Source organism: Chryseobacterium sp. AG844 (genome assembly GCF_003182335.1).
Classification (GTDB): Bacteria; Bacteroidota; Bacteroidia; order Flavobacteriales; family Weeksellaceae; genus Chryseobacterium; species Chryseobacterium cupriresistens.
In genome coordinates this window covers 1-115,343 of record NZ_QGTV01000011.1, presented here as the reverse complement: position 1 = coordinate 115,343, position 115,343 = coordinate 1, and the positions used below count along the sequence as shown (strand labels likewise).

Genomic DNA, 115,343 nt, shown 5'->3' with positions numbered 1-115,343 from the left:
TCCCAATTTAAATGGTTCTCCTTACTACGAAATAAGTCGAGCTTTGTTTAATATTCTGAATCAAAACCCAAATGATGTGAGGCGAAATGTAATTGTAGCACCATCTTCTGTTATTGATCCCAACTATGCAACCTCTGCTGATTACAGAAACACAGATAAGCTAATTATTCAGAAACATGGTGGGACTGAATCAGGTACTGTTACTGCTGCTACTACAGGAACGAATGGTTTTAATAATGATTTTAAAATAATGAGGATTTCTGAAATGTATCTCATTAAAGCAGAAGCAAGAGCCGCTGCTGGAGATTTACTTGGAGTAGGGCAGGCATTAAAAGCTATTTTGGATGCTAGGTTTCCTGTTGCACAGACTCCTCCTGTATTTACAAATATTACCACTGCCTGGGCAGGTATTTTGAAAGAAAGAAGATTGGAATTAGCCTATGAAGGACACCGTTTTATAGACATAAAAAGATTGGGAACATTAGCTAATGTTACTATTGATAGGGATCCAGCAGATTATTCTTCAAGTTCTGCTAATTATCCTGCGGCGAATCCGGTCAATCTTCCTAATAACAGTTATAAGTTTGCTTTACCAATCCCCCAGGATGAGCTAAATGCAAACCCGGGAATTATTCAAAACCCAGGATATTAAAGGCAAACTATTATTATAAACTGAAAAATCAAAAGATTTCAACAGATTGAGAGATATACTTCTTATATTAATCAACGCAAGTCCCCTATTTAAAAGAGGGACTTTTTTGCTTTTACAGGTATAATTTTTATATAAAAATTAAGAAAATAGACCGATTTTTCTCCGATTTACTAAAAATTATGAATTGGTTGGTTTTAATTTTTTAGTCAAAAAAATGCTTTAAGTTTATTTTTTTAATCATTTATTTTAAATTAATGAAAATTGATTTTAATTTTAAAATTTATTAAAATTCCGTTAATATATAAATTGACTTATTTTTTGTTAAATTTTTAAATATTTTCAAAATGATTCCTCATCATTTTTTTAAGATGAATGTGAATCTCTCCGTTCTGGAAGCATGTTTTCAGCATTCAGCGAATTGATGTTATAGATATTTATCGACATATTTGTCGCTTGAATATATTAAAATCTGTTAATATGAATGTGAAGTTACATGTATTAAGTGCAGGAGCTTTGTTTTTTTTGGGACAAGCTGCTTTTGCGCAAAAATCTAAGAATGATTCTGTTCTGAAGGAGAATAAGATCGATGAAGTAATCGTTACTGGATACCAGAAGAAAAAAGCAGATGAAATTACCCAGGCTCAGGCTGTTGTTGGTGGTGATGAAATCAGAAGAAACTCTCCTACAACATCTATCGGTAACTCTTTACAGGGTAGAGCTTCAGGGGTATTTGTACAAAGTACTACCGGGCAGCCAGGTGCTGCTGCTACCATCCAGGTAAGAGGGATTGCCGGTGTTGGTGGTTCTTCAGAGCCTACTTATGTAGTAAACGGGATGTATATGACTGCAAGACAGTTCAGCGCAATCAACCCTGCAGACGTAGAGTCTATTTCAATTCTTAAAGATGCCGCTGCTACAGCACAGTATGGTGCGAGGGGAGCAAACGGAGTAGTGGTAGTAACTACTAAAGCCGGAAAAGCCGGAAAAACTCACTATTCATTCGAAACCAAGTTTGGTTTCAGTGAAAAACTGAGAGACAAAAACTACACCATGATGAACTCCAGAGAGCTGATGGATTTCCAGAATCAATTGGGATACCTTGGATTTAAACCAAGATCTCAGGAAGAAATGGATAGATTGGCTGCTTATGATCACAACTGGCAGAAAGATCTGTTGAAGCCTTCAAGCATCCAGTCTTATTTATTCAGTGCCCAGGGTGGTTCCAGAGAGAGTACTTTCTATTACTCTTTAGGGTATGATTCTGACAACGGAATTATCAGGGACATTGATGGTCTTAAAAGATATACTGGTAACTTTGGATTTACCAATAAACTGAGTGAAAAATTAAACGTAGGTATCAACCTTGGGGTTCAGTATCAGGAAACGCAGAATTTCAGAGACAGAAACAATACACAGAACCCATTTGGAGCCATGTATAAATATGCTCCATATGAGCCGGTTTATAATGCAGATGGCAGCTACAACCAAACCATGAGAGCTGGTTCTAACGTTGTTGAGCAGATCCGTAACTACAGATTAGACGACCAGAGACTAAGAATTCCGGTAACTTTATTTGCTGAATATAAAATTATCGATGGTCTTAAGTTTAAAACAAACTTTAACGGACTTTTCGATTGGTATATGGGAACTCAATGGCTGAAGAAAGGTTCAAACCTTGATATCACAGTGAACAAGGTTCCTACAGGTTCATTGAACAAAAATTCATTCTATACATTTAACTATACCTGGAACAACTCCATTAATTATAAAAAATCATATGGAGGCCACAACTTTGATTTCTTAGGATTTATCGAATATAACGATAACTACAACGAAACAATGAATGGTGGAGCTTACGGACTGAAATCTCCGGTAATCAATGTTCCATCAATTACAACACCTTCTGACAGAAATACATTTACAGGGGTTAAAGTAAGAAATACCCTGTTCAGTTTAGCGGGGATGTTAAACTATGATTATGAAGGTAGATATTTGGTAACAGGATCATTGAGAAGAGATGCTTCATCAAGATTTGGTGCCAATAACCAAAGTGGTATTTTCTGGTCTGCAAGTGCAGCATGGAATATCGCGAAGGAAGAATTCATGAAAGGAGGTTTTATTAATGATTTAAAACTTAGAGGATCTTACGGTACAACAGGTAACGACGGTACTTTACCGGATTATTTTAACGTGAACAATATCAGCTACGGCTTATATGGTACTAACGGTACTTCATATCCCGGAACATCTTCACAAGGCTATTATATCATTGGTAACAGCAACCTGAAATGGGAATCTAACGCAATTACCAACTTAGGAGTTGATTTCACAATGTGGAACAGAAGAGTTCGTGGATCCGTAGAAGTATATCAGAACAAGAGAAAAGATTTCGTACAGCTTGTACCTTTGGATAAACAGGAAGGTGGATACTACCAGTATATCAATGCAGGAGATATGTCTCAGAAAGGTCTTGAAGTTGAACTTAGCGTAGATGTGATCAAGCAGAAAGATTTCCAGTGGAATCTACATGCTAATATCTCTTTCCAGAAGTCTGTTCTTGACAAGTTAGCAGACGGGCAGACTGAAAGAAACTTAGGAGATACTTATTTAAAAGTAGGAGAGTCTCCATACGTATTCTATAATGTAAGATTTGCAGGAGTAGATCCAAGTAACGGAAAAGCTCTGTATTATGATAAAGAAGGTAATGTTACTGATGTTTACAGTGCATCCAATGCAGTTCCTCTTACGGATAAATCTCCGTTCCCAAAAAGTTTTGGTGGTTTCGGAACAACAGTTCAGTACAAAGGACTTGATTTCAGTGCAGATTTCTCATTCAAGCTAGGTGGTTATACTTATAACAACATGTACGCTGCTGCTGTTGATCCAACATTGGCTGTTGCTGGCAGAAATATGGCTCAAGCTGCTGCTCAGGTTTGGCAAAACCCTGGAGATACAGGAGTATTCCAGAAAGTTGACTCAAACGGTATGCGTGATTCTGATCAGTGGATTGAAAAATCAGATTACTTAAGATTAAGATCACTTACATTAGGATATACATTTGATAAAGCGTTCCTTGGAGAAGGATCTCCAATCAATAAGCTTAGAGCATATGTACAGGGACAAAACCTATTTACAGTGACTAAATTCCACGGAGAACCTGAAGTTTCAGTAGGATCCGGTGAATCTACAGCATTGTTCGTTCCTGGAGCATATAACCTTTATACTTATCCTGCTGTAAGAACAATCCTGGTAGGACTGCAATTAGAATTTTAATATTGAATAGCTTTATGAAAAGAAATATAATAAAAATAAGTTTAGCTGCGTTAACCATGTTTGTTTCGTTAACGTCTTGCGACAGAAATTTAGATCAAATCTCATCAATCAATGAAGATCAGGAGCAGGCCATGACCAGACCTGAGACCTTCAGACAGGCTATGGACGGTGCTTATACAGCGCTTAAAGGAGCCGGGTATTATACGAGTGATACAGGAAACCAGCTTATCATGGGGGATCTTACCACTGATAACCTTGTTCGTACAACTACAGGTAGAAATACCAATTTTGCTGCTTCGAACTTTGAATTCTCATCCGATAATTCACAGACGACAGGATTATATAGTGCTGCTTACCTTGTGATCAGCAGAGCTAACTTCGTTTTGAAATATATCAATAACGGTGTATTATCCGGAACGCAGAAAACGAATCTGGAAGCTGAAGCAAGAGCATTAAGAGCAATAGCTCATTTTGATATTGTAAGAGCGTATTCTAAGATCCCGACTCAATCTGCAGATGCAAAATCAAGTGTGGGGATTTATTACGCTGAAAAATATGATCCTCTCAACAATACAGGTTCCAGAAATTTAACTGTTGAGCAAGTGTATGATAAGATTATAGCTGATTTATTATTCGGTGCTGATAATATTACGCAGAATGATGCTGATAAAGGAAGACTAAGTAAAGCTGCTATCTATGGATTATTATCAAGAGTATACCTATACAAAGGAGACTATGCTAAGACTGTAGAATATGGAGAGCTGGCATTAGGACTGTCACCAGGCATTACTGAAAAGAAAAATTTTACTTCTCTGTGGAAAGAAGAAAATAATGCTAAGAATGTGGACGGAATTTTATTCCAGGTGTTAAATGCGGCATCAGAACAAAATACAGTAGGTGTTGCATATAATCAATCAGTTCCGGCCCTAAGATCTGAATTTGTTGTGGATTATGATCTGTATACCTCATATACAGATAATGATGTGAGAAAACCTGTTTATTTCACTACCAGTGTATACAGCAAACAAAATTATAATCATGTAACAAAATATTCAGGAAACGGAGGTCCTGCCAACATCGTTTCAATTAAATATTTAAGAGGAGCTGAAGTATTATTAAATGTGGCTGAAGCACACTATAGAACCGGTAATGGTGCACAGGCTCTTGTTTTACTCAACAAATTAAGAGCTGAAAGATATAATTCATTTACTCCTGGTACAGAAACAGGGCAAGCTCTTTTAGATGCTATTTTAAAAGAAAGAAGATTGGAGCTTGCATTTGAAAATGACAGATGGTATACATTGAAGAGATTAAATCTTCCTGTTCAGAGATCTGGAAAAGGAGACCTTTCTGATGGTACCGGTACACCTTCTGTTGCACAGACTCTTGCGACCGGAAGCTACAAGTGGCAGTGGCCAATTCCTATCAGCGCTATTCAGGCGAATCCGAATATTGAACAAAACAAAGGTTACTAATTGTGTAATTACTGTTTTTAATAATAAGAGCTCCATTAAATGGGGCTCTTTTTTATACATTGATATGAATTACCGCAGAACCATTTTATCCTGATAACTTTTCGGAGTCACTCCTTCCAGTTGTTTAAATACTCTTGTAAAATAGTTTGTATCTGAAAATCCCGTCTGAAAAGCGGTTTCTTTGATGCTGGTCTGGCTTGCCAGCAATTCCTTCGCTTTGCTGATTCTTTCCTGCAAAATGAAATCATTGGGAGATGTTCCCAACTCATCTTTGAACATTTTAAAGAAATTCGACTTACTTACATAGGCCAGCTTGGCGATACTGTCAATAGACAATTTCTGATGCAGGTTTCTTTTAATATAATTCACCGCAAAACCTATCCTGGATTTATTTTTTACAATATTCTTTTCCACCATGCCTCTTGCCTGAGTCTGCATCAGCCTTATCAGAAGTTCTTTCAATGCAAAATCAGCCATGATATCTTTTTGAGAATTATCATCCATGGCAATTCTCATAATATTGTTGGTGGCAGAAGCAAGTGCTTTATTATTAAACAGAAAATACTCATCAAGCTGAATGTTCCATTGCGAAGTTTCATCTGCTTTGGGAAGATGGTAATTCAGGTAGTTGAGAGAATCCTCAATAAAATCAGGATTAAGGCTTAAAGAAACACATTGGGTAGGAGTTTCATCCGCCTCAGGAAAATCAATCACCATTGTTTCTCCCGGGGCTACCAGAATGCTTTCTCCCGGATAATAATCAAAGTAACTGGTCTTATTATCCAGTTTCATATGTTTTTTACCCCTCAGCATTGCCGTAAATGCAATGTTTTCAAAATGAAGTTTTACATCAAAAGCGGCCTTATGAGTCTCATAAATGCTGAACTCACAATTGTTTAGATTGAATTTCGTCTGGTTTTCAACAAGACTCAATAGCTGGCTCTCCTTTCGTAATTCAGGAGTGTTTAATAAAATCTTACTATTGTTATTCATTTCTAATTTTTTTTGAAAAAGAGGTAACTCAAATATAGAAAATTTGAGTGTACGTTGCTGTTAATAAAATACTAAAATTGAACCTCTTGCACTATTTTCCACTTTTTTTATACGATTGTGCTATACTCTTTCTGGCTTCTCAGTGTAATTTGGCGTTATCGAAAAATAAAAACAATACTAATATGAGCACTATTACAGAACCAAGATCAACAACGCTTTTACAGCGCCCGGAGTTTAAAAACAGATACGATAATTATATTGACGGGAAATTCACACCACCCGTTAAAGGACAGTATTTTGACGTGGTTTCCCCGGTAGATGGCAAAAACTTCACTCAGGTAGCACACTCGTCCAAAGAAGACCTGGAACTGGCTGTTGATGCAGCTGAAAAAGCATTTCAAACATGGAAAAATACTTCTTCTACAGAAAGAAGCATCATCCTGAACAAAATTGCAGACAGAATGGAACAGAACCTGGAATACCTTGCTACAGTAGAAACAATAGATAACGGAAAAGCTGTAAGAGAAACACTGGCAGCAGATCTACCTTTAGCTATTGATCATTTCAGATACTTTGCGTCTGTGATCCGCGCAGAAGAAGGATCTCATAACGAACTGGACAAAGACACCGTTTCCTTAATTGTTCACGAACCTCTTGGAGTAATCGCACAGATCATCCCATGGAATTTCCCGATCCTGATGGCTGTCTGGAAGCTGGCTCCGGCATTGGCAGCAGGAAACTGTGTTGTTTTAAAGCCTGCAGAAAGCACTCCTGTTTCCATTATGGTATTAATGGAGCTTATTGGTGACCTTTTACCGGCAGGAGTTATTAATATTGTCAACGGATTCGGAGCAGAACTTGGAAGAGCGCTCGTTACCAATCCGAAAGTTGCCAAAGCAGCATTTACAGGTTCTACCGCTACCGGACGATTGGTAATGCAATACGCTACAGAAAATATTATTCCGGTAACGTTGGAATTGGGAGGAAAATCACCCAATGTTTTCTTCAATTCTGTAATGGATGCAGATGATGAATTTTTAGATAAAGCCATAGAAGGAGCTGTTCTTTTTGCCCTTAACCAGGGAGAAATCTGCACATGTCCTTCAAGATTACTGGTTCAGGAAGGAATTGCAGATGCCTTTATCGAAAGAGTGATTGAAAGGGTAAAAGCCATCAAAGTAGGAAATCCACTGGATAAAACCGTAATGATGGGAGCCCAGGCTTCGCAGATCCAGAAAGATAAAATCCTTTCCTATATCCAGCTGGGAATAGATGAAGGAGCAGAAGTATTGGTGGGTGGAGATGTCAATCACCTGGGAGAAGATCTTGAAGACGGCTACTACATTCAGCCGACTATTTTCAAAGGAAACAACAAAATGAGAATTTTTCAGGAAGAAATTTTCGGGCCTGTGCTGGCATTTACCACTTTCAAAGATGAAGAAGAGGCCGTGAAAATTGCCAATGATACGATCTACGGACTGGGGGCAGGTTTATGGACCAGAGATGCCCACCAGCTGTACAATATTCCAAGACAGATTGAAGCAGGTAGAGTATGGGTAAACCAATATCACTCTTATCCGGCAGGAGCTCCTTTCGGAGGTTACAAACAATCAGGAATAGGAAGAGAAAACCATAAAATGATGCTCGATCATTACCGTCAAACCAAAAACATGCTGATTTCTTATAACAAGAATAAGCTAGGTTTCTTTTAATATTATTATTTAGGACGTGCCCGATTGCCTTGGCTTTATCCAGGGCAAAACGGTCGGGCTATCCAGGGCTGCACTTCGTTTCGGTGCTCCATTGCATTGCGCACCGGCTCGTTCCTCGCCGCCCTTCCTATCCCTCACGCAGGGAAATTAATAGTTCAGAAGCAGAGATAAAAACTGATAACGTGAAATAACTCAATCCAAAAAAGAAAATATGATTCCAAAAACAATGAAAGCGGCGGTAGTTCAGGGCTATGGCCAACCTTTGAAAATAGAAGAAGTACCTGTAAGAGAACCCGGAAGATATGAAGTGCTTGTTAAAGTTATCGCCTGTGGAGTTTGCCACACAGATTTACATGCTGTGGATGGCGACTGGCCTGCAAAACCTAAGATGCCGCTTATCCCCGGACACGAAGGAGTAGGGATCGTGGTAGCCTGCGGACCGGAAGCTTTTGTGAAAGAAGGAGATGCGGTAGGAGTTCCATGGCTGTACAGTGCTTGCGGATGCTGCGATTATTGTATTACAGGATGGGAAACCCTTTGTGAAGCACAGAAAAATGGCGGTTACAGTGTCGATGGTGGATTTGCAGAATACGTCATTGCAGACTCAAGATATGTGGGACATTTGAAATCTGATGTTAACTTTTTGGAAATTGCCCCAATTTTATGTGCCGGAGTCACAGTTTACAAAGGATTGAAAGAAACAGAAACAAAACCCGGCGAATGGGTAGCCATTTCAGGAATCGGTGGACTGGGACATGTAGCAGTTCAATATGCAAAAGCTATGGGAATGCATGTTGCTGCTATTGATGTAGCAGATGATAAGCTTGAACTGGCGAAAAAATTAGGTGCAGACCTTGTAGTCAATGCAAAAAACACAGATCCTGGAGAATATTTGCATAAAGAAGTCGGCGGAATGCACGGCGCATTGATTACTGCGGTTTCACCTATCGCTTTCAAACAGGGAATAGATGTACTGAGAAGAAAAGGAACCATTGCTCTGAATGGCCTGCCTCCCGGCTCTTTTGAACTCCCTATTTTTGAAACGGTTTTGAAAAGGATCACCGTGAGAGGCTCTATTGTAGGAACCAGAAAAGACTTGCAGGAAGCATTGGATTTTGCCAATGAAGGACTGGTAAAAGCCACCGTTACTCCTGCAAAACTGGAAGATATCAATGATGTATTCGATAAAATGAAAAAAGGACAGATTGACGGCAGAATCGTTCTGGATATTGCCGGCTCAAATTAATTTGATGATGTATAGATGATCCCGGTTAATTTATTGTACCGGGATCTTTTGTCAATATAAGGTTTACATTAAATCAAAATAAAAACAATGGAAACAAAAATATCAAGACTTTCCGCTACTGAGCAGGCACTTGAAGTAATTGACAAGCTGGAAGATCAATACGGCCCCCTGATGTTTTACCAGGCAGGAGGATGTTGTGAAGGGACTCAGCCGCAATGTTTTGAAAAAGGAGGCTTCTTTCCCAGAATGAATGATGCCATGATAGGAACCATCAACGGACATGAGTTCTGGATAGACCGCGATTTGTTTGAATACTGGAAATATTCACATTTTACCCTCGATGTTACAGAAGGTTTCGGACCTGGTGGGTTTTCACTGGAAACTCCTTTGGGAAAAACGTTTAAAGTTCATTACAGGCTATTTACCCCGGAAGAATATGAAAACCTCGAACCGGTAAAACGTAGTGAATAGGGTCTTTAACAAAAAAGTCAGACCTTGACAAACCGGTTGACAAACATAGCCGCCACGATATCTCCTACAGCGTTCAGAACGGTAGCCAACGGATCTACCAATGTCCCGATGATCATCACCGCAGGAATTGCTTCCTGGGGTAGTTTATAAACAGAAATCATCAGCATTTCCCCAATATATCCGCCATTAGGAATTCCACCCGCTACAATACTCACAAAAACAGTAATCCCCAAAGCTAAAAGCAGATTGGCAGGATCAAAAAAATCTTTTCCAATAATTAAGAATGCCACATAGATCTTGATAATCGAAGACATGGAAGACCCGTTTTTATGCAAAGTAGTCCCGATAGGAATCACCAGATTGGCAATAGAATTCGGAATCCCGATTTTGGAAGCCGCCTGTAAATTAGCAGGCATTGTTGCAAAACTGCTGCATGTGCTTATGGCGGTCAAAGTAGGGTAGATCGCATTTGTCCAAAAGCTTTTCACTCCTTTTTGCCCATTCGCCATAAACGCATAGATGGAAAAGAACACAAGGAAATAAATAACTCCTGCAATATAATATAACCCTAAAGGTTTAGCATAAAATCCAAAAAGTTGTGGCCCCAAAGTAGCGACCTGATAAGCAAAGTAGGCTCCCAAACCAATAGGTGCCAGTTTCATTACCAGCAAAAGAAGTTCTTTCATGACTTCATATCCTGAAGCGATAAACACTCTGAAAGGCTGTCCTTTTTCTCCTGTTTTTCTGGCTGCAAATCCTGTCAGGAAAGCAAATACTAAAAGAGCCAGCATATTCCTTCTTGAAAAAAGCTCTGTAAATTCTCCCACGGTAAAGAAACTTACAATTCTGTTGCCCCATGTATCCTCATTGGCCGCTTCTGTTATCATCTCAGAACTTCCAGAGACCCCTGAAACCGGAAAAAGATAGACCGCGCAAATTGTGAAAACAGCTGCTGTGAGAATAAAAAATAAGAAAGTAAGAGCCATTACAAGGATGATCTTTCCAAATTTAGACTGCTGCTCCAGAGAGGCAATAGAATTGGATACCGCAAAAAATACCAGAGGAACCACACTCACAAAAAGAAGATTCAGAAAAATATCTCCCAAAGGTTTAATGTATTCCACAAAACCGGGTGCAACAATTCCTATGATGCTTCCAACAATGATTCCTAAAAGTAAAAATATGATTCCAGAGTAGTTTTTCAATACATCTTTCATGTATGGGTTTTTATCAAAGATAGGTTTATTTTTAACATTCTGTTATACAATTTTCAGACCTAAAATTCATAAATTTGAGTAAACCTCATTTCTATGGCTTATATAGATTATTATAAAATTTTAGGCGTAGATAAAAACGCAACACAGGATGATATCAAAAAGGCCTACCGGAAATTGGCAAGAAAACATCATCCCGATCTCAACCCCGGAGACAAAGAAGCAGAAAAGAAATTCAAAGAACTGAATGAAGCGAACGAAGTGCTGAGTAATCCGGAAAACAGATCAAAATATGACAAGTACGGAGAACACTGGAAGCACGGCGAAGAATACGAAAAAGCCCAGCAGCAACAGCAAAGACAGTATCAACAACAAAGTTATAACGGAGGTTATTCCGGTGCAGACTTTGGTGGAGGTGAAGATTTCTCAGATTTCTTCCAGGATATGTTTGGCGGTGCAGGCGGTGGATTTGGCAGAAGTTCCAGAGGAAGAGCCTCTGGCAAGTTCAAAGGACAGGATATTCATGCTGAACTGAACTTAAATTTAAGGGACGCCGCAACTACTCATCCGCAAACTTTTGAAATCAATGGTAAAAAAGTAAGAATCACGATTCCTGCAGGAGTATATGACGGGCAGCAGATCAAGTTAAAAGGACATGGAAATCCAGGCGTAAACGGAGGACCCAATGGAGATTTATACATTACCTTCAATATCCCGGCTGATCCGGATTTTGAAAGAATCGGCGATGATCTGAAAACCAAAGTCACCATTGATTTGTATACTGCTGTTCTGGGCGGAGAAGTAAAAGTACATACGCTCCATGGAAGTGTAAACCTTAAAGTGAAACCGGAAACCCAAACCGGAATGACGGTAAGACTTAAAGGAAAAGGTTTTCCAGTCTATAAAAAAGAAGGAGAACACGGTGATCTTTTTGTAACTTATGAAGTGAAACTGCCAACCAACCTTACCGAAAAGCAGAAAGAACTTTTTGAACAACTAAAAAATTCCTAAGCTATGAGTGAAAGAATATCACGGGAAGAACTCGTAAAAATCTATAATATAGAAATTACTTTTTTTGATGAGCTTGTAGATTACGGGCTGCTGAATATTCAGATTGAAAACAATATTCATTATCTGATGTATGAAGATCTGCCTGACCTGGAAAAATTTGCCAACTGGCATTATGATCTCGAAATTAACCTGCCCGGCCTTGAAGTGATTCATAATATGCTGAAAAAACTGGATGCTCTGAACCGCAGAAACAGAGAACTCATGAATAAACTTTCTGCCATAAGTGATCAATATGAAGATATTTAGTTTAGTTTTGTAGCTTTTTAAAGCAAACTCTATAATTATGAATGAAGAAAAGGTGATTACACTAAAACCGGACAGGAAGATTTTTGAAGATATTTATTTTAGCGGTAATCAGGGAAGTCTGCTTTTTTCACCGACTACAAAAAGTAAAACGATTGCCACCATTGCAGCAGCAGTAGTTGTTTTCATTGTTTTTCTTTTCAAAGATCTTTTGAGTAAAGAAAGTGTGGGGATTTTATACTTTTTAAGCTTTATATTTCTGCTTTGTGCTGTTTTTTTATCCGTAAGTGTTAATAAAGTTTCAAGATGGAAAAAACAGGTGAATCATTATTTAAGCGGGCTTGAAAGATGTAAAGTATATGAAATCAGGTTGGATAAGAACTTTTTCACCGTCAATATTGACGGCGATAAAGAAACCAGCGAATGGAAGGATTTTGAATATTTCGACAGCACTCATGAATTTATTTCTCTGGAAGGAAAATACAGCTATATGTTTCCCAGAAAATCAATGAATGAGAAAGAATACAGCTTTCTCAAAAATACATTGAAAGAGAAAGTTAAAACCGATTAATAAAAACAAAAACGGAGCAAAATTTTGCTCCGTTTTTTATTATATACAAGTTAGCTTATTTGTTCTCTTCCAACCATCCCATTTCCTTCATCCACTCGTCATTGTAGATTTTTCCTACATATCTTGAGCCATGGTCATGAAGTAAAACAACAATGACATCATCTTTTGTGAACTGATCTTTCATCTGAATTAAAGATGCAATAGCACTTCCGGCAGAATATCCACAGAAAATACCTTCCTCTTTCGCCAGTTTTCTGGCATAGATAGCACCGTCTTTATCCGTTACTTTCTCAAAGTGATCAATTACAGACATATCATAGTTTTCAGGAATAATGTCTTCCCCGATTCCTTCTGTAATATAGGTGTAAGCATGGTCATAATGCAGTTCACCTGTTTCGTGGAATTCTTTCAGAATAGAGCCATAAGTATCCACTCCGATTACTTTGATATCCTGATTTTTTTCTTTGAAAAATGTTCCGCATCCGGTGATTGTACCTCCTGTTCCGGCTCCTACTACAAAATGAGTCAGTTTTCCTTCTGTCTGTTCCCAGATTTCAGGAGCGGTAGATTCATAATGAGCAGCTCTGTTAGATAAATTATCATATTGGTTGACATACCATCCGTTTTCCGTTTCTTTTGCCAGTCTTTTGGAAACTGAATAATAAGATCTTGGATCGGTAGGTTTTACGTCGGTAGGGCAAACAATTACTTCAGCTCCTACAGCACGAAGAATGTCACATTTTTCTTTTGACTGTTTTGAATTAGTCACAAAGATACATTTGTATCCTTTGATGATGGCAGCCAGTGCCAGTCCCATTCCTGTATTTCCGGAAGTTCCTTCAATAATGGTTCCTCCAGGTTTTAATCTGCCGTCTTTTTCGGCATCCTCTATCATTTTAAGAGCCATTCTGTCCTTTACGGAGTTTCCGGGATTGAAGGTCTCTACTTTTGCTAATACCAATGCCGGAAAATCTTCACCTAATACTTTGTTAAGCTTTACCAGCGGTGTGTTACCTATCGTTTCAAGGATATTTTTTGCGTATTTCATAAATGTTTTATAAGCGGCACAAAGATACGGCTTTTAAAATTATCTTCATTGTGGATAACATGTGGATAAGTTGTGGATAATACTGAAATCAACTGATACACAATTAATAACTTTTAAATATCAAATATCAAATATCAAATATCAAATATCGTATTAGTTGTACTTAATCGCCTTCACCGGAGAAATCTTACTGATCAGGTAGCTCGGAATAATCAAAGCCAGTCCTGAGATAATAAGAATTCCTACTGAGATGGAGACAATAGCAATAGGGTTAAGATCTACCGGAACGGTGCTTACATAATAATTTTCAGGATTCAGCTTGATAACTCCAAAGAATTTCTGGATTAAAATCAATCCCAATCCGATAGCATTTCCGTACAAAAGCCCTGGAATCATAATAATCAGGGTATAATTGATAAAGGTAGCTCTTATCTGTGAATTGCTTGCGCCTAATGTTTTGAGAAGACCAATAGAATTGGTTCTTTCGATAATAAGGATCAGCAAAACCATAATGATATTGATGACCACTACGATAAGCATAATAATAATGATCAAAGCAATATTGGTATCAAAAATACTGATCCAGTCTGTAATCTGCGGGAATTTTTCTGTCGCTTTCTCAGCATAATTTTTATACCCGATCAGTTTCTCAATGTCAGGAAAATCTTTGTCGATATCATTCACATTCTTCAGGAAGATATCGATTCCGCCAATTTCATCAGGTTTCATATCCTGAATTTTTCTGGCATGATTGATACCGCCGATAACGAATTGCTCGTCAATGAGCTTGATATCCGTTCTGTAAATTCCGATAACTCTGAACTTACGGTAAAGCGGTTTCTGATCAGCTTTTAAAAATACGGTTACAATGCTGTCATTCAATTTAAGATGAAGGTCATTGGCTACTTTCTGAGAAATCGCTACATCACTATTGAATCCTTTTTCTGTTACCTTCGGAGTTGTTCCGGCTATAAGGAATTTTTTAAATCTTAAACTATCAAAATCCTTACCGATTCCTTTAAATATAATGCCTGCGAAATTGTGCTCATTACGCATAATTCCGGTAACTGTTACATATTTTTGAGTGCTTTCCACATCGGGAAGTTCTTTTATCTTGGCAATATTCAGTCCCTGATTGTCCAGTACAGAAGTATTGTATGAAGAATTGGATCTTGTAGATCTTACGGTAATATGTCCGCTGAAATCAGCCAGCCTTTCTTTGATAGCTTTTTTTGAACCAAAACCGGTGGCTACGGTAATGAGGGAAACAATAATTCCCAAAGCTACGGAAAGCCTGCCAATGAAGATGATAACCCTTGAAAGGTTATTTTTGTTATCTTTGGAAAATGCTATTTTTCTAGAGAAATATAAAGGAAATTTCAAGCTTATGAATTTAGATTTCAAAATTAAAAATTTACTTCTGATTTGCCTAATTTTTTTAGGAGTATTCAACCAATATTATTCTCAGACTCAAGTTCAACCGGATTTTAAAACGGGTGCCGACCAGCCTGAAATCTACCTGCCGTTGTTAAAGAATAAAACAATTGGGGTGGTAACCAATCAGACAGGTTTAATGATTGATAAAACCCATCTGGTTGATTTTCTGGTAAAAAACGGAATTAAAATCAAGTCTATTTTCGCTCCTGAACATGGATTCAGAGGAGATGCAGATGCAGGGGCAAAAGTGAAGAACGGAGTAGATGTGAAGACCGGAATTCCCATTGTTTCATTATATGGAAATAATAAAAAGCCAAAGCCGGAACAGCTTTCCGGAATTGATGTTGTTGTTTTTGATATTCAGGATGTTGGAGTGAGGTTTTATACGTATATATCTACATTATCCTATCTGATGGAAGCAGGCGCTGAAAATAATGTGGAGATCATGGTTTTGGATCGTCCCAATCCGCATGACGGATATACCGACGGTCCTGTATTGAGGAAAAAATGGGCAAGTTTTGTCGGACTTCACGAAGTTCCCGTGGTATATGGGCTTACAATAGGAGAGTATGGAAAGATGGTAAACGGAGAGAAATGGCTTAAAAATCAAGTACAGGCGAAATATACGCTTGTTCCGATGAAGAATTATCATAAAAAGCAGCGTTACCCAATACTTGATAAACCTTCTCCTAATTTACCCAATGATAAAGCGATTAATTTATATCCGAGCCTTTGCTTTTTTGAAGGCACCCAGGTTTCTGTAGGAAGAGGAACAGATCTTCCTTTCCAGATTTATGGTTCTCCATGGACGGAAAATCTGCCTTATCAGTTTACGCCAAAACCAAGCTACGGAGCTAAAGATCCATTCCTGAACGGGAAGTTGTGTTATGGTGAAAACCTTTCCAGTTATCCTAAGGATCTAAGAGAACTGAATCTTGAATGGGTAATCAAAGCCTATCAAAACTATAAAAATCCACAGCAGGATTTCTTCCTGAAAAATCTGTGGTTTGATACTTTATCCGGAACTGATGAATTGAGAAAACAGATCATCGCAGGAAAATCAATTCCGGAAATTAAAGATTCATGGAAAAAAGATCTGGAAAGTTTCGAAAAGATCAGAACCAGATATGTGGTGTACGAAGATTAATTAATCAAAATTTTGGGGCGGATTTTTATCATTTCTGCCCTTATTCAATATAAATAGTCCGATAGTTAATCCAACAACTCCTGCAAAAGCCGTCATTAAGGCTCTCTGTAATTTATCAGGTAAATCATTCCCGATATAATTCATTAAAAAAAGAATCACAAAAGTGATGACTGAAATGATAATATGATTTCTTCCGAATGGTTTCATTGTATTATTTTAATTTATAAGAAATCATGACACCGCCTCTGTATGGGATGATTTCACCGCTTTTATTGAATTCCTTGGCAGAATCGTAACGTCTTCCTGTAGATTTGTCGTACCCTTTATAAAACCCTTGTGATGTTCCGATTGTTCCGTAAATATCAAGATTCCAGCGCTCGGATAATTGAAACTGGTATCCGGCTGTAACTCCCAGCATTACAGAAAATCCTTTCTGGTACAGGTTGGAGTTTTTAAGGATTTCTTTATTCCAGTTTTCAAAGGTATTGTCATTCCAATAACTCCATTTTGTGGCATTGTAAGCAGCAACAGCTACGTTTGCACCTACATACCAATGTTTGAAAGCTTCAGTAAAATAATATCTTCCTTCTGCAGAGACAGAGTAAAACTGTAGTTTGTGTCCTGCAAATGATTTCCATGGTGAAATGAAAACATCTCCCTGAAGGGTATATTTCGGACTGATCTGTTTTTCTATTCCAAGGTTTAAAATCCCTATCGGAGCAAATAAAGCATTCCCTTTTATGTATAAACTGTTATCCTGTCCTCCTTGTTCCTGTTTCTGAGCGCTCAACGTAGCTGTAGACAGGAAAGCTAAAATGCCTGCTGCTAATAATTTATATTTCATCCGGTTTATGATGTTTATTTTATCTGCTTTAATAGTTCATCTGCCAGTTGAGAATCCTTATTGCCCTGAACTGTCATATTTTTAGACATTTCAGCATAGTTTTTTGCCATCTCTTTATTTCCGGTAAGGTGATAAAGCTTGGCAAGAATATAAGTGTTTTCCGAAGTTTCGCTTCTCATAACAGATTTTTCTGCCCATTCTGTAGCTTTCTTTAATGAAGATGGAGTTTTCACATGATCTGCAAATATCCATGCTGCTCTCAGGAGCTCATTCGGATCAAAGGCATCAGAATTTTTATAATAATCTAAAGCCGCTTTCTCGTATTCAGGAAAATTACTGTTCTGTTCATAATAGCTGAGTTTAGTCTGATTCAGCTTTTTAACAGCAGCTTCTTTCCCTACCAATGGTTCGGCAGCTTTCATAAAATAGTCATCATTGATTTTTTTATTTTTATCATCAATAGACTGTTCTACTATTTTTCCCAGTTTCAGCTGGGCATCAAATTCATTGTAAGTTTCTTCAGGAAGGAATTTAATAATCTCTGCTTTTCTGGATGCAAAAACAGGATAGTTGGTATCTTCCGATGATTTTACGAAGTAAAGAAGAAATCCGATTTCATCCTTTGACAGTTCTTCGGTTTTCTTTTTGTTCTGGAAGTATCTTTCTGAAGCTTTTTTGGCAAATTCATAATCTGAGTTGGCATTAAGCTTCATAATATTGATCAGGAATTCCGGGTCTTTTTCCCCGCCGGCAAAGCGGTCTTTAAGAGATCCTTTTTTGTTTCCCGGTGAATTGATATCCTGAGCCATTGCCACAAACAGGCTTTCTTCCATATATCCTGTATTTCGGGAAACAAGCTCGCCTTCACCGTTCAGGAAAAGATAAGTAGGATAGGAGCGTACTCCGAATTTCGAAGCAATATCTCTGCCTTCTCCTTTTTCCATATCAAATCTCGCATTAATGAAGTTGGTATTGTAATAATCACTCACGGATTTCTGTGTGAAGACATTTTTTTCCATCATTTTACAAGGGCCGCACCAAGATGCATAGGCATCAATAAAAACCAATTTCTTTTCTTTCTTGGCTTTGGCAATAATGTCCTTGAATGGCAGTTCCTGAAACTGGATGGCTTCCTGAGCTGAAATAGCGATGGCACAAAAAATAGATATCCCGGAGATGATCTTCTTCATTTTCAAATAAGATTTGTAGGCGAAGATAATTAATTTTCAAAATATAGCGTGATGAATAGGTGGTCTCAATGACGATATTAACGAACTTTAAGACTTAGGCGTATCTGATTTTTGTTTTTTGCTTTAAAATATGAAATCTAAATTTAATTCACTTTACAGTCCTGAAATCTTTGTTATATCTTTGCAAACGAATAATTTATATGTAGAGGAATCCATAATTTAGAGAATTTGATTATTAATTTTAAGCACGCCTTATCCAAAAAATCCATTTACATCACCGCTTTATCTGCCTGCCTGATCGCAGTGGCAGCATTTGCTGTTTTGAGTCTTTTGATCACAGAAGACAGTCGTAAGAATACCGATGATTTTGCAAAGAAAACATTCTTCCGAAAGTATGAATCGATAGAACATGAATTCAGGAATATTGAGGATTATCAGTATCTGCTTCGCGCACTGATTCAAAAAGACGGACTGAAGAATTACAAGGATTATTCTTCGGTTTTAAATGATTTAAACAAAAAAAGAAATCTGCTCCCTTACAGCTGGTATTATTATGAAAACACCACTTCAGGAAAAACAGATAGTAATAATCCTTTATCCGGTATTTTCAGGAAGACAGATCGTAAAGAAAATTCTATTGTGATAAAGAATAACGGACCGGGACATTTTAAAGACCTTTTGCTTACCAAAAAGGACAGCATGTATTGGATTAGTTACGATTCTTTGATACTACCTGATAAAAACAAATTGTACTATGGCTCTACCGTAAGCCTGGATGATCTTCATCAATATTTTATCAACGTGGATAAAAGTTCCAATACGTACGCCTACGTTTTTACTAAAGAAGGAATTTGTATTACCCATCCGGAAAAAAAATATATCGGAAAGAATATTTTTGACTTTACAGATATTAAAGCTAATGATACACTGACCAGCAAAACTGAAGCAGGATATACTAAAGGAACAGCCGTTTCAGAATATCTGGGAGTGGAGGTAACACGCTTTATAAAACCATTGAAGACTGATAATTTTGATGGATACACGGTAGTGAATCATGTAAATTTTATTATTGACGAAAATATCAGCAAGATAAAAACCTATACTGTTTACATTTTTCTGGCAGCGTTGTTTCTCATTGTAACGGTATTTATATTGTTTCAGAGAGCAACCAGCCTGGCTTATCAGGAAAAAGAAAAAATACAGTCTGAAAAGAATTTATTGTTGGTAGAAAACGAAAAGATGCATAAAGCAGAAGTGATCAATCAGCTTCAGCAGCTTAAAAATAATATCAATCCCCATTTTCTTTTCAATTCATTGAATTCCCTTTATATGCTGATCGGGATTAATAAAGAAAATGCACAGAAGTTTACCATGAATCTTTCCAGGATTTACAGGTATCTTATAGTGCCTCCAAAAGATAATATTGTTCCTGTTTCACAAGAAATTAAATTTATACAGCAGTATATGGAACTTCTGAAAAGCAGGTTTGATGAAGAACTGAAGTTTGAATTGATTATTAATGCTCCTGAAAGTCTTGAAAAAAGAATTCCCTATTTATCCCTTCAGATAGTCACGGAAAACGCGACCAAACATAATATTGCAACGATGGATCAACCTCTGGAAATTATCATTATCGTTGATGAGGACGGGATCACGGTAAAGAATACCTTGCAGCCTAAGACGGAAACGGTACAGGGGGAGAAATTCGGAATTGAATATTTGAATCAGGTTTATGGATATTTTAAGAATAATCTTCTTCATATTTCTGTAGATAGTGAATATTTCGTATGTTTTTTGCCTTTAATGAAGTAAAATAAAAATCCATTCACTCCCGAATTAGCACCATTCACTCCCTAATATTATATATATGATTCATGATATCTATAGCTTTGCTGGCTGAAACTAAGATATTTACTATTTGGAATGAATCGGACTATTTTAATGAAGAATTACAGACTTGCACTGTATCTCGGTCTTGCTATGGCCTCACCAATGGCAATAGCACAGAAAAAAGATAAAGATACGGTAAAGGTCAACAAAGAAAAAACAGATAAGACAGAGGCCTCTTCCTCAAAGAAAACAAAAAAAATTGAAGACCTGATCAAAAAGGGAACCTATAAAAAAGGACTTTTTAATACCATTCAGGTAAAAACGGATATTTATTTTGAAATTCCTGACAGTTTGATGGGACGTCAGTTTTTGGTGGTCAACAAGCTTTCTCAGGTACCCATGCAGGTCAATGAGGCAGGTTTAAACAAAGGAATGAACTATGAGAATAAGGTCATCTCTTTTTACCGTGATCCTGTAGCTAAAAAGGTATGGGTAAAAACGGTGGTTCCTAAAGTGTCATCCCCTAAAAATGACGCCATTACAAAATCTGTGAAAGATAACTTTTCAGAATCTGTGATTGAAGTCTTTGATATTGAAGCACAAAACAACGACTCTACGGCTGTAGCCATTAAAGTGAACAAAGTTTTTGACGGAAATCAGAAAAGTTTTAATGATGTTTTGGCTAATGTAGGATTGGGAGGATCTGTGAAGTCAAGTCTTTCTTATATAGAAGGTGTGAAGACATTTCCCAAGAACCTTGTGGTGAAGTCCCAATTGTCTACTTCTGTCAATGAAGGCGGGGTAGATCTTCCGGTAACTTTAGGCGTTACAACCAATCTGGTTCTGCTTTCTAAAATACCGATGAAACCAAGAGTAGCTGATTCAAGAGTAGGATTTTTCTCCGAAAAACACTGGTCGTTCAATGACAATCAGCAAAAAATGGATGAGAAATTCTTTATTACCAAATGGAATCTTGAACCCAAAGATGAAGACAAAGAAAAATATTTAAAAGGTGAGCTGGTAGAGCCTAAGAAACCGATTGTTTATTATATCGACCCGGCAACACCGAAACAATGGCGTGAAAAGATTATCGCCGGAGTACATGACTGGCAGGCGGCGTTTGAGCAGGCAGGATTCAAAAATGCAGTGATTGCGAAAATGCCGGATGAGAAAGATGAAGATTTTGATATTGATGATGTAAGATATTCTGTAATTACTTACGCCGCGTCGCCAAAGTCAAATGCAATGGGGCCATCAGTAGTAGACCCGAGAAGTGGGGAAATTATCGAAGCAGATATCATCTGGTGGCATAATGTAATGACTTCTCTTCATGACTGGATGAGAATTCAAACCGGACCTATTGATCCTAAAGCAAGAGGAAATAAATTCAGTGATGAACATATGGGAGAAGCGATCCGTTTTGTTTCATCTCATGAAGTAGGACATACTTTCGGACTGAAGCATAATATGGGAGCATCTTTTGCATTCCCGGTAGAGTCGCTTCGTTCCAAAGAATTTACAGACAAAATGGGCGGTACGGCACCTTCCATCATGGATTATGCCCGTTACAATTATGTAGCTCAGCCGGAAGATGGCGTTACAGCAATCACTCCGAAAATTGGTCTTTACGATAAATATGCCATCGAGTGGGGGTACCGTTGGTATCCTGATGAATTCGTAGAGAAAAAAGCGCTGAAAAACTTAATTGAAAAACACGAGGATGACCCGATGTACTTCTATGGAGAGCAGCAGAGCTACCTGGAAACCATTGATCCACGTTCGCAGTCTGAAGATTTAGGTGATGATGCGATGAAAGCCAGCGAGTACGGAATCAAAAACCTGAAAGTGGTAATTAACAACCTCCTGAAATGGACGTATGAAGATGGTAAAGAATACACAGATGCCGGAAAACTGTATCTGGGCGTGATCGGGCAGTGGGATTTGTATACAGGTCATGTGATGGCGAATGTAGGAGGAATTTACCTGAACAATACTGTTTTTGGTAACAAAAAGAAAGCTTACGAAGCTGTACCTGCAGAAATTCAGAGAAGAGCAGTTGATTATCTTGTTAAAAATGCCATCAACCTTCCGGAATGGTTATTCTTTAATCCGATTACAGAAAAAACGTATCCGGTTAAGGATTCACCAATGGGACCATTCGAGCAGACACCATATACCATGGCAAGAGGAATGCAGTATGCAAATATCTATTCTTTGTTTATGGATGACAGATTGTTGAGGTTACTTGAAAATGAGCTGAAACATCAGATGTCTGGCTCTAAAGAAGAAATCTATACGGTTGAGAATTTATTTGATCAGGTAAGAACTGCCATTTTCAGTAAAAAAGGAAGCCTTACGATGCTTGAGAAAATGACTCAGAAAAATTATGTGGATGCTTTGATTGTCTCTGTGAACAAATTATTTGAAAAAACAGCAGTGAAAGGATTGAAAGTAGATGATACTTTGAATATGCCTACCATCTGTAATTTTCATGAAGATGATCATGGTTTGAGGAATATCAATTATTCATCCATGAAAAGAGTATCTGAAGTGACAACTTACAAGAGAGCAGAACTTCAGAAAGTTCTGGATTTACTGAACAGAACAAGGTACAGAGGTGATGATGCTTCCAGAGCACATTACACAGATTTAATAATTCGTATACAAGAGGCTTTAAACAAATAAACGGCAATGAAAAAAACTCTAATACTTTTACCTCTTTTGGCTGCTAATATAGCAATGGCCCAGCAAAAGAAAACCATCACCGGGAAAATAGAAGACGGAAATACTTCTCAGACTATCAGCGGTGCATCTATAAAAATCGAGACCCAATCGGTGTCTACAAAAACGGAGTTGGAAGGAATTATCGAAAGTGTATCAGTAGGTACAGTAACCGATAAGGACGGAAAATTTACATTGGAAATCCCTGCTGATACAAAAACGGTATTGGTAAGTTATCCTGGGTATGAATCCAGAGTCATTCAGCTGAATGAAGGGCAGACCAACTATACCATCAGACTGACTTCTGAGATTTCGGATAAAAATAAAATCCAGGAAGTTATTATCACAGGGTATCAGAAAATTGAAAAGCGTAAGCAGACTTCAGCGGTTTCTACCGTGAAAATGGACAACATCAGCCAGGCTGGTGTTGCCAGTGTAGATCAGATGCTGGCAGGGCAGATTGCCGGTGTGGCAGTAACTCCTGAAACGGGAGCTCCGGGAAGTCCGGCGAAGATCAGAATCAGAGGGACAGCTTCCCTTTCCGGTCCCCAGGATCCGCTATGGGTCATTGACGGTCTTCCGTTAGAAGGAAATGATGTTCCGAATTTTACGGATAAAGACAATATTGATCAGCTCCAGAACTTCTCTATCGCAGGCTTAAACCCTAATGATATTGAAGATATTACCATCCTTAAAGATGCCGCAGCAACAGCTATTTATGGAGCAAGAGCTGCAAATGGGGTAATCTCTATTACCACCAAAAAAGGAAAGAAAGGAAGTCTGAAACTGAACTTCTCAGCAGACACTTTCGTTACCTCTCGTCCTGATTTTGATAAATTAAATCTTTTAAATGCTTCTGAAAAAGTAGACCTGGAACTGATGCTTGCCAAGCGCGCAGATCTTACGTACCGTGCCGATAAAGGAGAAGTAATGAGAATTCTGACTCAGAATAACCAGCTTGATGCTTTCAGAAACGGAGGTTTTGATGCATTGAACTCATTCACACGCCAACAAATTAACGGTTTAAGAAATAACAATACAGACTGGGGCAAACTGTTGTATAGAAATGCCATCAACAAACAATACGGATTAAGTGTTTCAGGAGGAAGTGACCGCGCAGATTACTATTTCTCCCTGGGATATTATGATGAAGAAGGAACAACTATCGGTACAGGTTTTAAGCGTTATAACCTTACTTTAAAAAACAATTACAAATTAAGCGATAAGTTAAATGCAGGAATCTCTATTTTCGGAACACAAAGTGAACGTACATCTTTTGTAACGGACGCTGATGCTTCAATAAACCCTGTTAACTATTCAAGAAATGCCAATCCATATCTGAAGCCTTTCAATGCAGACGGAAGTTACAACTATGATAGAGATATGGATGGTTTTGAAGACCGTTATATTCCTTTCAACTTCCTCGAAGAAAGAGAAAATACCAACTATTCACTGAAAAATAACTCTTTGAAAGCAATTTTAGATTTAGAATACAAAGCTTCAAAAAGTTTAAGATTTACTTCTCAGTTGGGACTTCAGTATGATGCTAATAAAACAGAGAAATTTGCAGCAGAGAATACTTACTTCACCAGAAAAATGAGAGAAAATACCCGTTATTACAAAGACGGTAAATACAATTACTTTCTGCCGGCTGGTGCGGTAAAACAAAATTGGGATAATGATTTCTTCCAGTACAACTGGAAATTACAGGCGGCGTACAGCACAAAGATCAATAAGCATGAGATTGATCTGATGGCAGGAACAGAAATCCGTAAAACAGAAGATAATACAACCATCACGAGAGCTTTCGGGTACGATCCTGCAACAAGAAGAGCCACAGCAATTGTTTTCCCGAATTCAAGTTTTGCAGCTGATAAAAGATATGAAACCTACCGTGAAGCAGCTCCTATCGAGAATGCCTATGCATCTATGTTTGCTACAGCTTCTTATACGTATGATCAGAAATATACATTCTTTGGAAGTGTGAGATATGATGGTACTAACCTCTTTGGAGTTAACAAAAAGTATAAATACCTTCCGATATGGGCCGTTTCAGGATCATGGCTGGTAACGAAGGAAGACTTTATGAAAAATATTTCTGCTGTATCCAACCTTAGATTGAGAGCATCTTACGGTCTTCAGGGAAATATCGACAGAAACACCTCACCATTCTTTATCGGTGAATATAATGATGCCACCATTCTTCCGGGAGGAAAAGAATCCATTATCAATGTTCTCAGCCCTCCTAACGATAAACTGAGATGGGAAAAAACAACCAATACCAACTTAGGTCTTGATTTGGGATTGTTCAATAATCGTGTAAGCCTTACCGCTGATGTCTACAGCAGAAAAGGTACGGATATGATCAGTATGAAAGAAACTCCTTTGGAAACAGGATTCGAATATACGATGATGAACTGGGGAAGCCTTACCAACAAAGGTTTTGAACTGGCGATATCTACCAGAAACATCAATCATGATAATTTCAAATGGACGACTACCATTAACTTTGCACATAACAAGAGCAGAGTATTGAGTGAGCAGCCGCGTGATAATGCATTGCTTCCATCAAGAGAAGGACTTCCGGTAAATGCTGTTTTTGCTTTGAAAACAGCAGGAATGGATGAACAGGGAAACCCATTATTCTGGAAAGGAGATCAGAAGGTTTCAGCAGCAGAATTCTTTAAGTTATATGATGTGTATGCAGATTTCCTGCCAGGGCAGCTTGTTGATACCAAACTTTCAAATGCTGAGCTGAGAAGCCTGTTTACTTATGTAGGAGACAGAGATCCGAAATTTACCGGAGGGATTATCAACACCTTTAAAGTAAGTAATTTTGACCTTACCATCTCTGCAACATTCAACCTGAAGCAGACAGTAATGAGAACTCCTTCTTACCGAGGTATGGAGTTAGACAGAGGAAGAAACTACACCAGAGATATTTATGAAGCTGGAAGTTCGCTTCCGGGAATTACAAGTCCTGATATGGAAGCTAACCCGGACGGATGGATGGCCAATAAATGGTTTACAGGAAACCGTTCCAATGCCTACAGCTTACTGGATGTATGGGCAAAAGAAATCAGCTATATCAGAATCAGCAGCATCCGTTTAGGGTACACACTTCCTAAAGAATTTACAAATCCTATGGGGATTTCGAGCCTGAGACTGAGCGTTGAAGGACGTAACCTGTTTGTATTCAGCAACGGATACAAAGGATATTTCGATCCGGAAACGTATGGTAATATTTATGCACAGCCTATCACCAAGTCGGTGACCGTAGGATTTAATGTTTCTTTTTAAAACTTGAGAAAAATGAGAAAAATTACAGCAATCATAGCTTTTGCAGCAATCAGCTTTATCAATATCGGATGCGACAGGTTTTTAGATATTCAGCCGGAAGGAAAAGTGATTCCTACGACTACTGAAGACTATAGAAAAGTCCTTACATCTGCGTATTCAAAATATCCTGTTCACAAATCACTGGTAGCCCTTCGTACCGATGAGGTGAATATCGATGATAATTCAACAGATTTTATTTCCTATCGTGAAATTGCGATGTGGAAAGACGCTAATAATGATCAGGCATCTACGGAATTTCCATGGGTAAGCTTTTATTCCGTGAACTTTTATCTGAATCAGATTATCAATGAAGGAAGCAAAACCATGCAGGATTCTCCTGAAAAGAATCAGATTTTAGCAGAGGCGTATGCTCTTCGTGCTTACCTGTATTTTGATATGGTGAATTTATATGGTAAACCGTACAATAGCGCTACAGCTTCTACTGACAGAGGAGTCCCGATCAGTCTTGAAATCGATCTTGAACAGGTATTGAAGCCATCATCAGTACAGGAGGTGTACAATCAGGTTCATGCAGATCTTAAAAAAGCTGAGGATTTGATGGTTGAGCAGAAGCAGCCGCTGGGAGTTAATTACAGGTTCTCAAAAACAGCATTGCTGGCTTTTGAAGCAAGAGCAGCGCTATATGAAGGAGACTGGAACAAGGCTTTAAACTATGCAGATCAGGTATTGGCAGTAAAAGGAGATCTGAGCAATTTAAATACGCTAAACACACCACCTAACCATTATGCTTCCCCGGAGTCAATCATGGCTTTGGATAATACATGGGATAATTCAATCAAAAATTTATCTTTTGCATCTCCGGAACTGATTTCTTCATACAATTCTACGGCAGATAAAAGGTTTGGCATGTATTTTGAAAAAAATGGTAGTAAGTATAAAGTCACTAAAGGAGGAAGTTTAGAATTCAAAGTGTCTTTCAGAACAGCGGAGCAGTACTTTATCAAGTCTGAAGCATTATTAAAGCTGAATAAACTGGCTGAAGCTAAAGAAACATTACTGAAAGTATTAAAAAACAGATATACGCCGGAAGGATATACTTCAGTACAAAATGCAGTAAACACAATGGATTCTGCTGCGTTTATGACATTTATTCTGGATGAGAGATTCAGAGAATTTGCTTTGGAAGGACAAAGATGGTTCGACTTAAGAAGAGCAAATCAGAAAAAGATAAGCCACACCATTAGTGGCAACGAGTATATTCTTCAGCAGAATGATCCGCGATATACCATTGAATATCCAATGAGTGCGAAGAAGAATAACCCTAATTTATAGAACTTCATATCAAATTCAATACAGAGGAAACCGCTTGAACTTAATTGTTTCAGCGGTTTTTTTGTACTTTTGCATCGTTATGAAAATTGCCATTATAGAAGATGAACTGCTGGCTGTGAATTATCTGAAAAATCTTTTGGATACACAGAGCATAGTCCCTGTTACAGAGACTGTTATTCTTCGTTCCAAAAAACAGGCAATCGATTTCTTTGAAAAAGATTCGGCAGATCTTATTTTTATGGATATTCATCTTGGGGATGGAATGAGTCTGGAAATTTTCGAACAGATAGAGCTTTTTACCCCTATTATTTTCATTACTGCATTTGATGAATATGCCATGAGGGTTTTCAGACATTTTACCATTGATTATCTTCTGAAGCCTTTTGAAGAAGAGGATCTGCATAAAGCTTTGCAAAAGTTTATCTCCATAAGAAATAATTTTGATCCTGAACCGGTTCTTAAATCTATTTCATCACTGCGGCAGGCAGGCGATGAGGTGATGAAACGTTTCATGGTAAGAGAAGGAAATAAACTCAAATCAATAGACGAGCATAACACTGCCTACTTTTTTGCCTCCGGAAAGTACCTTTTCCTGACTACTAAAGACCATCAGACCTATATTTATGATGATACCATTAAAGATATTATTCAGAAGCTGAACCCTGAAATTTTCTTTAAGATCAACAGGAAATTTATCATTAATAAAGACGCGGTTTCCGAAATTATCAAGCATTCCAGCCAGAAAGTAGAGCTTAGACTTTCACCGGAACCGGAAGTGAATGCTGAAGTTTTTATCAGTAAATTGCAGATTACTGAATGCTTGAACTGGCTGCATAGTTGATTTACTTATTTACTACATCATCGTACTTCTAGTCGTGCTAAGAAGGTTTAAGATTATGATCAGGCTTAAAAAAATCATTGAAATTGATCCCACATTGGTTTAGGAAAATAAGGTAACAAAAAAACCTCTAAAATAAATTAGAGGTCTTAAAGTGGTTTCTCCAGGAATCGAACCAGGGACACATGGATTTTCAATCCATTGCTCTACCAACTGAGCTAAGAAACCATTATGTTTTCGTTTATTACTTCGTTGTTTTAAAGTGTTGCAAAAGTATAACATTTTATAATACCACGCAAGTATTTTGTTTTATTTTTTCAAATAAATATCCTGCTAAAGCTGGTTTCAGTATTCAATGTACTGTTCATCAGTATTTTGGTACTTTAATTTTTTCTGTTTTTTTTTAACGTTATTTTCAAAGCGTTTTATTAAAAGATTTTTTGCCCTGGTATTTAAGATTTTTCTTACAGTTGCTTTTGGAATATAGTTTTGTTTCTTTAAACAGTCAATACAATCATCCGATTTTCAGTGATAAAAAGCAGCAAACACCTGATTTATAAGAGATAATTTACCTAACGGGTGTTAGTCGTATTATTACTACACTTTTCGAAATTTAATAATAAATGTAATTTGCTTTTTGTAAATACATCTATATTTGGTGATATAGAAAGCAAACAATCACAATATATTAACCATTAAAATTTACAATCATGGCAGAAAGAAATTCAAGAGGAATTTTAAAATTCAACAACGGTGAAGGGCAAAAACTGTTAAAGCTTAACTACAGTGTATCAAGATCTACGGACGTTTCAGGGCGTGTGGCATCAGATCCTTCCAATGCTCTTATCAAAATCACAGTAGAAGCTACTGAAAAATCAGACATCCTGGAAAGTTTACTGAACGGAAAATATAAGCCTACAGTAGGAGAGATCACTTTCAACAAATCTCACGAAGAAGGAACATTAACAACATTGAAGTGGAATAACGGTTATGTAATCCAGCATGAAGTAGATTTCGATGCTGTGGATGACAACAGTATGTATATCAGTTTTGTGGTAAGTGCAGAACAGATCGATCTGGGGAATTCATCATACTTCGGAGCATGGCCTTCTTAAGCAAATTCAGAATTTAAATATCAGGCAGAATAGTACACCCGTTTCAAGGGCTGCTGTTCTGCCTTTTTTAACCTTATAGAACGACTGTTTATTCCAAATAAAGTTCTGAAAAAACCTAATCACTATGAATAAAAATATCTCGAATTCAGATAAGATTTCTGAGAATCATATTCCCGGAATCAACCGTGTGGTGAAACTGGATATTGTGATTGAAGGCAAAATTATCAAACACTTCAAACATTTCCGTCTGCAGCAAAGTGCCAGAAGACACCACAATTTTGAGCTGATCTTAGCTCATGATTCTCTCGGGGAAGCTCAAAACCATACGCTGGAACAGGCACGCCAGTTTTTGGGAAAAAGAATCACCATTGTTTTCAAATACAAAGATTACGAAAGTGAAAGCCCGGAAAGAACTTTTGTAGGAGTTATCACCAAAGCTGCATTCAGCCAGGAAAAAATGAGCCTTGGAAATATTGTGCTGAGAGGCCAGAGTCCTACCATATTGATGGATGCAGCTCCCCATACTCAAAGTTTTGGAGGTGATCAGGCTGTGAATACAGGAATTATTGCCAACAAAATACTTAAAGAAGCCCTGGGATCAGAGAAATTTGATTTCAGAGTAGATACACAGAATAAAAGCTATATCAATTATAGCTCACAATATAACGAAACCCATTATAACTATCTTGTAAGAACAGCCGAAGCCTACGGAGAGCAGTTCTACTACGATGGCGAGGTGCTTCATTTCGGAAAACTTCCCCCTTCAGAAAAACCGATCCGGCTTGTATACGGAAGCAACGCAACAGATGTGCAGGTAGAACTCAATGCGGTGCACACCAATCCTGAGTTTTTCGGCTATAACAGCAGCAGCCATACCAAAATGGAAGGCTCTGAAAATAATATCAGACATTTGGGTGAAATACCCTCCAAAGCATATGAACTGAACAATAATATCTTTAAAACCCGTTCACTTTCTCCGGCTCCCATTAATGCCAATATGTTTGTGGATGTAAGTGATTCTCAGAAAAGTGCTGCAGGCAGTGCTGCTGTAGAAGTATTTACGGTTTCAGGAAATACAACTGTTCCGTTTTTATATCCGGGATGCCTTGCAGATATGGAAATGCGGAAACCGGATACCAGCCAGACTTCCTATTTTACAAAACTTACAATTACCGAAGTTTCACACGAAGTCAATGCCAGAGGATATTATACAGGAAGTTTTGAAGCTATTGCTGAAGGCACTGGCTTTATGCCGAAACCGGATTTTAAACAGCCTAAAGCCGAGCCGCAGGTGGCTACCGTTATTTCCAATACAGATCCGCTTAATCAGGGAAGAATACAGGTGAGATTCGACTGGCAGCAACATCCTGATACCACTCATTTTATCAGAATGATGAGCCCCGATGCAGGAGGAACAGATATGGTCACTCAAAACAGAGGTTTTGTTGCTGTGCCGGAAGTAGGAGATCAGGTAATGGTAGGTTTTGAATACCATCATCCCGATTTTCCGTTTGCGATGGGAGGAATGTTCCACGGACAGGTTGCATTGGGAGGAAGCATTAATAACCATCTTAAATCTATTCAGACAAGAAGTGGAAATAAAGTGATTTTTAACGATCAGGAAGGAAGCATCTTCATTGAAGATCCAAGTGGTAATACTTATCTCATGGATGGAAAAGGAAATATTGTGGTGAATGCTCCAAAAAATATCACCTTCACAGCCGGGGAAAATGTGCAGATCAATGCAGGTAAAAATATCATTGCTTCTGCTCAGAGGAATGTCAATATTATGGCTGGGGAAGATATTACAGAAACAGCCAATGACGACTACAACCTGACAGCAAGTAATATCATTGAAACAGCAGAAGCAGGCAGAAAATCTACAGCGAAAAATATTACAGAAAATATGGAATCCGGCTCTTACATCAGTACAAAAGATGCCATTAATGTAGAGAGTGCCAGGGAAGTGCTTATCAATAGCGGTAAACAGGTAAAAATGCAGTAATATGGCAGGCGAAGGCGGAAATATTATAAGAAATGTCTTTGGGAAATCCTATAAGGAAGCAGAACATATCATGAAAGATGCTTCCAAGGGAACTCTGGATTTTAAATCTCCTCAGGAGAACACCTTTTATGGGAAAAAAGGTGGGAAAAAATTTGATGAATACCAGGGGAAAGGCGAAACTCAGTCATTACTTGTGAAGGCAGTGAAATGTTATGAAGATATAGAATGTACAAAAGAAGTTAAGATTATAAAAAAGGGAGTTAAGTATTATTTTAAAGCAACACAGTATAGCAGAACTCCTTCGAAATCAGAATTAAAAGCTCTTAAGTGGGCGATACAGTATGATGATACCCCTTTAGCAAATGCTTCTCAGGTAACAGGTGAAGAGAAGATATCTTATATTGTTCCTAAGGATCGGAAAATATCTAAATTAAGAGTGTATGCATTTTTTAAATTTCCTGAGCAAAACGTAAGAGCAGAAGTTTCATTTAAAGTTCTGGAGCCAATCATTATTTATATTTGTGGATACTGGAATAAAAAAATGCCATATGCAGGCAGTGAATGGGGAGAACAATATTGGGGTATTGGGCTTAAAAGCAGTGCTAAGAAGTATTTTAAATCCACAAAAGAATATTTCATAAATGGTGCCGGTACAAAGTTTTCATCAGGAGGAGATAGATATAAACAAGGTAAAGAGTTTGCAGAAGCCAGACTTAAAAATCAGGCATCAAAATTTTATCAGGAAATATTTAAGGAAGAGCGTCGCATAATGGTGGTTTCCCATAGTATGGGAGGAGCTTTCGCAGAAGGAGTTTTAAGCGTGTTAAAAAATCAAAAACTCAATATTGAAAAAGTTGTTCATTTATCTCCGGCAGACACATCAGGTTTTGGTGTTACATTTCCACAAATAACTTACCAGATAGATATTGATTGGGATCCTGTGCTTATGTATAAAAATGCAAATGATTCCTCTATAATAAGAGGTGTGAAATTCAGCGGTATATCAAAGAATCCGAAAGGGGATAAATTCGGACATATGTATACAAAAGATGAAGCTTTTGTGTGGGGATGGTTTGAAGATCTTGAGCTTATAGAGTTCCAATTTGTAAATCAGGAAAATAAAACCTACTCAACACCTGGTAGCGGAATGGGATATGGAGGAACGTCTACAACTGTATTACAAAAGAATTTTAATGCTTTAAAAGTAAAAAGTCCAACGCCTTTTTCAAGAGTATATAAAAATTCTAAATTTTACTTTTATGATGAAAAAACAAAAAAATATTATACAGAAAATTAATGAAGAAATATTTAATAATAGGAATTATTGCAATACTGTGTCTTATCATTTATAGATATGGTTTTCTCATTGTATTTTGGCTTACAACACCTAAGGAAGGCACTTTAAGTTCATCTGAAAAAATGCTTTTAGAAAAAATAAAAACAGAAAATCATGCAAAAGAGGTATTAAGAGAACCTAAATATAATGTTGATCAACCTAAGGATACAACAGTTTATAAAATCATTGTCAATAAAATACCCTGTACATCTGATACATTAATGTTAAAAAATAATGCTTCTTCAATAAAAAAGAGGTTGGATGACATTAGTTTACATCAGAATTATTATAAATATCAGATATTTTATGAATGTACTGATGGTAAAGAATATGTTTACTCTTTTATGAGAAAGTAACAGGTTGAGTGGTTAAATAATATCCGAACAAATGTGGCTAAAATAAAATTATTAACCTGTAAGCATAAATAGCGCAGTGTATTTTTCTAAATAATAATCCCATATGGTAGAAACAAGAGTAAAACCTTTTCAGAAATATACTTCAGAAACCCACCAATATCAGGTGGAAAATGCTCTTGAGATACAGTTTGGAGAAGCAAAAGGATTCTATTCATCTTTTAAAATTACCCTTCAGGAAAAGGTAAATGAGGACCATACAAAAAACTGGGAGATAGAGAAAATGGAAGATTCTCCTTTCCCATCAGAAAATAAATTTATGGAAATCCTACATGTGCTGGAGCAGAGTTCCTATCCTGTGGAAATAAAAGTGGATGAAAAAGGTAGTTTTCTTGGCGCTGCAGATCATCAGAAAAATATTGAAGACTGGAAATTCAAAACAGCCGGACTTCAGGAAAAATACCAGAATGCAGATGTTTTCAGAAACCAATATCTGACCGCGTTTGAAGATGAAGCCGTCTTTTATAAAAATAAACTGAAAGAACCCTTTTGGAACCTCCTTTTATTTGCTCCTTATTATGTAGACAATGGAGGAAAAAATGAAGAATCCATTGTTTGGAATATCAAAGGGATCGGGGATGTAGAATGTACCGGAATTATTATTGCCGAACAGAGAGAATATGGATTTGAAGCCTTTTTTACCTCTGAAATCAAAGTTCCGGTTCATATAAAAGAAGAATTGGACAAAAAATACCTGTATCAGACGGGATCGTATCAGGTAAAATTAAATATACAAATGGAATATAATTCCCGAAAAAAACAGTATTCCAAAAAGAGCGCTGACTTTATATTGTCAGATGGAGAAAAAACAGTATACCGGGAAACGATCACAATGACTTAATCTTTATGAACAAATGACATGGCGGATAAAGGATACATCATTATAGAAGGAGCCACTGCGTACTGCAGCAGCTCTGTAACCAACAACTCCAATGGTACGGCCGTTCCGATGGAAGTGAAAAGCCAGAAAAAAAAACTGGGCAAAAACAAATATTTTGCACAAAATAAACCTGTAGCGACTTATCTTGATGATAAAGCAGATAGTTTCGGAGGCGGAAACGGATTCGGGAACTGCAAAGGTTCAGACGGGAAAACCTATCCTTGTAAAGGCAAATGCAATATCAAATATAAAGACTACTACGAAAACGTAGAATTCAATAAGAGTATGAAAATCCTGTTGGATGCTTCTACAGGGAACTGTCCGGGATATGGTGTTCCCGGAACAATTGCTTTTGCAACCACCGGGCAGGCCAATAATGTTTCACAGATAGATGTCAAAGAAGCTGATGAGTTTTCAGTAGCCAATACTTCGCCACAATGGCCGTCATCCTCTGCTTCTCAGGCAAGCATAGCAGTGTCATCCATTTCAATGGTAAGACCGATACCGAGTGATAAATTAAGTGGTACTTATTACTATATCAAAGGAATGAATGGCCCGCTTCTTCCTGTTATGAACCCTTTTGGTGGTGATAACCTGGACTTAAAAGCCCAGTTCAAAGGTGATGAGAAAAAAATCATCTGGGCGTTGTTCAAAGGGGAAGGAACAAAAGATAAAATAAAAACATTTATTGGATTGGGAAGCAGTTTCAGCCAATCCATGAGTAAAATATTCGATGGACTTACAGAAGGAAAGTACCGGCTGGAAGCTTATGGTAAAAAAGCAGGCGATGCCAAATGCTCTCTCAATGTGGAAGTTATACAGGATTTTGTTAAGAAAATTGTTAGTCCAGGTTCTTCAACGTTGATTAATATTCCTTTACCTGTATCCATTGAACGTAAACTCAACAGTACAACAGATCAGGCAAAAATACTGAACAGAGGATTCTTTATGCCTGTAAATACCGTTCACTGGACCGTAAAGCAGGGAACAGCTGTTCTGTATAACAGTTCTTCCGGAGCTTCTTCATCACACCTTGTTTCTGTAACGGGTGCTGGCGATCGTGTCATTCTTACCTTTAAAAATGCCGGTAAATATACGGTAGAAGCATTTACAGATCCCACAGATCCCAAACCGCAATCTGTGGAGATTAAGATTGAAAACAGTCTGGGTGTCATGGGAGTAAAAGGAGAACCGGGTCTGGTGAGATTCAGTGATATCATTAAAGTGCAGGCTTCGAAGTTTAATGTCAATTATATGCCTTCGGGTACTTCTGTATATTGGTACCTAAAAAAAGATGGGTTAGGAAGAGTGGCATTATTTGAAAACTCTCCTTCATTCAGAACAGGCACCATCAATAAAAAGGTAGCTGAACTTCTGTATAATGATGCAAAACTGGCCAGCAATCAATATTTCGGGAAATATATACTCGAAGCTTATGCTAATCCTTTGGGAGCAGGAAAGCAGCCTGGTTTTTCCGGATCAGACTGTTTTAATTTTGAGGTGATTCAAAATGTCATAGATAAATTTACCCTTCCGGCAGCTAATATTCCGAAAGGAACAAAAATAAAATATACGGCAACGGCAAGAATTGCTGCGCTGGCTGGCAATGAAGCCATAAAAATAGAAGTTCCTGATACAGTGACCAATAACGGAGACGGGACCATTACATTCAATGATCTCGGCGAATACACTATTTCTGCCTATTTAACAGGAGATTATACCGATGGAAAGAAAATAGAAGCGAAAGTAAAGGTTTCTGAACCTGCTGTAAAAAGAGCGCTGTGGGCTTATGGAACCGGTGTGAAACGTACCGAAACAGGATTCGGAGAGGAAACCTATGGATTTATTGAAATTGACGGACTGCAGAATCAGACGTTAAAAGTAAAAATCTGGGTAAAAGGCGAAGGTGATGATTTCTATAAAGAGAAAGATAAATACATGCTGGAAGAGAAAACAGTTACTCTTAATAACGAAGGCAAAGCTTCATTCCTTATCATCACGAATGATGATTACAAGAAAAAATTGCTGGCTGCTATCCCTAAAACGACAGAAAATCCGAACCCGTCTTACCGTCTGGTATTCACGGTAGAGCTTCAGGCAGCTTCATCTGCGGATATTGTACTTCCGGGAAATATTACCATTCAGGGAACGAAACCTGTGGTGGTAGACAGCACCACAACTTATCTTGAAGTTTTGGATTCCAATGAAGAACTGACCATCACTTCGGAACAGAAAATTGTATCGATTATGTTCTCTACCGAAGATGGTAAAGATATTCAGCGGATGCAGACTTTCTATGGCAAAACCCATAAGCTTTGGGTTCATACCGTCAATATGACGGAAGAAACTCTGAAGATTGATGTGCTGAAGGAGATTCCCAAAGAAGGATTAAACGAAAAAGATCATATCACCTATACCCACGAAAGCAAACAAAGTTATAACGAGGAAAAAACAGGAAAAGACGGCCTGCTTGAAGTGGTCTTCACCGCAAAAGAAGAATGGAAAAATCCACCGAAAAACTTTGACTATTACATAGCGCAGGTTTCCCGCCAGGTTCAGGATCCCGCAGATCCCAAAAAGAAAGTCTGGAAAATAGAAAAAAGCCAGTTTACGATCAACAGTACACTTCCAGCGGATCTGGTTAGAACAGAGGATATGGAAAAACTGGGGATTAAAGCGTATAAAAAAGACGGAACCCCCTTTACAAAAGAAGAAATGCTGGAACTAAGAAAGCAGTTTATCTTCTACGAAAGTGGCTGTCTTAAAGTATCTCAGAAAGAGACCCCCGAAGCTATTGATAATGATGTGATGCCTGTGGTGGTGGAAATGGCGGAGGTGAAGAGGGAAGGGGGAGGATGTCCCAGATGTAATGCTCCCGTAACTGCTGATCAGCTAAAGGAAATTTTTCCAACTGCTGACCCTAATATCCTGACACTGGTTGCGGCTGCCTATACAAAATATATGAAGGAAATAGGAATGAATACTTGTTGGAATAAAGCACATTTATTTGCACAAGCCAGAGTAGAAACTGGAAAGACCCTTCATTTAAAAGAAGGAGAAAATTTTAATTGGTTTTGGGAAAAATTACCTGGAACATTTGCGGCATTCAGGACTCAGGAAGGAAGAGATAATGCAAAGCTTTGGGGGCGAGCCGTAGATAAACCAAACCAGCCAGGTGTAACTCTAGAAAATCAAAAAAATATTGCCAATTGGGCTTATTCTCCTACAAGTGATAAGGGCAAAGAATTAGGAAACACCCAAGCAGAGGATGGTTGGAATTTTAGAGGGAAAGGACTTATACAGCTTACAGGAAGAAAAGCATACGAGTATGCAAATACATATACTAAAAAGGAAGGTGCTGATATTATAGCAGACCCAGATTTAGTTTTAACAAATATTTCTGCTGCGGTAATATCTTCTATGGCCTTTTTCAAATGGAAAGGAATTAATACAATCGTCAATGGCTCTAAAGATACCTTACCTGTAAGTAAAAAAGTAGGTAAAATGGTCGCTACAAAAGATGAAAATGGAAAAGATTCTGACAATTACGCAGAAAAACAAAAAGCATTCGATGATCATACCTCGAAAACTTTCAAAACATCTGAATGTGAGTGGGGGAAAGCAACAGATTTGAATTTGGCTGGAAGAAGTCCATGGATGGAAATTGCTGTAGCAGAAGCGAAATTATATGGAGGAAAAGATGAAAGTAGTATAGATAGTAGAATAAAAACCTATCATAAAGATGGAGGAGGAACAGATGCTGGAAGTGGTACGGCATGGTGTGCTTCATTTGTCTGTTGGTGTATAGAACAGAAGGATTTGCCAAGTCCACATTCTGCTGGATCAAGAATGTTTCTTAGTAGTACAAAAGCAGAAAAATGTGAGGTTTTTTTTGGTGCCGTAGCTATATTTTCTGACTGTGATTCTACAGGAACAAAAATAGAAACTTCCGGTCATGCTACATTTATTTTTGGAAAGTTACCTGGAACTGAAATTTATGCTTGTCTTGGAGGAAATCAATCTGATAAACTTAAAATGTCAAGTTATAATTGCAGTGGTAATGTTTTCGTATCTTGGAAAGAGAAAAATGGTACAGAACATTATAAAATATTCCGAGGATTTTATAAGCCTAAAGGTTATGTTATTAAAGATATTGATAAGTTAGGAAATAATGATAATTATTCATCTGCGGATGAAGCAAGTAAGAAAGCATTAAAATTAGATATTAAATCGGATGAAAATGGAGAAAGTTCAAGATAAATTAGGGATTGCGAAGCTTTTAATTGCTTCTTGTTTTTTTTGTCTTATTCAGTGCCAGGAAAAAAAGCAAGAACTTACATATAAAAATGTAAAAAATAATACTATGCAAAAAATAGAAATAAGTAGCATTCTTGAAGGACAGCTAAAAAAAGGTGCAGCCGAGGAATATGGAAGTTTTAGTGATTATTCGGAAAAAGACCTTATTGCGTTAATTGAATTGGAAGACTCTATTCTTCATTCTAATGGTTATAAGAATATTACAAATGATCAATTTGCAGCTAAAATAGAACAAATATTTGGTAGAAGAATTGATTTTACTAGTTCTAGTAATTTTCTTAAAATAGATACTTATAATAAATGTGATAAGGAGCTATCTTTTGTTCCTCTATCTGCAGAGTACCAAAATATTTATGTATCAAAAAATAATAAATTAATATCATATTTTTATCCACTTCCATTACTGATTGATTATCAAAAAAACTATCCTGACTTAAAAAAAATAGAAGATATTCCTATTGAAGTAGAAACAAATGAAGGCCGATTGAAAGTAACTCAATGGAAAGATATACCTAATTTAAAAGAGCAACAAAAGAAGAATAACCAGATTTTGGTAGCTCGTAATATGTATTTATTTAATGATAATAAAGCATATATAACGTGGCTTGTTACACAAGATCCTTCTTTTGTTAAAACTCTTGTAAAGCAATTTGGTTTCACTAAAGAACCAAAGTTCAATGATCTTGTGATGAGCGAGTATCTGAATAACTATGAAACCTCTTCCGCTATTGGTGATATTATTTTTGTTAAAAACTGTAAGGGAGAATTAGAAATAAGGGTAGAACTTTTAAATTATATAAAAGAACATACGAAATCAGATGAAAATAGACTACTTAATGCTTTAGAAAATTTTGGATATGCTTTGAAAGATAATAATAGTTTTACAACAGACGAAAAATATAAGATACTTGCTTACATAGGTAATACAGTTGACCCATTTTATTTGAATTTTGCAGGTGTTAATTCCGGAAGGGCTGTTTGGAATGCCGAAAGTGTGCTCTATAATAGTATAGTAAAAGATAGAAACATCATCTCAGTATTTCAGAAAAACAATTATTATGGACTACATGATTTGAAAGATAGCCTAATAAGGGTGCAAGGAATTATGGAACACTCTTCTGAATAAGTGAAAAAATCAACATAGCTCGATCCAATTGTGTTTTTAACATAAAAGCACATATACAATAAATGATGAAAAATTTTAATATTTTAACGGCTATTCTATTATTCATTAGTTGTAATAATAAAGGGCAGGACAAGAAAGATGCCAATTTTATTACTGACACAAAATATCATTATGATGAAATTGTTGAGATAGTTTTAAAAAAACAATTAGAATACGGAAAACCTTCTTTTGATAATCCATACCAGTATTCCGATAAAGATTTGGAAGTAGCAACTCCAATATTGAATCAATTACTTTTAGATAATGGTTATAAAGTTCTCAGCAATGAAGAATTTAGTAATAAAATAAAACAGATTTTTAACCGGATTATTGATAAAAACTCAACCAGTAAATTTCTGTATATCAATTTAATTGATAAGTGTGACAAGGAGTTGAATTTTTTTCCAAATAACGCAGAGAATAATGGTGTATTTGTAGTTAAAAATCAGAACTTCATTACTGATCTTTATCCACTTCCCTTGATTATTGATTATCAAAAAACATATAGTGAAGCAGCTCAGGAAGAAAATTCGGCTTCAAAAAACTATAAAGATGCAAATGGAAATGAAGTTAAGAAATATTTATGGAAAGATATACACAATCTGAAGGAGCAGAGAAAGAAGAACATACAGACATTAGTTGCGCGTAACCTCTATTTGTTTAATGATAATAAGGCTCAATACAAATGGCTTACCCTTAATGATTCATATTTTATGGAGGCTTTAGTAAAAACTTTTGGCTACATTCAGGATATGGATTTATTGAAGTGGGTTATTGAAAGAACAAAGTTTGATAAAAAAGATCCGTCTGATTATGGGAATTTGTTTTGGGTAAAGCAATGTGATGAAACAGTAAAAATACATGCTAATACTTTTAAAATTTTACAAGAGATTTATACTCCAGATATAACAAACGATATGTCAAATGAGAATAGATTTTTACTTGATTATATCAAAGGATATATTGAATATTTTGCTGATTTTAATAACAAAGAAACGGGTGTTTCAAAGGAAGATAAAGTGAAAATACTAGCGAATATTGTTTATTTTGCTGAACAATATAAGTATGACAAAAGATTTGTTTCTGGATATGGAGATAACTCTAAGATGATGGGAAGGTTAAGATTCTTTTTAGATAAGGACGAGGTAAATATTTTACAGAAAAATAATTATTTCAACCTTCCAAAATTTAAAGAATGGTGGGATAATGCAGACTATGATGAATATTTTGTCGAAGAATGTGAATACAACGGAACATGTGGCCCGGATAACCGACCTATGAATGTTACAGAATGGCGAAAACAACATCCTAAAAAATAATATATCAAGCACAGTCAGAAATGGGTGTGCTTCTTTTTAATTGTGAAACACAAATTTACACGATGAAAATACTAAATGTTTTGATGGTACCTCTACTATTCGTTAGTGGTAATAATAACGGGCAAGAAAAAAAAGATATTCATTCTATTACTGGTACAAAATACAAGAGTGATAGTATCGTCGAAAATGTCTTAAAAAAACAACTTAAACAGGGATCAACCTACACTATTGATGATGCTGGTGCAGGATTACCAAAAATTCAATTTGAGGCTAAAGAATTGGAAGTAACAGCCATAGTAGCTCATGAATTATTAAATTCAAATGGGTATAATACTCTTGGTACTGAAGATTTTAATAAAAAAATCAAAAATATTTTTGGAAGAATCATTGATTCAGATTCTCAATCACATTTTTTATACGTAAACTATTTTGATAAATGTGACAGAAGTTTTGTAACTTATAGTAATAATAGTGTTGATTATGAAGGAGGATATATTGACAAAAAAAGAAAACTTTTCACCGACTTTTACTATTTACCTGAAATTATTGATTATCAAAAAGAATATCCAACATTAAGTGATATCGAATCTAGTAAAATTATTAGAAAATCAAGCTCACAAGTCGAAGTTGAAATTCCACACTGGAAAGATGTGGTAAATCTAAAAGAGCAAAGAAAAGTAAATAATCAAAGAATTATTGCCAGAAATATGTATTTGTTCAATGATAACAAAGCATATATCATTTGGTTAGTGACTCATGATAAAAACTTTATAAAATTATTGGTTAAAAATTTAAGTTATGATAAAGAACCTAAATTTAATGAAATGCTTATTAATGAATATATTCAATCTAAAGATCAATATAAAATAGGTGAACTTATATTTGCCAAAAATTGTAATAAAGAATTAGAAATACGGGAAGGGATATTGCAGAGTTTGACTGATACTTATCAAAAGAGCTCTAATCCTAAAGATTTACATGGATTAATGGAGTTTGTTTCAAAATTATTAGAAACAGATGAATACAATAATTATTCAGAGAATGAAAAAATTAAAATGGTAGCTTATCTTGCAAATACTTATGATTTCCTGTTCAAAAAAAATCATAGGAATCAGGATGGCTGGGATCTTAGATGGAATATTTTAGGAGCATATTTTGAAGATGATTCAAGAAGTGAGATTAAATGGCCCAAGTTGAAAGAAGAAATGCAGAAAAATAATTATTATAATCTTCCAAATTTAAAAGAAGTAATTAGTTACGCAGAAGGATTTGATAGTGTAGGCGCTCCGGATTAAATTCATAATTAAATATGCTTGTTTTAATTTTTAAACACAAATTGGGATGCGAACTTCAAATATTTTTACAATTATTCTACTACTCATTGCTTGTAATAGTATGGGACAAAATAACAGCATGAATACTACAAACAAGCAATATACAAAATCACAAAATTTAATTGAAAATATTAAAAAACATATTAAACTACAAGAGAAAATTGAGTCTGATGAAGTTGAATATGATGATCCTTATAATTTGAATGTAGAAGATCTAAAATTAGCTTCTTCTATTATCTGTGATGATCTGATCAGTAATGGTTATATTGAACCAAAAGCTGAATCCTTTAACAATAAGATTGAAACTATTTTTTCAATCAGTCATAGCTCTAATAAATGCGTGAGTATTGATCAAAAGAATGGGTACATAACAGTATTTGGTAATCACCTTGATGGCAATCCTGTGACACTTGAACAAAATAAGTATGAACTTTATTCAACTACTCAGAATACTTTTATCAATACTAATAATCAGTTTATTTTTCCAATGCTTTTATTAAAGGAATTAATAAATATTAATGGTGATAATTCTTTTAAAATTAAAGTTCCACGATATATTATTGCACGTAATATGTACCTTTTTAATGATAGTAAGCCACAATTTAAATGGCTTATTTTAAATGATCAAAGTTTCATGGAAAGTTTAGTTAAAACTTTCGGATATACAAAAGATCCTGATTTATTAAAATGGGTTATAGAAAAAACAAAATTTGATGAAAAGGATCCCCGGAATTTTGGTAAGCTTTTTTGGGCTAAAGTGTGTAATGGAAAATTCAAACTGCATGCAGATACATTCAAGCTTCTTCAAAAACTCCATATACCAAATGACCCATCTGAAAATAGATTTATTATTGATAATATCAAAAGCTATTTAGAATTTTTGGGACGTGATAAATCCACTGACCTTACAAGAAACGAAAAATTAAAACTAATGGCAAACTTGGCATATTTTGCTGAACAATATAATTATGATAAAAAATTTAATGATGATAATAAGATGATGGCTAGACTTCGCTATTTTTTGAATGATGATGATTTTAAGGTTATAAAAGAAAATAATTTTTTCAGTCTTCCAAAATTTAAAGAATGGTGGGATAATGCGGATTATGATGCTTATTATGTAGGTGAGTGCGAATATGAAGGAAGTTGCGGTTCGGGATACCAACCTATGGATTATGCAGAATGGCGAAAACAACATCCTAAAAATAATATATCAAGCACAGTCAGAAATGGGTGTGCTTCTTTTTAATTGTGAAACACAAATTTAATATGATGAAAATACTAAATGTTTTAATGGTACCTCTACTATTCGCTAGTGGTAATAATAACAGGCAAGAAAAAAAAGATATTCATTCTATAATTGGTACAAAATATAAGAGTGATAGTATCGTCGAAAATGTCTTAAAAAAACAACTTAAACAGGGATCAACCTACACTATTGATGAGGCTGGTGCTGGACGACCAAAAATTCAATTTGAGACTAAAGAATTGGAAGCAACAGCCATAGTAGCTCATGAATTATTAAATTCAAATGGGTATAATACCCTTGGTACTGAAGATTTTAATAAAAAAATCAAAAATATTTTTGGAAGAATCATTGCCACAAATAGACTTTATCTTTTTAATTTTAAAGTGTTGATAATTAATTATATAATGATATGATGTATATATGAAGTATCTCTTTTTTTTTTGTTTTTTATTGAAATTAGAAATACAAGTTCTATATATAATTTAATTTTATCACTTTCCAAAACCAAATTACTATGTTAAAAAGCACAATAGATTCTTCTACAGGATTTGAAAAAAGATTTGAAAAGATAGAAACGGTTATTTTCACAGATTCACTTTCAGCTTCAAAATCCGTAGCAAAAGAGGTTTCAGACCTTATCCGTGTAAAGCAGTCTCAAAAACAACCCTGCATTTTAGGTTTGGCTACCGGCTCCTCACCCAAGAGCTTATACGCTGAATTGGTACGCATGCACAGAGAAGAAGCATTGAGTTTCAAAAACGTAATTGCTTTCAACCTTGACGAATATTATCCTATGGAACCGGATTCCGTACATAGTTATGTTCGCTTTATGAAAGAACTTTTGTTTGATAAAGTAGATATTCTTCCTGAAAACTATCACATTCCTGACGGAACATTACCCAAAGAGGAAATAGCAGATTACTGTACAGAGTACGAACTTAAAATAGAAGCCTTAGGTGGGATAGATTTGCAGATTCTGGGTATTGGCGGTAATGGTCATATCGGATTCAATGAATCGGGCTCCCTGCAAAATTCCAGAACGCGACTTGTAGCTTTAGATCATATCACCAGAGTGGCAGCCAGCAATGAGTTTTTGGGACTATCGAATACCCCCAGAACAGCTATTACATTGGGAGTGAAGAAAATAATGGAGGCGAAAAGAGTAATACTATTAGCGTGGGGTGAATCTAAATCAAATATCATCAAAGAGTCTGTAGAAGGTCCTGTTACCAACCTGGTGCCGGCTTCTTATTTGCAGGAACACAAAAACGCAACTTTTGTATTGGATCAGGCAGCAGCTCATAAGCTTACCCGAATTAATACTCCATGGCTGGTAGAAAAAATAGAATGGACTGATGCATTAACCCGAAAAGCAGTTTTGGGATTAGCCCAAAAAATAGAGAAACCTATATTAAAGCTTACCGATTCTGACTATATAGAAAACGGAATGAGCGATTTGTTAGCAGACAAAGGTCCGGCTTACAATATCAATATTGAGATTTTCAATAAATTACAACACACCATAACGGGTTGGCCGGGAGGTAAGCCGGGAGCAGATGACAGTAACAGGCCGGAAAGGAAAACTCCTGCCAAAAAAAGAGTACTTATATTCAGTCCGCATCCGGATGATGATATTATCAGTATGGGAGGAACTTTCATACGACTGCACCAACAGGGTCATGAAGTTCATGTAGCTTATCAAACTTCCGGCAATATAGCTGTAGCAGATTCTGAAGCATTGCGGTTTGCCAATTTTGTATGTGATTATAATGAAATGTTTGGCATTGAAAATAATGCAGCACAAAAGATTTTTGATAAAGCTATCAAATTTTTACAAAATAAGAAAAACAGTGATATTGATATTCCTGAAGTAAGACATATAAAAGGTTTAATAAGGAAAGGGGAGGCAAGATCTACTTGTTATTACGTGGGAATACCAGACACCCAGATTCATTTTTTGGAAATGCCCTTCTATGAAACAGGCAGAATAGAAAAAAAGCCATTGAGTAAAGAGGATATAGAAATTGTAACGGATATTATAGACAGCGTAAAACCACATCAAATATATGCGGCTGGTGATTTAGCAGATCCTCATGGAACACATAAAGTGTGTCTGGATGCTGTTTTTGAATCTGTTAAAAATTTAAAATCGAAGGAATACATGAAAGATTGTTGGTTATGGTTATATAGAGGAGCATGGAAAGAGTGGTCTATTGAAGAAATAGAAATGGCAGTACCATTAAGTCCGGATCAAATTTTGGAAAAACGCTATGGGATTTTTAAACATCAATCTCAAAAAGATGGGGTAGTATTTCAAGGGACAGATATGAGAGAATTCTGGCAGAGAGCAGAAGAAAGAAACAGAGAAACGGCAGAGACCTATCACAAAATGGGACTTGCTACTTATGCTGCCATGGAAGCTTTTGTAAGATGGAAATTCTAAATAACAGTTCATGTCCTTTTAAAAGAAAGAATTTTATCACAAAAATGCAGGTATTTGTATAGCCCCAAATATTGTGCTTAATCATTAATCCATAAAAACAAAAAAACCTCTGACTAATCAGAGGTTTTAAAGTGGTTTCTCCAGGAATCGAACCAGGGACACATGGATTTTCAATCCATTGCTCTACCAACTGAGCTAAGAAACCATTATATTTTTGTTTGACTTACTTCGTTGTTTTAAAGTGATGCAAAAGTAGTAAGTTTTAGTATACAAAGCAAGTATTCATCGTACTTTTTTTTAATAAAGTTAAAAACTTACTGATTATCAGTCGGATTATTTTCCTGCTCTTTTCTGATCTGTTCACTCATCTCTTCCAATACCGGTTTAATCGTGTTTTCCGGAAGATCACTGATTCGGATATACATCAATCCATCTATCGCATCATTAAAGTTTGGATCTACGTTGAAAGCAATTACTTTTGCGTTTTGTTTGATGTATTTTTTGATCAGGACAGGAAGCCTCAATTCAGGTTCAAGATCATCAATAATCTTGTCCAGCTTGTTGAGGTCAGACTCCATTTCTTCAAAGAAAATATTTTTATCCCTGTCGCGAAGCTTTACCTTATATTCATTTCTAGGAGTGATATATTGTGCTACTGCAGAATCGAAATAATTGGAACGCATGAACTCAATCATCAGCGATTTTGAGAACTCAGAGAACTTGTTCGAAATACTCACACCACCCATAAGGAATTTATGATCCGGATTTCTCAGACATACATGTACTATTCCTCTCCATAAAAGAAAGAGTGGAAGTGGCTTCTGCTGATATTCCTGGCAGATGTATGCACGGCCCATTTCAATCACCTTTTTGAAAAAAGGATGGATGTCCTGCTCAAACTCAAATAAAGAGCTTGTATAGAACCCTTTGATACCGTATTTCTTCATTACCTCTCTACCCAATGCCATTCTGTAAGCTCCGGCCAGTTTTTTCTCACCGTTATCCCATAGGAAAAGATGGTGGTAATGTTTGTCATACTCATCAAGGTCAAACGGAAGATTACTTCCTTCACCTACCGCACGGAAGGTGAGCTCTCTCTGACGTCCGATTTCCCTCATAATAGAAGGGATTTCCTCGTAAGTCGTAAAGTAAATCTCGTAATTTCCGTTACTGAAAAGCATTTTTTCAGTTCCTCTCAATTTATCAACATCTTTGATAATGTCTTCCAGAGGTGTTTCATCAATGATATTCTGAACAATATTTTCCTCCTTGAGTAAAGGAAATTTGACCGATAAATTTTGAAGATTAATGCTTTGAGCAAGAGATTTTCTTTTTTCATAGTAAGATTTCATCATATAAACCTTACGTTTCAGAAACTCTCCCAATTCCTCAATCGTTTCCATGTCGTCCATTGCCTTTACGGTAATAGGACGTCCGATTCTGATTCTGATAGGTTTTTCCCTGTCATTCATCATTTCTGCAGGAAGCATCAGCGTCTGTAAATTCGGGTGAAGTTTAGCTACCTGATAAAAAAGTCTGCTGTTCTTGGCATGGAAATACATAGGAACTACCGGCACTTTAGCCATTCTGATAAGCTTAAGTGCCGTCTTTTCCCAATCTTTATCTAAAATTTCGCCGTAAGGGTTGTTTTTGTTGGAAACTTCTCCTGCCGGAAAAATACCTACACAGCCTCCGTTTTGTAAATGCTTGAGTGTTTCACGCATTCCAGAAGAGCTGCTGTAAGCTTCTTTTCTGTTTTCAAAAGGATTTACAGCGATTACATACGGTTCCATAGGTTTGATCTTTTCCAAAAGGAAATTCCCCATTACCTTGAAATCCGGACGAACCTCTGATAAGATCTTGCACATCAGAATACCGTCAATAGCACCCAGCGGGTGATTGGAAACCAGAATAAACGGTCCTGTTTTCGGAATCTTTGCCAGATCCTCTTCAAAAGCTACATAGCTTAGGTTTCTTTCTCTCACAAATGAGTCGAAAAAGTCTTTGCCTTCCTTGTCTTTTAATTTATCGTATAATTTATTTACTTCATTTATTTTAGCAATGCTCATCACAGCAGATGCTACCGGGTTCTTGAGAAACCCAATTTTATTTAAGCCGGAAGCTTTGATCAGATCGTTTTTCGAAATTAAACTCATGTGTGTTTAGTCGCAATTAATATTATTGTGTTACCATTTGAAGAGTATTCTTGGAGATTTGTTCCAATAATACATTTTTTTCATGGTAAAATTTATCAATGTGATCCTTCTTCGCATTTCTTACTGTGAATAAAGATACATTTTTAATTGCTTCGGTTTTAAAAATTTTTTGAAGCTCTTCATTGAGCTCATCAATATGATTAAATTTATCCTCCAGGCACAATGCCAGAGAGATTGCAGAATTCTGCATCAGGGAAACTTTGATCTTATATTTAGATAAATATCCGAAAATCAGGCTCATATGATCTTCTGCGATGAAAGAGAAGTCCCTTGTAGAGATTTTCAAAAGATCCTGGTTTTCTTTCAGAATATAAGATTCTTCCTGTTGGTTCTTTTCGGAAGCACCTACTTTTGTTCCTTCTTTGCTTGGATCCACGAAAGATTTTACATAAAAAGGAATATTTTTTTGCTGTAGCGGCTGTAATGTTTTAGGGTGAATAACACTGGCACCATAATAAGCCATTTCTATAGCTTCCTCATAAGAAATATTGGAAAGAAGGGTTACATCACTGAACTTTCTCGGATCTCCGGTCATTACTCCCGGTACATCTTTCCATATTGTCATTGCTTCAGCATTTAAGCAGTAAGCAAAAATAGCAGCGGAGTAGTCGGAACCCTCTCTTCCTAATGTTACCGTAAAATTGTTGTCGTCAGAACCGATGAATCCCTGAGTTACATAGCAGATTTCAGGATTAAGATGGGAAATAAATTCTTCCGTTCTTGTCCAGTCTACCGTACCTTCCCGGTATGAATTATCCGTTTTTATATAATCTCTGGCATCCAGCCACTGATTTGTAAACTGGATCTCATTCAGGTATTCACTCACGATTTTAGTAGAGATCATTTCTCCACAGCTTACCACCTGATCGTATACGAAGTTGTAGTTGGGAGATTTATTTCTTCGTAAAAAAGAATCAATATCATCAAAGAAAAGATTGATTTCAGCAAAAACCGCATGATTTTCAGGGAAAAGTCCTTCCGCAATCTCAATGTGTTTTCGTTTTATCTTTTCAATCTCAGTTTGATAATTATCTTTTTTGAAATAAAGTTCTACAACTTTTTCCAACTCATTTGTCGTTTTACCCATTGCTGAAATCACCAGCAAGCATTTGGCAAATCCCTGGCTTTTTAGAACCATGGACACGTTTTTTACACTGTCAGCATCTTTTACCGATGCTCCACCAAACTTGAAAATTTTCATTAAATTGTTAAAAATAAAATTGTTAGATAAAAAATTATATGAGTTTTTTACGGACGTCAAAATTATAAATTTACAACGAGATATGAAATAGCCTTACGCGGAGATAGAATTAAGATTTCCTTAAAATCAACAATTCATGAAATAAATTAATTTTTTTTGGGTTCTGATTAAACAAATTAGGAGGTATAATTTTCAGTAAAGGGTTCGTGTAATGTCATGTTTTGTTTGTATCTTTCTGAAATACAATGATTAATCTCTTTTTTAATTAAATTTTCTCAATGCGATAAATTTTCCGAAATTTGGGCAAAACGTAAAAAGAAAAATATGTCAAATCAACCATTACAGACTTTAGGAGAATTTCTTATAGATAAACAGGACGATTTTCAGTATTCTACAGGTGAATTTTCTCGTCTTCTAAGTGCAATAAGATTGGCTTCGAAAGTGGTAAACAGAGAAGTAAATAAGGCCGGAATTGTAGATATAACAGGAGCTGCAGGAAACCAGAACATCCAAGGAGAAGAACAGCAGAAACTTGATGTAATCGCTAACGAAATTTTTATTACGGCTTTGTCTCAGAGAGAGGTTGTTTGTGGTATTGCTTCTGAAGAAAATGATGATTTTATTGATATCAAATGCGGTGAAAACGGACATTTAAGTAAATATGTTGTACTGATTGATCCTTTGGACGGATCTTCCAATATTGATGTAAATGTTTCTGTAGGGACTATTTTCTCCATCTACAGAAGAGTTACAGAACCGGGAACTCCGGTACAGCTGGAAGACTTTTTACAGAAAGGTATCAATCAGATTGCTGCGGGATATGTTATTTACGGTTCATCTACCATGATTGTGTATACAACTGGTAACGGAGTAAACGGATTTACATTAGATCCGTCTCTAGGAACATATTATCTTTCCCATCCTAATATGACTTTCCCAAAAACAGGTAAAATCTATTCTATCAACGAAGGAAATTATATCAAATTCCCTCAGGGGGTAAAAAATTATCTTAAATACTGCCAGATGGAAGAAGGTGACCGTCCTTACACTTCAAGATATATCGGTTCTTTAGTGGCGGATTTCCACAGAAATATGCTGAAAGGAGGAATTTATATTTATCCTTCTTATTCACAGGCTCCGAATGGTAAATTAAGGTTGTTATACGAATGTAATCCAATGGCATTCCTTGCAGAGCAGGCCGGAGGAAAAGCAACTGACGGATTCAGAAGAATTTTGGAGATAGAACCTACAGAACTTCACCAGAGAATTCCTTTCTTCTGTGGAAGTATCGACATGGTGGAAAAAGCAGAAGAGTTTATGCGTATCGACAGCGTAAAATAATGGAAGCAACTTACGTACAATATTTATTACAATTTAAGCGCCCGAGTGGAACATCTCGCGGCGTTTTGCTTGATAAAGAGACCTTCATTCTGACAATTTCCGAAGAGGGAAGAAAAGGAGTAGGGGAATGTGCTGTTTTCAGAGGGCTGAGTTTTGATGACAGGCCTGATTATGAAGAAAAACTGAAGTGGCTTTGTGAAAATATTAATCAGGACAGCGTTTTTTTGAAGCAGGAACTAAAAGAGTTTCCTTCAATCTGGTTTGGATATGAACAGGCTATGCAGAATTTAAAATATGGAGGCAGCCTATATTTTCCAAGTGAATTTACTGAAGGAAAATCTGCCATTACCATCAACGGTCTGATATGGATGGGCGACGCAACGTATATGGAAGAACAGATTCAGGAAAAACTGGAAAAAGGCTTTCACTGTATCAAATTAAAAATAGGTGTGGATTGGAAATCTGAGCATATTATTCTTCAGAAATTAAGAGAAAAGTTTTCCAAAGATCAATTGGAACTGCGTGTGGATGCCAATGGAGGTTTCAGTAAAAACGAAGCGGTGATGGTTTTACAGCAGCTTACTGATCTTCATATCCATTCCATTGAGCAGCCTATCAAGGCCGGCAATTGGGATGAAATGGCTGAGTTATGTGCAAAAACACCTACTCCGATTGCATTGGATGAAGAATTGATCGGAATTATAGATCCCGAAAAGAAGAAACAACTTTTGGAAACAATTAAGCCACAATATATTATTTTGAAACCTGCATTAGTAGGAGGTTTTTCAGGTTCTGATGAATGGATTTCCCTTGCGGAAAATCAGAATATAAACTGGTGGATTACTTCAGCATTAGAAAGTAATATTGGATTGAATGCCATTGCTCAGTATACTTTTACCAAAAAAAATCCAATGCCTCAAGGTTTGGGCACTGGAGCTTTATTTGTCAATAATTTTGAATCCGTTTTAGAACTCAGAAATGAGCTGCTGTGGTTCAAAATATAACTGAAAAAGTTGATTAGCATAATGGTGGAGGTGAATCCGGACATGTAGTTTGCCCACAGTAGTCAGGTGCCCATGCTCTGCAGCACATCGCTGCCGGATCCCAGTTGTTGCACCCAAGCGGTGGTCTTCCCCCTTTGACTTTTTTCAATTCTCCTCTTTTGATTTTCTTTAGATTTTTCATATTATTGATTTTATTTGATTGGTAAGTAAATGTCGATAACTTTTTTGAATTATACAACATGTGGGGAATTATTTAATATTATTTAACAATTCCCCTGAAATATTTAGATAGTATTGAATATGGATTTGTATGGTTTCAGTTTTTACCTGCAATCCCTTCCTGTTCAGAATATTTGAATTTTTTTTAATCCGGTCTGTAGGAGGACCTGGCAGTTATAGATCGAATATTTTGTTGATTTAGAGGTTGTTACTCAATTAAATCACATCTTTTACGAAAATGGCTTTCTTTATATAGTTTAATATATTAGAAAACCTTTTTTTAATCTGTCCCATAATTAAAAATTGTAATTCCCTAACAAATGAATTAGCAATCATTGTGCCATACTGATATTTTTTAGCTGATTTTTAACGTATAATTCATTTTTTGGAGATTATTTTAATTATTTGTTAAGAAAAAATTGTGAAAATGTTTTCATTATCTTTAGACCTGTTGGAAATAAGATTTCTGTCAATTCCATATAAATTTTGGAAAATATCATGCTGTACCTGCGAACTGGAAAGATATCCCCAATGGTTTCCTGCTTCATATTTAAAATTGTTAAGCAGATCATCTTTTACAAAAGTACAGTCGATGACAGACACAATATCTTTATATTGATCAATACCGCTCGGACCATTTTTACCCAGCCTTGGGGTGAGAATATTTTTCGTAAACTGAGAAGCCGCCAGAATAATATCCTGTCTGTTTAAGTAAATAGAAATCCTGTTAGCCAGTAAGGGCAGCTTATTAAATGAATCCTCAGCATCTTCAAATACTTTATAGCTCACATCAGCATTTAACAGGAGAACCTGGTCGATAACACGAAGGATATTTTCCCTTTTAAGGCTGTATAACATACTTTGAAGCACTCTGTTTCCCATAGAGTGAGCCACAAGATGTATTCTTTGATTGCAGGGAGCAAGATCCCGGTTGGAAAAAATATCTTTTAAAAATTGAGTATAGAAATAGAACAATCTCATCAAAGATGTTCCCGAATTGATGCTGGAAGCTTTATCATCAAAATAACTCAACGGGATTATACTGCCGGAGGCGGGCCAGCTTACAAATAAAATATGCTCCACAGGAGAGGCTGGATTATCAATAAATATTTTTTTCAGATCAAGTATAGCTTTTAATTCATCATCAAAATCATATAAATAACCATGGATGAATATCATGACATCACTTCTGTCTTTGGTAGAAGACATGTTTTTGTACAGTTCATAAAACATTCTTTGGGTTCCGCCAAGATTATTGGCTGTAAGAGAGGATTTTTTAATTCCTTTTTCGCTCAGCAGGACCTCCAGAACTTCTTCATAACCCTGTTTTTCGGGTTCAGAAAAAAGCTTGTAATTTAAAATATTTCTGTTGGTATAATCCTTTTTCTTTTTGATTTGTGCTGAAGGCTCCTTATAATTCTCAAAATCGCACCTGGCGATTCTGAAATTAGGAATCGAGTATTCTTCATTGGAAAAAGAGTCTACTCTTTCACCTTTATGCCGGATAATTTTCCGGTTGCTTAAGATATAAACAGCCATAACGGTTAATGGTTAAAATGGTATTAGCTTTCCGAAATTAGTGAAAAATATTGAAATACAACAGGTAAGGCATTTAAATTACCACTTTTACAAAAGCTTATTTTTCCGTAACTTTGTGAAACTTTTTTTGCTAAAAAATAAAAGCTACTTTAATGGAAGAAGAAAAAAAATCACTCAATTTTATTGAGCAAATTATAGAAGATGATCTGGCAAACGGTCTGAAAAGAGAGCAGATTCGTTTCCGTTTTCCGCCTGAACCTAATGGTTACCTGCATGTAGGGCATACAAAAGCCATCTGCATCAATTTTGGGCTGGGCGAAAAATACAATGCTCCCGTAAACCTTCGTTTCGACGATACGAACCCTGAAAAAGAAGAACAGGAATTCGTAGACTCTATTATGAAAGACGTTGAATGGCTGGGTTTCAAATGGGATAAAGTTTTGTATGCATCCGATTACTTCCAGCAGCTTTACGATTGGGCAGTTCAGTTAATTAAAGAAGGAAAAGCTTATGTAGATGAGCAGCCTTCTGAAGTGATTACCGAGCAAAGAAAAAATCCTGCAGAGCCGGGAATTGAATCTCCATACAGAAACCGTCCTGTTGAAGAATCGTTAGATTTATTCGAAAGGATGAAAAACGGAGAGTTTGAAAGCGGTTCGATGTCTCTTCGTGCAAAAATCGACATGGTTTCTCCTAATATGAATATGCGTGACCCGGTGATGTACAGAATTTTGAATAAACCTCACCACAGAACAGGTACAGCCTGGAAAATTTATCCTATGTACGACTGGGCTCATGGTGAATCCGATTATATCGAACAGGTTTCACATTCCCTTTGTTCTCTGGAGTTTGAAAATCACAGACCGTTGTACAACTGGTATCTTGACCAGGTGTATGAAGAAGGAAAGGTTAAAAACAAGCAGAGAGAATTTGCAAGGATGAATGTTTCCTATATGATTACTTCCAAAAGAAAGCTGCAGAGACTGGTTGCTGAAGGGGTCGTAACCGGATGGGATGATCCTAGAATGCCTACTATCTCTGGGATGAGAAGAAAAGGATTTACTCCGGCTTCTATCAGAAACTTTATTGAAAAAGTAGGGGTTGCGAAAAGAGAAAACCTTATTGAAATTCAGCTGCTTGATTTCTGCGTGCGTGAAGACCTGAATAAGGTTGCCAAGCGTGTGATGGCAGTAGTAGATCCAGTGAAATTAGTGATCGAAAACTATCCGGAAGATAAGGAAGAATGGTTAGAAACTGAGAATAATCCTGAACAGGAAGATGCAGGGACAAGAGAAGTACCATTCTCAAGAGAAATCTATATTGAACGTGAAGACTTCAAGGAAGAAGCTAACAATAAATTCTTCAGACTTAAATTAGGAGGAGAAGTTCGTTTGAAGTCTGCTTACATCATCAAAGCTGAAAGAGTGGAGAAGGATGAAAATGGTGAGATTACAACGATCTACGCTACGTATGATGAGAAGAGTAAGTCAGGAAGCGGAACAGAGGAAAGTTTAAGAAAAGTAAAAGGAACTTTACATTGGGTATCTGCAAAACATGCTATTCCTGTAGAAGTAAGAATCTACAACCAACTGTTTACAGTGGAACAGCCTGATGCGGAAAAAGATGTAGACTTCTTGAACTTCATCAATCCTGAGTCTGTAACTACAGTGAAAGGATTTGCTGAACCGAGCCTGAAAGAAGTTGCTGTAGGAGAACCATTACAGTTCCAGAGAATCGGATATTTTACAAAAGATCAGGATTCTACTGAAGATACCTTGGTATTCAACAGAACAGTAACATTGAAAGATTCTTATAAACCTGAATAACTTTCAGGAATAGATCATAAAACAAAAAGCAGGACTTCAAATGAAGTCCTGCTTTTTGTTGTTTTTGTTGGAATACGCAACGGCGCAAAGAAATTCATTCATTCTGAATATTTTTAAGACGCGAGGAAATCGAAGATTTCCGGCAAGTGTTATACTAATTAATTGATAAATGTTCTAAGGTCCAGTGAGCAACAAATATCAATTTTATCGTAGATAAAATCTTTGCGTCTTAAAAACGGTTTAAAAAATAAACTTGCGCCTTTGCGAATTCCAACAGACAAAATTATAAATCAGAATTTAAGAATAATTGATTTTAATAGCTAAAAATCTGAAATTTAAGATTCTACTTCAGAAAATCCTTGTCCTGATAGGCGGGATTTGGATATTTATAAAATCCTTCGCCGGTCAATACTCCCAGTTTTCCTTTATCAATATATTCTTTTTTTAATTTTTCTACAGCTTTTATCTTTAGTGGATCCTGAGTTTCTTCAGCTTCCATCTTATTGATATTATAAGCGGTTGTAATTCCTACAATATCCAGAATACCAAATGGCCCTGCTGGTGCTCCGGTAGCGACCATCCATGTCTTATCAATCGTTTCTATATCTGAGACTTCATCTACCCAGAGATTGACTGCGGAACCAAGCAGCGGAACCAATAATGAATTGACAATATACCCGGGCTGTTCCTTTTGGATAGGCAGTGCTACCATTCCAATTGCTTTCGCAAATCTGATCAAAGAATCAAATACCTCCTGAGAAGTTCCCGGATGCCGCATTACCTCTCCGGTATTGTGCTTCCAGATTTCATTGGCAAAATGGAGGGCTACAAATTTCTCCGGTCTTCCTGTAGCCTCAGCAAACTGACTTGGAAGAAGAGTAGAAGAATTCGTTGCAAATACTGTTTTTTCAGGTGCTACTTGAGCCAGTTTATGATAGAATTCCGTTTTGATGGCTGGATCTTCTGGAACAGCTTCTATCAGAAGATCGGCATCCTTTACTGCTTCAGCAAGATCAGATGAATAGCTGATATTTTTGAATGTAGCATCAAGTTGTTCCTGCGTTGCGCTGAGATCTTTTTTGTAAGCTTCACTTAAAGCGGTGAATTTACCTTTGGCTTTTTCCAATACTTCATCATTGATATCATATACGGTAACTTTGAAACCGTGATAGGCCGTCTGGAAAGCGATCTGATATCCCAATACGCCGCTTCCCGCTATCGTTATATTTTTAAAATCCATGAGATTTATTTTTAGTCTTTTACTCCTTTTACCCATTCCTGAAATCTGGTTAAGAAAGATTCATGTTCTTCTTTTTCATCAGGACGGTTTACCAGAATATGTTCAAAATAAGTTCCTTTTAATATTTTTCTTAAAATTCCTTCTCCTAAGAAAGGTTTATAATCATTCAGAGCCTGAGTCGCTTTTAATAAATGTCGGATGTCATACTGTAACGGATTGATGTCCGGAACCTGTTTATTAAGGTTAAGAAGATTGTAAACAGCTATTCTCGCAGTTCTTACAGAGCTTTCCATGGTGAAGACAACATCATTATTGGTTTCTACAAACTGTCCTACAAGACCTAAGTTGGTACATCCTTCAGGAACCACTCTCGGACGGTCTCCCATCGCTCTCGGCATAAACATAGACGTGATATATGGCATGAATGCAGTACGTACAATGGTATTTTCAGTGACATTATCCAGCTGATCTGCTATTCCAAGGTGGTAGCAAAGCTCGGACAGAATCTCGTTCCCGGTACACTGAGGCATTGCTTTTTTGATATAATTACCTTCTTTATCCATCAGTAAAGCATAAACCCAAACCACAAGGATGTCATCCGGCTGAGTAGGGAAGTGCGGTTGCCTGTTGCAGGTAAAACTCATTACCCAATTAGAATCTGTAATGGTGATAATACCTCCTGTGGCTGTTCTTCCTGAATAAGGATCATTTACACACAGTTCTTTCAGTTTCTCTGTGAAAGCAGAAGGACGGCAGGTTAAGGTAGCAGACTCCCATGAAGATTTTTCAATGTGGCTACAGAATTTTTCAGGTTTCCCGAATACTTCAGATTTTGCGGCAAGATTTTTCCACAGTTTCCATCCGGCACTTTGTCCTGCACTGCTGTTGTCTATGGTGACTTCAGGAACGGTATTATTGTCTCCGTAGAATGTACTTTCAGTCATAGATCCGGTAGTCACAATTACGTAGTCGTTTTTACCAACCGGTATTCTTACTTCTTCGCCATTTTGTTCAGTGATAATTCCTTCTACAGTTTTTCCTTCCGTATTAATATGAATATCAAGATCTTTTACCAAAGTATTAAACTGGATCTGCACTCCTTTTTCCACCAGGAAGTTTTTTAATGGAGTTACATACGTATCATACTGGTTATATTTGGGGAATACCAGACATGAGAAGTCTTTCATTCCGTCAATGGCATGAAGGAACCTGTGCATATACAGTTTCAGTTCCAGTAAGCTGTGCCAGTTTTCGAAGGCAAACATAGAACGCCAGAAGAACCAGAAATTACTGTTCAGGAAAGATTCAGAAAAATAATCTTCAATCGTAAGATCATCCAGCTCTTCTTTTTTCTTTAGCAATAGTTTTACAATCGCCAGCTGATCTTTTTTCTCAAGTCCGAATTTGCTGAAATCCTTGATCTGTCCCTGGTTATGAATGAGTCTTGCTTTGGAATAATTCGGGTCGTTGTCATTGATAAGACGGTATTCATCCAATACACTGTAAGGTGCAGGCAGCTCCAAAGCAGGAATATCCTGGAACATATCCCATAAATTTTCATAGGTCATATCCATTTCTCTTCCTCCACGGATGATGTAACCATCTTTTGCATTACCGGCTCCATCCAAAGATCCGCCTTCCACATTCAGTTGATCAAGAAAAATAATATTTTTACCGGGAACACGGCCGTCACGGATAAAATAATACGCAGCCGACATTCCGGCAATTCCGCTTCCGACAATATAGATTTTACTGTTTTCGTATGATTGCTGAGGAATACCTTTATTACGTTGATAATTTCCGATCTGGTCGGAAAAAGGCATCGTCTTTTCAGGAGTGTTAATCTGAACTTCTTTGCTTGAATCCGGTTCGTGGTTTACATTTCCAAACTGCTCAGAGGCATTTAAAACTTTATCGAATTTTGAATTGATCGTACTCATCTTTTATTGTTTTTAATTAACAGTATAAAGGTACCTCTATTCAGAAAGCGATATATATCCTCAAGTTCAGAATTATTATCCCCAAATTCTCATGACTGAATATTTTCTTTAGTTCTGTACTCCGAAGGGGAAAGTGCCGTATGTTTTTTGAAAAAACGGCCGAAAGCTGATGCTGAGTTAAACTGAAGCTCAAAGGCGATCTCCGATATGGTGACCTCAGGATTTCCAAGCATGACATACGCTTCCTTCAGTAATGCTTCATCAATCACTTCATGAGGTGTTTTTCCGCTTGATTTCTTAATGATTTCGATGAGGTATTTATTGGAAATATGAAGTTGATCCGCATAAAACTGAACCGTTCTTTCCCTGGTGATATTTTCACGGATCAGTTTACTGAATTTGAGATAAAGGTCTTTTTTTCCTTCTTCCTTTTCCGGATTTGCAGCATTTTCCTGTTCCATAATCTCAGCAGTCTCCAGCAGCAGATTGAAAATAATGGTACGGATAATCTCCTCTGTAAATTTTCCCTGCTTTTTCGATTTTTTATCGAGGTAATCCAGAAGATTTTGCAGAAGTGAAGAATTGGTTGCCGTAGTTTTTACGATGCTGTATGAGCCTTTGGAGAAAAGATTCATTTTCTCAATGATAAAAGGATTGGAAATATTTTTAATCAGAAAGTTCTTGTCGAAGAACAGCAGTTTCATCGTAAAATCATCACTGGTTTTTCCAAATTTCACAATGGTAGAGGGGGCTGCAATAAGAAAGCTGTCAGCATCTACTTTATATTTCTGACGGTCTATTTCAATATTGATTTCTCCGGCAGTACATATACATAGTGCATAATAATCCATTCTGAAAGGAGCTTTTGGAAATTCAAAAATGGGTTTTCCGGAAGAAATGTAATAGGATTGGCAGCAGTCAATACTGTAAAAAGATAGCGTATCATGTAAATTTTCGTAGGTTATCATTCTTCAGTATTGGTTAAAATTTTATTATGTTTCTAAGTGAATTTAGTATAAAAGCATCTGTTGTTACTGCAATTTACGATTTTTATAAAAGTTTATTGTTTTTATATAGCAGATAAAACTGTTTTTTAAGATAAAGTTGATTGTCTGTTGAAGGTTATTGATAAAAATAGGGTTTAAACAAAGACTTTTGGGTTATTTTTATCTAATTTTGCACTGTCAAATTTCCCCAAAATATTATTGTGAGATTAATTAACGTATATACGAGTTCTTTCAAAGGACTCTCGCAGGAGAGTTGGATGCTGGCGTTGGTAATGCTCATCAACAGGGCCGGCTCTATGGTACTTCCGTTTCTGGGAGTTTATATGACGAATCATTTGCATTTCAGTATTGAAAATTCCGGAATTGTACTGAGCTTTTTTGGAATAGGTTCGGTTATCGGATCATGGCTTGGAGGTATGATTACGGATAAAATAGGAGAGTACAGGGTGCAGAGTCTGAGTTTGCTGCTCAGCGTTCCTTTATTCTGCTTGATTCCGCTTTTTACAACAGAAGCCGGATTGGCAGGAATTATTTTAGCCCAAAGTATTGTAAGTGAAACGTTCCGTCCCGCAAACTCGGTGGCGATTACTAAATATGCAAAACCTGAAAATATTACCCGTGCTTTCTCGCTCAATCGTATGGCCGTCAATCTTGGGTTTTCCATTGGTCCTGCACTGGGTGGTATTTTGTCGGCTATTTCTTATGAATTTCTGTTTTTCAGTAATGCACTGGCTGCTTTGCTGGCGGGATTGATGTATATCTGGTTCTTTAAAAACCGGGCACGATTAGCTAAACTGAAAGCAAAAAAGGTAAAAGAAGCTATTATTATTAAAAAAGAAAGTTCACCCTACCGCGACAGTAAATTCCTTATTTATTGTGTATTCTGTATGCTGTTTTCCATATGTTTCTTCCAGCTGTTCAGTACCCTGACGATATTTTATAAGGATACAGCTCATCTGAGCCAGCAGAATATCGGATATATTCTGGGATACAGCGGTTTTCTGATTGTACTGCTCGAAATGGGACTGGTACAGATTGCTGAGAAGTATTTTACTTTAGCTTTTACTATGCTGATCGGGACTTTCCTGTGTGGTATTTCCTATGCCATGCTCGCTTTCGATTACAGTCTGATTACCCTTGTGCTGTCTATGACATTGCTTTGCGTGGGAGAAATATGGACACTTCCTTTTATGTCAACGATTACGGCATTACGTTCGGGAGAGAACAATAAAGGCGCTTACATGGGACTGAACGGAATGTCATTTTCCATTGCGTTTATTGTAACACCTTATATAGGAACACTGATAGCAGAAAAATTAGGTTTCAATACATTATGGATCGGAACAGGAGTTCTGGCGGCAGTTATCGCTATTGGTTTTTATTTTATCGTTCCATGGATGCTTAAGGATAAAAATAAGGTAGAAAAAGAGATGATATAGCGCTTTTGATTAAAAGCAAAAAGTTTCGGGCAATTTCGTAGAAATTGCCCGAAACTTTTTTTAATATCTGTAATCATTTACGATGAATATCTGGAAAGAATCGAATTAATAATCATATTGGCATGAATTCTTGAATTTTCAATGAACCAAAGGTGAGTATCTTTTCCCCCGCAAACTACTCCTGCAAGATAGAGATTAGAAATATTAGTTTCCATAGTTTCAGGATGGTAAAATGGATTCAGGCAGTCTCCGTTGAGTTCTATTCCTGAATTTTTCAGAAAATCAAAATCAGGAAGATAGCCTGTCATGGCCAGTACAAAATCATTGTCAATTTCATGAATAGCTCCTTTCATATCTTTAAAAACAACAGAATTTTCTTTAATTTCGATCATTTCTGCATTAAAATGAGCTTTAATGCTGCCCTCTGCAATTCTGTTTTCAATGTCTGGTTTTACCCAATATTTTACACTTTTGGAAATCTCAGCATGACGGACAATCATCGTTACATCAGCTCCTTTTCTGTACGTTTCCAGGGCTGCATCTACAGCAGAATTACTGGAGCCTACCACCACAATTTTCTGCCTTGCATAGGGGTAAGGTTCCGTATAATAATGTTTAACCTTCGGAAGGTCTTCACCCGGAATATTCATCAGGTTAGGAATATCATAAAACCCCGTAGCAATGACTACATTTTTAGCCTGATAATTTGCTTTGGTGGTTTTGATCTCAAATATCTCATCCTTCTTTGAAACGCTCAGAACTTTTTCATACAGGTTAATATTCAGGCTTTTTTGTCTGGCAATTCCCTGATAGTATTCCAGAGCTTCCTGCCTTCCAGGTTTTGGAGCAGTAGAAATAAAGGGAATCTCATCAATTTCCAGCTTTTCAGCAGTGGAGAAAAAACGCATGTACAAAGGATAATTGTACAGTGAATTGACAATGGTTCCTTTTTCTATGATTACATGACTAAGATTGTTTTTTTGAGCTTCAAGGGCGCAGTTCAGACCAATAGGTCCGGCCCCGATAATCAGAATGTCCAATATTTCCATCTAACAAATGTACGATGTAATTTTTAAAATGAGAAGCCGAAACCTCTTAACCTTCATCGTCTTTATCTCTTTAGATTATGTATCGCTTGGCATCAGTTTTGGTGTTTTTATCTATTGCAAAATGTAAAATATGAAAAAATTACTGATCGCGGTATTCATTTTGAGCCTTATTACAGCCTGTAAGAAAGAGGCCGGGAAACCTGTTCCTAACGAAATAGATTCTATTGCACAAAATAAAACAGACACTGCAGGTACGGTTCAGACCCATGCGGATAAAGAAGCCGCTTTAAAGTTGGCTAATGATGAGGTTTTGAAAGCACTGAAAGATAAAGATTATGCAACTTTTGCCTCCTTCATTCACCCGCAAAAAGGGATCCGTTTTTCAATGTATGCTTTTGTTAATCTGAAAGAAGATAAACATTTTTCTAAAGCAGATTTTGAAAAATACCAGCCTACTAAAACCTTGTTTACATGGGGGACACAGGATGGTTCAGGAGATCCTTATAAAGCAACCATCAACGATTATCTTGGCAAATGGGTTTTTTCTAAAGACTTTACAGCTTCACAATATTCAGTGAATAAATTTATCGGCGGAGGAAACTCTCTGAATAATTTAAAAGAGATTTATCCTAAAGCTGATTTCACGGAAAATTATGTCAAAGGAACCGAAAAATCCGGTAATATGGATTGGAAAACGGTTCGTTTCGTATTCGAAGAATTTGAGGGTAAATACTATCTGATTGCCGTTGTGAATGACCAGTGGACGATATAGAAGTTAGAAGTTAGAAGTTAGAAGTTGTCGACTGGAATAAACTTCCAGCTTCCAGCCTCTAACTTCCTTTCTTTTTTTATTTCAAAACTTCAGTCAGCTGTTGAGTAAGATTTTTTCTTGAGAACTGCTCAATATGCTGGGTGTTTTCAAGAAGACTTCCGTTTTTCCAAAGATTGAATTTTTCAAGAATAAAGCTCTTGACTGCTTCTGTATCCTGATAACTGAAATGTTTTCCTGCCTGCGTCTCTTCCAGAATTTTTGCCACATCCGCTTTGTCAGGACCGAATGAGAGAATCTGTTTTCCCGAAGCCAGGTATTCAAATATTTTTCCGGGGATAATTCCTTTTGAAGATTCATTTGGGAAATTGGTGATCAGAAGCAGATTGGAATTCTGCATCTCTTCTACGGCTTTTCCATGAGCAAGATATCCAAGGTTCAGAATATGATTTTTGAGACTTGAATTTTCGATGGATTGTAGGATTTTATCATCTATTCTTCCTACAAATTTTAATTTAAAATCAGCGGCAAATTCAGCGTTTTCTTTGATAAGTTCATCAAGAGCTTTCCAAAGATTTTCGGGATTTCTGAGCTGTTCAAGAACCCCGATATAACTTAGAGTAAATGCTTGTCCAATTTGCAAATTGGGCTTTTCGCTATTTTGCCCTTCTGCTTTTTTACCGGAATCACTTTCATCAAATCCATTGGTAATACAAACGGCATTGGCTCCTGCTTTCCTAAAGTTTTCCGCATCAGTATAACTTGTAGCCAAAGTGATGTCTGCATTCTTAAATACAGCACTTTCCAGCTGCCGGTGTTTTTTATCTGAACTTTTAGTTAATTTCAGATGTTTGTAGTAGGAAATCTCTGTCCATGGATCACGGAAATCAGCAACCCATTTCAGGTCCGGCATTTTATTTTTAAGCCCTAAACCAATCAGATGCAGAGAGTGTGGCGGACCGGAAGTAACGATGGTGTCTATTTTATTTTCTTTCAGGTATTTTTCCAGAAATGTAACGGATGGTTTTACCCAAAAAACTCTGGCATCAGGAATGAAAAAATTACCTCTTACCCAAATTGAAAGTTTAGATTTCCAACTTTGGTTTTTGCCTACATCAAATTGTCCGGCTTTGAATTTTTTATTGCTCTTATTCAGTTTTTCAGCCAGCTGATAAGGTTCCCAGATTTTGGTTCTTACCATCTCGATATTTTCCGGAATATCTTTCATCAATGTTTCGTCCAGCAATGGATAGCTTGGATTTTCCGGAGTATAGATGATAGGTTTCCAACCAAAATCAGGTAGATATTTTGCAAACTTCAGCCATCTTTGAACACCAGGACCTCCCGCAGGAGGCCAGTAATAGGTGATAATCAGTATTTTTTTCTGTTCCATTTGCTTAGCTTAAATACTTTCTGTCATTCTGAACGAAGCGAAGCGCAGTGAAGAATCTCACGCTATCTCTTCATTGAGAAATTTCCAATCTGGATTGAATCCATTAATTAAGTTTTCTTTCTTTTGTCTGGTCCAGCCTTTTATTTGTTTCTCTCTATTTATTGCTGTCTCAATGTCACCAAAATGTTCAAAATATATTAAATAAAAGCATTTATATCTTGAAGTGAAGCTTTTTTCAATAGCTTCAGGGTTTTTATGCCAATATAATCTGTTCTTTAAATCGTTGGTAACCCCTGTGTATAATACTGTTTTTATTTTATTAGTCAGTATGTAAACATAGTAATTATGAGTGGCTAACGTTTCATTTGAGATTCTTCATTACGCTATGCTTCATTCAGAATGACATACTGCAATAATTATTTTAAGCATTCTGTTCAGCTACAATCTCTTTTTTCTTGTTCTTATTCATCCAGAAAAGCCCAAATGCAGCCAACAGGATAAATAATCCGAATGAAAGAAGAGAAAGCCATTTTCCTTTTTCAATCACTTCAGGTTCAAAAACCATTCTGATATGGTGGTTTCCTGCCGGAACATGTACGGCACGAAGCAAATAATCTGCTTTGATATAAGGAACTTCTTTCTCGTCTACTAACACTTTCCATCCATGAGGATAATAAACTTCAGAGAATACGGCCAATTGAGGTGTTTTCGACTGAGATTTAAATTCAAGTTCGTTAGGCTGGTATTTCGTAAGATTGATGAATGCGGTAGAATCTGCCTGAACAGGTTTGTTATCAAAATATGATTTGTCAGATGAAGCAATGACAGCTGTTTTCTTGTTGTCAATAGTCCCGATCGCTTTTATTTCCTGATTAGGAGTATCCACAAATTTTAAATCACTTACAAACCATGCATTGCCATTAGCTTTAGGATTAGGAACAACCTGTGGCTGCTCAGGACCTCCGAAAACCATGTATTTGGCATTCAACAGGTTTAATACATTAGGTGTTTTTACACTATCAATACTATTGATGTATTCATTCAGTACATCGTCATATCTTCTTAATTTTACAGCGTGATAACCACCGATGGAAGCCTTAAAATAGGAGGTATTGGTTTCGCTGGTAACTCCTAATGTCTGGTTGTAAATTCTGTAGTGTGTTTTGTCTTTCTCAGCAATAGTCTCCAATGTTTTGTTGATGTTGACATTGGATAAAATAGATTCAAGATTTGGATTTCCCTGTACTTTTTCAGCCAGCAGATCTGAACTTTCTGTCTGGAAAGGATTTTCAGCAAAGATTTTATCTACATAGTTTTCATCGTTTAAGTAACGTTTGTTTACCGACCAAAGATCAAATAAACTTACAAGCCCAATCACTACCAAAGCAATATTCTGATTAAGCTTTTTCTTTAAAGTTAAGAATAGAGCTGCCGCAGTAATCGCTACATAAATGAATGCTTTTATGGCATCTATTCTGAATAATTTATATCTTTCATCTACAAGATAATCAAGCAGGAAAGGAGGGAAGTAGGTTTTCTCGTTTTCTGTAGCAAAACCTAACAATGATTTTCCAAAGATTAAAAGAATCAATAAAAATCCTAACGTTCCACCTCCTACATACATCAGAATTTTCTGCTTATATTCTTCAGTCAACTTTTCATCTGTAAAGAATCTGTATAATCCCAAAATGGCAATTAATGGGAATAATAACTCTACTACCACTAAGATTGAAGAAGGAGCTCTGAATTTATTATAGAACGGTACATAATCGATAAAGAAATCCGATAATGGCATAAAGTTACTTCCCCAGGCCAGTAAAATGGTCAGGATGGAAGCTCCTAAAATCCAGTAACGGTATTTTTTCGAGGCAAAAAAGAATCCCAATAAAGCAAGAAAACAAACAATTGCTCCCTGATAGGCAGGTCCTGAAGTTCCCGGCTGGTCTCCCCAGTAAGTAACCCCGCTGAAACCTTTGGAAATTCTGTCCATTTCAGCCTGTGAACCCACATTTTCCTGAACCAGCTCCTGAACTCTGTTCATGATTTCTTTTCCCTCGGGTTCCTGGCTTCCGCCTCCCATTAATCTTGGAATGAAAAGGTTTAACGTTTCCAGTTGCCCGTAGCTCCACATCAGCATACTCTCTTTGTCCATTCCGGATTTTCCTGAAGTATGGCTGTCGGAATTTAAAATCTGCTTTCCACGAACCGTTTCTTTTACATATTCTGAATTGGCCATGATTCTTTGTGAATTCATTCCAACCCCGATAACACATGACGCTGCGATAATTCCTGATGAAATAAGGAAGTGCTTCATCGGTGTTTTTTTCTGGATGGCTCTGATCAGTTCAGAAAGGAATAAGAATCCTAAAGCAAGAAACAGATAATAGGTCATCTGCGGGTGATTGGCAGCGATCTGAAGCCCCATAAAAAGGGTAGTGACGATGAATCCCCAGATGTATTGTTTCCTGATATACACCAGTAAAATTCCGGCTAACAGCGGTGCGAAATATTCAATGGTATTTACTTTACCATTATGTCCGGCTGCAATAATGATATAAAAATAAGTCGAAAGTCCGAAGAAAGTAGCTCCCAAAAGAGCATATTTCCAGTTTCTGACCACTACCATTCCCAAAAGGAAAAAACCTGCAAACAGCAGGAAGAGATAATTAACCGGCCTTGGCAGGAAATTCAGATTGCTGTCGATTTTTTTGATGATATCACCTTTAAACTGGCTTCCCATCTGATAAGTCGGCATTCCCCCAAACATGGAGTCACTCCAATAGGTTTCATTTCCGGTATTGGCTCTATAGTCGAGCAGTTCTTTTGCTCCTCCTCTGTACTGTACGATATCATGCTGGAAAAGCTGTTTTCCTGAAAATACAGGAGTGGAATATAAAAATGCTAAAACTATAAATACTACTAATGAAATTGCAATATAAATTAAGTTTTTATTTTTTGCCATGCTGGTTATTATCTTTTATTTCTTGGAATTTTTACCTTTTGTCATTACTCTCTTTCACCTCTTCGTAGTCTACCGTTTCTGCATCCCACTTAAGGTTCTTTTTGTTATTCTTATTCGAGTTGTTGATGTCCTGCTGCCCGTTGTTTTGATTATTGTTATTAAAACGGTAACTATAGAATGTCTTAAAGAAAATTCTTTTCAGAATATTCCAGACAAAGAAAATAATAATGGCAGTGAGTACTAACTCAAGAATGTACTTCATAATTTTTTTGTTTAAAGTTCAGGGTTTAACATGTGAACTTTAAACCCTGAATGTTTATTCAAGTTATTTAGCAGATGGGTTGACCATTACCGAAGAATTGGAAATACTTTTCATAGACTGAGACTGTTTTCCATCGGAAATGGTTTCTATCTGAGTGGTTTTTACGTTGATATTCTGGTTGGTTATCCATCCTGTGCTTTCGTCAAACTTAATGGTTCCGTTCTGAACAAGCTCACTGCTCAGGCTGTGGGTGATAGGTCCCTGAGTTTTCTTTTCTGTTTTCTTGGGAATACCTCCGGTTACTGCAATTTCTGCAGCTCCGTTTCCTAAGCTTTTCATTACATAATTGGAGGTTACTTTAACGGCTCCGCTGGCGTCAGCATTTTCAGAAGTTGACCATTTTTCTCCGATTTTAACTCCTTTTTTAGGAATAATCATCAGGTTTTTATGGAACTGGTCTTTCAGTACTTTTTCGTTGAATGACTGCTTAAGGCTTGCTACTACGCTTGCTTTTTCATTGGCATCTTTGATAAGTGTACCAACTGCGTTACCTACTTTTGTGTAAACAGCATCAAATCCTGTAATAGAAATCACATTCCCTTTTGTATCCATCTTCATCTGAAGTTTGTTTCCGGTAAGCGCTTTGTTGACGTTCCAGATCATTTTAAGATCATCTTCTTTAGGAAGAGGAAGTTTGGTGTCTACTACTACCGTTTTTCCCTGTGCCGACTGAGAACTTCTCTTTGCTACAAGGTTAAGGGTCATTTCATATACGTTTCCTTTGATGTCATCCACTACAAAATTCATTTCATCTGTAGATTCGCTGGTAGCGGTGATGGATTTCCCCTGAGGGTCAGTCATAGTCTTCACATCTCTCTGATAAGTGGTAAGAGGATATGTTTTACCTTTTTCCAGCTTGAAAGTCTGTGTAATAACTCCCGCAGAATCTTTGATAGCCGGGTTTTCTGAAACTTTCGCTACAGAATCAGCAGGAACTTCTACCGTTACTGTTTTTCCGGTTTTAGGATCTACTTTCGTTATTTTTGCTGTTTCTTTTTTACAAGATACAAGAGCTATTGATGATATAAGCGCAAGCGCTGCAATGTTCTTCATTTGATTTTTTTAACTTTATTTTTTACTACTGTTTCTTAATATATTATCTGCAATATCATGCAGTTTCCCCTGGGATTCTCCATCCGATTCATTGGAAAGTACTACGACTCCCATGTTTTTTGATGGATATATCTGAAGTACGCTTGAAAAGCCAAATGTACCTCCTGTATGATAAACAGTTTGCGTTCCGTCTTCATAAGTGTGCAGCCTCCAATACAATCCAATGCCATCTCCTTTACTATTTACAAGAGGAGTATGGGATGCTTTTACATACATATTACCCTCATCCAGATGATACTGCATATATTTCACGAGATCCTCCGTGGTGGACATAATTCCACCGGCAGGAGCAAAGATTGTTGTGAAATTTTTCGGCATTATCTTTCCTTTTTCGTTATAACAAGTCAATAGCTGTGCAGAATTCGTACCAACAATGGTCTGATTCATTTCCAATGGCTTTGTAATATACTCTGAAAGGAGATCTGCATAGCTTTTATGGTACACTTTTTCCAGGATATCCCCCGTAATTTGTGTTCCGACATTGGAATATTTATATTCTGTTCCGGGTACAAAATCCACTTTAGCCTGATGAAGATCCTCATAAAAATTCTTTTTTGAATAGTTCTTATAAAAATCAGACAGTGCGAGAGCGACAGAGTCCATCGGTTTTTTGAATGTTTCAGACTGATCCGGTAAAAACTGAGGCAATCCTGATGAATGATTGGTTAGATTACCGATCGTTATCGGATGTTTTTCAAATTCAAGGTTAGGATAATTTCCATCCAGATATTTTCGAATATCATCATCCGTTTTGATTTTTCCATCTACTAAAGCATGAGCCAGAAGTGTTCCTGTAAATGTTTTGGTGATGGATGCAATCTCGTACAGGCTTTTAGAGGTTGGAAGTTCTGATTTTCCTATTTCTGTTGTCCCATAATTATAAAAATAACTTTTACCATCTTTAAAAATGCCTATTGAAATTCCTACACGTGCAGGATCCTGCATATAAGCAACAGCTTCTTTCTGAACCATCTTATCAAGATCAGTGGTAAGACGGTTGTCTGTTGCTATTTTTTTTGTCTGGGCATTAAAAACCAACGGGACAAAAAATAAAAGTAAAAGTGATTGTATTTTCATGGTTTATGGATTGGGTATCACTGACATTTTCTGTCTTACCGCTTCATACAAAATCGCTCCACATGCTACAGAAACATTCAGAGACTGGGTTTTTCCTTCAATAGGAAGTTTTATTTTTTCATCAGCATGATGCAATACTTCTTTAGAAATTCCGGTTTCCTCATTTCCCATAACGATAGCACATGGCTCAGTCATATTTACATCATAGATTAACTTCTGAGCTTTTTCGCTGGCTGCATATACGGAAATTCCGCTTTGCTGAAGGAAGTCTACCGTGTGGGCAAGATTGTTTTCCTTACATATTTTGATATTATAGATTGCTCCGGCAGAAGTTTTTATCGCATCGGAATTGATAGGAGCAGCTCCTTTTTCAGGAATAATAACTGCATCTATTCCTACGCATTCCGCTGTTCTGCAGATGGCTCCAAAGTTTCTTACATCGGTAAGTCTGTCCAGAATTAAAAGGAAAGGTGTTTTGCCCTGCTCGAATAACTGTGGAACAATATCCTCCACTTTATGAAACGGTACGTCCGAAATAAAAGCAACCACACCCTGGTGGTTTTTTCTTGTAAAACGGTTCAGTTTTTCAACCGGAACATAATTGGGACGGATTTTATTTTTCGCTAAAATGGCTTTTAATTCAGCATAAATAGGACCCTGAAGTGCATTCTGCACAAAGATCTTGTCAATCGTTTTTCCCGCTTCAATTGCTTCAATCACGGGACGTAGCCCGAAAATAAAATCGTCTTTCATTGAAAATGTATTATATAGTTATAGAGTGAATGGTCAATCGTGAACTTTACTTTGTAAGTCAATTGGTTGGATGCCTATTCACTTCTGACCATTGACTTGCGTAGCAAGATTCACTATCTCCCTTTCTCTCCTAAAATTGCTCTTTTTTGTGCCATCACATATCCATAGTGAAGGGTTTCGTGCATATTGTTGAAGATGATGGCATCCTGAATGCTTTTCAGATCCATTCCGAAACTTGTGGTGTAAGGAGTGTAGTCTGAGAAGAAATCACTGTCATAATCCTTCATTAAAATCTTTGAAGTTTCGGTAAGTAAAAATTCTAAATCTTCCACTTCTGATTTCTGAACATTTAAGTTGGGCAAAGTCCCTTTCTTATAGGTTTCAATCCAATACTTGTCTATACGGAAAGGATTTCCGCTCAGGTAATAGTGCAGTAGCTGCTGTGTGGCAACAGTATGGGCAATATTCCAGTAAATATTGTTGTTGAAACCATCCGGAATCAGGATCAGATCTTCATGAGATGTGTTCTGAAGGATATCTAAAAGGTTTTTTCTTACCTGTCTGTGTGCTTGAAAATGATAATTCATTTTGCAAAATTTTTAATCACCAAAAATAGTTTAATAAACTGGAAATGACAATTTTTTTGGGTAGAGGATTGAAGTTAAAATTTTTTAACTATTGAAAAAAAGAGTGAATTAAGGTGGTTTTTTAACAAATTCTTATCGAAATCGGAATGTTTTTATATTAAGCTGTGCAGGATGGTTAATATAAAAACCCTCCTGAGGGAAGTTTCAGAGAGGGTTTTGTTATTTTGTTTTTAAAAGATGTGTTAAAGTTACTTTTTTATGATTTTGTGTTTAAAGGCAGTTCCGTCTTTTAAAACAATATGTAAAAAATAAACTCCTGTGCTGTATGAGGAAAGATCTATTCTGTTCTCTTTATAAGTTTCGGAAAGTTTTCTTCCTTCCATATTGAAAAGGCTTATTGAGCTGACCTCTACTTTTGATTTTACATTCACAAAGTCAGCAGTAGGGTTGGGGTAAATATTCACATCCACTGTTTTGATCTCTTTTACATTCAATGCTGTATTGCTTTTTCCTTGCATATAAACGGATAGCATGACATATCCCTGCTGTTGGTTGAAAACTGCAGTTGGAATTGTGTGTTTCAAAGTATGATTACCTGCAGTTAAGTTGGGTAATGTAAATTCTCTGATGGGAACAGAATTTCCGGGACACCAGTTATTCCATGAAGTCCAGTCAGCAAAAGTTTTAGGAGTAGAACCATAGATTCCGTTTCCTTGAGTATTGTATACACGGTACGGTTCACATGAAATACCTCCGGGAGTATAGGTGAGTACTTGTACGTCATCTATATAGGTGTAATTTTGTCTTCTGATATATTCTTCACCACCACTGTTAGCGCCATGAGGAGTTGATATTACGAAGAAGCGGGCATTGGTAACAGGGTCTGGAAGATTAAAAGTGACAATTCTAACGGTTTCCCCGGTAACATCAGTGTTGTTATAGTTGTTAAGGGTGTTATAACTTAATATAGGTACAATGCTGTTGGTGTCTGTAGGAGTGGCTCCTGTATCCGTTGAGAAAAAGGTAAGAGTTCCTGAAAAAACATCAATTCTGTTTGCACAGCCTGAAACCTGCGTTTGTGCTGCATAGGGAACCCCGAAAACATCCAGTTCCATATAGAGATCATACATGCTGCGCAATGTTGTGTCATGGAATATGCTGTATAAATTGCTGACATCATAAGTATAAGGAACTTCAGAAGGAGTCCTGTTTTTATTCATGAAAGGAGTAATATATCTGCCTATTTCAATTCTTTTGACATTAGTGTCATTGATTGTATAAGTAGTTTGGTTTTTAGGAACCATTGCTAAGAAGACTTCTCCAAGACGGTCATAATTGTCACATAAAGGAGCAATGGTTACACGCATAGCAATTTTAGCTTTAAAAGCATCTAGTTCTACATCAGTAAGTTTTCTGGTATACCTGGCATTCGTCAGTCTTGTCAAACCGGCAGGTACAGGGTTGGATACCATAGTAGCATAGCCATCGTAGTATACTGCATCTGAAATTATATTGGTCATTGTCGTTTGGGCGAAAACGAGATGGGTAATCAAAAAACTGGAAAAGAATAGCTTTTTATACATGTTATTGATGTTTAGTGTAAATATATGAAATATGTATTGAAATTACTTTTAATTTATTTTATTTTTATGTCTTGTTATTGTTTTGTTGTTAAATGTGTATTGTTTTTAATATCGGATGTGTTTTTGTTTAAATTTTTTTTTGCGTTGAATTAAATAATGAAATATTTTTTTTATTGCTATAATCATAGTATTTATTATTAAATTAGCATGGTATACCAGATTAATGTTATTAATAATGAAAAGATTTTTACTTTTAGCTTTGTTTTTTGTAGTAGTGGTGATTAACGCCCAAATCAATATCAATATTGGGAGTCCAAATGTTGGTGTTGCTCCTATAAGCAGTTTTTTTTCCTATTCTTATGTACAGCAGATATATCCTAAGCAGGAAATTAACGCCAATGCTGCAGGCAATATTACAGGGCTTACATTTTATGTGGATCCTTCCTCTACAATTACTGAATCTTCAAACTGGACGGTATATCTCGGACATACGTCAAAAACTGCCTTTGCTTCCGGTACAGACTGGATTCCTGCAGCACAGTTGAGTCAGGTGTTCACAGGAGCCGTAAGCAAGAATAATAATAAAGTTGAAGTTGTTTTTACAACACCATTTACTTATAATAATGTTGATAACCTGGTTGTTGCAGCAAAAGAGAATTCTCCGAATATTGATATCAATAATTTTGATGAAGCCTTTCATGTATATCCTCATATCCCTTATTCAACTCTGTATTATAAAGGAGATCGTGCAATAGTGAATATTGCATCTCCTCCTGGAGGAATTAGAGCGGATTATAAATCGTCAGTTACAGTTTCTGGTCTTACATCAAGTGCAGCTCCTGCCTGTCCTTTTGTTGTTTATCCAGTAAATAATGCTCAGAACATCTCTTTGTTGCCTAATTTCAACTGGCTTCAGGTTTCTGGTGTTACATCGTATAAAGTTTCATTGGGAACAAGCTCTGGAAGCTCTGATATTATTAATCAGCAAACCGTATCCGGAAATAACTTTACCCCTTCCATGGCACTTACAGCCGGAACAACTTATTATTTAAAAGTAACATCAGTGTCGGGGAATACAGAATCCTCAGGATGTTCTGAACTTGTTTTTAAGACTGTTCCTCCAATACCTGTAAACGATGCATGTACTGGAGCATTGCAGGCATTGGTATTTCCCTATTCTTATACTCAGAATGATGCTGTATCGACCACTAATAATGCCGGAAATATAAGCGTATGTACAAGTAATGGAGACACAGGAATGAATGATGGGACATGGTTTAAACTGACTGGTGATGGCAGTCAGTACACTATTAAAGTGACTATGCCTTCAGGCAGCAGCTATGATCCGCAGATAGGTGTATATAGTGGCAGCTGTAGTAATTTGTCATGTACAGGAACTGTAGACAATGGTGGCGGAGGTGCTGCGGAAACCCTTACGATTACCACAGTATCAGGAACAGAATATTTTGTAAATGTCGGAGCGTATGAAGATACTACTGATGCTCCTGAAAATATATTCACCATTACAATAACCAAGCTTTAAAATTAAATAATCAAGTTTCTGATTAAAAATAAAAATGTTGCAAAAGTGATTTTGTGACATTTTTTTATGGATAATGAGAAGAAAAAACGGGATTGTTTTATGAAGGGAATTTGAATTTCTGGATTTGTTTATAGATAAGAAATTCAACATTATAGCATTGAATATCTCGTCAATGCCGGAATTTTTAACAAACTTTAACTCAAAAATGGCATTTATTATGTTGATTAATGCAAGTATTTATCAGAAATTTACCACTTATTTTAAATCGAGCTATGTCAGAGATATATCAAGCTGAAGATATCCGCCAATTGACGGAAAAAGTAAAAGAAAAAAACTACTTATTTACTCTTCTGAGACAGGAAATCAACAAAGTTATTATTGGGCAGGAATACATGGTAGACCGTCTTTTGGTAGGGCTTTTGGGAAATGGACACGTTCTTCTTGAAGGAGTACCGGGACTGGCTAAAACCTTAGCGATAAAAACATTGGCAGATGCTGTTCATGGAGATTTTTCAAGGATTCAGTTTACGCCGGATTTACTTCCTGCAGACGTTGTGGGAACGATGATCTTCAATATCAAAGACAATGATTTTTCTATAAAAAAAGGACCTGTATTTGCGAACTTTGTGTTGGCGGATGAGATCAACCGTGCGCCGGCAAAAGTACAGTCAGCGCTTCTGGAAGTCATGCAGGAAAAACAGGTGACCATTGGTGATGAAACCATGAAACTTCCAAAACCATTCCTGGTACTGGCAACACAAAACCCGATTGATCAGGAGGGAACTTACTTGCTGCCTGAAGCTCAAAGTGACCGTTTTATGCTGAAGTGTACCATCGATTATCCCGCTTTTGAAGATGAAAGACAGGTGATGAGAATGGTTTCAACCTCACACCAGCCAACAGTAAAACCTGTAATATCTCTTCAGGATATTGTAGATGCAAAAGAACTGATCAATCAGATTTATCTCGACGAGAAAATTGAAAAATATATCCTGGATATGGTGTTTGCAACACGTTATCCGGAAAATTATGGTCTCCCTGAACTTAAAAATTATATCAGCTTCGGAGCTTCTCCAAGAGCATCCATCAACCTTGCTATTGCTTCAAGAGCCTACGCCTTCTTAAAAGGAAGAGCATTTGTCATTCCGGAAGATGTAAAAGCATTGGCAAAAGACGTATTGAGGCACAGAATAGGCTTAACTTTTGAAGCTGAAGCAGAAGAAATTTCAACGGAAGAAATTATTAACAGGATTTTAGCAAAAATACAGGCGCCGTAATGAGTGATGTGATCATAAGAAAAGCAGTTCAGCAGGATTGTGCTGCTATGCTGGATTTGATAAAAGAATTGGCAGAATATGAAAAAGCACTGCATGAAGTAACCGTGACTTTAGAGGATTTTACTCAGGATGGTTTTGGAACTTCTCCCGTGTGGGGAGCTTTTGTAGCGGAATATGAAGGAGAAATAGTTGGAATATCCCTGTATTACGACAGATATTCAACCTGGAAAGGAAGAAGGCTGTATCTTGAAGATCTTGTAGTAACTGAAAAGCTAAGAGGAAAGCAGATTGGAAAAAAATTATTTGATGCAACACTGGAATATGGTCAAACCAATAATTACAGTGGAATGGTGTTTCAGGTATTGAACTGGAATGAGCCAGCCATCAATTTTTATAAAAAATACAACACAAAGTTTGATAATGAGTGGTCGAACGTATCCATTGAGTTTAATGACTAACCCAAAACCCGGATACCTCACCCAACATTAAACTTTGAATGTTAAACCTTGAATTTTGAACTCGTCTATGCAGATAAAAGATATTGTAAAAAAAGTAAAGCAGATTGAAATCCGTACCAGAAAAAAGACGGAGGCTGCTTTGATGGGGCAATATCACAGCGCTTTTAAAGGACAGGGGATGACTTTCTCTGAAGTTCGTCCTTATCAGTTTGGAGATGAGATCAGAAGAATCGACTGGAATAAAACCGCACGTTTCCGTGAACCATTCGTAAAAGTAATGGAAGAAGAAAGGGAACTGACAATGATGATTCTTGTGGATATTTCCGCTTCCATGGATTATGGAACAAAAGTCCAGCTGAAAAGGGAATATGTAGCTGAAATTGCCGCCAGTTTAGGATTTTCAGCAGCTGGTAATAATGATAAAGTAGGATTGATTCTGTTTGCTGATAAAGTATATAAAGTCATTCCTCCTCAAAAAGGAAGAAAACACATTCTTTCCATTATCAGTAATATTCTCACTGCAGATTATGTTCCGGCAGAATCTAAAATAGACAAGGCAATGGAATATATGATGGGAATTTTTAAAAGAAAATCTCTGGTATTTCTGTTTTCAGATTTTGAGGATGCCTATGATTCCAAAATGCTGAGAGTAGCTTCAAAGAAGCATCAGTTGCTGGGAATGAGGATTTATGATGAAAAAGATAATGAGATTCCTGATGTCGGATATGCCCGTTTACTTGATGTAGAAACCGGAAAAGAGATCTGGGCCAATACTTCCAGTGCAAGATGGCGGTATACCTTCGCAGAAGCTCAAAAACAAAAACTCAGAGCGCTGGAAGAAGACTTCGCCAACAGTTCTGCCAGTTTTATGAATATCAATACCGGTTCGGATTATTCAAAATTATTGTATAATTACTTTCAGAAAAAATAACATCGGGCTGAGCCCGTAACTAAAAAACATCAGGCGTTTTGCCTTATTATTTAACATTGAGAAAAATACTTTTAATATTATCTTTTCTGATCTGTGCAAATGCTTTTTCACAGATATTATCCTCTAACGTAGAAAAGAAAACCCTTGCTCTCGGAGAAATCAATCATCTTACCATAAAGATTGATAACCTTAATGAGCAGCAGGTAACTTCAGCAGCCAAAAATGAGCTGCTCCCTTTTCATTTTGAAGAAACCAAAGACAGTATCGGACAAACGGCTAACACCTATGAAAGGAAGATAGAATTTGCTGTTTTTGAAGAAGGGAAATTTACCATTCCGGAACTGGAATTCAAAGTAGGTGACAGAATACTTAAAACAATTCCTTACGAAATAGATGTTATTAATACGGCTCAAAAAGCAGATCAGATCAATGATATCATGAATAATAAGCAAGTGAAACTTGAACCCAAAGATTACTGGGAGCTTTATAAGTTTTATATTCTTGCAGCATTGGCTGGTATTGCACTGGTTATTGCCATTATTATGTTTGTAAAATGGGGAAGAAAATCAAAGAGTTCTCCTGTAGTGGCAACCAACCAGACCTTAAAAGAGCTCGACTCTCTTAAAAAGAAAAAATATATTGAAGGAGGAAACTTCCGTTCGTTTTATGTGGAACTGATCGATATTTCCAGAACCTTCATTACAAAACAATACCGCCTTCCTGCAGATGTACTTCTTACTGATGATCTTATTGATGTTATGAAAAAAAATAATACCATCTCGCAGGACAACGAAAAAATAATAGAAGACGTATTTCTTAGGGGAGACCTGGTGAAATTTGCCAAAACCTTCCCGGATCAGGAAACCATGGAAAGAGATTTTGCCAATATCAGGGATTTTGTGAAAAGATCATCCAAAGATTTAGAATTCGAAAACTTAAGAAAGGATGTTTAATTTTGAGTTTTACAGCCCATGGTTTTTGCTGCTTTTTCTGCTGTTTATTCCACTTTTAATTAAAGATATTGGAAAAAATAAAAGAAAAGGTATAAAAGTTCCTACCATAAAAAATATGGATCACAGCGGCAGTATCCAGGGTGTGCTTTTTTTGCTGAAAATATCAAAATATATCATTCTTTCTGCGTTGATTATTGCCATGGCAAGGCCGAGAACGTTTACCATTTCTCAGGATAGAGATGATACAAAGGGAGTCGATATTATGTTATCAATTGATGTTTCTCTTAGTATGCTGGCGAAGGATCTGAGCCCGGACAGAATTACCGCCCTGAAAGATATTGCCGTAAAATTTGTTCAGAAACGCCCGAATGACAGGATAGGAGTGGTAGCATATGCTGCAGAAGCTTTTACTAAAGTTCCGGTAACCTCAGATCACCAGGTTGTTATTGATGAAATTAAAAATCTGAATTCTGCAGGTCTGGAACCTGGAACAGCTATCGGTGAAGGACTCTCTGTAGCAGTGAATCATTTGATTAAAAGTAAAGCCAAAAGTAAAGTGGTCATCCTGATGACGGATGGGGTAAGCAATATTCAGAATGCGATTCCACCACAGGTAGCTGCCGAACTGGCAAAAAATAATAATATAAAGGTATATTCAATCGGAATTGGAACCAATGGTTATGCGCTGATGCCGACATCACAGGATATTTTTGGTGATCTTATTTTTACTGAAACAGAGGTGACGATTGATGAAAATACCTTGAGAGAAATAGCTCAGACAACGGGAGGCAGATATTTCAGAGCTACTTCAAACAGCAGCCTGGAAGAAGTATACAATGAAATCAACCAATTGGAAAAATCTGATGTGAAAGTTTCCAAGCTGTACAATTATGAAGAGTATTTCAAAATATTCCTTTGGATTGGGCTTGCTATGTTGGTGCTGGATGCATTGTTGAGATGGGTGTTTTATAAAATTTTAAGCTGATGAGTTGGTCTTTAGGAAATTATTGGTATTTATTTTTACTGTTGCTTCTGCCGCTGTTAGCTACGTTTTTGATCCGTTTTCTACAATGGAGAAATAAAAAGAGAGAAATTTTTGCTGCGAGCCAGTTTCATGAGAATTTATTTGAAAAAAGATCAGGATTTACAAAGTTTTTTCCTGCATTATATTTATTGGGAACATTATTTCTGATATTTTCTATCATTGATCTTCTGAATGGCTCAGAAGAGGTAAAAAGTACCCAGAAATTGAATAATGTCATCTTTATGCTGGATGTATCCAATTCTATGAATGCTGAAGATATAGATCCAAGCCGTCTGACAGAAGCTAAAAATCTGATGCTGGCTACCATGAAGAAAATGAATAATGACAAAGTAGGTATAGTGATTTTTGCTGGGAATGCCATGTCTATTATGCCTCTTACAACGGATTATAATTCTGCGGAAACTTATATCAGCGGTATTGAAACCAGCTCTATGCAGATTCAGGGAACAGATTTTCTGAAAGGAATGCAGGCTGCTGCTGAAAAATTTAAAAATGTAAGCAAAGGATCCCGGAAAGTAATCCTGCTGAGTGATGGTGAAGATAATGAAGGAAATGATAATGCTGCCATCAGATTAGCTAATAAAGAAGGAATAAGCATTACTTCTGTAGGAGTAGGTACAGATGAAGGTGCACCGGTTCCTGAATATGTGTTCGGACAGCTGATGGGGTATAAAACCGATGCCAACGGAGGTACGGTGATTTCAAAAAGGCAGACAGAAGCATTAAAGAAAATGGCGGAATCTACAGACGGAACTTATATTGACGGAAATAATATCAATGAAGCTCCAGACAGGATTGTAGATGCAGTAAATAAAAAATCTGCCGGTGCGGAAACTATGGTAAAATCACAGAATGCCAATCATTATTATCAGTATTTTCTTGCAGTATCTCTTCTGTTTTTCTTTTTAATTTATATTTTTAATCCTAAAAAAGATTTTAATCTATAGAATTCCTTTATTTATAGAAGAAATTCTACAAGTACTTTAACCGAACTTTAACAATTAAAACTCTGTTTCTTAACATATAAAGGAATAATTTTGCAAGTGATGAATACTAAAATCATATTTTTATCGTTTATTGTTGCCGTTTCTTTCTCAGGCTTCATGTTTGGGCAGGAAAGCTATAAGAATTTAGTGTATGAAGGCAATCAGAAATTTGACGGTAAAGATTATGAAGGTGCCTCTTCAAAATATATGGAAGCGATAAAATCCAATGATAAAGATTTTACCGCTCACTATAATATGGGGAATGCATTGTATAAAAGTAAAAAATACGAAGAAGCAAAGGCTGAGTTTGAAAAAGCAGAAAAACTTTCACAGACCCTGCCTGATAAAGCCGCTGCTCTTCATAATTTAGGAAATGCTTATATGCAGATGAATCAGCCGGAAAAAGCGGCCGACTATTATAAAAAAGCTTTGAAGCAGGACCCCCACAGCGAGGTAACCAGAAAAAATTATGAGATTGCCAAACTGAAAGAGAAAGAAAAACAACAGCAAAAAAACGAACAGAATAACTCAGGAAAAGGTGGCGGCGGAAATGATCAGAACAAAGGAGATGATCAGAAAGGCGACAAGGACAAAAAAAAGGATCAGGGTAATGGCCCGCAAAACGAAGGTAAAAGTGACCAGGGTGACAATCCTAAGCAGAATCAAAATAATGAAGGCAGAATGCCAAAGAATCTTGAAAATGCGATCTTAGATAAAATAAACGAAAAAGAAAAAGAAACCGCCAGAAGAATTTTAAACAAAAATTCTTATTCGATGCCTGAAAGCAACGAGAAAGATTGGTGATGCAGCATAAATTGATTTACATATTGCTAACGCTGGCATCCGTAATTACTTACGGACAGGTAAATCTATCTATGGATGCAGATAAAACGGAATATGCTGGTAAGGATATCATCAACCTGACCATCGTTCTTGAACTTAACGGAAGTGACCTTGTACAGCAGACAGGTTTCCAGCTTCCGGATCTTTCAAAATTTAATATCATAGGAAGCGGGTCTGTTACGAATACCGTGATTGATCCTGCTACCAATACTTTAATTACCCAGAAAGTTTCCAGAATTGCTCTGGAACCTAAGAAAAAAGGAAAAATAAAAATCGGTTCCGTTCTCGTTACCGTCAACAACAGAATCTATAAAACAGAACCTTTTGATGTCAATATCCGTGATATTGTCGACAGAAGATCTCTGGCAGCAAATACTTCCAATGATGTGTATCTGAATATGGAAATTGATGACAGGGATGTATATCAGGATCAGCCTACTGTAGCTGTTTTGAGAGTCTATTCCAGAAATATGGATAACCTGAGAAAGGTGAAAAATATCCACCTTCCGCAGCAGGACAATATCAACGTGCATCCTATTAATTTTAATAAGTCTGAGATAGATCCGTCCGGATATGGAAATATGCCTTCGCAGGTTCTGGCCATGTTTATGGTATTTCCTAATGAAGCAGGATATGTGGAAGTTCCCGGAGTATCTGCTTCAGTAAGTACCTATTCCAATAAAACAAAAATTGTTTCCAATAAAGTCAGAATCAACGTAAGAAAGCTTCCTGAAGGAGCTCCAGAATGCTTTAAAAATGCTGTTGGAAACTTTAATGTAAACGTATACAATGCTTCCAAAGAAAAACCGGAAGCCAAAAAGCCTCTGAATGTAGTGGTGAAAGTTTCAGGAGAAGGTAATTTACCTGATATGGAACTTCCTAAGATTGCCGCCTCCCCGGATTATGAAGTTTTTGCCCCGAAAATTACCTCAAAAGTTGCTCCGGGAACTTCCGGAATGAAAGGTGAAATCCTGGCTAACTATGTGATTATTCCTAAAAAATCAGGAGTAATTTCAATTAAAACGGAACAATTTGCTTTCTTTGATCCAGCAAGCAAAGAATATGTAGATCTTGGACAGAAAACACTGGATCTGAATGCATTTTCCCACGACCAGATTTTGGAAGCACGTTCTACAGTGGAGAAAGTAAATGAATATACCAATAACCTTTTGGAGACGGTAAATACTCCGGTATTAAAAACCACTTCTTTTAAAGTAAAAGAAAAAAGCAAATTCCATTGGAATATTCTTCTGACCAATATTGCTATTCTGATCAGCTTATTTGTTGCGTATCTGCTATTTAAAAATTGGCAAAAAAAACGTACATTAGTTAGGGAAACTGTACCTTCAAAACCTTTAGGTTCAGTGGCCGAAACGGAAAAGGAGATCAGAGAATTGATGAAAACAGATATCAATGATTATTTTGGATATCTGGAAAATCTTAAAGATAACGGAGAGTATGAAAAGTTCTTTGTAACGCTGGAAGAATTGGACGAGGAAGTAAGAAGCCAGTATTTCCAAGGCTCTACTCCCGAGTTTAAAACTTTTCTTGAAAAGCACAAAGGGTATTCAGTTGCGGAAGAATACAGCAGACTGCAGCAGAAAGTTCAGATGGAAAAATACAATCCTGTGAAATCTGCTGAAGCTTTGGAAGAACTTTTGAAAACTATTGTTAATTTATATTCACAAATTAGCAAATAATCAGTTTATTTTCATATTTTTGCGAAATTTTTAATTACAAAGAGATGGAAATTTTTGATGGTTTTTCTTTTAAAGAAATTGTTACCAGCTTTATGGTTCTTTTTGCCGTTATCGATATCATCGGCTCAGTTCCTATTATCGTAAGCCTTCAGCAGAAGTTTGGACAGATTGAAGCCGGAAAGGCTGCCATTACTGCGGGAGCAATTATGATCGTTTTCCTGTTCGTAGGAAATAAGATTCTGAAGCTTATCGGAGTGGATGTAAATTCCTTTGCCATTGCCGGAGCTTTTGTGATTTTTGTCATAGCCCTGGAAATGATTTTAGGAATTGAAATCAATAAAACCACTGAAGCAAAGGCTGCATCCATTGTACCCATCGCATTTCCGCTGGTTGCAGGAGCTGGAACCCTAACAACCGCACTGTCTCTGCGAGCTGAATTTCATGATATTAATATTATCTGCGGAATCATTCTTAATACAATTTTCGTATATTTGGTGCTGAAATCAGCAAAATGGCTGGAGAAGAAAATTGGGGATGCTACTTTGATGATCCTTCAGAAAGTTTTCGGAATTATCCTTTTGGCAATTTCAATTAAATTATTCACCGCAAATTTTGCTCAACTCGTGCAGAATTATATTAATTTTTAAGAGTCATGAAGAAGTTTTATAAAGTATTTTTAGTACTGTTTATCGTATTCATCGCCATCAATCTTTATGCTATCAACTGGCAAGCGACAGATATCCTTGGAGATGAAGATAACATTAAGTTTGTATTCTCTGCTGGCGCTGCTGCCATAGGCCTTATCCTGCTTTTTGTAATGGATACCTGGAGCAGAATCGGTGTAAAGAAATAAATTGATTATTTCAATATAGATATAGACCTCTTTCTTTTTGAAGGAGGTTTTGTTTTTTAGGTGGTAGATAATAGGAATTAGGTAGCAGCGATTAGGAATAAGGGATTAGAAATTAGGTGTCTTAAATGCAATACTGTTTTTTTGTATCAATAGGAACGGACTTTAGTCCGTTTAAATAAAACATATGATTCAATTGACTTCAGCCAAATCCTAATATTATCACGCAAAGCCCGCAGAAGGACGATAAATGGCTTTAAAATTTGTTCGCAAAGGCGTTGCACTCAACAAAGAAAATAGATACAAACATCTGTGAAAATCTGTACAATCTGTGGGGAAATCTATCAATATCAATGCCTATTTTACATAAATAATTGACCTGATTAATTCAAAATGAGTGGGCTTTAGCCCGTTCAAGAGAAGGAAATATATTTTATCCTTGAAAATCTGCGGAATTTATGGGAGAATCTAAAAATATCAGGAAATAACCAGGTTTTTCAATATCGCTTCAGACTTCAGTTCTGTTTCTCTCCATTCCTTTTCCGGGTCACTTTGAGCTGTTATTCCGCCTCCTACAAAAACATGTACAGAGTCTTTATAAAGTCTTGCACAACGAAGATTGACAAAGTACAGAATACTCTCATCCGTTTCAACCTTGATATAACCTGCATAAAATTCACGGGGAAATTTTTCATATTTACGGATATTCTCATTGCAAAAATCTTTTGGAATACCACACACAGCTGGAGTAGGGTGCAGATCCTGAATAATTTTATCAAGATCTTCAGGTTGTATACTGGTTTTAAAATCTGTTCGTAAATGTTTGATATTACCGGAAATATGGTCATAGGTTTCCGATTGTTCTACTTTGTCAGAATAGTTTTTAAGAATATCCTGAATGTAGGCAGTAACCGGCTTTTGTTCTTCAATTTCTTTCTCAGACCATTCTTCAGATACCGGAAGAGTTCCGGCAAGAGCCATGGTTTCAAATTCGTGAGTCGTTTTATTAAACTTCCCTAATACTTCTGAGAAAGCTCCCATCCATGCATTTTTCCCATCATTAAACAGATATCTGAAAGCATTGGGGTAATTTTTACATACATTTTTGAAGCTCTCTTTATAATCGATGGAACTAAAGTCTTTGAAAATCTTTCTTCTGGAATAAACCAGCTTTGGCAGGTGATTTTCTTTAATCACTTCGATCACTTTCTGTAATGTTTCGCAGTATTCTTCTTTTGTTTCGGCAGAAGAATTTGTAGAATCACTGATCAGGTTTTCATTGGTAATAGAAGTATGAGCAAATTCAGCAGCATCAATTTCACAAATTTCTCCGCTGAAGCTTATTTGGTCCAGACCGTTATAAGAAAAAAAGTTGACAGCATTTTTTGTATTATTTTCATCAGCAGAAAGGAGTCTCTCGTCAAAAGGAAGTTTGAAATAAATCATGAGTTATGAAAGATTTTGAAAAATCATCATGGAAATACATAGAAATTCCCGTTGTGATTTTCCTTTTTACAAAGGTATTACTAGTCTTAAAGATGTCAAAATAAAAAGAGCCTAAATTCAGTTTAAGCTCTTTTTATTTTATGTTGTTGCAACTTATCTGTGAATGATATTATTCGTCATTGTAGTATGATTGATCAAAACGCCTTTTTCATCACGGATTTCAATTTCAGAGACATGCATGGTTTTGCCTTTTCTGATAAAACGTGCCGTGGCGGTTACAATACCATCTTTTTTGCTTCTTAAATGATTGGAGTTGATATTGGTTCCTACTCCATAATATTTTTCACCATCGATAAAAATATTAGACAGGCTTGACCCTAATGTTTCCGCTAAAACGCAGCTTGCTCCTCCATGCATGATGCCAAACGGCTGGTGGGTTCTTGGGAGAACGGGCATTGTAGCTGTAAGGGTTTCATTTTCCAGATCAATGTCGATGAATTTGATTTCAAGCGTTTTAGCAAGAGTTACGTCTCCCCAATTATTGATGAATGCTAATATTTCTTCTTTTGTCTGACCTTTCATTTTAATAGTTGATAAATGATGATTAATTTTGCTTCTAGCTTCTAGCTTCTAGCTTCTAGCTTCTAGCTTCTAGCTTCTAGCTTCTAGCTTCTAGCTTCTAGCTTCCAGCTCGGTTCCCATAATATTGGGATTCCAGTTGGCCGGAACTTTTGGAACAATGTCATTTTTTACATAATAGTCCTGGATTTCCTGCATGATTTCTGAAAAAGGTACTGAGGCTATTCTTTCATAAGGAATGGTGTAACCCAGGTACACAATTTTTCTTTTAAAATCCCCTGCTGCCAGAACGATAGGAACTTTTGCAGCCAAAGCCATATGATAGAATCCTTTTCTCCATTTCGGTACCCAGCTTCTGGTTCCTTCAGGAGTAATAACAAGACTGAAATCTTCCTTTGAAAACTGGTTGGCCACGAAATTCACAAGGTCGTTTTTCTGGCTTCTGTCGATTCCGATACCTCCAAGTCCTTTTACGATACTTCCATACCAGGCTTTGGTGTGTGCATCTTTGATGATAATTTTTAAAGGTTTTTCCAAGGACCAGTAGGCGAAATTTCCTAAAATGTACTCCATATTATGGGTATGCGGTGCAACCACAAGGATACACCTGTTCAGGTTGTTGACATCACCCTGCAGGACGACCTTCCAACCTAATAATTTTAACATTGCTTTGCCTAATAGCTTTTTCATAGATTTCCCGGATTAAAAACAAAAAAGTATAACCAAACTTTGGTTATACTTTACAAATATATTGAAATATTATCGCTCTTAAAACAAACCGCTAATTAAATCTACGATTTTCATTACGAATTCCATTGCAAATTGTATCATGATAAGGCTGCGTTTTTGATTGGTTGGTTATTAAATTTTAGCTTTACGAAATTAAAACTTTTTTTTCACATAAGAAACTAAATGGAGCTTTATTTTCACTTTTCTGAGAGAAGAAGGGTGTGAATTTCAAACGGTTGCCATCCACCCACACCTTCTACCACTCTCTGAAGTTAATTATTTAGTTTGTATGGAAATTTCGTTTTTTCCGTCTTTGATTTTGATGTCCACATCTTTATTTGATTTTTTGATGTTGGATACCGCAGAATCAATTACTTTCTTTGCCTGGTTGTTCGGAACTTTCTTGCCGTTTACAATGAGGCTGTCTTTATCATCGGAGTTGTATTCAATGCTTGAACCGTTTACCGTGATTTTATTCTTTTCAATTCTGATACCGTTATTGTCTTCATTTCTGTCCTGATCGTTGTCATTGATACCGTCTCCGTCCAGGTCTCCATCCATATGGATATGGTTTTTGTTCATTGAAATAACCACTGCTTTTTGCGGAACTACAAGTTCATACTCAAGGCTGTAATCTCTGAATCTGTGCTCATATGGATATTTGATGTAGTTGGGAAGTAATACTTTATTGTTTACAATTTCTACAGGAACTGTCAGCTGGATAGGGAAGTTATATCCTTTTCCTTCTTTTTTGATGATCAGATAAGGTGTTTTGATATCTGGTTTTCTTGTAACATCTACAGAAATATAATCTTCTTCATACACTGATTTTTTATCAGAATAAATATCATTGTTGTACGCTTTGAAGTTCTGAGGAATATTGATTTGTTTTACATCTACATAAACGGTATCTGAAGTAGTATTGATGGCGACATTTTCTACATCTTCCTTGTGGCCTCTATAGATCATGTCTTTCTTAGCCATACTGATTCCGAAGTAAGTGGCCAGACCGATCAGAAGAAGGAATAAACCACCTACAACCCATCCGATATTTCTCAGTTTAGTTTTTGGCGAGAATATTTTGATGCTTAATAAACTGAAAAGGATTGCCGGAATTAAGCTTCCGATGACCATCATCGCAGCCAGTACTTTATCAAGTCCCTGATCGTCCATATAGAATCTCATCTCATTAGCTCCCGGAAAGTCTGTATCCATTCCGAAAAGACCGAATAATACAAATACTCCGATAATGCTGCTTACAGCCATCAATACGAAGAATCCTCCTACGATATACTTGAAAATATTCCAGATTCCACTGCTTGCATTGTTGATATAGGGTTTGTTTTCGTTATAGATTTCTCCGACCCTCTGAGTAGATTCATTGGCAAATTGCACCAATTTATTAGACTCATTCTTAAGATTGTCGAAGTTCATAGGCTTTCCCTGCATTTTCAGGAAATCTGCTGCTGTTTCAGCTTTTGGAAGTACGATCCAAAGGATTACATATAAAAGACCTATTAATGAAGAGGAAATGGCTGCTGTAAAAATTCCTAACACGAAGATTCCCAGCCAGATTGCTCTCATGGTAGTAATATCCATTCCTACATATTGAGCTAAACCTGCGCAAACCCCTGCTACTTTTTGTTTTTCCGGATCACGGAACAGTTGTTTTTTATCTGTATAATGGGTTCCTGAATTATTGTTTCTGGCAGATGTTTTTTCAGAAAAATAAGCTTCTTCCTGTTCTTCGATTTTTTCAGGGCTTCCAATCTGTGCGATTACCCTTTCTACATCGGTATCGTTGATCACTTCACGTTTTCCTAAAGAATCTTTGAAAATTTCCACCATTCTTATTTCTATGTCATGCATTACTTCATCAGCCTCAGAAGCATCCAGAGAGCTTCTCAGTGCGTTCAGGTAATCGCTGAGCTTTATATATGCGTGTTCTTCTATGGTAAAAGAAAAACCTGCGAGTCCTATTGAGAGTGTCTTGTTCATAACTTTGTTTTTTAATATTGTTGAGTGATTTGGTTTACTGAGGCTGTCAGTTCATTCCATGTATTGAGAAGTTCATCCAGGAAAAGTTTTCCTTTTTCTGTGATCTGATAATATTTTCTGGGTGGTCCCCCGGTAGATTCTTCCCATCTGTAAGAGAGAAACTCTCCGTTTTTAAGTCTTGTGAGAAGAGGGTAGAGGGTCCCTTCCACTACATCCAGTTTTCCTTTTTTCAGTTCGTCAATAAGATCAGAAACATACATTTCACGGTTATTGATGAGACTTAGAATACAGAATTCCAGAATTCCTTTTCGCATTTGCGCTTTGGTATTTTCGGTATTCATCTTTGATAAGTTTTGTTAATTAGTTATATTTTTAGAAAAATGCCCCTAGCTAGCTGAGCCTATTCTAATTTTACATTACAAAGATATGTAAATAAAATGGTATTATGCAATACAAAGTAGTGAAATTTTTAAAATAAATTATTTAAAATATTGAAAATCAATTAAATAAATTTTATCTTGAATTTTAAGTAAAATGAATTTTAACAGAAAATAGCTCAGAAATCTTTAATTTTTAAATAAAATTGATAGAAAAAATGATCTTTTATTAATTATTATCCATTACTCATTACTCATATCCATAGCCCCGATAGAAGCGGTTACCCCACAGCAGCCACGGCTTTAGGCAGGCGCGAGGAGTATGAGCGGATAGCGGGAGAAAGCTTCTTATCTGTGAATACTGTTTTATAGGAGAGAAATTCTGACAGATAATGAGACATGGATTTTGAGGTCGGTATTATGATTCGTATTTTTGTTAGGAATAAAAAAACATCCAAATCATTCCTATTACCATGAATATTTTAAATAAGTACAGGCACTTATCAGTATTTCTTTTGGGGCCGCTCTGTTTCGGGCAGTATCAGTTTGAAATTAAAAATGTATCAAAGAACTATGATGCAGTCATTCAGACAGAAAACTGTTACAATGACCGATGTGGAGGAAAAGGAACGGTGAAACTGTTTGACCATAAAAACAGCAAAGTACAGACTTTTGTTTCTGATGATCTTGTTGTATATGCGGAACAAGGCCAAAAACTGGTTCGCGGGAAATTGATTCCGCTTTCAAAGGACCAGCGTAGTATAATTGTAGATGATTTTAATTTTGACGGAACGGAAGATGTTGCAATAAGAAATGGAAATATGGGAAATTACAGCGGGGCATCTTATGACGTATATGTCTTCAACAAAACAAGAATGGGGTTTGTAAAAAGTAAAGAACTAACAGAATTGGGGTCCAATGGTCTTGATATTTTTGATGTTGATGCCCAACGCAAACGTCTTATTTCTTATGGAAAGTCCGGCTGCTGTGATATTTTTACGATAGAATATGCCGTAATTCCGAATAAAGGACTTGATAAAGTTTTTGAAAAAGAAGAGGATATGACGGTTGAAGGCCGTGTAAAAGTTACCACAAAGGAAAAGCTCAATAATAAATGGATTACCAGGACAAAGGTATATCCTTCAGATCAATATAACAGAAATAAGAAGTAAGATGAAAATTCAGAAAGAGATCGATTTTATCCTGGCGGTGGATGCGCTTAAAAATGTACAACGAAGAAATTATAATGCGGACGATTCCCGAAGAGAAAATACGGCGGAACATTCCTGGCAGATTATTATTCTGGCTCAGATCCTTTATCCATACGCCAAAAACCGTGCAGATATTGATTTATTGAGGGTAATAAGAATGCTTTCCATTCATGATCTTGTGGAAATAGAAGCCGGAGATACTTTTATTTTTGATGAAAAAGCCATGGTAGGAAAGTTTGAAAGAGAGAAAATTTCCGCTCAGAAAATCTTTGGAATTCTGGATGAACCTTTGCGTACAGAATTCTTTAACCTGTGGCTTGAGTTTGAAGATGAGAAAACACCGGATGCTATTTTTGCCTGCGGAATCGACAGAATTATGCCATTTATCTTAAATTCCCATACTACCGGAAAGAGCTGGACTGAAGCGGGAGTAACGGAAAGACAAATCCGAAATATGCTTGAAAATGCAATCAGCAGAGCATCGGATGAAATGGGAGAGGCTTTTGAGCTTTTATTGAGCAAAAGTCTGGAAACAGAAAAAGTATTGAAATAATTTCAATGAAAAATATAATAAGGTTTCGGGCGGCCTTTGGCCGCCCGAAACTCTATTTATAGTATCTGAATTGGTTTCTTGAATTCGTCGATGGCTACAAAAGTAAAATCACCTACAATAGCTTTTTCTCTTTCATAGGAATACATCTGTTCAGTGTAAATTTCAACATTCACTTTCATACTGGTTTTTCCCACGTATGAAACTTTCCCGATCAGTTCCACTATAGTTCCGGCAGGAATGGGTTTTTTGAAATCGATCTTATCACTGCTTACGGTTACCACTCTTTTTCTGGCAAAACGGGTTGCTGTAATAAAAGCAACTTCATCCATCAGCTGCATCGCTGTACCTCCAAAAAGAGTATCATAATGATTGGTTGTGTTAGGGAAAACCGCTTTAAAGATTCTGGTTTCGGATGCTTCAATTCTTTCTTCTGTAGTCATATATCATTATTAATTAAAGCGATAGGAAATGATTGGAAACAACAGAATAATGACAGGAACCTATAGAATTCCTGAAACAATCCATCAGATCAATACAACTTCAAATCGCGAAAGTTACATGTTTAAGAAAAAGGCAGGTCTCCTGACTTGTAACATCATTTATCTCCTTCCCATGCCTCGCACAGTGGATCTTTGATAAAGACTTCAGTTACTTTACAGTTGCGCGACAGTCCGTGATTTTCACACGGTTCCCTTTTAATCTGCAGTGATGCAGAACCAATTTCTGTGATGAATAAGCGTAAAAACTTTTCGAATGCAAAAATAATGAATTTATTCCGGATTATGATAAATAATCTGGCTGATTACTCTTCCCTTCTTAATTGTCCAGAGTGTTGTATATCTGTTTTCTCCTGAACCATTGATCATATAAAGGAAAATATTATCATTGTCGAGAGAAGTTACCCCGATGTTCTCAAAATCCATGGTAGGCTGGAACATGTTTTTGATGGCTTCCCTTACAAAAACAGATCCTCTTCCGGGCTGCTGCACTCTGATGGATTTGATTTCGGTCATTCCCTCAGGAAGGTCATTTCCAATTCCCCATGGTTTTACTTTATCAATCGTAAGAATTTTTCCATCTGCATCTTTTTCCTTTTTACGGTATCCCGCATTAGAAGGATAAATATCAATCACCACTTTGCTTCTTTGGGCAGTAGGGATTTTAGGATCAGAATTGTCTGTGAAAATAAGGGATCTTCCGTTTTTAGATCTGGATGGAGTATAGGCAGGAAGCTGGTCTACATAGGCAATACGTCCTTTATTCACCATTCCTTCTTTATCAAGAGTTTCATAACGCACAAAAGGCTTGTCGTCATCCTGTTTCTCAGGATATTTAATCCATATCCATTCCGTTTCTCCGGGAGCTGGCTTTACATAAACGAATACATCGCCTTTACGCATACGGATCTTGTCTACAATTTTTCGGTAGTCGTCTTTATGTACACGTACGTTGGCATATCCTTCTTCAGCTTTTACCACTCCAAAAGGAACTTTAGTCTGCCCTTTTACAAAAGCAATAGATAAAATACTGAAAGCGGATAAATAGAATGCTTTATTTATGAAAGTCATCATGAAAATTTTTTGATCCCTCAAATATATAAATTAAATATATTGTGTATTTAAACAAGGCAGATCTTTTTATATTATTTACATTTTATTAGAATAGTTTTAATTGATACAAGAGATATTCTTGCGGTGAGTATTTTTTATTGATAAATAATTATATAAACATGATAATATTTTGGATGTTTAATTTTTAATATTTCTTAAATTTATTATTTTATTGATGAAATCAATTTTGTTATATGTTTATTTTTAATTTAATCATAATTTAATATGTGTATTTGTGTATTGTAGAATTTTTAATATAATAGAGTTTTTAAAATCGAAAATATTAATTTTAAAGGTTGTTGTTAAATTATTTTTTAGTAATTTTATCATGTTTAATATTCTAAATACAAAGAAATGAAAAACTATTTATTAATTGGGGCTTTTTTAGCTTGTACGCTTTTATCTGCGCAAGTGGGAATTAAGACTACTACCCCTCAAAAAGACTTGCATGTCAATGGCTCTTTACAGGTAGTTAATGAACTAAACGTAGGTGGGGATGCTGCTACAGCCGGAAGTGCCGGTGTAACAGGACAAATACTTACCTCCGCAGGTCCGGGAAACCCTCCTGTATGGTCTAATGGGAATAACGGTAGTACGATTGTTGGTTACAGTGCTCTCCTAAGTGGAGCTGAGGTTAGTGTACCTGCAAATAATGTTCTTAAAGATTTGGATATGAGTCTTGGTACGGGTAGTCTGACAGCATGGAGATCGAGTGCTACAACACTAACTGTTCCGGCTGGAATGGACGGTAACTATTTACTTACTTTTACATCAGCTCTTAAAGTTGATGGAGCCATACCGTCATCCTATTTTTTTGGAACATATATATATGTAGGAACTACCTTACAAGCTCCAGCGTCATTTACTTCAATTGGAGCAGTGGCAAGCGGAAATTTAAATAATAATGAATTTACATTAACCTCATCTAAAATTCTGACCTTAGCAGCTGGAGATGTAATCAAACTAAGAGGTTTACTTTATAATTATAGTGGATCATCAGCTCAATCTTTTAGGCTGGCCAGATTATCATTAGAGAAGATTAATTAATCTTTTCGTCAAAAGAAAGCATACTCAAAATTTAATAATTCCCCTAAAAACAGTTAATCGTTTTTAGGGGAATTTATATATTATACTATAACTTTTTATATTCTCTCCAACTCATCTGCATCAATGGTTGTCTTGAAAGTTCCGTAATTGACAATCACTTTGTTTCTGGAAATTTTCTCAATGGTTCCTACACTGGTACTTCCTGTAATACGGACACGTTGTCCGATTTTCATCCATACGGCACGATCGGTTTTACGCTTTTCTTCCAGTTTTTCATTGGTTTCAGCAATTTTTTCAATTACTTCTTCTTTTTTCAGCTGTTGAGTGATTTTTCTCTTGACAACCTGCAGGCGCTTGGATTCATCCTTATCTGTTCCCAGTTTTCGGAATTTTTCCTGTTCAAGAAGCTTTACAAAATCTTTCACAACATCTTTTCTGGATTTTCCTTTGGTATAGCTGTCGATGAATGCCTCAATCTTATTTCCGAACTGAAGTTTGCGGTGTTCCTCTTCATACAGCTTCTGGAAATTGAAAAGTTTCTGCTGAAGCTGGTCATTCAGTTTCTGAAGGTTATCACGTTTATCTTCTACGGATTCTTTTCTTTCGGCAAGATCGGATTTCAGTTTCTCAACCTCAAATTTTTCCTGCTGCAGTTTTACAATCGTCTTATCAAGATTCACAATATCATGCTCTACCTTTTTCTTGGCAGAATGGATGATAAATCTTGGAATTTTATTCTTTTCTGCAACTTCAAAAGTAAATGAACTTCCTGCCTGTCCCACTTCCAGCTTATACATCGGTTCCAGTGTTTCTTCATTGAAGAGCATAGCTGCATTTTGGGCGTTGGGAAGCTGTTCTATCACCAGTTTAATATTGGTATAGTGCGTTGTGATAATGGCAAAACTCTTTTTATCATAGAAAAACTCCATGAAACTTTCTGCCAGCGCACCTCCAAGTTCCGGATCAGAACCTGTACCGAACTCATCAATAAGCAAAAGCGTATTGGCGTCTGCTTCACGGATGATTCCTGACATTTTCTTCAATCTCGATGAATAGGTTGATAAGTGGTTTTCAATAGATTGGTTATCGCCAATATCCGTCATAATTTTTTCAAAGAAAAACATTTCAGATTTTGGGTGAACCGGAACCAGAATACCACTCTGAATCATCAGCTGTAATAATCCTACCGTTTTCAGGGTAATTGACTTTCCACCGGCATTCGGACCGGAAATACAGATAATCCTGTTATGTTCTGTTAAGGTAAGTGTTTGAGGGTGAATGATTTTGTTCTCTACTTTGTTTCTTAACCATAAAAGAGGATGATAGGCATCTTTTAATCTCAGTGTTTTATGATGATTGATTTTCGGAAGAACGCCGTTAATCAGTTCACCAAATTTCGCTTTAGCTCTCGTAAGATCAAGGTCAAAAATATACACCTGATATCTCCACAGCTGAGGCTGAAATTCCGCTAGTTCTGCTGTAAGCTTACGGAGAACTTTATCAATTTCTTTTTTCTCTTCCTCTTCATTCTCACGGAGTTTGAAATAGTGCTTTACAACACTGTCCGGCTGAATATATGTGATGGAACCTGTTTTGGAAATTCCTAATGTTCTTCCGGCAACTCTTTTTTTGAATCCTGATTTTACCGCCAGAACCCTCTGGTCGTCAATAATCGTTTCCCGGATATCATCCAGAAAGTCACTCTGTCCGTACGTAGTAAGCGCACGGTTGAAATTTTCCTGAATTGCTTTTTTAGCAAGCTGAATTTCGGTTCTTATCCCTTTCAGAGCTGGGGAAGCTTCGTTTTTTACTTCACCAAAACGGTTAAAAACCTTATCCACCTTCTCAATGATCTCTTTTCTGAATTCCAGTACAGAAACTTCTTCCAATAAAGTAGGAAACGTTTCCGGCATGGTTGGGAAGAATTTCTGAAGTCTTCCGATCTGTTCCGTGATGGTTTTTATTTTGATGAAAGCAGCATTTTCCAGACGGTAATTCTCGATCAGCATCAATTTCAGCTCACTTTCAATATCTTCATACTCATCAAACGGAATCGCATTTGAACTTTCAAAACTCGACAGATATTCTGACGTTTTTTTTAATGAAAGTTCCGCCTCGTCAATTTCCATCGGACGAAGTTGAAGAATTTTTTCTCTTGTTTTCGGAGAATACGCAAATGGGGAGATTTCCGCGAGCAATTGCGGAAACTCTAATTCGTCTAAATCTTCTTTATCTATATACACAGTGCAAATTTAGTGAGAATTTTGATTATTACGTATATCTGAGAGATTTACAGAATAAATTACCTTTGAATTTGATGATTTTAGTGTTATGTTTTATTGAAAATTTTTAAATATCGAAAAAATGTTTTCTTAAACGTTCTTTTATTACATTTGAGATATGAAACTTGAAACCCAAAGAATAGTACTGAGAGATATCAACGAAAGCCACGTTGATGATATTTTGCGAATCCGAAGCAATGAGGTGATCAATCGGTTCGTTATAAGGAAATCTCCTGAAAATAACTACGATGCGCTCCAGTTTATTCTGACGATTAAAGAAAAAACTAAAAATAACCAAACCATCTATCTGGGAATTTCTTTAAAAGATCAGCCGAACCTTATCGGAACCATCTGTCTCTGGAATTTTTCTGAAGACCGGAAGAAAGCAGAGATTGGTTATGAACTGTTGCCAGACTATCATAGACAGGGAATCATGTCTGAAGCTTTGAAGACCGTTTTGGATTTTGGATTTAACGAATTGCATTTACAGGACATTGTAGCCATTACCAACAAATTCAATGAAAGCTCAAAAGGACTTCTTTTAAAACATCATTTCATTTTGCAGGAAGGAAAGCAGGATGAAGGTTTTCCGGATAATATTATTTTCAGACTGCAAAAAGCCTCTCGCAGCCCTTATCAAATCTAGCCGGTTTTTCTCTATCTTTATTGCCGATTGAAAGTACATATGAAAAATGAAGTAAAATCTTTAACGGGGCTTAGAGGAGTTGTTGCATTATGGGTAGCTTTTTTTCATTTTAGTTTTTTCAGGAACGAATTTATTCAGGATATAGTAGGAAAAGGATATGTAGCGGTTGATATCTTTTTTGTATTAAGCGCTTTTTTACTGACGGTTTCCTATTCCGGAAAGTTGAAGGATCTGAACTACAAAGGAGTTGAGGTTTTTTATAAAAAAAGAATCAACAGGATTTATCCTGTGTATATTGTATCAGTTATTTTTATTGCATTGTTTTTAGTGAAGACTTCTGTAGCAGGATTTCTCATTAATGCTTCCTTATTACAATGCTTTTTTAATCCGGATTATCTGTTGAATGTTGTCTACTGGTCGCTGAGCACAGAATGGATTTGCTATCTGGTATTCCCCTTTATGTTATGGTTTGTTCTGCAGTATAAAATACGGAGCGAAATTTTAATTATTACCAGTTTGGTTTTGAGGTTTGCACTTCCGTATTTACCCGGCCATTTATATATAGGTTCTGAGCATCCCATGGAAGTAGGAGAATCACCAAGATACCTTGATCTTCCATACGGCCTTGTCTCTCTTATAAGGACAATTTCTTCTTATTTTCTTGGTATTGGGGCTGCCCTTTTACCACAATTTAAAATGAAGAAAGAAAATCTGATCATGTATATCATTCTCATATTATTTGCATCCATGTTGTTTGTGGAAAAAGGATTATTATTTATTCCTTTGCTATCAGCATTGATGATCAAATACCTTTATGAAGGAAAGTCAAATCACCTAAAAGCATTTTTAGAAACCAAAGCCATCTATTTATTGGGAAATATCTCTTACTCATTATATATTATACATTATATGGTGAAGAAACAGGATTTTGTTATTGTGAATAATTATCATCTTAATAATCTGTTGTTAATCTCTTTTTCATTATTACTGTCTTACTTTTCCTATATGCTGATTGAAAGAAAAGTGAAGATATTTAAGGTATAATGTAAGCCCTTATTTTAATATTATTATTTTTGCACTATGACCTGGACAGAAATTTTAGCCCCGATAAAAAGTACGGAATACTTTACAACCCTTTGGGAGAAAGTGAAGAATGAATATGCAACAACCAAAGTTTTTCCACCAAAAAATCAGATCTTCAGAGCATTGGAACTTACTGCTTTTGATGATGTTAAAGTCGTGATTATTGGGCAGGATCCTTACCATAATGATTATCAGGCGAATGGTTTATGCTTTTCTGTTTCCGAACAGGTTGCAGCACCGCCATCCCTTAAAAATATTTTTATTGAGTTAAAAGATGATCTGGGAGTTGTAAGAACTTCCAAAGAACTTGATGATTGGGGAAGACAGGGCGTTTTACTGTTGAATGCTACCTTAACGGTTCGTGCTCATTCACCCAATTCCCATAAAGACCTTGGCTGGGAAAAATTCACCAACTTTATTATTAAGGAGATTTCAGATAAAAAAGAGAATGTAGTGTTTGTATTGTGGGGCGCTTTTGCACAAAAAAAAGCCGAACTCATAGATCCGGCTAAACATTTTATTCTGAAATCGGCACACCCTTCACCTTTTTCTGTGCACAGAGGTTTTTTTGGAAGCAAGCCTTTCTCAAAAATTAATGAATATCTTGTTTCCAAAGGGAAGAAGCCTATTTCGTGGTAGAATCAGCTGATGGTTCAGCCTTTTTTATTGTAATTCCGATTTTATATTTTCCGGCTAGTGCTTTTGTTCCGTCCTGTGATTTCGGATACGGAGCAATATCCTGTAATGTAATAGTGTAACCATTAAATTCTGCCGATTGGTGGTAATTTCTTGCCGGAAAATCTCCGCTGGCGAGGTTCAGAATCATTGGCCGGGTAGAAGTTCCCATAACTTCCACCTGAGCAAGAGCAACGCCCGCCCAGATACAATTGACTCCTTCAGGACAACGGCTGTCTTCAGAAACCCCTTTAAATGTAACATTCATCTGGTATTCTCTTAAAAACTTATTCTCGCCTTCACTCAGGTAGATAATACCATCTTTCTGATTATCAGGATTTGTTGATTTTGTGCCTGCAGACATTTCAGGGGCTTTTGTATTAATTCTGGATTTCTTTTGGGCATCGCATCCTGTTAATGCAAATATCCCCAGACTGAGTATGATAGCTTTATGGAACATAGTTTCTTATATTTAATTAAATGACGTTAAACATATCAAGTAATACTACCAAAAACATTGCCACTCCTACCACAAAGCTGAATCCGGTTCCATAAATGAATCCAATCAGCGCTCCTTTGGTAGATTGTAAGGCCTTATTCATATCCTTACTGTCGTGAAGTAATTCACCAATAAATACCCCTGCAAACATTCCTATCAGAAATCCCAATGGAATCGGAATAAATATTCCCACAATGGTTCCGATAACAGAACCAATGCTTCCCCAACGTGTGCCCCCGTATTTTCTGTTGGTCTTTGCCGGAATCACATAGCTTAACACTACAGAAGCTGCCGTAAGAATTCCGAAGGCCCAGATATAAATCATCGGAAGATCCGCATCTGTCCCGAATTTATAGATCAACAGTCCGCAGATACTCAGTAAAAGACCAGGTAATACAGGAAGAAAAGTTCCCAATATTCCTATAAATAATAAAATAAGGCAGAAAATATTAATAATCGTTGTATCCATTCTTTTAAAAATTAAAGATGCAATATAAAAAAAGTGGCCTTATAAAAAGCCACTTTGAGAACTGAGTTATAAAATTTTATTACAAATTTAAGATTACGTATTCCAGAATCGGTCCTGCCTTACCGATATTTCCGCTTGCGTGGTTATGGAAGGTAGTATAGTAGATATTTCCGCTGGTAGAGTTTCCTGAGCAGGATCCCATGGTATCTCCATGTGCCTGGTGGGAGTTCCAGGCATTCTGGTTGATGGTAATGGTAATGTTATTTCCACTGGCTGTGTGATGGCAGATGGTGATGTGATTGTTGTTTAAAGAAGTTCCTACAGGAGTTTGTGGGGCAGAAGGATTGGTATAATGTCCTGTTCTTATCATCAGCGGTTCATTGCCTTTCTTTACGAGAACATCCCAGAATGAAGGATCATAGTTTTGAATTTTTTCCCATGCGCCCATATCATATTGAATGTCCAGGGTATTAAATCCTAATGCAGTTGCCAAAGCCGTGTTTGAAACGTTACAGCCTATATAAGTAGTGGCTGTGCCTGTATCCTGCAGACAAAGAAGGTTATCATTGATAAAACCTCCCGGAGCATTACAGTTTTCAGTATTGGTATTTCCTCCTACCAGATAAGCCGAAGCCCAGTCTGAGCTGTAAAGGCTCCCACCATTGGTTACAAAAGTAGAAAGATTGGAATATACAGTGTTGTCATTGCTCGGCATTGAAGTTCCTGTTTGTGCGTAAGTACGGGATCCGCAGTTCAGGAAGATAATGTCATACTGGGAAATTGTATTGATATTTTTTAAATCCTGATACGTAATTTCAGTGGCAGTATATCCGAGAGAGGTTATAATGGCTTCAATTTCATCATAGCTTCCTTTTATATAAGCCATTTTTGCTATCTGATCCAATTTTGAATCTGTGGCAGCTACAGTAACTGTTTCATTCTTCTTAATGGTAAGAGGAAGTTCTGTTCTGAAATTTTTACCGTCACCTGTCTGAATGTGAAGGGTTGTCTTGCCTTCAGGAGCTGTTAAGCTGAAACTTCCGTCAGCATTGGAATAGGTATGGTAAATATTGCTCTGGCTGTCAGTAGTAAATACAAGAGCTCCTCCAATCGGTTTGGTTCCGTTTTTTGCAAATACTCTGCCTTCCACTGTTCCTGTGGATATTACTTTAGTGGGATTTTCTTCGGGAGTAGCAGAGTCGTCTCCTTTACAATTAGCTAAGAGCAAAAGACTGCATAGCATGATCAACAGGTAGTTTTGTTTCATATTTAATTGATTTTGATGGGTTTAGTTTTAATCAAATTTAATGAATTTTTAATATTAATTCATTAAAATTGAAATTTATTTTAATTTTTTTTACTTAAATATGTTATTTGTGGTTTATTTTTCAATTGTAATGGTGGGCTGTAGAAGATTTATAATTTTTATTAAATATTTTCTGATGAATACCTTTTGGGATGAAAATTGATTGTGAATAGTAAAATGATGATTCTTAATTTCATAAATTTGCTGTAATGAATGACCAGTTACAAGAAACCAAAAACTTTATACAGGAGCTGAGCGAGCAGCTTTACATCTATATCACCCGGATTTCACCAGCCGGGCTCGACTGGGTTTTTCATATCATTGTCAAACTGAGCTTACTTCTTGTCCTGTTTTTAATCACTGATTTTATTTTTAAATTCATTATCAATTCAGTATTCAGGTTATTTCATAATGAACAGAAGTTCGCGATCGTAAAATCTATTTATCAGTCGAAAATCACCAATTCTGTAGCCCATTTTGCTGCTTTGATTGCGGTTGCGGGGATACAGGGATCTATATTTCCGGAAAATGCACTGCCGAAGACCACTATTTTTATTATAAGATGTATCAATCTAGGATTGGTATTGATAGTAGCGGGAATGCTCTACAGATCGCTGACCGCTTTCAGGAATTATTTCAGTATTAAACAGGATTTCTACAAAATAATGGCACTTAATGCCATTTCAGAAACTGTAAAGATTTTAGGACTCTTCATATTTACAGTGGTGGGTCTTTGTGTGATTTTCGGTATCAAAGGAACCACCATTGTAGGAAGTCTGGGGGCTATTACAGCTGTTCTGGTATTGGTTTTCAGAGATACTATTCTCGGGTTTGTCACAGGTCTTCACGTTGCCACTTCTAAAAACTTAAAAGTCGGGGATTGGGTAAGTATTCCCAAATACAGTATTGAAGGGAATATCACGGAGATCAACCTTTTGACAACTAAAATCACCAATTTTGATAAAACGGTTTCCACAATTCCAACCTATGATCTGATGACCACTGAGATCAAGAATATGCAGGTGATGTCTGAATCCAATACAAGAAGAATAAAAAAATCAATCTACTTTAATATCAATTCTTTTAAGTTCCTGACGGATGAAGATGTCGAGCGTTTAAAGGAAATTAACCTGATTTCAGATTATCTGGATGAAAGGACATCAGAGATCAAAAAAGAAAAGGAAAGCCTTGTACATAAAGATAAAATTGTGAATGGAAGGCAGCTTACCAATATTGGTGTTTTCAGGTATTATGCACAGAAATATATTGAAAATGATCCTGATATTGATAAAAACGGAACCCGGATGGTCCGCCAGCTGGACATTACTCCGCAAGGGCTGCCCCTTGAAGTTTACTGCTTTACCAATGATTCCAAATGGGAACGTTTTGAGCAGATTCAGGCCGATATTTTTGACCATTTATTGGTAGCTTCAAAAGAATTTGAACTTCAGGTGATGCAGATCAGTGTGAAAGTATAGAAGCAGAAAGATTGAAAAGGGAAGTGGATATTTCCAGTCTCTTTTAACCCAAATTTTAAATTAAATTTTTAAATGATCATAAATGTGGAAGACCAATAAAGTACGAAGTCTGGATGTACTTCCAGCTCCATGCTTCCAGCTTCCAACATCTTATATCTAACATCTACAATAAAAAATGACAAAACTAAGCGTAAACATTAATAAAATTGCGACGTTAAGAAATGCAAGAGGAGGAGAAACACCAAGTGTGACAGAAGCTGCTGTAAAAATTCAGGAATTCGGAGGGCAGGGGATTACCATCCATCCAAGACCTGATGAAAGGCATATCACAAGAAAAGATGTCTATGATCTGAAGCCGTTGGTTACGACTGAGTTTAATATTGAAGGAAATCCTCATCAGGATTTTATTGATATGGTATTGGAAGTGAAGCCTGAACAGGTGACGCTTGTACCGGATGCTGATGATGCCATTACATCCAATGCCGGCTGGGATACCAAAAAACATCTCGATTACCTTACAGAAATCATTGCAGAATTTAAAAAAGCGGGAATCCGTACTTCTGTTTTCCTGGATCCTTTACCGGAGCTTGTAGAATATGCGGCCAAAACAGGAGCAGACAGAATAGAGCTGTACACTGAAGCTTATGCAAAAAACTATCTTACCAATAAAGAACAGGCTATAAAACCTTATTACGACACTGCTGTTGAAGCTACAAAGTTCGGGTTGGGAATTAATGCAGGACATGATCTGAGCTTAGAAAACCTGAAGTATTTCTCAGATACTATTCCGAACCTTCTGGAAGTATCTATCGGGCATGCTTTGATTTCTGAAGCACTTTATATGGGATTGGAAAATACAGTTCAGGCTTATCTGAAGAGACTGGCAAAATGGTAATTAACAAGAAATCAGAAGTTAGAGATGAGAAGTTAGTACAACTTTAATCATGTTAAAAATAGCATAAACAGATTATGCATGATTTATCTAACTTCTAGTTTCTCACATCTAACTTCTAAAAATATGGAAATTTTAAACTCAAAAATATTCGGCGAAAATGTGACCAATACGCCGCTTCTTGTATTTCACGGATTATTCGGAATGCTCGACAACTGGGGAAGTTTCGGGAAGGATCTGGGAGAATATCTTCCGGTACACCTGATCGATCTTCGAAACCACGGAAGAAGTTTTCACTCAGAAAGTATGTCTCATGATGACCTTGCAGATGATATTGCCCGTTATATGGATCATTACGGAATTCAAAAAGCTCATGTATTAGGGCATTCTTTAGGCGGAAAAGCAGTCATGCAGTTTGCCATAAAATACCCTGAACGTGTTGAAAAACTGATTGTTGTAGATATTTCACCTAAAGCATATCCACCACATCATCAAGGGATTATCAAAGCACTGGAAACGGTTGATTTCAATACGGTAACTTCAAGAAACGAGGTGGAAGCTGTCCTGAATCAATATATTCCCGAAAGATCTACCGTACAGTTTCTGACGAAAAATCTGTATTGGGATGACAATAAAAAACTGGGCTGGAGATTCAACCTTAAAACATTATCTGAAAGATATACTGAATTTGTCTCCAATGCCATTAAATTCGGAGTTTTTGAAGGTGAAACCTTGTTTATAGCAGGGGCAAAATCCAATTACATCCTGCCACAGGATGAATTCGGTATCAGGCAGCAATTTCCTAAAGCTAAAATAGTAACAGTAAAGAATGCCGGACATTGGGTACAGGCAGAAAATCCGGTTGATTTTGCAAATGTTGTTAAAGAGTTTCTTAGTTTAAATTAATTTTATACTTTGATTTTCATCATAGTGTTAAAATTTTATTAAAAATATATATTATTTCTCCATGAGTTGAAATTTTTGTACTTTGGATTTTCAAAAAACAATAAAAATATTAACTTATGGAAAACAAAAATTCAAAAAAGAAGCCATTTTTTGCATCATTCTTAGAAAAACAGGTTAAAGATCCTGAAACAGTAAAAGGTGGAGGTATTACTTCCGTATTGGCAGATCAGATTACTACATCCCTGCAGGATCAGATCACGACTCCTCTTAAGGATAATGTTACCAAGCCTGATAATGATAATGTAACGATGAAATATCCTTCTGACGGTGATGAGGATGTTTTAGAAGTATGATAATGTCAAGCATAACCTAAATTATAATCCAACCAAAACTAAAACATTATGAAAAGCAACAACTCAAAGAAGAAGCCGTTTTTCGCATCATTCCTGGAAAAACAGGTGAAGGATCCAGAAACAGTAAAAGGAGGAAGTGACATCACACTTGCTGAAACAGATTTGATTACAAAGCCGACAATAGACACGGTAACCTCTCCAAAAGATGATATGATGCACACGCTGAAATATCCATCTGACGGTGATGATGATACAATCACTATTCCACTATAATAAGTAGAATATTCAATAAAATAATAGGGGAAACTTAAATAGTAAGTTTCCCTTTTTAATAAAACCGGCAAATGATTCTCTGCATCACCCACTCAAAGGATTTTTATAATATTGACATTTTTTTCCAATATCTCAGCTCCAAAAATATTCCTTTTTTCAGACTGAATTCTGACCGCCTGAACCATCTTCAGAAAATCAGTATTCATGAAGATTCATTTGAATTGACTGACGAAGCAGGAAATACCATCCATTCTGATGATATCAAAGGCGTATGGCACAGAAAAGCCTGGAAGATCAGTGCTCCCGAAGAACTGGATCAGGATTATGAAAAAATCTTTCTCAACGAATATGGAAGCCTGAGGTATAATCTGATAACGGCTTTAGAACATATTCCCTGGATCAACCCTTATGAAAACGAAAAAAAAGTTGATGGAAACAAGATCTTTCAGCTGAAAATTGCACAAAGAAATAACTTAACCATTCCCAAAACCATTTTTTCCAATGATGCAGAAAAAATAACCACATTTTTCTATCAATACTGCCAGGGAAAAGCCATTGCTAAGCTTCATGGAGTTACCGCAAAAACAATGTCAGGGGAAAATATGATTTCCACTACCATCATTGAGGAAGAATCTCTGGAGCATCTCTCAGATATTGCTTACTGTCCGATGATTTTTCAACCCTATATTGAAAAAGAATATGAATTACGAATCGTGTATGTAGATGGTGAGTTTTTCACAGGAAAAATCAATAACAGTGAAAATGCGGACTGGAGAGTAGCCCGCGAAGGATATTTCTGGGAAGCCTACGAGTTGCCTGATGCCATTAGAGCCAATCTCACTTCCATGATGAAAGAAATGGGACTTTATATAGGAGCTATTGATATGATCAAAGGAAGAGACGGGGAGTATTATTTCCTTGAAGTCAATCCTCAGGGAGAATGGGGTATGCTTCAGAAAGAACTGGGATTTCCCATTGCAGAAAAAATTGCCGATAACCTTATCAAAAGAATTAATTTCCATGAATAAAATTTTAATAATTACCCATACCGCAGATAACTTTTCCATTGAAAAAGTAACAGAATACATTGAAAAAAATAATTGTGAAGTCATTCGCTTTGATGTAGACGTTTATCCATTACAAAACAAACTGTCTACTATTTTCCAGGATGGAGAATGGGTAAGCTACCTTGAAACGCCTGAAACAAAACATCGTTTGGATGATATTTCAGCCATCTGGTACAGAAGAGCCTACAATATCGGAAAAGGATTAAAGGAAGAAATGGACTCTAAATTTTACGGTGCGGCTATGGGAGAGATCAGAAATACCCTTTTTGGTTTCTTCGAATCTGTGGATGCTTATTCTCTGGGAAAACCAAGTGTTTACAGAAGACTCGACAGCAAGGAAGAACAATTGAAAATTGCAGATAAATTAGGTCTCACTATTCCGGCAACCTGTCTTACCAATAATCCTGATGAAGCAAGGAAATTTATTGTAAAACATCAGAATGTAGTGGCTAAAATGCAGACTGGTTTTGCCATTTATGAAGATGGAGTGGAAAATGTAGTGTTTACGAACGTTGTTGGCGAAGATAAACTGGAAGAACTGGATTCATTGCTGTATTGTCCGATGCAGTTCCAGCAGATGATTCAGAAGAAAAAAGAACTTCGTATTACCATTGTGGGAAGAGATGTGTATGCATTCGAAATAGATTCCCAGCAGTCTGAAGATGCCAAAATTGATTGGAGAAAAGACGGCGTTAATTTGATTGATAAATGGAGCAGAACAGAACTTCCGGCAGATGTAGAAGCAAAACTGCTTGAACTGCTTGATATTTATAATGTTGACTATGGAGCCATAGATATGATTGTTTCTCCTGAAGACGAATATTATTTTATCGAGATCAATGCGGCAGGAGAGTTCTTCTGGCTGGATAATCTTACAGAAGGAAATCTTATTTCCAAAAGCATTGCAGATGTTCTCTGCGACAAAGCGCCAAGAAGAAATAATGAGGTAATGGCGTAAGCAATAAAGAATTTTAAATACAAAAAGTCCTGAAAGTTGTTAATTCTTTCAGGACTTTTCAGTTCGGTAATCTGTTGAAGTTGAAATTTTCAGCTTTGTTGCGCTTCGAATGATAATATTGGTTAAATTAAGTTGAATTATGCTTTAAAAATCGCAAATTTGCAAAAACGGTTTTTCCAAATAATTTTTACCGATCCGGAAGCATTGCCGGATAGAAAATATTGTTATATTTTAGTCAGCAATCAAGTAAAATAATTAATGATTTTTGTAACGGGGGCTACCGGAATTCTGGGAAGAATAATTGTACTGGAACTTCTTAAAAGAGGGAAAAATGTACGTGCTTCCAAACGGCCGGGCAGCAATTTAAACGAAGTAAAGCATTCATACAGCTTTTATACGGAGAATCCTGACGATTTTTTCAATAAAATTGAATGGGTAAACGTAGATTTTGATGATCTCGATTCTTTAAAAACTGCACTGCAAGGCGTAGATGAGGTGTATCACTGTGCTGCCAAAGTAAGTTTTCATCCGAAAGATGAAAAAGAAATGTACCATACCAATATTAAGGGTACGGAAAATCTATTGTTTGCCTGTGAAGGATCGGAGGTTAAAAAATTTCTCCATGTAAGTTCTGTCGCCGTTCTTGATAATTTTAATGAAAAAGGAGAACTGGATGAAGATTCTGACTTTAATCCAAAACTGGAACATTCTGCCTACGCCATCTCTAAGCATTTATCCGAAATGGAAGCATGGAGAGCGTCCGCAGAAGGACTGAATGTGGTGATCATTAATCCCGGCATGATCGTAGGAAGCGGAAACTGGAACCAAAGCAGCGGCGAGCTTTTCTCAACCTTTGAAGACAATAGCTTTACCTTTTCAGGAGGCTCTGCTTATGTCGACGTAAGGGACGTAGCCAATACGGCTATAGGATTAATGGAAAATAACCTTTTCGGAGAACGTTTTATTATTGTCGCTGAAAATAACAGATATGCAGACCTTGCCAAACAGGTAAGAACCCGCCTGGGGCTTAAAGAAGCAAAAATTCTTACCCAAACCCAGCTGAATGTAGGAAGAATAGCCAACACCCTTTTCGGATGGCTGATTCCCAAACTAAGGATGGTGACCAAATCAAATATTGAGGCCATCTCTTCATTCAACACCATTTCCAATCACAAAGTCAAAGAAAAACTGAACTATCAGTTTATTCCCGTAAAAGAAAGTATAGACTTTCACCTGAATAATTATATTAACGACAAAAAGCTGAAGAAATGAATCTTGCAGAGGCAATTATCCTTAAAAATGTAGAAAAACATCCTATAAAAGCGGCCATCGGATTTAAAAAGAAAGATGCCTGGAAAGAGCTGAGCTGGAAAAAATTCAGTGAAATTATTTTTAAAACAGCCAATGCTTTAAAAGAATCCGGTGTTCAGGAGAATGACAGAGTCGCGATTTATTCAGACAACTCATCAGAATGGATGATCATGGATCTGGCTTCAATGGCTATCGGGGCAGTTACAGTACCCATTTATTCCACGAATAATGCTGAACAGGCAGAACATATCATCAACGATTCCGGTGCTAAAGCCGTTTTGGTAGGAAACCAGATGCAATATGATGCCTGTCTTGAGTTTTTACATAAAGAAGAAAACAATCTTGAAACCATTATTGTTTCTAAAAAAGCAGTGTGGATCAAGAAAGAGTTCAATAGTTTTTATCTTGAAGATTTTATCGCAAAAGCCTCGCCGGAGCTGGAGATCTGTAAGAAAGAAAATGATGATACGGCCACATTGATCTATACTTCTGGAACTACCGGAATCCCGAAAGGAGTAATGCTTACCCATGGAAATTTCATCAAGGCATTCGATTCTCATTTTGAATTTTTTAAGTTTAAAAATTTTGAAGAAGAACTTTCACTGGCATTCTTACCCTTAAGCCATGTTTTTGAGAGAAGCTGGAGTTTACTTTGTTTGTACGGTGGTGCCCGTGTGTATTTCCTTGAAGATCCGAAAAATGTTGCCAAAGCACTGGAAGAAGTAAAACCTACTGCCATGTGTGCCGTACCAAGATTTTTCCAGAAAGTATATGCCGGAGTTCTTGAAAAAGCGGAAGAAGGTTCAGCTCTGAAAAAGAAAATCTTTGACTGGGCGCTTAAAACCGGATGGGAAACCGCAGAATTAAGAAGAAATGAAAGACCGGTTCCTTTTGGATTAAAATTCAAAGAATCTGTAGCTGATATGTTGGTTTTCAGTAAAATTAAAAATAAAATGGGTGGGAGATTATGGTTTTTACCTTGCGGTGGAGCTTCATTGTCGCCAGAGGTTACCCGTTTCTTTGAATCAGTGGGCATTCACGTGACTGTTGGATACGGATTAACGGAAACTACGGCAACATTGACCCTTTTCCCTTTAACTCACTTTGAGCATGGAACCAGTGGAAAGCCTCTTCCGGGAGTAGAAATGCGTATCGGAGAAAATGATGAAATCCAGGCCAAAGGGAACGGAATCATGAAAGGATACTACAATAAACCTGAAGAAACCCAAAAAGTATTCACAGAAGACGGATGGTTCAAAACCGGTGATGCCGGAAAGTTTGATGAGAAAGGAAACCTGATCATTACAGACAGAATCAAAGACCTGATGAAAACTTCCAACGGAAAATACATTGCTCCGCAACAGATTGAAAACCTTCTGACCAATAATAATTTTATCCAGCAGATTATGCTGATTGCGGAAGGAAGACAGTTTGTTTCAGCACTGATTGTTCCTAATTTCGAATTTTTACAGGATTATATTAAGAAAAATAATATTCCTTTTACCAAATGGGAAGATGCTGTAAAAAATGAGAAAGTAATCGATCTTTACAAAGAAAAGATCAAAGAATTACAGAGCCACCTGGCAGATTATGAAAAAGTGAAGAAATTTACGTTAATGCCGGCTGAATTTGACATCAACACAGGAGAAATTACTCCCACTCTGAAAGTCAAAAGAAATGTGGTGATCAAAAAATATGCGGATATTATAGAGAAGATGTATTAAAAATTTTAACCTCCCTTTTCATGTCAATTACAATTGAAGATTTGAAAATTCCACTCTTTTGGAGGGGTGGCAAAAATTCAAAGAATTTTTGACTGGGTGGTTCAAAATAATGACTTAAAGTAAACTATGACAACACAGGATTTTATAGGAAAAGAAAATTTCAATATTTATACCCAAACGGTTTCGGAAAGCTGTCCGTCTAATATTGCCCTGATTAAATACTGGGGAAAATATGCTGATCAGATTCCTGCTAACCCAAGCATCAGCTACACGTTAAACCATTGTAAGACCAATACTTCAATGGAATTTACTGCGAATGAGCCTTTTTCAGTACAAACTTTTCTGGCTGGAAATGAAGAAGTGAAGTTTGCCGAAAAAATTGAAAAATATTTCAGAAATATAGAACAGTATCTTCCATGGATTTTAAAAGGGAAATATATAATCAGAACAGAGAATACATTCCCGCATAGTTCCGGGATCGCAAGTTCTGCTTCAGGATTTGGAGCGATTGCAAAATGTCTGATGGCATTGGATGTTTCATTTACAGGAAAAACTTCTGAAGAAGAATCTTTGAGAAAAGCTTCATTCTTAGCAAGATTAGGAAGTGGAAGCGCATGCCGAAGTCTATATAATGGACTTGTGGTGTGGGGTGAAACCGATGAGGTAGAAGGAAGTTCAGATTTATTCGGAGTACAGTATCCCGATGCTGAAATTCATGAAGTATTCAAAAATTTTAATGATTGGGTTCTGTTGATCCATGAAGGGCAGAAAAGTGTTTCTTCAACAGTAGGACACGGCCTGATGAAGACGAATCCTTATGCAGAAGGAAGATTTCAGGAAGCGAGGGAAAACTTTGTCCCCATAAAAGATATCCTGAAAAGCGGAGATATGGAACGTTTTATCAAGCTGGTAGAACATGAAGCACTTACCCTGCATGCCATGATGATGATGAGTGATCCTGCTTTTATCCTGATGAAAACAGGAACATTGGAAGTCATCAATAAAATCTGGGATTTCAGAAGAGAAACCGGTCTTCCATTATTCTTTACACTGGATGCCGGAGCGAATGTTCATCTTCTGTTCCCGAATAATGGGGCTGAAGAACAGATTAAAGCCTTCATTGAAGCTGAATTATTACAACACACCCAGAAGAATGGAGTAGTGAAGGATGTGATGAAATTTTAAATTTAAAAAATCAATAGGAGTGGGCTAAAGCCCACTTTTTTAATCCTCAGTAACAACAGCTTCGCGTTCTCCATCTTCTTTCTTTCCTTCCTCGATCATGATTTCAGCCTCAGCTTTCTCTTCAGCAGTTGCCGTTTCTATCAGTTCTTCCTGTTCATCGTTGTGATGATCTATGAAAAACTCGCAGTATACTGGAAGGTGGTCTGACCCAAAATTTTCCAATGTTTTCAGCTGTTGGATAAAAATATCCTCACTGTGAAACATCAGATCGATCGGGAATCTTAAAAGACGGTATTTGGCATGAAAAGTAGAAACAAAAGAGTGTCCGATTCTCGGATCTATCAGATGGCTTGTTTTTCTGAACAAGACAGATGATCTCGACCATGCAACATTATTGAAGTCTCCCACGACAATAACAGGCTTTTTAATATCTTTTACACGCTTGGCAGTACTCAAAAGATCGCCATCCCTTTCCTTTGATGTTTCTTCTTCCGTAGGACTTGGTGGCGGCGGGTGAACCCCAAAGAAAACAAAAGAAAAACCATCAGCGGTTTTCATATGGATCTCAATGCTCGGGATGTCATCAGCAACGAAATAATGGGTTTTCGCTTCCTTAATCTCAACTTTTGAATAAAAATGCATCCCATAGGTATTTTCAAGAGTCACTTTATGCTGGTAGGAATATTCTTTTTCCAGAGGTCTCATTGCTTTCTCCCAGTCACTGTTGCTTTCCATCGTCATGAAAAAATCGGGATTGTACTTTTTAACGAGTCCGATGAATTTCTCATGCTCTTTATTGAACTGATAGACATTGGCCGAAATAAAATGCAGTTTATCAGAAGACCTGTGAAGTTGTCTGTGTTTTTTTACAGGATAAAAGTGGGTGTATTTGATGAGTGTTTGACCGTGATGAATAAACATGATCAGCAGAAGGCCCTGATAATACCAGAAATATTCTGTAGAATCTGTGAAAAAGCCTAATAAAAAAGTAAAGAAGATAAGGTAGGTAACCTGTATTTTAGCAAATTCAGGAACTCTGAATATCCAGTGGGAATGCTGAATTTTCGGCAGTATTGTCATGACCATAAGAAGTATGGCCAGAATCAGATAAGTAATCCACATATAATAGCTCTGAAATAATTGGGTTACAATTTAAGGAAAATGAATTTTAAAATTTGTTAATCAATTTAAATTTTATTTTATCTATTTTTAATTATCTAAATCTATACTATGAATAAAATAATGGCATTTCTTGTTCTGATTAGTATTTCGTGCTTCGGCCAGCAGAATACAGATATTGAAAAACCTATCCGAAACCTGTTCCTTGGTATGAAAAATGCAGATCCTGAGTTGGTAAAATCCGCTTTTGCAGAGAACGCAGTACTTCAAACCATCACCAAGGACGGTACTGTAAAAAGTGATGGTATTTCGGATTTCATCACTTCGGTTTCAAAATTTACAAAAGGAGATCTGGATGAAAGAATTATAGTGGAAGCCATTCATACGGATGGAAATCTTGCAACTGTGTTTACCCCTTATTCTTTTTATTTAAAAGGAAAATTATCACACTGCGGGGCAAATAGTTTTCAGCTGGTAAAACAGAATAATGAATGGAAGATCCAGTATATTATTGATACGAGAAGAAAGGATAACTGTAAAGAAATACAATAATAAAGTTCAATTGAAAATCAGGTTAAAATAAAAATGAAGATTCACCATATTGCCATCATCTGTTCAGATTATGCCGTTTCAAAAAAGTTTTATACGGAAATTTTAGATCTGAATATCATCCGTGAAGTATACCGCGAAGAAAGACAGTCTTATAAACTTGATCTTGCTATAGGAGATCACTATGTGATCGAACTGTTTTCCTTTCCCGATCCTCCCCAACGTCCGTCACGTCCCGAAGCATGTGGTTTAAGGCATCTTGCTTTCTCGGTAGAAAATGTTACGGAAAAAAGAAATGAACTGATCAGAAAAGGATTAAGCTGTGAAGAAATCCGCATAGACGAATTCACCGGAAAAGAATTTTTCTTTACCCAGGATCCAGACCAGCTGCCGTTAGAGTTTTATGAAATGTAAAAAATTAGTGCGCGTAACCGGCAAAGAAACTCACCGCCATAATCGCTAAAACAATAGAAGAAATGACTACATATACGTAGTCTTTTTCTTTTAAATAGCCTATTAAAGCGAAAACAATTCTCATAAGAGGAGTGAAGATCAGCAAAAGAATACCCAGCTGAATAATAGCCATTCCTTCTCCTTTGCACAGGGAATCCCAAAAATGTCCCCATACTTTTTCAGAAGAAGTACCTACCACAAGGCTTGTATATTTTTCAGGCATTTTAAAACCTTCAATAAATAACTTGACAAAACCAATCAATGATGTAGCCACAGACAGAATAACACCCAGTCTCAGAAGATTTCCTACCGAACGGTTCAGATCTACATCTGTAAAATTCTTTTTCATTATCTGAAACTTTTGTTGATACCGTTATACATCATATAAATGGAAAGAATGGTAATCACGATGGCAAAAAATACTTTCAATTTTTTGGTCTTTGATACCATCAGCGTTTTTGAACCGATAAAACTTCCGATCACAACTCCAATAAGTACAGGAGCTACAATCACAGGAATAATTTCACCTCTCTGGAAATAGATCAGGGCACTGGCTACTGCCGTTACTCCGATCATGAAATTACTGGTGGTTGTAGATACTTTGAAAGGAAGCTTCATCATATTGTCCATCGCCAATACTTTCAATGCACCGGAACCTATTCCCAAAAGTCCGGACATGGCTCCTGCAAACATCATCATCAAAAATCCGGGAACTGTATTTCTTGCAGAATAGCTTTTCAATACCCCTTTATCAGGGAATGTTCCGTACAATTTCAGTTTTTCCTCCAGACTTCCTTTTACCAAAGGTTCCTGGTGATCAGGTTTCCCTTTAAGATTTAAAATAACTGTTAAAAGAAGGATACTTGCGAAAATAATTCCGATTGTATTTGGGTTAAGCATTCCTGAAACAAGGGCTCCAATAATAGCACCTGCTGTGGTAGCTATTTCGAGAAACATTCCGATTCTCATATTGGTAAAACCTTCTTTTACAAAGGCTACAGCCGCACCGGAAGAGGTCCCGATCACAGAAATAAGTGAAGCACCGATAGCGTAATGCATTGGAACGCCGAATCCCAGCGTTAATAAAGGAATGATGATAACTCCTCCTCCTAAACCCGTAAGTGAACCTAAAAGACCCGCCGAAATTGCGCCAAGGAAGAGTATGATGATTTCTGACATACTACAAATAATACTACAAATATAAAATTATTGTGATAGTCTGCCAAACATTTGAAAAAGATAAATTTAACGTATTTTTGTATGCATGAAAAATGTAATGAAATTATTTTATGTCATCCTTGGGGCAACACCCAAAGGAAGAAATATTGAACAGCACGATGTTTTCTTCGGAATCGCGGAAAGTCTTAAGGATCTGGTTCCCGATATGAAAGACTTCTGGAAGGAAGCAGAAGGAAAAATTCACCTGGACTGTTATCAGGAAGTGAAATTTGCGGATGGGTACAAGGTGGAGATTGTAGAAAAGGGAGAGAAATCTTCAGAAGATCAATTATTTTTTCTGAATTTAGGCGGCTACAAACCTGGTTTCTTTGAAGAATTTCATGAGCAGCACCTGATGGTAGGGCAGTCTATGGGTGAAATTGTGAAGAGAGCAAAAGCTACCGAATTCTATCAGACCATGGGGTTTGAAGGTGCTGTAAGCCATATTGATGATAAGCATGGAGTGGATATTGATGATATTTTCAATGTAAGTGATATCCTTCCTGCCTCTATGAAAGAAAAATATTCTATCGTTCTTCATAAGTCTGATGAAGAAAATCAGGAGAACCCAATGGGGCTTGGCTATTTAAAAATCGATAAAATTCAATAAGAGTAAATCTAATAAAATAAAAAAATGAAAATAGGAATTCTGGGAGGCGGACAACTGGGAAGAATGTTAATACAAAGTGCATTGAAGTATGATGATGAGTTTTATACTCTGGATCCGGCTTCTGATGCGCCATGTCATAATATCTCGTATTTTACACAGGGAAATTTCAATGATTATGATACGGTTTTAAACTTCGGAAAAGATAAAGATGTTGTAACCATTGAAATAGAACACGTGAATGCTGATGCACTGGCAGAACTTGAAAAGCAGGGAATAAAAGTGGTTCCCAATGCCAATATTATCAAAACAATTCAGCAAAAGATCCTTCAGAAAGAATTTTATAAAGCTCATGATATTCCAAGTCCGGAATTTCAGGTGGTATGGAACAGTGATGAGAAGATCATCATGCCATTGCCATTTGTTCAGAAGATGAATACAGGAGGATATGACGGAAAAGGAGTACAGGTGATTAAAACAGAAGAAGATTATCAGCATCTGTGGATCGAAGCTTCTGTCATTGAAAGCCTTGTAGATATTGAAAAAGAACTTTCTGTCATTGTCGCAAGAAATGAAAAAGGAGAAACCAATATTTTTCCGGTAACGGAAATGGTAGCTGATCCAAAGCTGAATCTTCTGGACTTCAATGTATGTCCGGTTCTTCTGACGGAAGATGTTCAGAACCAGATTGATTCCATTACTGAAAAATTTCTGGCTGCAGTGAACTCTCCGGGATTATTTGCCATCGAATTATTCCTTGATAAAGAAGGAAAAGTATGGGTAAATGAAACTGCTCCAAGGCTGCACAATTCAGGACACCAGAGCCAGGAAGGAAATACCAATTCCCAATTTGAGCAAATGTACCGCGTGGTTAAAAATTTACCGTTAGCGGATACTGACGCCATCACTTACAGTGGAATGCTGAATCTGGTTGGAGCAGAAGGATATGCCGGAAAAGTAGTCTATGAAGGAATGGAAGATGTTCTTAAGCTTCCCGAAACATACATCCACTTATACGGAAAAACGGAAACCAAACCTGGAAGAAAAATGGGACATATCAACGTTCTTGCAGATTCCAGAGAAGAGCTTATGGAAAAGCTTGTACAGGTAAAAGGAATGGTAAGAGTAATTGCTGAGTAATATCAGTGTAAGATAAATAAAAGGGAGCTGTTTTTGAAGTTAAAACAGCTCCCTTTTATTTTATTTTTGAACTCATTCAATAGGTACGGGCTATAATCCTGAGAGTAGTAATTATCTATTTAAATGGCTTTATCAAAAACTTAATTTTAGGTTTCGGCTCCTATGTTTGCAAAAGAATAAATTTACATACAAAGCAAAAGGGGTGAGAGAACAGTTTTGGCTAAATAACTCAGGAAGTATATTGTGCTTT

The 115,343-nt window shown here is 36.7% G+C and carries 101 protein-coding genes, 2 tRNA genes and 1 riboswitch (1 of these 104 running past the window's edge); of the genes, 63 read left to right on the top strand and 40 right to left on the bottom strand.

The window, feature by feature from the left end:
- From DEU40_RS12780 to DEU40_RS12770, 3 genes are all read left to right on the top strand, one after another.
- Positions 1–652: the 3' portion of a RagB/SusD family nutrient uptake outer membrane protein gene (locus DEU40_RS12780; protein ID WP_110010183.1), read on the top strand. Its footprint begins 896 nt before the window's first position; 652 of the gene's 1,548 nt are visible here — the last part of the coding sequence; its start codon lies off the left edge, out of view; it ends in the stop codon at positions 650–652.
- Positions 653–1,129: 477 nt separating this feature from the next.
- Positions 1,130–3,925, top strand: a complete 2,796-nt coding sequence (locus DEU40_RS12775; protein WP_110010182.1) for a SusC/RagA family TonB-linked outer membrane protein — start codon at positions 1,130–1,132, stop codon at positions 3,923–3,925.
- 14 nt (positions 3,926–3,939) lie between these two features.
- Positions 3,940–5,400, top strand: a complete 1,461-nt coding sequence (locus tag DEU40_RS12770; protein WP_110010181.1) for a RagB/SusD family nutrient uptake outer membrane protein — start codon at positions 3,940–3,942, stop codon at positions 5,398–5,400.
- A gap of 69 nt (positions 5,401–5,469) precedes the next feature.
- Here DEU40_RS12770 and DEU40_RS12765 read toward each other — a convergent pair whose 3' ends face one another.
- A complete protein-coding gene (locus DEU40_RS12765) occupies positions 5,470–6,393 on the bottom strand; it encodes an AraC family transcriptional regulator (protein WP_110010180.1) in 924 nt (307 codons plus the stop codon).
- Between the two features lie 182 nt (positions 6,394–6,575).
- On the opposite strand from DEU40_RS12765, the gene DEU40_RS12760 reads away from it, so the two are divergent.
- From DEU40_RS12760 to DEU40_RS12750, 3 genes are all read left to right on the top strand, one after another.
- A complete protein-coding gene (locus DEU40_RS12760) occupies positions 6,576–8,105 on the top strand; it encodes an aldehyde dehydrogenase family protein (protein WP_110010179.1) in 1,530 nt (509 codons plus the stop codon).
- A gap of 211 nt (positions 8,106–8,316) precedes the next feature.
- On the top strand, positions 8,317–9,351 hold the full coding sequence (gene adhP / locus DEU40_RS12755; protein WP_110010178.1) for an alcohol dehydrogenase AdhP: 1,035 nt from the start codon (positions 8,317–8,319) through the stop codon (positions 9,349–9,351).
- A gap of 87 nt (positions 9,352–9,438) precedes the next feature.
- A complete protein-coding gene (locus DEU40_RS12750) occupies positions 9,439–9,822 on the top strand; it encodes a DUF779 domain-containing protein (protein WP_110010177.1) in 384 nt (127 codons plus the stop codon).
- A 17-nt stretch (positions 9,823–9,839) separates the two neighbouring features.
- Here DEU40_RS12750 and DEU40_RS12745 read toward each other — a convergent pair whose 3' ends face one another.
- Positions 9,840–11,039: a dicarboxylate/amino acid:cation symporter gene (locus DEU40_RS12745; RefSeq protein WP_110010176.1), complete on the bottom strand. Its 1,200-nt coding sequence runs from the start codon at positions 11,037–11,039 to the stop codon at positions 9,840–9,842.
- A 93-nt stretch (positions 11,040–11,132) separates the two neighbouring features.
- Between DEU40_RS12745 and DEU40_RS12740 the strand changes: the two genes are divergently transcribed.
- From DEU40_RS12740 to DEU40_RS12730, 3 genes are read left to right on the top strand one after another with little or no spacing between them, the layout of a single operon-like run.
- Positions 11,133–12,047: a DnaJ C-terminal domain-containing protein gene (locus tag DEU40_RS12740; protein ID WP_110010175.1), complete on the top strand. Its 915-nt coding sequence runs from the start codon at positions 11,133–11,135 to the stop codon at positions 12,045–12,047.
- Positions 12,048–12,050: 3 nt separating this feature from the next.
- Complete coding sequence (locus tag DEU40_RS12735; RefSeq protein WP_079242769.1) at positions 12,051–12,353, top strand: chaperone modulator CbpM; 303 nt, start codon at positions 12,051–12,053, stop codon at positions 12,351–12,353.
- 37 nt (positions 12,354–12,390) lie between these two features.
- Complete coding sequence (locus DEU40_RS12730; RefSeq protein ID WP_110010174.1) at positions 12,391–12,921, top strand: hypothetical protein; 531 nt, start codon at positions 12,391–12,393, stop codon at positions 12,919–12,921.
- 55 nt (positions 12,922–12,976) lie between these two features.
- On the opposite strand, the gene DEU40_RS12725 is transcribed toward DEU40_RS12730, so the two are convergent.
- Together DEU40_RS12725 and DEU40_RS12720 are read right to left on the bottom strand one after the other, a co-directional pair.
- Entirely contained in the window at positions 12,977–13,969 is a 993-nt protein-coding gene (locus tag DEU40_RS12725; RefSeq protein WP_110010173.1) for a PLP-dependent cysteine synthase family protein, read from the bottom strand.
- A gap of 153 nt (positions 13,970–14,122) precedes the next feature.
- On the bottom strand, positions 14,123–15,352 hold the full coding sequence (locus tag DEU40_RS12720; RefSeq protein WP_110010172.1) for an ABC transporter permease: 1,230 nt from the start codon (positions 15,350–15,352) through the stop codon (positions 14,123–14,125).
- 4 nt (positions 15,353–15,356) lie between these two features.
- On the opposite strand from DEU40_RS12720, the gene DEU40_RS12715 reads away from it, so the two are divergent.
- Positions 15,357–16,553, top strand: coding sequence for an exo-beta-N-acetylmuramidase NamZ domain-containing protein (locus DEU40_RS12715; RefSeq protein WP_110010207.1), 1,197 nt, complete (start codon positions 15,357–15,359; stop codon positions 16,551–16,553).
- Here the strand turns inward: DEU40_RS12715 and DEU40_RS12710 are convergent, their stop codons facing one another.
- The 3 genes from DEU40_RS12710 to DEU40_RS12700 are packed head-to-tail and all read right to left on the bottom strand — an operon-like array spanning position 16,554 to position 18,587.
- On the bottom strand, positions 16,554–16,760 hold the full coding sequence (locus tag DEU40_RS12710; RefSeq protein ID WP_089690129.1) for a hypothetical protein: 207 nt from the start codon (positions 16,758–16,760) through the stop codon (positions 16,554–16,556).
- 4 nt (positions 16,761–16,764) lie between these two features.
- A complete protein-coding gene (locus DEU40_RS12705) occupies positions 16,765–17,397 on the bottom strand; it encodes a DUF3575 domain-containing protein (RefSeq protein ID WP_110010171.1) in 633 nt (210 codons plus the stop codon).
- Between the two features lie 14 nt (positions 17,398–17,411).
- Positions 17,412–18,587, bottom strand: coding sequence for a thioredoxin family protein (locus DEU40_RS12700; RefSeq protein ID WP_110010170.1), 1,176 nt, complete (start codon positions 18,585–18,587; stop codon positions 17,412–17,414).
- Positions 18,588–18,815: 228 nt separating this feature from the next.
- Between DEU40_RS12700 and DEU40_RS12695 the strand changes: the two genes are divergently transcribed.
- The 5 genes from DEU40_RS12695 to DEU40_RS12675 all read left to right on the top strand — a co-directional run bounded on the left by DEU40_RS12695 (position 18,816) and on the right by DEU40_RS12675 (position 28,611).
- Positions 18,816–20,399: a histidine kinase gene (locus tag DEU40_RS12695; protein WP_110010169.1), complete on the top strand. Its 1,584-nt coding sequence runs from the start codon at positions 18,816–18,818 to the stop codon at positions 20,397–20,399.
- A 129-nt stretch (positions 20,400–20,528) separates the two neighbouring features.
- Entirely contained in the window at positions 20,529–23,102 is a 2,574-nt protein-coding gene (locus DEU40_RS12690) for a zinc-dependent metalloprotease (RefSeq protein WP_228406510.1), read from the top strand.
- 6 nt (positions 23,103–23,108) lie between these two features.
- Positions 23,109–26,438, top strand: coding sequence for a SusC/RagA family TonB-linked outer membrane protein (locus DEU40_RS12685; RefSeq protein WP_110010167.1), 3,330 nt, complete (start codon positions 23,109–23,111; stop codon positions 26,436–26,438).
- A 12-nt stretch (positions 26,439–26,450) separates the two neighbouring features.
- On the top strand, positions 26,451–27,770 hold the full coding sequence (locus tag DEU40_RS12680) for a RagB/SusD family nutrient uptake outer membrane protein (RefSeq protein ID WP_110010166.1): 1,320 nt from the start codon (positions 26,451–26,453) through the stop codon (positions 27,768–27,770).
- A 79-nt stretch (positions 27,771–27,849) separates the two neighbouring features.
- Positions 27,850–28,611: a LytR/AlgR family response regulator transcription factor gene (locus tag DEU40_RS12675; protein ID WP_110010165.1), complete on the top strand. Its 762-nt coding sequence runs from the start codon at positions 27,850–27,852 to the stop codon at positions 28,609–28,611.
- Positions 28,612–28,763: 152 nt separating this feature from the next.
- On the opposite strand, the gene DEU40_RS12670 is transcribed toward DEU40_RS12675, so the two are convergent.
- Positions 28,764–28,836 (bottom strand) — tRNA-Phe (locus tag DEU40_RS12670).
- Between the two features lie 482 nt (positions 28,837–29,318).
- Between DEU40_RS12670 and tssD the strand changes: the two genes are divergently transcribed.
- The 12 genes from tssD (at position 29,319) to nagB (ending at position 46,184) form a co-directional block, all read left to right on the top strand.
- Positions 29,319–29,723 carry a type VI secretion system tube protein TssD gene (gene tssD, locus DEU40_RS12665; protein ID WP_047421063.1) on the top strand — a complete coding sequence of 135 codons (405 nt, stop codon included), beginning with the start codon at positions 29,319–29,321 and terminating at the stop codon, positions 29,721–29,723.
- A 124-nt stretch (positions 29,724–29,847) separates the two neighbouring features.
- The gene (locus DEU40_RS12660; protein ID WP_110010164.1) at positions 29,848–31,728 is read left to right on the top strand and encodes a type VI secretion system Vgr family protein; all 1,881 of its coding nucleotides are present in this window, start codon (positions 29,848–29,850) and stop codon (positions 31,726–31,728) included.
- A gap of 70 nt (positions 31,729–31,798) precedes the next feature.
- Positions 31,799–33,025 (top strand): hypothetical protein, encoded by a 1,227-nt coding sequence (locus DEU40_RS12655; protein WP_146207851.1) that lies wholly within the window; start codon positions 31,799–31,801, stop codon positions 33,023–33,025.
- The gene (locus tag DEU40_RS12650) at positions 33,025–33,420 is read left to right on the top strand and encodes a hypothetical protein (RefSeq protein WP_110010162.1); all 396 of its coding nucleotides are present in this window, start codon (positions 33,025–33,027) and stop codon (positions 33,418–33,420) included. The genes DEU40_RS12655 and DEU40_RS12650 overlap by 1 nt, the downstream gene beginning before the upstream one ends.
- Positions 33,421–33,523: 103 nt before the next feature.
- Positions 33,524–34,318 carry a hypothetical protein gene (locus tag DEU40_RS12645; RefSeq protein WP_110010161.1) on the top strand — a complete coding sequence of 265 codons (795 nt, stop codon included), beginning with the start codon at positions 33,524–33,526 and terminating at the stop codon, positions 34,316–34,318.
- An 18-nt stretch (positions 34,319–34,336) separates the two neighbouring features.
- On the top strand, positions 34,337–38,617 hold the full coding sequence (locus DEU40_RS12640) for a hypothetical protein (protein ID WP_110010160.1): 4,281 nt from the start codon (positions 34,337–34,339) through the stop codon (positions 38,615–38,617).
- Positions 38,598–39,800, top strand: a complete 1,203-nt coding sequence (locus DEU40_RS12635; RefSeq protein ID WP_137905896.1) for a hypothetical protein — start codon at positions 38,598–38,600, stop codon at positions 39,798–39,800. The genes DEU40_RS12640 and DEU40_RS12635 overlap by 20 nt, the downstream gene beginning before the upstream one ends.
- 62 nt (positions 39,801–39,862) lie before the next feature.
- Entirely contained in the window at positions 39,863–41,158 is a 1,296-nt protein-coding gene (locus DEU40_RS22650; protein ID WP_228406509.1) for a hypothetical protein, read from the top strand.
- Positions 41,159–41,220: 62 nt separating this feature from the next.
- Positions 41,221–42,453 (top strand): hypothetical protein, encoded by a 1,233-nt coding sequence (locus DEU40_RS12625; RefSeq protein WP_110010158.1) that lies wholly within the window; start codon positions 41,221–41,223, stop codon positions 42,451–42,453.
- A gap of 118 nt (positions 42,454–42,571) precedes the next feature.
- Positions 42,572–43,741 (top strand): hypothetical protein, encoded by a 1,170-nt coding sequence (locus DEU40_RS12620; protein WP_146207850.1) that lies wholly within the window; start codon positions 42,572–42,574, stop codon positions 43,739–43,741.
- Positions 43,742–43,761: 20 nt separating this feature from the next.
- Entirely contained in the window at positions 43,762–44,154 is a 393-nt protein-coding gene (locus DEU40_RS12615; protein ID WP_110010156.1) for a hypothetical protein, read from the top strand.
- Positions 44,155–44,255: 101 nt separating this feature from the next.
- A complete protein-coding gene (gene nagB / locus DEU40_RS12610) occupies positions 44,256–46,184 on the top strand; it encodes a glucosamine-6-phosphate deaminase (RefSeq protein ID WP_110010155.1) in 1,929 nt (642 codons plus the stop codon).
- Positions 46,185–46,316: 132 nt separating this feature from the next.
- On the opposite strand, the gene DEU40_RS12605 is transcribed toward nagB, so the two are convergent.
- From DEU40_RS12605 to DEU40_RS12595, 3 genes are all read right to left on the bottom strand, one after another.
- A tRNA-Phe gene (locus DEU40_RS12605) sits at positions 46,317–46,389 on the bottom strand.
- Positions 46,390–46,498: 109 nt separating this feature from the next.
- A complete protein-coding gene (locus DEU40_RS12600; protein WP_110010154.1) occupies positions 46,499–48,340 on the bottom strand; it encodes a lysophospholipid acyltransferase family protein in 1,842 nt (613 codons plus the stop codon).
- A gap of 22 nt (positions 48,341–48,362) precedes the next feature.
- A complete protein-coding gene (locus DEU40_RS12595; RefSeq protein WP_110010153.1) occupies positions 48,363–49,601 on the bottom strand; it encodes an aspartate kinase in 1,239 nt (412 codons plus the stop codon).
- Between the two features lie 324 nt (positions 49,602–49,925).
- On the opposite strand from DEU40_RS12595, the gene fbp reads away from it, so the two are divergent.
- Positions 49,926–50,942, top strand: coding sequence for a class 1 fructose-bisphosphatase (fbp, locus tag DEU40_RS12590; protein ID WP_110010152.1), 1,017 nt, complete (start codon positions 49,926–49,928; stop codon positions 50,940–50,942).
- Positions 50,942–51,946: an o-succinylbenzoate synthase gene (menC, locus tag DEU40_RS12585; RefSeq protein WP_110010151.1), complete on the top strand. Its 1,005-nt coding sequence runs from the start codon at positions 50,942–50,944 to the stop codon at positions 51,944–51,946. Before fbp ends, menC begins: the two co-directional genes overlap by 1 nt.
- 13 nt (positions 51,947–51,959) lie before the next feature.
- On the opposite strand, the gene DEU40_RS22455 is transcribed toward menC, so the two are convergent.
- Both DEU40_RS22455 and DEU40_RS12580 read right to left on the bottom strand, forming a co-directional pair.
- Complete coding sequence (locus DEU40_RS22455) at positions 51,960–52,127, bottom strand: bacteriocin-like protein (protein ID WP_171006348.1); 168 nt, start codon at positions 52,125–52,127, stop codon at positions 51,960–51,962.
- 446 nt (positions 52,128–52,573) lie between these two features.
- The gene (locus DEU40_RS12580; protein ID WP_110010150.1) at positions 52,574–53,704 is read right to left on the bottom strand and encodes an alpha/beta hydrolase; all 1,131 of its coding nucleotides are present in this window, start codon (positions 53,702–53,704) and stop codon (positions 52,574–52,576) included.
- Between the two features lie 152 nt (positions 53,705–53,856).
- On the opposite strand from DEU40_RS12580, the gene DEU40_RS12575 reads away from it, so the two are divergent.
- Complete coding sequence (locus DEU40_RS12575; RefSeq protein WP_110010149.1) at positions 53,857–55,530, top strand: glutamine--tRNA ligase/YqeY domain fusion protein; 1,674 nt, start codon at positions 53,857–53,859, stop codon at positions 55,528–55,530.
- A gap of 343 nt (positions 55,531–55,873) precedes the next feature.
- Here the strand turns inward: DEU40_RS12575 and DEU40_RS12570 are convergent, their stop codons facing one another.
- The 3 genes from DEU40_RS12570 to DEU40_RS12560 form a co-directional block, all read right to left on the bottom strand.
- On the bottom strand, positions 55,874–56,770 hold the full coding sequence (locus tag DEU40_RS12570) for a 3-hydroxyacyl-CoA dehydrogenase (protein WP_110010205.1): 897 nt from the start codon (positions 56,768–56,770) through the stop codon (positions 55,874–55,876).
- A gap of 11 nt (positions 56,771–56,781) precedes the next feature.
- Positions 56,782–58,710 (bottom strand): oleate hydratase, encoded by a 1,929-nt coding sequence (locus DEU40_RS12565; RefSeq protein ID WP_110010148.1) that lies wholly within the window; start codon positions 58,708–58,710, stop codon positions 56,782–56,784.
- 89 nt (positions 58,711–58,799) lie between these two features.
- Positions 58,800–59,678 (bottom strand): AraC family transcriptional regulator, encoded by an 879-nt coding sequence (locus tag DEU40_RS12560; protein ID WP_110010147.1) that lies wholly within the window; start codon positions 59,676–59,678, stop codon positions 58,800–58,802.
- Between the two features lie 296 nt (positions 59,679–59,974).
- Here DEU40_RS12560 and DEU40_RS12555 point away from each other — a divergent pair, with 296 nt between their 5' ends.
- On the top strand, positions 59,975–61,156 hold the full coding sequence (locus DEU40_RS12555; protein WP_110010204.1) for an MFS transporter: 1,182 nt from the start codon (positions 59,975–59,977) through the stop codon (positions 61,154–61,156).
- A gap of 77 nt (positions 61,157–61,233) precedes the next feature.
- Here DEU40_RS12555 and DEU40_RS12550 read toward each other — a convergent pair whose 3' ends face one another.
- The gene (locus tag DEU40_RS12550; RefSeq protein WP_110010146.1) at positions 61,234–62,205 is read right to left on the bottom strand and encodes a YpdA family putative bacillithiol disulfide reductase; all 972 of its coding nucleotides are present in this window, start codon (positions 62,203–62,205) and stop codon (positions 61,234–61,236) included.
- Between the two features lie 130 nt (positions 62,206–62,335).
- Here DEU40_RS12550 and DEU40_RS12545 point away from each other — a divergent pair, with 130 nt between their 5' ends.
- Complete coding sequence (locus tag DEU40_RS12545; protein WP_110010145.1) at positions 62,336–62,977, top strand: hypothetical protein; 642 nt, start codon at positions 62,336–62,338, stop codon at positions 62,975–62,977.
- Between the two features lie 76 nt (positions 62,978–63,053).
- Here the strand turns inward: DEU40_RS12545 and DEU40_RS12540 are convergent, their stop codons facing one another.
- The 9 genes from DEU40_RS12540 to DEU40_RS12500 all read right to left on the bottom strand — a co-directional run bounded on the left by DEU40_RS12540 (position 63,054) and on the right by DEU40_RS12500 (position 72,764).
- Positions 63,054–64,367, bottom strand: coding sequence for a glycosyl transferase family 1 (locus DEU40_RS12540; RefSeq protein ID WP_110010144.1), 1,314 nt, complete (start codon positions 64,365–64,367; stop codon positions 63,054–63,056).
- A gap of 57 nt (positions 64,368–64,424) precedes the next feature.
- A complete protein-coding gene (locus tag DEU40_RS12535) occupies positions 64,425–64,739 on the bottom strand; it encodes a GIY-YIG nuclease family protein (RefSeq protein ID WP_110010203.1) in 315 nt (104 codons plus the stop codon).
- Positions 64,740–64,788: 49 nt separating this feature from the next.
- The gene (locus tag DEU40_RS12530; RefSeq protein ID WP_110010143.1) at positions 64,789–67,329 is read right to left on the bottom strand and encodes a YfhO family protein; all 2,541 of its coding nucleotides are present in this window, start codon (positions 67,327–67,329) and stop codon (positions 64,789–64,791) included.
- 31 nt (positions 67,330–67,360) lie between these two features.
- Entirely contained in the window at positions 67,361–67,591 is a 231-nt protein-coding gene (locus DEU40_RS12525) for a hypothetical protein (RefSeq protein WP_110010142.1), read from the bottom strand.
- Between the two features lie 63 nt (positions 67,592–67,654).
- A complete protein-coding gene (locus DEU40_RS12520) occupies positions 67,655–68,704 on the bottom strand; it encodes a DUF6263 family protein (protein WP_110010141.1) in 1,050 nt (349 codons plus the stop codon).
- 15 nt (positions 68,705–68,719) lie between these two features.
- The gene (locus DEU40_RS12515; RefSeq protein WP_110010140.1) at positions 68,720–69,841 is read right to left on the bottom strand and encodes a serine hydrolase domain-containing protein; all 1,122 of its coding nucleotides are present in this window, start codon (positions 69,839–69,841) and stop codon (positions 68,720–68,722) included.
- 3 nt (positions 69,842–69,844) lie between these two features.
- Complete coding sequence (gene rlmB / locus DEU40_RS12510; RefSeq protein WP_062674398.1) at positions 69,845–70,594, bottom strand: 23S rRNA (guanosine(2251)-2'-O)-methyltransferase RlmB; 750 nt, start codon at positions 70,592–70,594, stop codon at positions 69,845–69,847.
- Between the two features lie 113 nt (positions 70,595–70,707).
- A complete protein-coding gene (locus tag DEU40_RS12505; RefSeq protein WP_110010139.1) occupies positions 70,708–71,181 on the bottom strand; it encodes a DinB family protein in 474 nt (157 codons plus the stop codon).
- A 248-nt stretch (positions 71,182–71,429) separates the two neighbouring features.
- Positions 71,430–72,764, bottom strand: coding sequence for a peptide-N-glycosidase F-related protein (locus DEU40_RS12500; protein WP_110010138.1), 1,335 nt, complete (start codon positions 72,762–72,764; stop codon positions 71,430–71,432).
- 235 nt (positions 72,765–72,999) lie between these two features.
- On the opposite strand from DEU40_RS12500, the gene DEU40_RS12495 reads away from it, so the two are divergent.
- The 11 genes from DEU40_RS12495 to DEU40_RS12445 all read left to right on the top strand — a co-directional run bounded on the left by DEU40_RS12495 (position 73,000) and on the right by DEU40_RS12445 (position 83,353).
- Positions 73,000–74,307: a hypothetical protein gene (locus DEU40_RS12495; protein ID WP_110010137.1), complete on the top strand. Its 1,308-nt coding sequence runs from the start codon at positions 73,000–73,002 to the stop codon at positions 74,305–74,307.
- A 272-nt stretch (positions 74,308–74,579) separates the two neighbouring features.
- Positions 74,580–75,584, top strand: a complete 1,005-nt coding sequence (locus tag DEU40_RS12490; RefSeq protein WP_110010136.1) for an AAA family ATPase — start codon at positions 74,580–74,582, stop codon at positions 75,582–75,584.
- Complete coding sequence (locus tag DEU40_RS12485; protein ID WP_110010135.1) at positions 75,584–76,042, top strand: GNAT family N-acetyltransferase; 459 nt, start codon at positions 75,584–75,586, stop codon at positions 76,040–76,042. The genes DEU40_RS12490 and DEU40_RS12485 overlap by 1 nt, the downstream gene beginning before the upstream one ends.
- 67 nt (positions 76,043–76,109) lie before the next feature.
- The gene (locus DEU40_RS12480) at positions 76,110–76,973 is read left to right on the top strand and encodes a DUF58 domain-containing protein (protein WP_076597442.1); all 864 of its coding nucleotides are present in this window, start codon (positions 76,110–76,112) and stop codon (positions 76,971–76,973) included.
- A gap of 56 nt (positions 76,974–77,029) precedes the next feature.
- A complete protein-coding gene (locus DEU40_RS12475) occupies positions 77,030–77,926 on the top strand; it encodes a BatD family protein (RefSeq protein ID WP_051934306.1) in 897 nt (298 codons plus the stop codon).
- Positions 77,919–78,911: a VWA domain-containing protein gene (locus tag DEU40_RS12470; RefSeq protein ID WP_110010134.1), complete on the top strand. Its 993-nt coding sequence runs from the start codon at positions 77,919–77,921 to the stop codon at positions 78,909–78,911. Before DEU40_RS12475 ends, DEU40_RS12470 begins: the two co-directional genes overlap by 8 nt.
- The gene (locus DEU40_RS12465; RefSeq protein WP_110010133.1) at positions 78,911–79,918 is read left to right on the top strand and encodes a vWA domain-containing protein; all 1,008 of its coding nucleotides are present in this window, start codon (positions 78,911–78,913) and stop codon (positions 79,916–79,918) included. The genes DEU40_RS12470 and DEU40_RS12465 overlap by 1 nt, the downstream gene beginning before the upstream one ends.
- Before the next feature lie 99 nt (positions 79,919–80,017).
- Positions 80,018–80,761 carry a tetratricopeptide repeat protein gene (locus DEU40_RS12460; protein WP_110010132.1) on the top strand — a complete coding sequence of 248 codons (744 nt, stop codon included), beginning with the start codon at positions 80,018–80,020 and terminating at the stop codon, positions 80,759–80,761.
- On the top strand, positions 80,761–82,500 hold the full coding sequence (locus tag DEU40_RS12455) for a BatD family protein (protein ID WP_110010131.1): 1,740 nt from the start codon (positions 80,761–80,763) through the stop codon (positions 82,498–82,500). The genes DEU40_RS12460 and DEU40_RS12455 overlap by 1 nt, the downstream gene beginning before the upstream one ends.
- 44 nt (positions 82,501–82,544) lie before the next feature.
- The gene (locus DEU40_RS12450; protein ID WP_062674416.1) at positions 82,545–83,147 is read left to right on the top strand and encodes a MarC family protein; all 603 of its coding nucleotides are present in this window, start codon (positions 82,545–82,547) and stop codon (positions 83,145–83,147) included.
- A gap of 5 nt (positions 83,148–83,152) precedes the next feature.
- Positions 83,153–83,353: a hypothetical protein gene (locus DEU40_RS12445; RefSeq protein WP_110010130.1), complete on the top strand. Its 201-nt coding sequence runs from the start codon at positions 83,153–83,155 to the stop codon at positions 83,351–83,353.
- Between the two features lie 474 nt (positions 83,354–83,827).
- Here the strand turns inward: DEU40_RS12445 and DEU40_RS12440 are convergent, their stop codons facing one another.
- From DEU40_RS12440 to DEU40_RS12420, 5 genes are all read right to left on the bottom strand, one after another.
- The gene (locus tag DEU40_RS12440; RefSeq protein WP_110010129.1) at positions 83,828–84,796 is read right to left on the bottom strand and encodes a chorismate-binding protein; all 969 of its coding nucleotides are present in this window, start codon (positions 84,794–84,796) and stop codon (positions 83,828–83,830) included.
- Positions 84,797–84,949: 153 nt separating this feature from the next.
- A complete protein-coding gene (locus tag DEU40_RS12435; protein ID WP_002977570.1) occupies positions 84,950–85,378 on the bottom strand; it encodes a PaaI family thioesterase in 429 nt (142 codons plus the stop codon).
- A gap of 90 nt (positions 85,379–85,468) precedes the next feature.
- A complete protein-coding gene (locus tag DEU40_RS12430; RefSeq protein WP_110010128.1) occupies positions 85,469–86,065 on the bottom strand; it encodes a 1-acyl-sn-glycerol-3-phosphate acyltransferase in 597 nt (198 codons plus the stop codon).
- A 315-nt stretch (positions 86,066–86,380) separates the two neighbouring features.
- Positions 86,381–88,102, bottom strand: a complete 1,722-nt coding sequence (locus DEU40_RS12425) for a PspC domain-containing protein (protein ID WP_110010127.1) — start codon at positions 88,100–88,102, stop codon at positions 86,381–86,383.
- An 11-nt stretch (positions 88,103–88,113) separates the two neighbouring features.
- The gene (locus DEU40_RS12420) at positions 88,114–88,443 is read right to left on the bottom strand and encodes a PadR family transcriptional regulator (protein WP_110010126.1); all 330 of its coding nucleotides are present in this window, start codon (positions 88,441–88,443) and stop codon (positions 88,114–88,116) included.
- A 509-nt stretch (positions 88,444–88,952) separates the two neighbouring features.
- Here DEU40_RS12420 and DEU40_RS12415 point away from each other — a divergent pair.
- Together DEU40_RS12415 and DEU40_RS12410 are read left to right on the top strand one after the other, a co-directional pair.
- Positions 88,953–89,651 (top strand): XAC2610-related protein, encoded by a 699-nt coding sequence (locus DEU40_RS12415; protein ID WP_146207849.1) that lies wholly within the window; start codon positions 88,953–88,955, stop codon positions 89,649–89,651.
- A 1-nt stretch (position 89,652) separates the two neighbouring features.
- Positions 89,653–90,243 (top strand): HD domain-containing protein, encoded by a 591-nt coding sequence (locus tag DEU40_RS12410; RefSeq protein WP_110010124.1) that lies wholly within the window; start codon positions 89,653–89,655, stop codon positions 90,241–90,243.
- 56 nt (positions 90,244–90,299) lie between these two features.
- Here DEU40_RS12410 and DEU40_RS12405 read toward each other — a convergent pair whose 3' ends face one another.
- Positions 90,300–90,683, bottom strand: a complete 384-nt coding sequence (locus DEU40_RS12405; RefSeq protein ID WP_002977578.1) for an acyl-CoA thioesterase — start codon at positions 90,681–90,683, stop codon at positions 90,300–90,302.
- A 114-nt stretch (positions 90,684–90,797) separates the two neighbouring features.
- A riboswitch (cobalamin riboswitch) is annotated at positions 90,798–90,979 on the bottom strand.
- A 34-nt stretch (positions 90,980–91,013) separates the two neighbouring features.
- Complete coding sequence (locus DEU40_RS12400) at positions 91,014–91,814, bottom strand: hypothetical protein (RefSeq protein WP_110010123.1); 801 nt, start codon at positions 91,812–91,814, stop codon at positions 91,014–91,016.
- Between the two features lie 393 nt (positions 91,815–92,207).
- Between DEU40_RS12400 and DEU40_RS12395 the strand changes: the two genes are divergently transcribed.
- The gene (locus DEU40_RS12395; protein ID WP_110010122.1) at positions 92,208–92,900 is read left to right on the top strand and encodes a hypothetical protein; all 693 of its coding nucleotides are present in this window, start codon (positions 92,208–92,210) and stop codon (positions 92,898–92,900) included.
- Between the two features lie 95 nt (positions 92,901–92,995).
- Here the strand turns inward: DEU40_RS12395 and DEU40_RS12390 are convergent, their stop codons facing one another.
- Complete coding sequence (locus tag DEU40_RS12390; RefSeq protein WP_110010121.1) at positions 92,996–95,143, bottom strand: endonuclease MutS2; 2,148 nt, start codon at positions 95,141–95,143, stop codon at positions 92,996–92,998.
- Positions 95,144–95,300: 157 nt separating this feature from the next.
- On the opposite strand from DEU40_RS12390, the gene DEU40_RS12385 reads away from it, so the two are divergent.
- Genes DEU40_RS12385 through DEU40_RS12375 form a run of 3 tightly spaced genes read left to right on the top strand, consistent with a single transcriptional unit; the run spans position 95,301 to position 97,550 of the window.
- On the top strand, positions 95,301–95,828 hold the full coding sequence (locus DEU40_RS12385; protein WP_110010120.1) for a GNAT family N-acetyltransferase: 528 nt from the start codon (positions 95,301–95,303) through the stop codon (positions 95,826–95,828).
- Between the two features lie 39 nt (positions 95,829–95,867).
- Entirely contained in the window at positions 95,868–96,872 is a 1,005-nt protein-coding gene (locus tag DEU40_RS12380) for an acyltransferase family protein (protein ID WP_110010119.1), read from the top strand.
- Between the two features lie 36 nt (positions 96,873–96,908).
- Positions 96,909–97,550: a uracil-DNA glycosylase gene (locus tag DEU40_RS12375; protein WP_110010118.1), complete on the top strand. Its 642-nt coding sequence runs from the start codon at positions 96,909–96,911 to the stop codon at positions 97,548–97,550.
- On the opposite strand, the gene DEU40_RS12370 is transcribed toward DEU40_RS12375, so the two are convergent.
- From DEU40_RS12370 to DEU40_RS12360, 3 genes are all read right to left on the bottom strand, one after another.
- Positions 97,537–98,046 (bottom strand): hypothetical protein, encoded by a 510-nt coding sequence (locus DEU40_RS12370; protein WP_110010117.1) that lies wholly within the window; start codon positions 98,044–98,046, stop codon positions 97,537–97,539. The genes DEU40_RS12375 and DEU40_RS12370 overlap by 14 nt on opposite strands.
- 16 nt (positions 98,047–98,062) lie before the next feature.
- The gene (locus DEU40_RS12365) at positions 98,063–98,554 is read right to left on the bottom strand and encodes a DUF456 domain-containing protein (RefSeq protein WP_110010116.1); all 492 of its coding nucleotides are present in this window, start codon (positions 98,552–98,554) and stop codon (positions 98,063–98,065) included.
- A gap of 79 nt (positions 98,555–98,633) precedes the next feature.
- Complete coding sequence (locus DEU40_RS12360) at positions 98,634–99,821, bottom strand: carboxypeptidase-like regulatory domain-containing protein (RefSeq protein WP_228406508.1); 1,188 nt, start codon at positions 99,819–99,821, stop codon at positions 98,634–98,636.
- 248 nt (positions 99,822–100,069) lie between these two features.
- Here DEU40_RS12360 and DEU40_RS12355 point away from each other — a divergent pair, with 248 nt between their 5' ends.
- The 10 genes from DEU40_RS12355 to DEU40_RS12310 all read left to right on the top strand — a co-directional run bounded on the left by DEU40_RS12355 (position 100,070) and on the right by DEU40_RS12310 (position 110,007).
- Positions 100,070–101,338 carry a mechanosensitive ion channel family protein gene (locus DEU40_RS12355; RefSeq protein ID WP_110010115.1) on the top strand — a complete coding sequence of 423 codons (1,269 nt, stop codon included), beginning with the start codon at positions 100,070–100,072 and terminating at the stop codon, positions 101,336–101,338.
- A 175-nt stretch (positions 101,339–101,513) separates the two neighbouring features.
- Complete coding sequence (locus DEU40_RS12350) at positions 101,514–102,233, top strand: pyridoxine 5'-phosphate synthase (RefSeq protein ID WP_110010114.1); 720 nt, start codon at positions 101,514–101,516, stop codon at positions 102,231–102,233.
- A gap of 123 nt (positions 102,234–102,356) precedes the next feature.
- Positions 102,357–103,136: an alpha/beta fold hydrolase gene (locus DEU40_RS12345; RefSeq protein WP_110010113.1), complete on the top strand. Its 780-nt coding sequence runs from the start codon at positions 102,357–102,359 to the stop codon at positions 103,134–103,136.
- A gap of 116 nt (positions 103,137–103,252) precedes the next feature.
- A complete protein-coding gene (locus DEU40_RS12340; protein WP_110010112.1) occupies positions 103,253–103,489 on the top strand; it encodes a microviridin/marinostatin family tricyclic proteinase inhibitor in 237 nt (78 codons plus the stop codon).
- A 48-nt stretch (positions 103,490–103,537) separates the two neighbouring features.
- Complete coding sequence (locus DEU40_RS12335; protein WP_110010111.1) at positions 103,538–103,762, top strand: microviridin/marinostatin family tricyclic proteinase inhibitor; 225 nt, start codon at positions 103,538–103,540, stop codon at positions 103,760–103,762.
- 71 nt (positions 103,763–103,833) lie between these two features.
- Positions 103,834–104,790, top strand: a complete 957-nt coding sequence (locus tag DEU40_RS12330) for an MvdC family ATP-grasp ribosomal peptide maturase (RefSeq protein ID WP_110010110.1) — start codon at positions 103,834–103,836, stop codon at positions 104,788–104,790.
- A complete protein-coding gene (locus tag DEU40_RS12325; protein WP_110010109.1) occupies positions 104,783–105,787 on the top strand; it encodes an MvdD family ATP-grasp ribosomal peptide maturase in 1,005 nt (334 codons plus the stop codon). Before DEU40_RS12330 ends, DEU40_RS12325 begins: the two co-directional genes overlap by 8 nt.
- A gap of 258 nt (positions 105,788–106,045) precedes the next feature.
- A complete protein-coding gene (locus DEU40_RS12320; protein WP_110010108.1) occupies positions 106,046–107,059 on the top strand; it encodes an NAD-dependent epimerase/dehydratase family protein in 1,014 nt (337 codons plus the stop codon).
- Complete coding sequence (locus DEU40_RS12315) at positions 107,056–108,822, top strand: AMP-dependent synthetase/ligase (protein WP_110010107.1); 1,767 nt, start codon at positions 107,056–107,058, stop codon at positions 108,820–108,822. The genes DEU40_RS12320 and DEU40_RS12315 overlap by 4 nt, the downstream gene beginning before the upstream one ends.
- Before the next feature lie 126 nt (positions 108,823–108,948).
- The gene (locus DEU40_RS12310; RefSeq protein WP_110010106.1) at positions 108,949–110,007 is read left to right on the top strand and encodes a diphosphomevalonate/mevalonate 3,5-bisphosphate decarboxylase family protein; all 1,059 of its coding nucleotides are present in this window, start codon (positions 108,949–108,951) and stop codon (positions 110,005–110,007) included.
- Between the two features lie 39 nt (positions 110,008–110,046).
- Here DEU40_RS12310 and DEU40_RS12305 read toward each other — a convergent pair whose 3' ends face one another.
- Entirely contained in the window at positions 110,047–111,087 is a 1,041-nt protein-coding gene (locus tag DEU40_RS12305) for an endonuclease/exonuclease/phosphatase family protein (RefSeq protein WP_228406507.1), read from the bottom strand.
- 150 nt (positions 111,088–111,237) lie between these two features.
- Between DEU40_RS12305 and DEU40_RS12300 the strand changes: the two genes are divergently transcribed.
- Both DEU40_RS12300 and DEU40_RS12295 read left to right on the top strand, forming a co-directional pair.
- A complete protein-coding gene (locus DEU40_RS12300) occupies positions 111,238–111,678 on the top strand; it encodes a nuclear transport factor 2 family protein (RefSeq protein WP_110010104.1) in 441 nt (146 codons plus the stop codon).
- 33 nt (positions 111,679–111,711) lie between these two features.
- Positions 111,712–112,089: a VOC family protein gene (locus DEU40_RS12295; RefSeq protein WP_110010103.1), complete on the top strand. Its 378-nt coding sequence runs from the start codon at positions 111,712–111,714 to the stop codon at positions 112,087–112,089.
- A 4-nt stretch (positions 112,090–112,093) separates the two neighbouring features.
- On the opposite strand, the gene DEU40_RS12290 is transcribed toward DEU40_RS12295, so the two are convergent.
- Positions 112,094–112,477 carry a DUF1634 domain-containing protein gene (locus tag DEU40_RS12290; RefSeq protein WP_110010102.1) on the bottom strand — a complete coding sequence of 128 codons (384 nt, stop codon included), beginning with the start codon at positions 112,475–112,477 and terminating at the stop codon, positions 112,094–112,096.
- The gene (locus tag DEU40_RS12285; RefSeq protein ID WP_076597404.1) at positions 112,477–113,307 is read right to left on the bottom strand and encodes a sulfite exporter TauE/SafE family protein; all 831 of its coding nucleotides are present in this window, start codon (positions 113,305–113,307) and stop codon (positions 112,477–112,479) included. The genes DEU40_RS12290 and DEU40_RS12285 overlap by 1 nt, the downstream gene beginning before the upstream one ends.
- A gap of 97 nt (positions 113,308–113,404) precedes the next feature.
- Here DEU40_RS12285 and DEU40_RS12280 point away from each other — a divergent pair, with 97 nt between their 5' ends.
- Both DEU40_RS12280 and DEU40_RS12275 read left to right on the top strand, forming a co-directional pair.
- Positions 113,405–113,956, top strand: a complete 552-nt coding sequence (locus DEU40_RS12280; RefSeq protein ID WP_110010201.1) for a DUF1543 domain-containing protein — start codon at positions 113,405–113,407, stop codon at positions 113,954–113,956.
- 24 nt (positions 113,957–113,980) lie between these two features.
- Positions 113,981–115,093: a 5-(carboxyamino)imidazole ribonucleotide synthase gene (locus tag DEU40_RS12275; RefSeq protein WP_110010101.1), complete on the top strand. Its 1,113-nt coding sequence runs from the start codon at positions 113,981–113,983 to the stop codon at positions 115,091–115,093.
- Positions 115,094–115,343: the final 250 nt, after the last annotated feature.

What these genes read in the sequence shown, in the direction of transcription:
- DEU40_RS12775 (WP_110010182.1), top strand. Translation starts at nt 1,130, where the DNA reads ATGAATGTGAAGTTACATGTATTAAGTGCAGGAGCTTTGTTTTTTTTG.
- DEU40_RS12770 (WP_110010181.1), top strand. Translation starts at nt 3,940, where the DNA reads ATGAAAAGAAATATAATAAAAATAAGTTTAGCTGCGTTAACCATGTTT.
- DEU40_RS12765 (WP_110010180.1), bottom strand. Translation starts at nt 6,393, where the DNA reads ATGAATAACAATAGTAAGATTTTATTAAACACTCCTGAATTACGAAAG.
- DEU40_RS12760 (WP_110010179.1), top strand. Translation starts at nt 6,576, where the DNA reads ATGAGCACTATTACAGAACCAAGATCAACAACGCTTTTACAGCGCCCG.
- adhP (WP_110010178.1), top strand. Translation starts at nt 8,317, where the DNA reads ATGATTCCAAAAACAATGAAAGCGGCGGTAGTTCAGGGCTATGGCCAA.
- DEU40_RS12750 (WP_110010177.1), top strand. Translation starts at nt 9,439, where the DNA reads ATGGAAACAAAAATATCAAGACTTTCCGCTACTGAGCAGGCACTTGAA.
- DEU40_RS12745 (WP_110010176.1), bottom strand. Translation starts at nt 11,039, where the DNA reads ATGAAAGATGTATTGAAAAACTACTCTGGAATCATATTTTTACTTTTA.
- DEU40_RS12740 (WP_110010175.1), top strand. Translation starts at nt 11,133, where the DNA reads ATGGCTTATATAGATTATTATAAAATTTTAGGCGTAGATAAAAACGCA.
- DEU40_RS12735 (WP_079242769.1), top strand. Translation starts at nt 12,051, where the DNA reads ATGAGTGAAAGAATATCACGGGAAGAACTCGTAAAAATCTATAATATA.
- DEU40_RS12730 (WP_110010174.1), top strand. Translation starts at nt 12,391, where the DNA reads ATGAATGAAGAAAAGGTGATTACACTAAAACCGGACAGGAAGATTTTT.
- DEU40_RS12725 (WP_110010173.1), bottom strand. Translation starts at nt 13,969, where the DNA reads ATGAAATACGCAAAAAATATCCTTGAAACGATAGGTAACACACCGCTG.
- DEU40_RS12715 (WP_110010207.1), top strand. Translation starts at nt 15,357, where the DNA reads ATGAATTTAGATTTCAAAATTAAAAATTTACTTCTGATTTGCCTAATT.
- DEU40_RS12710 (WP_089690129.1), bottom strand. Translation starts at nt 16,760, where the DNA reads ATGAAACCATTCGGAAGAAATCATATTATCATTTCAGTCATCACTTTT.
- DEU40_RS12705 (WP_110010171.1), bottom strand. Translation starts at nt 17,397, where the DNA reads ATGAAATATAAATTATTAGCAGCAGGCATTTTAGCTTTCCTGTCTACA.
- DEU40_RS12700 (WP_110010170.1), bottom strand. Translation starts at nt 18,587, where the DNA reads ATGAAGAAGATCATCTCCGGGATATCTATTTTTTGTGCCATCGCTATT.
- DEU40_RS12690 (WP_228406510.1), top strand. Translation starts at nt 20,529, where the DNA reads ATGAAGAATTACAGACTTGCACTGTATCTCGGTCTTGCTATGGCCTCA.
- DEU40_RS12685 (WP_110010167.1), top strand. Translation starts at nt 23,109, where the DNA reads ATGAAAAAAACTCTAATACTTTTACCTCTTTTGGCTGCTAATATAGCA.
- DEU40_RS12680 (WP_110010166.1), top strand. Translation starts at nt 26,451, where the DNA reads ATGAGAAAAATTACAGCAATCATAGCTTTTGCAGCAATCAGCTTTATC.
- DEU40_RS12675 (WP_110010165.1), top strand. Translation starts at nt 27,850, where the DNA reads ATGAAAATTGCCATTATAGAAGATGAACTGCTGGCTGTGAATTATCTG.
- tssD (WP_047421063.1), top strand. Translation starts at nt 29,319, where the DNA reads ATGGCAGAAAGAAATTCAAGAGGAATTTTAAAATTCAACAACGGTGAA.
- DEU40_RS12660 (WP_110010164.1), top strand. Translation starts at nt 29,848, where the DNA reads ATGAATAAAAATATCTCGAATTCAGATAAGATTTCTGAGAATCATATT.
- DEU40_RS12655 (WP_146207851.1), top strand. Translation starts at nt 31,799, where the DNA reads ATGAAAGATGCTTCCAAGGGAACTCTGGATTTTAAATCTCCTCAGGAG.
- DEU40_RS12650 (WP_110010162.1), top strand. Translation starts at nt 33,025, where the DNA reads ATGAAGAAATATTTAATAATAGGAATTATTGCAATACTGTGTCTTATC.
- DEU40_RS12645 (WP_110010161.1), top strand. Translation starts at nt 33,524, where the DNA reads ATGGTAGAAACAAGAGTAAAACCTTTTCAGAAATATACTTCAGAAACC.
- DEU40_RS12640 (WP_110010160.1), top strand. Translation starts at nt 34,337, where the DNA reads ATGGCGGATAAAGGATACATCATTATAGAAGGAGCCACTGCGTACTGC.
- DEU40_RS12635 (WP_137905896.1), top strand. Translation starts at nt 38,598, where the DNA reads ATGGAGAAAGTTCAAGATAAATTAGGGATTGCGAAGCTTTTAATTGCT.
- DEU40_RS22650 (WP_228406509.1), top strand. Translation starts at nt 39,863, where the DNA reads ATGATGAAAAATTTTAATATTTTAACGGCTATTCTATTATTCATTAGT.
- DEU40_RS12625 (WP_110010158.1), top strand. Translation starts at nt 41,221, where the DNA reads ATGAAAATACTAAATGTTTTGATGGTACCTCTACTATTCGTTAGTGGT.
- DEU40_RS12620 (WP_146207850.1), top strand. Translation starts at nt 42,572, where the DNA reads ATGAATACTACAAACAAGCAATATACAAAATCACAAAATTTAATTGAA.
- DEU40_RS12615 (WP_110010156.1), top strand. Translation starts at nt 43,762, where the DNA reads ATGATGAAAATACTAAATGTTTTAATGGTACCTCTACTATTCGCTAGT.
- nagB (WP_110010155.1), top strand. Translation starts at nt 44,256, where the DNA reads ATGTTAAAAAGCACAATAGATTCTTCTACAGGATTTGAAAAAAGATTT.
- DEU40_RS12600 (WP_110010154.1), bottom strand. Translation starts at nt 48,340, where the DNA reads ATGAGTTTAATTTCGAAAAACGATCTGATCAAAGCTTCCGGCTTAAAT.
- DEU40_RS12595 (WP_110010153.1), bottom strand. Translation starts at nt 49,601, where the DNA reads ATGAAAATTTTCAAGTTTGGTGGAGCATCGGTAAAAGATGCTGACAGT.
- fbp (WP_110010152.1), top strand. Translation starts at nt 49,926, where the DNA reads ATGTCAAATCAACCATTACAGACTTTAGGAGAATTTCTTATAGATAAA.
- menC (WP_110010151.1), top strand. Translation starts at nt 50,942, where the DNA reads ATGGAAGCAACTTACGTACAATATTTATTACAATTTAAGCGCCCGAGT.
- DEU40_RS22455 (WP_171006348.1), bottom strand. Translation starts at nt 52,127, where the DNA reads ATGAAAAATCTAAAGAAAATCAAAAGAGGAGAATTGAAAAAAGTCAAA.
- DEU40_RS12580 (WP_110010150.1), bottom strand. Translation starts at nt 53,704, where the DNA reads ATGGCTGTTTATATCTTAAGCAACCGGAAAATTATCCGGCATAAAGGT.
- DEU40_RS12575 (WP_110010149.1), top strand. Translation starts at nt 53,857, where the DNA reads ATGGAAGAAGAAAAAAAATCACTCAATTTTATTGAGCAAATTATAGAA.
- DEU40_RS12570 (WP_110010205.1), bottom strand. Translation starts at nt 56,770, where the DNA reads ATGGATTTTAAAAATATAACGATAGCGGGAAGCGGCGTATTGGGATAT.
- DEU40_RS12565 (WP_110010148.1), bottom strand. Translation starts at nt 58,710, where the DNA reads ATGAGTACGATCAATTCAAAATTCGATAAAGTTTTAAATGCCTCTGAG.
- DEU40_RS12560 (WP_110010147.1), bottom strand. Translation starts at nt 59,678, where the DNA reads ATGATAACCTACGAAAATTTACATGATACGCTATCTTTTTACAGTATT.
- DEU40_RS12555 (WP_110010204.1), top strand. Translation starts at nt 59,975, where the DNA reads ATGCTGGCGTTGGTAATGCTCATCAACAGGGCCGGCTCTATGGTACTT.
- DEU40_RS12550 (WP_110010146.1), bottom strand. Translation starts at nt 62,205, where the DNA reads ATGGAAATATTGGACATTCTGATTATCGGGGCCGGACCTATTGGTCTG.
- DEU40_RS12545 (WP_110010145.1), top strand. Translation starts at nt 62,336, where the DNA reads ATGAAAAAATTACTGATCGCGGTATTCATTTTGAGCCTTATTACAGCC.
- DEU40_RS12540 (WP_110010144.1), bottom strand. Translation starts at nt 64,367, where the DNA reads ATGGAACAGAAAAAAATACTGATTATCACCTATTACTGGCCTCCTGCG.
- DEU40_RS12530 (WP_110010143.1), bottom strand. Translation starts at nt 67,329, where the DNA reads ATGGCAAAAAATAAAAACTTAATTTATATTGCAATTTCATTAGTAGTA.
- DEU40_RS12525 (WP_110010142.1), bottom strand. Translation starts at nt 67,591, where the DNA reads ATGAAGTACATTCTTGAGTTAGTACTCACTGCCATTATTATTTTCTTT.
- DEU40_RS12520 (WP_110010141.1), bottom strand. Translation starts at nt 68,704, where the DNA reads ATGAAGAACATTGCAGCGCTTGCGCTTATATCATCAATAGCTCTTGTA.
- DEU40_RS12515 (WP_110010140.1), bottom strand. Translation starts at nt 69,841, where the DNA reads ATGAAAATACAATCACTTTTACTTTTATTTTTTGTCCCGTTGGTTTTT.
- rlmB (WP_062674398.1), bottom strand. Translation starts at nt 70,594, where the DNA reads ATGAAAGACGATTTTATTTTCGGGCTACGTCCCGTGATTGAAGCAATT.
- DEU40_RS12505 (WP_110010139.1), bottom strand. Translation starts at nt 71,181, where the DNA reads ATGAATTATCATTTTCAAGCACACAGACAGGTAAGAAAAAACCTTTTA.
- DEU40_RS12500 (WP_110010138.1), bottom strand. Translation starts at nt 72,764, where the DNA reads ATGTATAAAAAGCTATTCTTTTCCAGTTTTTTGATTACCCATCTCGTT.
- DEU40_RS12495 (WP_110010137.1), top strand. Translation starts at nt 73,000, where the DNA reads ATGAAAAGATTTTTACTTTTAGCTTTGTTTTTTGTAGTAGTGGTGATT.
- DEU40_RS12490 (WP_110010136.1), top strand. Translation starts at nt 74,580, where the DNA reads ATGTCAGAGATATATCAAGCTGAAGATATCCGCCAATTGACGGAAAAA.
- DEU40_RS12485 (WP_110010135.1), top strand. Translation starts at nt 75,584, where the DNA reads ATGAGTGATGTGATCATAAGAAAAGCAGTTCAGCAGGATTGTGCTGCT.
- DEU40_RS12480 (WP_076597442.1), top strand. Translation starts at nt 76,110, where the DNA reads ATGCAGATAAAAGATATTGTAAAAAAAGTAAAGCAGATTGAAATCCGT.
- DEU40_RS12470 (WP_110010134.1), top strand. Translation starts at nt 77,919, where the DNA reads ATGTTTAATTTTGAGTTTTACAGCCCATGGTTTTTGCTGCTTTTTCTG.
- DEU40_RS12465 (WP_110010133.1), top strand. Translation starts at nt 78,911, where the DNA reads ATGAGTTGGTCTTTAGGAAATTATTGGTATTTATTTTTACTGTTGCTT.
- DEU40_RS12460 (WP_110010132.1), top strand. Translation starts at nt 80,018, where the DNA reads ATGAATACTAAAATCATATTTTTATCGTTTATTGTTGCCGTTTCTTTC.
- DEU40_RS12455 (WP_110010131.1), top strand. Translation starts at nt 80,761, where the DNA reads ATGCAGCATAAATTGATTTACATATTGCTAACGCTGGCATCCGTAATT.
- DEU40_RS12450 (WP_062674416.1), top strand. Translation starts at nt 82,545, where the DNA reads ATGGAAATTTTTGATGGTTTTTCTTTTAAAGAAATTGTTACCAGCTTT.
- DEU40_RS12445 (WP_110010130.1), top strand. Translation starts at nt 83,153, where the DNA reads ATGAAGAAGTTTTATAAAGTATTTTTAGTACTGTTTATCGTATTCATC.
- DEU40_RS12440 (WP_110010129.1), bottom strand. Translation starts at nt 84,796, where the DNA reads ATGATTTATTTCAAACTTCCTTTTGACGAGAGACTCCTTTCTGCTGAT.
- DEU40_RS12435 (WP_002977570.1), bottom strand. Translation starts at nt 85,378, where the DNA reads ATGAAAGGTCAGACAAAAGAAGAAATATTAGCATTCATCAATAATTGG.
- DEU40_RS12430 (WP_110010128.1), bottom strand. Translation starts at nt 86,065, where the DNA reads ATGAAAAAGCTATTAGGCAAAGCAATGTTAAAATTATTAGGTTGGAAG.
- DEU40_RS12425 (WP_110010127.1), bottom strand. Translation starts at nt 88,102, where the DNA reads ATGAACAAGACACTCTCAATAGGACTCGCAGGTTTTTCTTTTACCATA.
- DEU40_RS12420 (WP_110010126.1), bottom strand. Translation starts at nt 88,443, where the DNA reads ATGAATACCGAAAATACCAAAGCGCAAATGCGAAAAGGAATTCTGGAA.
- DEU40_RS12415 (WP_146207849.1), top strand. Translation starts at nt 88,953, where the DNA reads ATGAATATTTTAAATAAGTACAGGCACTTATCAGTATTTCTTTTGGGG.
- DEU40_RS12410 (WP_110010124.1), top strand. Translation starts at nt 89,653, where the DNA reads ATGAAAATTCAGAAAGAGATCGATTTTATCCTGGCGGTGGATGCGCTT.
- DEU40_RS12405 (WP_002977578.1), bottom strand. Translation starts at nt 90,683, where the DNA reads ATGACTACAGAAGAAAGAATTGAAGCATCCGAAACCAGAATCTTTAAA.
- DEU40_RS12400 (WP_110010123.1), bottom strand. Translation starts at nt 91,814, where the DNA reads ATGATGACTTTCATAAATAAAGCATTCTATTTATCCGCTTTCAGTATT.
- DEU40_RS12395 (WP_110010122.1), top strand. Translation starts at nt 92,208, where the DNA reads ATGAAAAACTATTTATTAATTGGGGCTTTTTTAGCTTGTACGCTTTTA.
- DEU40_RS12385 (WP_110010120.1), top strand. Translation starts at nt 95,301, where the DNA reads ATGAAACTTGAAACCCAAAGAATAGTACTGAGAGATATCAACGAAAGC.
- DEU40_RS12380 (WP_110010119.1), top strand. Translation starts at nt 95,868, where the DNA reads ATGAAAAATGAAGTAAAATCTTTAACGGGGCTTAGAGGAGTTGTTGCA.
- DEU40_RS12375 (WP_110010118.1), top strand. Translation starts at nt 96,909, where the DNA reads ATGACCTGGACAGAAATTTTAGCCCCGATAAAAAGTACGGAATACTTT.
- DEU40_RS12370 (WP_110010117.1), bottom strand. Translation starts at nt 98,046, where the DNA reads ATGTTCCATAAAGCTATCATACTCAGTCTGGGGATATTTGCATTAACA.
- DEU40_RS12365 (WP_110010116.1), bottom strand. Translation starts at nt 98,554, where the DNA reads ATGGATACAACGATTATTAATATTTTCTGCCTTATTTTATTATTTATA.
- DEU40_RS12360 (WP_228406508.1), bottom strand. Translation starts at nt 99,821, where the DNA reads ATGAAACAAAACTACCTGTTGATCATGCTATGCAGTCTTTTGCTCTTA.
- DEU40_RS12355 (WP_110010115.1), top strand. Translation starts at nt 100,070, where the DNA reads ATGAATGACCAGTTACAAGAAACCAAAAACTTTATACAGGAGCTGAGC.
- DEU40_RS12350 (WP_110010114.1), top strand. Translation starts at nt 101,514, where the DNA reads ATGACAAAACTAAGCGTAAACATTAATAAAATTGCGACGTTAAGAAAT.
- DEU40_RS12345 (WP_110010113.1), top strand. Translation starts at nt 102,357, where the DNA reads ATGGAAATTTTAAACTCAAAAATATTCGGCGAAAATGTGACCAATACG.
- DEU40_RS12340 (WP_110010112.1), top strand. Translation starts at nt 103,253, where the DNA reads ATGGAAAACAAAAATTCAAAAAAGAAGCCATTTTTTGCATCATTCTTA.
- DEU40_RS12335 (WP_110010111.1), top strand. Translation starts at nt 103,538, where the DNA reads ATGAAAAGCAACAACTCAAAGAAGAAGCCGTTTTTCGCATCATTCCTG.
- DEU40_RS12330 (WP_110010110.1), top strand. Translation starts at nt 103,834, where the DNA reads ATGATTCTCTGCATCACCCACTCAAAGGATTTTTATAATATTGACATT.
- DEU40_RS12325 (WP_110010109.1), top strand. Translation starts at nt 104,783, where the DNA reads ATGAATAAAATTTTAATAATTACCCATACCGCAGATAACTTTTCCATT.
- DEU40_RS12320 (WP_110010108.1), top strand. Translation starts at nt 106,046, where the DNA reads ATGATTTTTGTAACGGGGGCTACCGGAATTCTGGGAAGAATAATTGTA.
- DEU40_RS12315 (WP_110010107.1), top strand. Translation starts at nt 107,056, where the DNA reads ATGAATCTTGCAGAGGCAATTATCCTTAAAAATGTAGAAAAACATCCT.
- DEU40_RS12310 (WP_110010106.1), top strand. Translation starts at nt 108,949, where the DNA reads ATGACAACACAGGATTTTATAGGAAAAGAAAATTTCAATATTTATACC.
- DEU40_RS12305 (WP_228406507.1), bottom strand. Translation starts at nt 111,087, where the DNA reads ATGACAATACTGCCGAAAATTCAGCATTCCCACTGGATATTCAGAGTT.
- DEU40_RS12300 (WP_110010104.1), top strand. Translation starts at nt 111,238, where the DNA reads ATGAATAAAATAATGGCATTTCTTGTTCTGATTAGTATTTCGTGCTTC.
- DEU40_RS12295 (WP_110010103.1), top strand. Translation starts at nt 111,712, where the DNA reads ATGAAGATTCACCATATTGCCATCATCTGTTCAGATTATGCCGTTTCA.
- DEU40_RS12290 (WP_110010102.1), bottom strand. Translation starts at nt 112,477, where the DNA reads ATGAAAAAGAATTTTACAGATGTAGATCTGAACCGTTCGGTAGGAAAT.
- DEU40_RS12285 (WP_076597404.1), bottom strand. Translation starts at nt 113,307, where the DNA reads ATGTCAGAAATCATCATACTCTTCCTTGGCGCAATTTCGGCGGGTCTT.
- DEU40_RS12280 (WP_110010201.1), top strand. Translation starts at nt 113,405, where the DNA reads ATGAAATTATTTTATGTCATCCTTGGGGCAACACCCAAAGGAAGAAAT.
- DEU40_RS12275 (WP_110010101.1), top strand. Translation starts at nt 113,981, where the DNA reads ATGAAAATAGGAATTCTGGGAGGCGGACAACTGGGAAGAATGTTAATA.